The organism is Streptacidiphilus cavernicola (assembly GCF_042510955.1).
GTDB classification, from domain to species: domain Bacteria; phylum Actinomycetota; class Actinomycetes; order Streptomycetales; family Streptomycetaceae; genus Streptacidiphilus; species Streptacidiphilus cavernicola.
The window spans coordinates 1-115,343 of sequence record NZ_JBHFAB010000022.1 but is presented as its reverse complement, the minus strand read 5'-3'; the positions used below and the strand labels follow the sequence as shown (position 1 = coordinate 115,343).

General features: G+C 71.6%; 95 protein-coding genes (1 of these 95 running past the window's edge). 57 read left to right on the top strand and 38 right to left on the bottom strand.

All coding sequences use genetic code 11. The features are described 5' to 3' along the window. Both ACEZDE_RS25760 and ACEZDE_RS25755 read right to left on the bottom strand, forming a co-directional pair. Positions 1–540 carry the start of a hypothetical protein gene (locus ACEZDE_RS25760; protein WP_380540427.1) on the bottom strand. The gene continues 3,948 nt to the left of window position 1, outside the view, so the window shows 540 of its 4,488 coding nt (coding positions 1–540); its start codon is at positions 538–540; its stop codon lies beyond the left edge, outside the window. Positions 541–914: 374 nt separating this feature from the next. Then, entirely contained in the window at positions 915–1,547 is a 633-nt protein-coding gene (locus ACEZDE_RS25755) for a formyltransferase family protein (RefSeq protein ID WP_380540424.1), read from the bottom strand. Between the two features lie 145 nt (positions 1,548–1,692). On the opposite strand from ACEZDE_RS25755, the gene ACEZDE_RS25750 reads away from it, so the two are divergent. Next, positions 1,693–2,895: a UDP-N-acetylglucosamine--N-acetylmuramyl-(pentapeptide) pyrophosphoryl-undecaprenol N-acetylglucosamine transferase gene (locus ACEZDE_RS25750; protein ID WP_380540422.1), complete on the top strand. Its 1,203-nt coding sequence runs from the start codon at positions 1,693–1,695 to the stop codon at positions 2,893–2,895. Here ACEZDE_RS25750 and ACEZDE_RS25745 read toward each other — a convergent pair. From ACEZDE_RS25745 to ACEZDE_RS25730, 4 genes are all read right to left on the bottom strand, one after another. Next, the gene (locus tag ACEZDE_RS25745; RefSeq protein WP_380540419.1) at positions 2,823–4,046 is read right to left on the bottom strand and encodes a DegT/DnrJ/EryC1/StrS family aminotransferase; all 1,224 of its coding nucleotides are present in this window, start codon (positions 4,044–4,046) and stop codon (positions 2,823–2,825) included. The genes ACEZDE_RS25750 and ACEZDE_RS25745 overlap by 73 nt on opposite strands. 5 nt (positions 4,047–4,051) lie before the next feature. Then, positions 4,052–5,059 (bottom strand): dTDP-glucose 4,6-dehydratase, encoded by a 1,008-nt coding sequence (gene rfbB, locus ACEZDE_RS25740; RefSeq protein ID WP_380540416.1) that lies wholly within the window; start codon positions 5,057–5,059, stop codon positions 4,052–4,054. A 116-nt stretch (positions 5,060–5,175) separates the two neighbouring features. Continuing rightward, entirely contained in the window at positions 5,176–5,673 is a 498-nt protein-coding gene (locus ACEZDE_RS25735; protein WP_380540413.1) for an ATP-binding protein, read from the bottom strand. Then, positions 5,670–5,846, bottom strand: coding sequence for a hypothetical protein (locus tag ACEZDE_RS25730; RefSeq protein WP_380540410.1), 177 nt, complete (start codon positions 5,844–5,846; stop codon positions 5,670–5,672). Before ACEZDE_RS25730 ends, ACEZDE_RS25735 begins: the two co-directional genes overlap by 4 nt. Before the next feature lie 214 nt (positions 5,847–6,060). On the opposite strand from ACEZDE_RS25730, the gene ACEZDE_RS25725 reads away from it, so the two are divergent. After that, a complete protein-coding gene (locus ACEZDE_RS25725) occupies positions 6,061–7,398 on the top strand; it encodes a hypothetical protein (RefSeq protein ID WP_380540407.1) in 1,338 nt (445 codons plus the stop codon). A 56-nt stretch (positions 7,399–7,454) separates the two neighbouring features. On the opposite strand, the gene ACEZDE_RS25720 is transcribed toward ACEZDE_RS25725, so the two are convergent. Then, positions 7,455–7,688, bottom strand: a complete 234-nt coding sequence (locus ACEZDE_RS25720; RefSeq protein ID WP_380540404.1) for a hypothetical protein — start codon at positions 7,686–7,688, stop codon at positions 7,455–7,457. A 22-nt stretch (positions 7,689–7,710) separates the two neighbouring features. Further along, positions 7,711–8,220 (bottom strand): hypothetical protein, encoded by a 510-nt coding sequence (locus ACEZDE_RS25715; protein ID WP_380540401.1) that lies wholly within the window; start codon positions 8,218–8,220, stop codon positions 7,711–7,713. 469 nt (positions 8,221–8,689) lie between these two features. On the opposite strand from ACEZDE_RS25715, the gene hemL reads away from it, so the two are divergent. The 6 genes from hemL (at position 8,690) to ccsB (ending at position 15,422) form a co-directional block, all read left to right on the top strand. Continuing rightward, positions 8,690–10,024, top strand: coding sequence for a glutamate-1-semialdehyde 2,1-aminomutase (gene hemL / locus ACEZDE_RS25710; RefSeq protein ID WP_380540398.1), 1,335 nt, complete (start codon positions 8,690–8,692; stop codon positions 10,022–10,024). Between the two features lie 213 nt (positions 10,025–10,237). Beyond that, positions 10,238–10,888: a histidine phosphatase family protein gene (locus tag ACEZDE_RS25705; RefSeq protein WP_380540513.1), complete on the top strand. Its 651-nt coding sequence runs from the start codon at positions 10,238–10,240 to the stop codon at positions 10,886–10,888. Between the two features lie 171 nt (positions 10,889–11,059). After that, positions 11,060–11,707, top strand: a complete 648-nt coding sequence (locus ACEZDE_RS25700) for a TlpA family protein disulfide reductase (RefSeq protein ID WP_380540395.1) — start codon at positions 11,060–11,062, stop codon at positions 11,705–11,707. Further along, entirely contained in the window at positions 11,704–12,501 is a 798-nt protein-coding gene (locus ACEZDE_RS25695) for a cytochrome c biogenesis CcdA family protein (protein WP_380540392.1), read from the top strand. The genes ACEZDE_RS25700 and ACEZDE_RS25695 overlap by 4 nt, the downstream gene beginning before the upstream one ends. 3 nt (positions 12,502–12,504) lie before the next feature. Continuing rightward, positions 12,505–14,289: a cytochrome c biogenesis protein ResB gene (gene resB / locus ACEZDE_RS25690; protein WP_380540389.1), complete on the top strand. Its 1,785-nt coding sequence runs from the start codon at positions 12,505–12,507 to the stop codon at positions 14,287–14,289. Then, on the top strand, positions 14,286–15,422 hold the full coding sequence (ccsB, locus tag ACEZDE_RS25685) for a c-type cytochrome biogenesis protein CcsB (protein WP_380540386.1): 1,137 nt from the start codon (positions 14,286–14,288) through the stop codon (positions 15,420–15,422). Before resB ends, ccsB begins: the two co-directional genes overlap by 4 nt. 44 nt (positions 15,423–15,466) lie before the next feature. On the opposite strand, the gene ACEZDE_RS25680 is transcribed toward ccsB, so the two are convergent. After that, positions 15,467–15,769, bottom strand: coding sequence for a hypothetical protein (locus tag ACEZDE_RS25680; protein WP_380540384.1), 303 nt, complete (start codon positions 15,767–15,769; stop codon positions 15,467–15,469). Positions 15,770–16,001: 232 nt separating this feature from the next. Here ACEZDE_RS25680 and ACEZDE_RS25675 point away from each other — a divergent pair, with 232 nt between their 5' ends. After that, positions 16,002–19,445, top strand: a complete 3,444-nt coding sequence (locus ACEZDE_RS25675) for a sacsin N-terminal ATP-binding-like domain-containing protein (protein WP_380540381.1) — start codon at positions 16,002–16,004, stop codon at positions 19,443–19,445. A 17-nt stretch (positions 19,446–19,462) separates the two neighbouring features. Here the strand turns inward: ACEZDE_RS25675 and ACEZDE_RS25670 are convergent, their stop codons facing one another. The 3 genes from ACEZDE_RS25670 to ACEZDE_RS25660 all read right to left on the bottom strand — a co-directional run bounded on the left by ACEZDE_RS25670 (position 19,463) and on the right by ACEZDE_RS25660 (position 24,049). Then, positions 19,463–20,944 carry a DUF2079 domain-containing protein gene (locus ACEZDE_RS25670; protein ID WP_380540378.1) on the bottom strand — a complete coding sequence of 494 codons (1,482 nt, stop codon included), beginning with the start codon at positions 20,942–20,944 and terminating at the stop codon, positions 19,463–19,465. A 193-nt stretch (positions 20,945–21,137) separates the two neighbouring features. Then, positions 21,138–23,678, bottom strand: a complete 2,541-nt coding sequence (locus tag ACEZDE_RS25665; RefSeq protein WP_380540375.1) for an HAD-IC family P-type ATPase — start codon at positions 23,676–23,678, stop codon at positions 21,138–21,140. Positions 23,679–23,719: 41 nt separating this feature from the next. Continuing rightward, the gene (locus ACEZDE_RS25660) at positions 23,720–24,049 is read right to left on the bottom strand and encodes a DUF2530 domain-containing protein (RefSeq protein ID WP_380540372.1); all 330 of its coding nucleotides are present in this window, start codon (positions 24,047–24,049) and stop codon (positions 23,720–23,722) included. 238 nt (positions 24,050–24,287) lie between these two features. Here ACEZDE_RS25660 and ACEZDE_RS25655 point away from each other — a divergent pair, with 238 nt between their 5' ends. After that, on the top strand, positions 24,288–25,706 hold the full coding sequence (locus ACEZDE_RS25655) for an NCS2 family permease (protein WP_380540369.1): 1,419 nt from the start codon (positions 24,288–24,290) through the stop codon (positions 25,704–25,706). A 178-nt stretch (positions 25,707–25,884) separates the two neighbouring features. Here the strand turns inward: ACEZDE_RS25655 and ACEZDE_RS25650 are convergent, their stop codons facing one another. From ACEZDE_RS25650 to ACEZDE_RS25640, 3 genes are all read right to left on the bottom strand, one after another. Beyond that, positions 25,885–26,943 (bottom strand): AraC-like ligand-binding domain-containing protein, encoded by a 1,059-nt coding sequence (locus tag ACEZDE_RS25650; RefSeq protein ID WP_380540366.1) that lies wholly within the window; start codon positions 26,941–26,943, stop codon positions 25,885–25,887. A gap of 202 nt (positions 26,944–27,145) precedes the next feature. Then, positions 27,146–28,198: an alpha/beta fold hydrolase gene (locus ACEZDE_RS25645; protein WP_380540363.1), complete on the bottom strand. Its 1,053-nt coding sequence runs from the start codon at positions 28,196–28,198 to the stop codon at positions 27,146–27,148. 124 nt (positions 28,199–28,322) lie between these two features. Then, positions 28,323–28,865 (bottom strand): hypothetical protein, encoded by a 543-nt coding sequence (locus tag ACEZDE_RS25640; protein ID WP_380540360.1) that lies wholly within the window; start codon positions 28,863–28,865, stop codon positions 28,323–28,325. Between the two features lie 175 nt (positions 28,866–29,040). Here ACEZDE_RS25640 and ACEZDE_RS25635 point away from each other — a divergent pair, with 175 nt between their 5' ends. The 3 genes from ACEZDE_RS25635 to thpR all read left to right on the top strand — a co-directional run bounded on the left by ACEZDE_RS25635 (position 29,041) and on the right by thpR (position 31,843). Next, positions 29,041–29,475, top strand: a complete 435-nt coding sequence (locus tag ACEZDE_RS25635; protein WP_380540357.1) for a MarR family winged helix-turn-helix transcriptional regulator — start codon at positions 29,041–29,043, stop codon at positions 29,473–29,475. A gap of 41 nt (positions 29,476–29,516) precedes the next feature. Then, positions 29,517–31,097, top strand: coding sequence for an MFS transporter (locus ACEZDE_RS25630; RefSeq protein WP_380540354.1), 1,581 nt, complete (start codon positions 29,517–29,519; stop codon positions 31,095–31,097). A 173-nt stretch (positions 31,098–31,270) separates the two neighbouring features. Next, positions 31,271–31,843 (top strand): RNA 2',3'-cyclic phosphodiesterase, encoded by a 573-nt coding sequence (thpR, locus tag ACEZDE_RS25625; RefSeq protein WP_380540351.1) that lies wholly within the window; start codon positions 31,271–31,273, stop codon positions 31,841–31,843. Positions 31,844–32,698: 855 nt separating this feature from the next. Here the strand turns inward: thpR and ACEZDE_RS25620 are convergent. Beyond that, complete coding sequence (locus tag ACEZDE_RS25620) at positions 32,699–34,399, bottom strand: MFS transporter (protein ID WP_380540348.1); 1,701 nt, start codon at positions 34,397–34,399, stop codon at positions 32,699–32,701. 346 nt (positions 34,400–34,745) lie between these two features. On the opposite strand from ACEZDE_RS25620, the gene ACEZDE_RS25615 reads away from it, so the two are divergent. Continuing rightward, on the top strand, positions 34,746–36,125 hold the full coding sequence (locus tag ACEZDE_RS25615) for a dicarboxylate/amino acid:cation symporter (RefSeq protein WP_380540345.1): 1,380 nt from the start codon (positions 34,746–34,748) through the stop codon (positions 36,123–36,125). A gap of 547 nt (positions 36,126–36,672) precedes the next feature. Further along, the gene (locus tag ACEZDE_RS25610; RefSeq protein ID WP_380540342.1) at positions 36,673–37,929 is read left to right on the top strand and encodes a helix-turn-helix domain-containing protein; all 1,257 of its coding nucleotides are present in this window, start codon (positions 36,673–36,675) and stop codon (positions 37,927–37,929) included. Positions 37,930–38,179: 250 nt separating this feature from the next. Here the strand turns inward: ACEZDE_RS25610 and ACEZDE_RS25605 are convergent, their stop codons facing one another. Next, positions 38,180–38,383, bottom strand: coding sequence for a cold-shock protein (locus ACEZDE_RS25605; RefSeq protein WP_034088937.1), 204 nt, complete (start codon positions 38,381–38,383; stop codon positions 38,180–38,182). A 303-nt stretch (positions 38,384–38,686) separates the two neighbouring features. Here ACEZDE_RS25605 and ACEZDE_RS25600 point away from each other — a divergent pair, with 303 nt between their 5' ends. From ACEZDE_RS25600 to ACEZDE_RS25580, 5 genes are all read left to right on the top strand, one after another. After that, entirely contained in the window at positions 38,687–39,496 is an 810-nt protein-coding gene (locus ACEZDE_RS25600; RefSeq protein ID WP_380540339.1) for a menaquinone biosynthetic enzyme MqnA/MqnD family protein, read from the top strand. Positions 39,497–39,571: 75 nt separating this feature from the next. Then, the gene (locus ACEZDE_RS25595) at positions 39,572–41,506 is read left to right on the top strand and encodes a serine/threonine-protein kinase (RefSeq protein ID WP_380540336.1); all 1,935 of its coding nucleotides are present in this window, start codon (positions 39,572–39,574) and stop codon (positions 41,504–41,506) included. A gap of 90 nt (positions 41,507–41,596) precedes the next feature. Beyond that, complete coding sequence (gene mqnC, locus ACEZDE_RS25590) at positions 41,597–42,811, top strand: cyclic dehypoxanthinyl futalosine synthase (protein WP_380540333.1); 1,215 nt, start codon at positions 41,597–41,599, stop codon at positions 42,809–42,811. A gap of 7 nt (positions 42,812–42,818) precedes the next feature. Continuing rightward, positions 42,819–43,223 carry an imidazolonepropionase-like domain-containing protein gene (locus ACEZDE_RS25585; RefSeq protein WP_380540330.1) on the top strand — a complete coding sequence of 135 codons (405 nt, stop codon included), beginning with the start codon at positions 42,819–42,821 and terminating at the stop codon, positions 43,221–43,223. Between the two features lie 90 nt (positions 43,224–43,313). Continuing rightward, entirely contained in the window at positions 43,314–44,006 is a 693-nt protein-coding gene (locus ACEZDE_RS25580) for a demethylmenaquinone methyltransferase (protein WP_380540327.1), read from the top strand. 71 nt (positions 44,007–44,077) lie between these two features. Here ACEZDE_RS25580 and ACEZDE_RS25575 read toward each other — a convergent pair whose 3' ends face one another. Next, positions 44,078–44,494, bottom strand: coding sequence for a hypothetical protein (locus tag ACEZDE_RS25575; protein ID WP_380540324.1), 417 nt, complete (start codon positions 44,492–44,494; stop codon positions 44,078–44,080). Between the two features lie 136 nt (positions 44,495–44,630). Here ACEZDE_RS25575 and ACEZDE_RS25570 point away from each other — a divergent pair, with 136 nt between their 5' ends. From ACEZDE_RS25570 to rarD, 20 genes are all read left to right on the top strand, one after another. Further along, positions 44,631–45,935, top strand: a complete 1,305-nt coding sequence (locus ACEZDE_RS25570) for a geranylgeranyl reductase family protein (protein WP_380540510.1) — start codon at positions 44,631–44,633, stop codon at positions 45,933–45,935. A 475-nt stretch (positions 45,936–46,410) separates the two neighbouring features. Further along, the gene (locus tag ACEZDE_RS25565) at positions 46,411–46,770 is read left to right on the top strand and encodes an NADH-quinone oxidoreductase subunit A (RefSeq protein WP_123497258.1); all 360 of its coding nucleotides are present in this window, start codon (positions 46,411–46,413) and stop codon (positions 46,768–46,770) included. Between the two features lie 61 nt (positions 46,771–46,831). Then, positions 46,832–47,386, top strand: a complete 555-nt coding sequence (locus ACEZDE_RS25560; protein ID WP_380540320.1) for a NuoB/complex I 20 kDa subunit family protein — start codon at positions 46,832–46,834, stop codon at positions 47,384–47,386. 32 nt (positions 47,387–47,418) lie between these two features. Then, on the top strand, positions 47,419–48,141 hold the full coding sequence (locus tag ACEZDE_RS25555) for an NADH-quinone oxidoreductase subunit C (RefSeq protein WP_380540507.1): 723 nt from the start codon (positions 47,419–47,421) through the stop codon (positions 48,139–48,141). Continuing rightward, a complete protein-coding gene (locus tag ACEZDE_RS25550; protein ID WP_380540317.1) occupies positions 48,141–49,475 on the top strand; it encodes an NADH-quinone oxidoreductase subunit D in 1,335 nt (444 codons plus the stop codon). The genes ACEZDE_RS25555 and ACEZDE_RS25550 overlap by 1 nt, the downstream gene beginning before the upstream one ends. Continuing rightward, positions 49,472–50,386, top strand: a complete 915-nt coding sequence (gene nuoE / locus ACEZDE_RS25545) for an NADH-quinone oxidoreductase subunit NuoE (protein ID WP_380540314.1) — start codon at positions 49,472–49,474, stop codon at positions 50,384–50,386. The genes ACEZDE_RS25550 and nuoE overlap by 4 nt, the downstream gene beginning before the upstream one ends. Continuing rightward, positions 50,383–51,759: an NADH-quinone oxidoreductase subunit NuoF gene (gene nuoF / locus ACEZDE_RS25540; protein ID WP_380540311.1), complete on the top strand. Its 1,377-nt coding sequence runs from the start codon at positions 50,383–50,385 to the stop codon at positions 51,757–51,759. The genes nuoE and nuoF overlap by 4 nt, the downstream gene beginning before the upstream one ends. Then, the gene (locus ACEZDE_RS25535) at positions 51,756–54,308 is read left to right on the top strand and encodes an NADH-quinone oxidoreductase subunit G (protein WP_380540308.1); all 2,553 of its coding nucleotides are present in this window, start codon (positions 51,756–51,758) and stop codon (positions 54,306–54,308) included. Before nuoF ends, ACEZDE_RS25535 begins: the two co-directional genes overlap by 4 nt. Beyond that, positions 54,308–55,639, top strand: a complete 1,332-nt coding sequence (nuoH, locus tag ACEZDE_RS25530) for an NADH-quinone oxidoreductase subunit NuoH (protein ID WP_380540305.1) — start codon at positions 54,308–54,310, stop codon at positions 55,637–55,639. Before ACEZDE_RS25535 ends, nuoH begins: the two co-directional genes overlap by 1 nt. Next, positions 55,632–56,213, top strand: coding sequence for an NADH-quinone oxidoreductase subunit NuoI (nuoI, locus tag ACEZDE_RS25525; RefSeq protein WP_380540303.1), 582 nt, complete (start codon positions 55,632–55,634; stop codon positions 56,211–56,213). The genes nuoH and nuoI overlap by 8 nt, the downstream gene beginning before the upstream one ends. Next, positions 56,210–57,091, top strand: a complete 882-nt coding sequence (locus tag ACEZDE_RS25520; protein WP_380540300.1) for an NADH-quinone oxidoreductase subunit J — start codon at positions 56,210–56,212, stop codon at positions 57,089–57,091. The genes nuoI and ACEZDE_RS25520 overlap by 4 nt, the downstream gene beginning before the upstream one ends. Further along, a complete protein-coding gene (nuoK, locus tag ACEZDE_RS25515) occupies positions 57,088–57,387 on the top strand; it encodes an NADH-quinone oxidoreductase subunit NuoK (RefSeq protein ID WP_030261239.1) in 300 nt (99 codons plus the stop codon). Before ACEZDE_RS25520 ends, nuoK begins: the two co-directional genes overlap by 4 nt. Before the next feature lie 19 nt (positions 57,388–57,406). Beyond that, positions 57,407–59,302, top strand: coding sequence for an NADH-quinone oxidoreductase subunit L (gene nuoL, locus ACEZDE_RS25510; protein WP_380540297.1), 1,896 nt, complete (start codon positions 57,407–57,409; stop codon positions 59,300–59,302). After that, complete coding sequence (locus ACEZDE_RS25505; protein ID WP_380540294.1) at positions 59,299–61,002, top strand: NADH-quinone oxidoreductase subunit M; 1,704 nt, start codon at positions 59,299–59,301, stop codon at positions 61,000–61,002. The genes nuoL and ACEZDE_RS25505 overlap by 4 nt, the downstream gene beginning before the upstream one ends. Continuing rightward, entirely contained in the window at positions 60,999–62,660 is a 1,662-nt protein-coding gene (gene nuoN, locus ACEZDE_RS25500; RefSeq protein ID WP_380540291.1) for an NADH-quinone oxidoreductase subunit NuoN, read from the top strand. The genes ACEZDE_RS25505 and nuoN overlap by 4 nt, the downstream gene beginning before the upstream one ends. Positions 62,661–62,782: 122 nt before the next feature. Continuing rightward, positions 62,783–63,808 carry a polyprenyl synthetase family protein gene (locus ACEZDE_RS25495; RefSeq protein ID WP_380540288.1) on the top strand — a complete coding sequence of 342 codons (1,026 nt, stop codon included), beginning with the start codon at positions 62,783–62,785 and terminating at the stop codon, positions 63,806–63,808. Positions 63,809–63,863: 55 nt separating this feature from the next. Continuing rightward, positions 63,864–64,523: a response regulator transcription factor gene (locus tag ACEZDE_RS25490; RefSeq protein WP_380540504.1), complete on the top strand. Its 660-nt coding sequence runs from the start codon at positions 63,864–63,866 to the stop codon at positions 64,521–64,523. A gap of 141 nt (positions 64,524–64,664) precedes the next feature. Then, positions 64,665–66,575, top strand: a complete 1,911-nt coding sequence (locus ACEZDE_RS25485) for a 2-oxoacid:acceptor oxidoreductase subunit alpha (protein WP_380540284.1) — start codon at positions 64,665–64,667, stop codon at positions 66,573–66,575. After that, positions 66,572–67,624: a 2-oxoacid:ferredoxin oxidoreductase subunit beta gene (locus tag ACEZDE_RS25480; protein WP_380540281.1), complete on the top strand. Its 1,053-nt coding sequence runs from the start codon at positions 66,572–66,574 to the stop codon at positions 67,622–67,624. The genes ACEZDE_RS25485 and ACEZDE_RS25480 overlap by 4 nt, the downstream gene beginning before the upstream one ends. A gap of 61 nt (positions 67,625–67,685) precedes the next feature. Then, a complete protein-coding gene (rarD, locus tag ACEZDE_RS25475) occupies positions 67,686–68,726 on the top strand; it encodes an EamA family transporter RarD (protein ID WP_380540278.1) in 1,041 nt (346 codons plus the stop codon). 58 nt (positions 68,727–68,784) lie between these two features. Here rarD and ACEZDE_RS25470 read toward each other — a convergent pair whose 3' ends face one another. Both ACEZDE_RS25470 and ACEZDE_RS25465 read right to left on the bottom strand, forming a co-directional pair. Beyond that, a complete protein-coding gene (locus ACEZDE_RS25470) occupies positions 68,785–70,116 on the bottom strand; it encodes an ABC transporter substrate-binding protein (protein ID WP_380540275.1) in 1,332 nt (443 codons plus the stop codon). Positions 70,117–70,476: 360 nt separating this feature from the next. After that, positions 70,477–71,727 carry a LolA family protein gene (locus ACEZDE_RS25465; protein ID WP_380540272.1) on the bottom strand — a complete coding sequence of 417 codons (1,251 nt, stop codon included), beginning with the start codon at positions 71,725–71,727 and terminating at the stop codon, positions 70,477–70,479. Between the two features lie 211 nt (positions 71,728–71,938). Here ACEZDE_RS25465 and ACEZDE_RS25460 point away from each other — a divergent pair, with 211 nt between their 5' ends. From ACEZDE_RS25460 to ACEZDE_RS25445, 4 genes are all read left to right on the top strand, one after another. Beyond that, entirely contained in the window at positions 71,939–74,548 is a 2,610-nt protein-coding gene (locus ACEZDE_RS25460; RefSeq protein WP_380540269.1) for a bifunctional FO biosynthesis protein CofGH, read from the top strand. Between the two features lie 104 nt (positions 74,549–74,652). After that, complete coding sequence (locus ACEZDE_RS25455; RefSeq protein ID WP_380540266.1) at positions 74,653–75,672, top strand: ATP-binding cassette domain-containing protein; 1,020 nt, start codon at positions 74,653–74,655, stop codon at positions 75,670–75,672. Then, a complete protein-coding gene (locus tag ACEZDE_RS25450; RefSeq protein ID WP_380540263.1) occupies positions 75,669–76,505 on the top strand; it encodes an ABC transporter permease in 837 nt (278 codons plus the stop codon). Before ACEZDE_RS25455 ends, ACEZDE_RS25450 begins: the two co-directional genes overlap by 4 nt. Positions 76,506–76,552: 47 nt before the next feature. Then, on the top strand, positions 76,553–77,017 hold the full coding sequence (locus ACEZDE_RS25445; RefSeq protein ID WP_380540260.1) for a phage tail protein: 465 nt from the start codon (positions 76,553–76,555) through the stop codon (positions 77,015–77,017). 70 nt (positions 77,018–77,087) lie between these two features. Here ACEZDE_RS25445 and ACEZDE_RS25440 read toward each other — a convergent pair whose 3' ends face one another. Together ACEZDE_RS25440 and ACEZDE_RS25435 are read right to left on the bottom strand one after the other, a co-directional pair. Beyond that, positions 77,088–79,658: an ABC transporter permease gene (locus ACEZDE_RS25440; RefSeq protein ID WP_380540257.1), complete on the bottom strand. Its 2,571-nt coding sequence runs from the start codon at positions 79,656–79,658 to the stop codon at positions 77,088–77,090. Continuing rightward, the gene (locus tag ACEZDE_RS25435) at positions 79,655–80,443 is read right to left on the bottom strand and encodes an ABC transporter ATP-binding protein (protein WP_380540254.1); all 789 of its coding nucleotides are present in this window, start codon (positions 80,441–80,443) and stop codon (positions 79,655–79,657) included. Before ACEZDE_RS25435 ends, ACEZDE_RS25440 begins: the two co-directional genes overlap by 4 nt. A 243-nt stretch (positions 80,444–80,686) precedes the next feature. Here ACEZDE_RS25435 and ACEZDE_RS25430 point away from each other — a divergent pair, with 243 nt between their 5' ends. Together ACEZDE_RS25430 and ACEZDE_RS25425 are read left to right on the top strand one after the other, a co-directional pair. After that, on the top strand, positions 80,687–81,640 hold the full coding sequence (locus tag ACEZDE_RS25430) for an ABC transporter ATP-binding protein (RefSeq protein ID WP_380540251.1): 954 nt from the start codon (positions 80,687–80,689) through the stop codon (positions 81,638–81,640). Beyond that, complete coding sequence (locus tag ACEZDE_RS25425; RefSeq protein WP_380540249.1) at positions 81,637–82,533, top strand: ABC transporter permease; 897 nt, start codon at positions 81,637–81,639, stop codon at positions 82,531–82,533. Before ACEZDE_RS25430 ends, ACEZDE_RS25425 begins: the two co-directional genes overlap by 4 nt. Positions 82,534–82,596: 63 nt before the next feature. On the opposite strand, the gene ACEZDE_RS25420 is transcribed toward ACEZDE_RS25425, so the two are convergent. After that, entirely contained in the window at positions 82,597–83,988 is a 1,392-nt protein-coding gene (locus ACEZDE_RS25420; RefSeq protein ID WP_380540246.1) for a sugar porter family MFS transporter, read from the bottom strand. 336 nt (positions 83,989–84,324) lie between these two features. Then, the gene (locus ACEZDE_RS25415; RefSeq protein WP_380540243.1) at positions 84,325–84,984 is read right to left on the bottom strand and encodes an MSMEG_1061 family FMN-dependent PPOX-type flavoprotein; all 660 of its coding nucleotides are present in this window, start codon (positions 84,982–84,984) and stop codon (positions 84,325–84,327) included. Between the two features lie 69 nt (positions 84,985–85,053). Here ACEZDE_RS25415 and ACEZDE_RS25410 point away from each other — a divergent pair, with 69 nt between their 5' ends. Continuing rightward, complete coding sequence (locus ACEZDE_RS25410; RefSeq protein ID WP_380540240.1) at positions 85,054–85,479, top strand: hypothetical protein; 426 nt, start codon at positions 85,054–85,056, stop codon at positions 85,477–85,479. A gap of 68 nt (positions 85,480–85,547) precedes the next feature. On the opposite strand, the gene ACEZDE_RS25405 is transcribed toward ACEZDE_RS25410, so the two are convergent. Together ACEZDE_RS25405 and ACEZDE_RS25400 are read right to left on the bottom strand one after the other, a co-directional pair. Further along, a complete protein-coding gene (locus tag ACEZDE_RS25405) occupies positions 85,548–86,342 on the bottom strand; it encodes an SDR family oxidoreductase (RefSeq protein ID WP_380540237.1) in 795 nt (264 codons plus the stop codon). A 63-nt stretch (positions 86,343–86,405) separates the two neighbouring features. Then, positions 86,406–87,110 (bottom strand): helix-turn-helix domain-containing protein, encoded by a 705-nt coding sequence (locus ACEZDE_RS25400; protein ID WP_380540234.1) that lies wholly within the window; start codon positions 87,108–87,110, stop codon positions 86,406–86,408. 149 nt (positions 87,111–87,259) lie between these two features. On the opposite strand from ACEZDE_RS25400, the gene ACEZDE_RS25395 reads away from it, so the two are divergent. Then, positions 87,260–88,096 carry a hypothetical protein gene (locus ACEZDE_RS25395; protein WP_380540231.1) on the top strand — a complete coding sequence of 279 codons (837 nt, stop codon included), beginning with the start codon at positions 87,260–87,262 and terminating at the stop codon, positions 88,094–88,096. Between the two features lie 160 nt (positions 88,097–88,256). Here ACEZDE_RS25395 and ACEZDE_RS25390 read toward each other — a convergent pair whose 3' ends face one another. From ACEZDE_RS25390 to ACEZDE_RS25380, 3 genes are all read right to left on the bottom strand, one after another. After that, positions 88,257–88,475: a DUF397 domain-containing protein gene (locus tag ACEZDE_RS25390; protein ID WP_380540229.1), complete on the bottom strand. Its 219-nt coding sequence runs from the start codon at positions 88,473–88,475 to the stop codon at positions 88,257–88,259. After that, positions 88,472–89,329, bottom strand: coding sequence for a helix-turn-helix domain-containing protein (locus tag ACEZDE_RS25385; RefSeq protein WP_380540226.1), 858 nt, complete (start codon positions 89,327–89,329; stop codon positions 88,472–88,474). Before ACEZDE_RS25385 ends, ACEZDE_RS25390 begins: the two co-directional genes overlap by 4 nt. Before the next feature lie 243 nt (positions 89,330–89,572). Then, positions 89,573–90,295, bottom strand: a complete 723-nt coding sequence (locus ACEZDE_RS25380; protein ID WP_380540223.1) for a GOLPH3/VPS74 family protein — start codon at positions 90,293–90,295, stop codon at positions 89,573–89,575. Between the two features lie 257 nt (positions 90,296–90,552). On the opposite strand from ACEZDE_RS25380, the gene ACEZDE_RS25375 reads away from it, so the two are divergent. Then, the gene (locus ACEZDE_RS25375) at positions 90,553–92,868 is read left to right on the top strand and encodes a hypothetical protein (protein ID WP_380540220.1); all 2,316 of its coding nucleotides are present in this window, start codon (positions 90,553–90,555) and stop codon (positions 92,866–92,868) included. 90 nt (positions 92,869–92,958) lie between these two features. Here the strand turns inward: ACEZDE_RS25375 and ACEZDE_RS25370 are convergent, their stop codons facing one another. The 5 genes from ACEZDE_RS25370 to egtA all read right to left on the bottom strand — a co-directional run bounded on the left by ACEZDE_RS25370 (position 92,959) and on the right by egtA (position 99,069). Beyond that, complete coding sequence (locus tag ACEZDE_RS25370; RefSeq protein ID WP_380540217.1) at positions 92,959–94,452, bottom strand: MFS transporter; 1,494 nt, start codon at positions 94,450–94,452, stop codon at positions 92,959–92,961. 63 nt (positions 94,453–94,515) lie between these two features. Further along, positions 94,516–95,502, bottom strand: a complete 987-nt coding sequence (gene egtD / locus ACEZDE_RS25365; RefSeq protein WP_380540213.1) for an L-histidine N(alpha)-methyltransferase — start codon at positions 95,500–95,502, stop codon at positions 94,516–94,518. After that, entirely contained in the window at positions 95,499–96,350 is an 852-nt protein-coding gene (egtC, locus tag ACEZDE_RS25360) for an ergothioneine biosynthesis protein EgtC (RefSeq protein ID WP_380540210.1), read from the bottom strand. Before egtC ends, egtD begins: the two co-directional genes overlap by 4 nt. After that, positions 96,350–97,798, bottom strand: coding sequence for an ergothioneine biosynthesis protein EgtB (gene egtB, locus ACEZDE_RS25355; RefSeq protein WP_380540207.1), 1,449 nt, complete (start codon positions 97,796–97,798; stop codon positions 96,350–96,352). Before egtB ends, egtC begins: the two co-directional genes overlap by 1 nt. After that, positions 97,795–99,069, bottom strand: coding sequence for an ergothioneine biosynthesis glutamate--cysteine ligase EgtA (egtA, locus tag ACEZDE_RS25350; RefSeq protein WP_380540204.1), 1,275 nt, complete (start codon positions 99,067–99,069; stop codon positions 97,795–97,797). The genes egtB and egtA overlap by 4 nt, the downstream gene beginning before the upstream one ends. Positions 99,070–99,548: 479 nt before the next feature. Here egtA and ACEZDE_RS25345 point away from each other — a divergent pair, with 479 nt between their 5' ends. The 3 genes from ACEZDE_RS25345 (at position 99,549) to ACEZDE_RS25335 (ending at position 104,044) form a co-directional block, all read left to right on the top strand. Continuing rightward, positions 99,549–101,936 carry an ATP-binding protein gene (locus ACEZDE_RS25345; RefSeq protein ID WP_380540201.1) on the top strand — a complete coding sequence of 796 codons (2,388 nt, stop codon included), beginning with the start codon at positions 99,549–99,551 and terminating at the stop codon, positions 101,934–101,936. Positions 101,937–102,112: 176 nt separating this feature from the next. Then, on the top strand, positions 102,113–103,555 hold the full coding sequence (locus ACEZDE_RS25340) for a dipeptidase (protein WP_380540198.1): 1,443 nt from the start codon (positions 102,113–102,115) through the stop codon (positions 103,553–103,555). A gap of 75 nt (positions 103,556–103,630) precedes the next feature. After that, positions 103,631–104,044, top strand: a complete 414-nt coding sequence (locus ACEZDE_RS25335) for a hypothetical protein (RefSeq protein ID WP_380540195.1) — start codon at positions 103,631–103,633, stop codon at positions 104,042–104,044. Positions 104,045–104,098: 54 nt separating this feature from the next. Here ACEZDE_RS25335 and ACEZDE_RS25330 read toward each other — a convergent pair whose 3' ends face one another. Then, positions 104,099–105,313, bottom strand: coding sequence for an aminotransferase-like domain-containing protein (locus ACEZDE_RS25330; RefSeq protein ID WP_380540192.1), 1,215 nt, complete (start codon positions 105,311–105,313; stop codon positions 104,099–104,101). A gap of 9 nt (positions 105,314–105,322) precedes the next feature. Next, positions 105,323–105,925 carry a TetR/AcrR family transcriptional regulator gene (locus ACEZDE_RS25325; RefSeq protein ID WP_380540189.1) on the bottom strand — a complete coding sequence of 201 codons (603 nt, stop codon included), beginning with the start codon at positions 105,923–105,925 and terminating at the stop codon, positions 105,323–105,325. A 116-nt stretch (positions 105,926–106,041) separates the two neighbouring features. Here ACEZDE_RS25325 and ACEZDE_RS25320 point away from each other — a divergent pair, with 116 nt between their 5' ends. Continuing rightward, positions 106,042–107,124, top strand: a complete 1,083-nt coding sequence (locus tag ACEZDE_RS25320; protein WP_380540186.1) for a medium chain dehydrogenase/reductase family protein — start codon at positions 106,042–106,044, stop codon at positions 107,122–107,124. A gap of 66 nt (positions 107,125–107,190) precedes the next feature. Here ACEZDE_RS25320 and ACEZDE_RS25315 read toward each other — a convergent pair whose 3' ends face one another. Together ACEZDE_RS25315 and ACEZDE_RS25310 are read right to left on the bottom strand one after the other, a co-directional pair. Beyond that, complete coding sequence (locus ACEZDE_RS25315; protein WP_380540183.1) at positions 107,191–107,562, bottom strand: hypothetical protein; 372 nt, start codon at positions 107,560–107,562, stop codon at positions 107,191–107,193. Positions 107,563–107,646: 84 nt separating this feature from the next. Further along, positions 107,647–107,928, bottom strand: coding sequence for a hypothetical protein (locus tag ACEZDE_RS25310; RefSeq protein ID WP_380540180.1), 282 nt, complete (start codon positions 107,926–107,928; stop codon positions 107,647–107,649). 253 nt (positions 107,929–108,181) lie between these two features. Between ACEZDE_RS25310 and ACEZDE_RS25305 the strand changes: the two genes are divergently transcribed. From ACEZDE_RS25305 to ACEZDE_RS25290, 4 genes are all read left to right on the top strand, one after another. Continuing rightward, complete coding sequence (locus ACEZDE_RS25305) at positions 108,182–108,547, top strand: hypothetical protein (protein ID WP_380540177.1); 366 nt, start codon at positions 108,182–108,184, stop codon at positions 108,545–108,547. Between the two features lie 489 nt (positions 108,548–109,036). Next, complete coding sequence (locus ACEZDE_RS25300; protein WP_380540174.1) at positions 109,037–113,752, top strand: glycohydrolase toxin TNT-related protein; 4,716 nt, start codon at positions 109,037–109,039, stop codon at positions 113,750–113,752. Beyond that, complete coding sequence (locus ACEZDE_RS25295) at positions 113,752–114,513, top strand: hypothetical protein (RefSeq protein ID WP_380540171.1); 762 nt, start codon at positions 113,752–113,754, stop codon at positions 114,511–114,513. Before ACEZDE_RS25300 ends, ACEZDE_RS25295 begins: the two co-directional genes overlap by 1 nt. 456 nt (positions 114,514–114,969) lie before the next feature. Then, positions 114,970–115,242, top strand: coding sequence for a helix-turn-helix domain-containing protein (locus ACEZDE_RS25290; RefSeq protein WP_380540168.1), 273 nt, complete (start codon positions 114,970–114,972; stop codon positions 115,240–115,242). The last annotated feature ends 101 nt before the right edge of the window (positions 115,243–115,343 follow it).

The window sequence follows — 115,343 nt, the reverse complement described above, 5'->3', positions numbered from 1 at the left end:
GTCTGGCCCGCCGTCGACCAGGTGCATCGTACGTACGCACGCAAGTTTGAGCAGCCCACGTAGATCGGCCTCGGTCATCGCCCTGCCGAAGGCGGTGAGCCATAGCTGGGTCAAGTGGTCCTTGAGGACGGCGAATGCCTTCACCTCGGGCGCATTGACCTGTGCATCAGCGAGCGGCACCTGTACAGGGAGCTCCCGAAGGCGGGCGACCAGCGGGGACAGCGCCGAGGTGATCGTGGAGGGGGCGCGTTCGTCGGTCGCGATGATCACCAAGTCGCGGCCAGAGGTTGCTTGTCTGAGGACGTGAGTATGTGGCCAGTCGGGAACCCCGAGACGGGCAGTTTGTACGAGTTGGCTCAGCGCCTTGCCAAGAGGGCTGACCGGCGTAGTGCCCCGGTTCAGGCCCTTCTTGGCCTGAACGGTGACCCAGCCTGCGTCTGTGACGATGGCCAGGTCGTCGACTGGCCGGTTGGTCTGGCCTCCCACTGCCTGTACGTGGCCACCTAACGCCCAGGACGGCAAGGGAGTTTCGGTCAGCATGTGTGCCGCAGCCCAAGCTAGGAAGCGGCCCTCATGGCCAACTCCACCGGCTGTTCCAGCCCCGCCAGCTGAACCTCGGTTCGTGGCCATGCAGCGCCGACCTTTCTGAACGATCAATGCCTCGCCGCGTACCGTTTTGATGAGCTGAAACGGAGCTTTGACGATCGCAGCCTACGGCGTGGCAGTCTGTTCGCGGTGCGTTCCTGGTCTTCCGGCGCTGCCCGTTTGCGCTCTACGATGCGGCGCGCGGTGTTGACACGAAACCCTGGAGTCCGGCCATGGGTTGCCAAGCTCCTACGCGGTGGGCCTCCGAAACGCTCTCCACGCGTGGCAAAGGGAGGTCCTTTCCGCGCCCGTTGCCGCCAGGACCACCGTCACCATGACGTCTGTCGGGTCCAGTCGCTGCGCTCGCCGAGCTGATAGTTGTCCAGGGTGCGGTGGGTCACGGCGGCGGCCTCGTCCTGAGAGCGGGGGGTGATGTGGTCGAGGCGCGGCAAGGTGTCAGAGACCAGGAGGCGCCCGTGTTCCATGGAGCGCTGCCAGACGTCGCGCACCTCATCGCTGTCCGGCCAGATGGAGAACAGGGCCTCGGCGATGATCGGTCCGGTGTCAACGCCGGTGTCGATGGTGTGGATGGTGACACCGTGGAGGTGCTCTCGGTTGCGGAGGGCCCAGTTGACGGGGCGGACGCCTCGGTACTGCGGCAGCCGGCCGGGGTGGAGGTTGATGATGCGCTCGGCGCGGCCGATCAGGTCGGAGCCGATGATCCGGTCGTAGAGCACGCTGAAGACGAGGTCGAAGCGACCGTCGAGCTCGCGCCAGTCGCCTGAGCGCAGGACACGTGTCGCCGGCCAGCGCTTGGTCACGTAGCCGGACAGGGGGATGTCCCAGTCGGGTTCGTGAGCGACAGGGACCACGGTGTCCAGGAGCATGCCGGGCAGTGCCGCGATGGTCTCGCAGGCGTGGGCGGCGAGGCTGCCCTTCCCGAGTACGGCTGCACGTTTCACGTTCGGGTCTCCTGGTCTCAAGTGCTTTCAGCGGATGGTTGGTTCACGCCGTGCGGCGGGTGAAAAGCCTGCTATCGTCCCGTAACCTCCCGATTATTCGTCGGCCAGGTCTCGGCTCTGGCACCGTCAGACAGGAAGTCCCGCCATGGCCAGCGACCTTGTCAGTGCCCTGCCGTTCAGCCCGGAGCGGGCGTTGCGCCTGATCGTCTCGGGAGGCGGGACCGGTGGGCACACCTATCCCGCGCTGACCGCGGTGCGGGCCCTGGCCGCCCGGCTGGCCGGACACGGCCGGACGCTGGAGGTGCTGTGGGTGGGCACTGCTGGGAGCCTGGAGGAGCGCGTCGCCACGAGTGAGGGCATCGCCTTCGCTCCGGTGGCTACAGGCAAGATCCGCCGTTCCAGCAATCCGTTGAAGATGCTGTCGGTGGCCAACGCGAAGGACATGGGCCGGGTGCCGCTGGGTGCTGCCCAGGCGCGGTCGATCGTCTCCGACTTCCACCCCGACGTGGTGCTGGGGACAGGTGGTTACGTCGCTGTCCCGATCGGGCTGGCGGCGAAGGTGTGTCGGGTACCCCTGGTGATCCACGAACAGACCGTGCGGCTGGGGCTGGCGAACAAGGCGTTGGCCCGTGCTGCGGCGCGGGTGGCGGTCTCCTCGGAGGCTTCGCTGCCGTTGCTGCCCGACTCGGCTCGGCGTACTGCTGTGGTGACCGGCAACCCGGTGCGCCCGCAGGTGCTCGCTGGAAGCGCGGACAAAGCGGTCACGGCGCTGGGCCTGTACGGGTTCGACCGCAGGCTGCCGACCGTCTACGTCACCGGCGGTGCCCAGGGGGCCCGTCAGATCAACCAGGCCGTGGCTGCCGTCCTGCCGTGGCTGCTGGAGCGGGCCAACGTGGTCCACCAGTGCGGGCCGACCGCCGTCGAGGACCTGGCAGCCCGCGCCGCAGCTCTCCCTGCTCAGCTGGTGGGCCGCTACTTCCTGACCGGATTCGTCGGATCTGAGCTGCCCGATGTGCTCGCCCTGGCCGATGTGGTGGTCTCGCGCAGCGGCGCGGGCACCATCGCTGAGATCACCGCTCTGGGCAAGGCCTCGGTGCTGGTACCGCTGGCCACCTCGGCCGGCAACGAGCAAGCCCACAACGCTGCTCATCTGCAGCAGGCCGGGGCCGCTGTGGCGCTCCTCGGCGAGGTGACCCCCGAGACGCTGCGAGAGGCGGTCGCGCCGTTGCTTGCCGACCCGGAGCGGCGTGACGAGGTAGCGCGGCAGGCACGTGCTCACGGCCGTCCCGAAGCGGCGGAGCTGCTGGTCGACGTGCTGCTGTCGGTTGTGGCCGAGCGCCATTCGTAGCAGGCACGGGAGGGTCGCTCGCCAGCTCGGCTGGCAGACAGTGCCTGGCCGAGCACAGTGACGACGTGGACAACGTCCGTGCTGGTCATGGCCGGATGGAAGGGCAAGCTCAGGATTTCCCTGGCAGCCTGCTCGGTGGTGGGAAGGTCCCGGTGCCAGCGGGCGAAAGCTGGCTGTAGGTGGTTGGGCGGGTAGTGCACGCCGACGGCGACGCCCTCGGCGTGCATCAGCTGGAAGACGGCGTCGCGCCTCGGCACGCGGACCACGCAGTTGAACGGGAGCGCGCTGTCGATCCCGACGTCGACCAGGGTCGCGTCGCCGAGGTTGAGCAGCGCGGCCTGGTAGGCCCGCCACAGGGACCTGCGGCGGTGCTCCGTTGCTGCGAAGTGACGTAGTTGGACCCGGCCGATCGCGGCGTTGATGCCCGACAGCGGGGCACGCAGGCCGGTGCTCTCGACCCTGTAGGTGGTGGTGCGCACTCGTTCGCTCTGCGGCTGGACGATGCCCAGCAGCCGCAGGTTCCTGGCAGCGTCGCCCTCCTGCTCGGTGCGTGGCACGATCGCTCCGCCTTGGCCGCAGGTCAGTTGCTTGATCGGGCCGAAGGAGAAGCATGTGGTCGCCTGAGGGCGGGCTCCGACGCGCTGCGGGCCGCACCAGGAGCCGAACGCCTGGGCGGCGTCCTCCACGATCGCGATGCCGGAGGCTGCCAGGGTGTCGTGGATGCCGCTGAGGTCCACGGCACGTCCGCCGTACAGGACGGGCATCACGGCGCGGGTTGCCGGGGTGAGTGCCTCCATGACGGTGCGTTCGGTGACGCACAGGGTGTCCGGGTCGATCTCGGCGAAGCGCGGGACGGCGCCGCACATCAGGATGGCCTGCACGCTCGCGCAGAAGGTCATCGAGGGGACGATCACCTCGTCGCCTGCGCGGATGCCTGCGGCGAGCAGGGCGATGTGGAGCGCGTCGGTGCCCGAGGTGACGGCGACGACCTGGGGGACGCCCAGGTACTGCGCCAGCTCCTGCTCGAACGCTTCGGTCTCGCGGCTGTGCCCGTACTGGCCCTCGACCAGTACCGCGGCCACCGCATCGGCCTCGGGCCCGTGAATGAAGGGCTTGGCATTGACGCTCGACTGCATGGTCCTGCTGATCATGTGTATCAACCCTCCAGGACGGCGGTGGCGGCCAGTTCGAGCTGGGTGGCGGCCTTGCGCAGCAACGGCGCCCAGCGGTCGGGGTTGGTGCGGTACCACTCGACGGTCTGTGCCAGCCCCTCCTCCAGGTCGTGCTGGGGTCGGTAGCCGAGCGTCTGCATGGCCTTGGAGCAGTCCATCGAGTAGCGCAGGTCGTTGGCGGGCCGGTCGGGGATGTAGGTGACCGCCTCCCAGGTGGCTCCGCAGGCTTCCAGGAGCATCGAGGTCAGTTCACGGCTGGTCAGGTCGGTTCCGCCACCGAGGTTGTAGACCTCGCCGGGGGTGCCGTAGCGCAGCGCCAGTTCGACGCCGGCGCAGTGGTCGGCGACGTGCAGCCAGTTGCGCACGTGCTGGCCCTGGCCGTGCAGGGTGACCGGCTCGCCCTTTAGTAACCGGGTCACGAACAGCGGGATGATCTTCTCGGGGTGCTGGTGGGGGCCGTAGTTGTTGCTTGAGCGGGTCACGCACACCGGTACGCCGCTGGTCTGCCAGTACGAGAGGGCGATCAGGTCGGAGGCGGCCTTGGATGCCGCGTAGGGGACGGACGGGCGCAGCGGGGCGTCCTCGGTGGCCGAGCCGGTCAGCAGCGGGCCGTAGACCTCGTCGGTGGAGACGTGGACGAAGCGGTCGACGCTGTGGCGCTGGGCTGCGTCCAGCAGGGTCTGGGTGCCTATCACATTGGTGGCCAGGAAGGCACCTGCCGCGTAGAAGCTGCGGTCGACGTGGGACTCGGCGGCGAAGTGCACCACCGCGTCGTGCCGCTGGACCAACTGGTCGACCAGCGGGCGGTCGAGGATGTTGCCTTCGACGAAGGTCAGCTTGGGGGAGAGGAACGCCTCGCCCAGGTTTTGGATGTGCCCGGCGTAGGTGAGGGCGTCCAGGACGGTGACCTGGCCGATGTCGTCGGCGGGCAGGAGACGCTTGACGAAGTGCGAGCCGATGAACCCGGCTCCACCGGTGACGAGTACGTCCATGTTGTGAGCCAATCTGACAGGGCCGGAGATCGTCCGGCCGACTGTGGCGCAGCGATAGAGGTGCCGGAGGATGGCCAGCAGTTCGTCCAGCGGGAGGTTGGCCCTGGTCTACTGGGTCAGGTCGTGGCGTTGATCCGGTAGGGGTTGGGGCGCGCGGCGCGGATCAGGGAATCGAGCAGTTGGCGGCGTCGGGCGGCTCGCGGTTGGTCGGGCAACGGCAGCGCGCCCCAGACCCGCTTCCCCTTCGCCATTGGGGTTGTGCCCCAACGGCCTGAGGTCAGCGCGTCGACCAGGAACAGGCCGCGACCGCCTTCCGCCTGCTCACTTGCACGGCGCGCTGCGGGCTGGTCCCGGTTGACGTCCAGGACCTCGACCATCACGGTCTGCTCGTTGACTCCGACGTACAGGCCCACTGTCACCAGCGGTCCGGGATCGTGCAGCACTGCGTTGGTGACCAGTTCCGAGACCAGCAGCCTGACGCTGTCCTCGCAGTCCGAATCCAGGTAGATGCCCCACAGTCGCAGCGAGGCAATCGCTCGGTCCCGGGCGATGCCCACCGCGGCCGGGGTCGACGGCAGGAACCACCGGGTCCCGTGCGTTGCCGGGCCGCTCATGAAGACAGCTCGCTGTCGTCCCCGGACGCCTCGGCTCCGGTTCCGGCCACTGCTTCCGGAGACTCCTCCCAAGGCGACCAGCCGACAGCAGCCAGCCGCTGCCGCGCCTGGCGGACCTGGTCGTCGGGCTCGCGTTGCGGCAACGGATCGAGGGAGATGATCGGTGGGTACATGCGCGCTCCTGGCGGACGTCTTTCCTCGGCTTGGGTGCGATGCTGGACGGGACAGGTCGCTGTCTTCGCCGCTGTCGCACCGCACGCCTGGGGCTGTCGCCCGGCCAGGGGGTGTCCCTCGGAGGGCTGACTCCCATTGAACGGGGGTACACAGAGCGGGAGAACGGAGGAGACTGCGAAGAACCTTGAAAGCGTTGAAAGTTCGGGGGTTGTCATGGCAGCACGAACCCGCACGCCCAACACGGGACTGGCCCGCCTCATGTCCGAAGCAGGCTGGGGCAATGGACAGTTGGCCCGCGCTGTCAACCGCGCCGGACTGGAATCAGGGCTCGACCTCAACTACGACGAGTCGGCCGTCTCGCACTGGCTGACCGGCACGATGCCGCGCCGACCGGCCCGACCGGTCATCGTGGAAGCCCTCTCCCGCAAGCTCGGCCGACCGGTCACCCCCTACGAGGCCGGATTCGGCAGCCGCGCCGATGCCTTGCCCGAGGCCGATGCCGTGGCCGGGGTGATGGACCTCGGCCAGGCCGACATGGACCCCTCCCGCCGCAGCGTGCTAGCGGCCGGGATGTACTCGGCAGCGCTCATGGTCCCCGACTACAGCGAGCTCTCCGGCCGCCTGGAGGCGTCGCGGACCGGGCGCACCACCCACATCGGGGCCGGCGAGGTCACCACCGTACGCACCATGACCGACCGCATCGCTGACATCCTCGATGAGCTCGGCGGTGCCCATGCCCGCCCGATGGCTGCTGCCTTCCTGGTCAACACCGTTGGCCCCTACTTAAAGGCCTCCGCTACCGAGCAGGTCAAGGCCGACATGCTCGCCGCCGCCTCCGACCTGGTCTACCTCACCGGCTGGATGGCCATGTACGAGAAGGCCCACGGCTTGGGCCAGCAGTACTACGTCCAAGCCCTCAAACTCGCAGCCGCCGCGAGGGACCACGTCACCTACTGCCGCACCCTGCGCGGGATGGCCCTGCAGGCGTCCAACCTCGGCTACGGCAGCAAGGCCCTCCAACTCGCAGACTCCGCCGCCGAAGCAGCCCCCGCCGCCGGACCCCGCCTCCAAGCGTTCCTAGCCGGACAGCAGGCCCACGGTGCCGCCATGGTCAAGGACCGCCACCAGGCGTTCAGCCGGCTCCACGAGACGGAGACCGCCCTGTCCAAGGCCGACTCACGGCGCGACGCGGTCGGTGGCTACGACGAGTCCGCCTACCAGTTTCACACCGCCCACGTGCTGTATGAACTCGGCGACCTCCCCGGCTCCATCAAGGCCCTCCAGCAGTCCAACCGGGTCCGCCCCGCCCAGGAGCGCCAAGGCCGCGTCCACGCCAACGGTCTCCTCGCCCAACGCCAGTTCGAACTCGGCCACGTCGAGGCCGCCTGCGCCACCTGGCAGACCTTCCTCGACGACTACGCCTTCGTCTCCTCGATCCGCGGCGACGACCACTTCCAGACGATGCGCACCACCCTTCGGCCGTACCGGCAGAACCGCGCCGTCCGCGACCTCAACGAGCGTGCTCGCACCGTAGCCCAACAAAAGGCGTAGCCACCGCATCTGCGCTGGTGGGGTGGAGGACAACCTCCACCCCACCAGGTCGCCCGTTAGCTGAAGTAGATCCCGGCGAACTCGCCCGTGTAGCCCAGGGCCTTCAGGGCTTCGTCCGTGTCGGGCCAGGTGCGGTCGGGGTAGGCGAAGTTGGCGTCGAAGAACTCGGCGTCGAGTTCGGGTTCTTCCCATTCGTGGCCGCAGCGGCAGCGTACGAAGACGCGGCGGAGGGTCTCCAGGAGGAGCCAGTCGCCTCGCGAAGGTCTGCCGAGGGCTCCGCTGACGATCATCGCCCGGCAGAGAACCCGCAGGTCAGGGCCACATCAGGCAGTACAGCTGGTGCCCCGCGTCGTGCAGTCGGTTGGCGAAGTCCTGCCACTCGTGGAGCATCTGGTAGATCACGAAGGCGTCGCGGGGGCCGCGGCGGTCGGGGACGGTGGACCAGATGAAGGCTGCCGTGCCCAGCTCGGCCTCGTCGGCCTTGCGGAGGGGTTCGACGACGGTGTGGGGGAGCTGCACCACGGCGTAGTCGGGGTGCAGCACGACCAGTTCCAGCGGGGGGACGGCGGAGAGCGGGATGCCCTGGATACCGGTGAGCACCATCGCGCTCATCGTCTCCGGCTTGATCTTGGTGGAGAGCCCGCCGCTGATCGGCTCGTCCCCGGCGCCCTCGCGGCCGTCCTGGCCGAACAGCTCGCCGAGCCGGCCGAGCGTGCCCAGCTCGCCCGCGTCCAGGCCCAGGCCGTCACGGCCGAGCGCGGTGGGTACCCGGGCGGCGGTGGCGCGGTCGGGAGCACCGAAGTACTTGTAGGTCACCCCCACGCCGCTACCACCTCTGCTTCCCCCACGTCGCCGCGGAGCCCTTGCCGCACCCGCGCCCGTACCCTCGGAGCCTTCGCGTGCTTCGGACACCGCGACCATCCTTACTGGCAGTCATCGTTTTGCCAACAGGCAAAAGGTGCGCGGCCGTTTGATTCCACGCGAAATGCCGTCCTCCGAGTCCCGTCGGGGGGCGGCTGAGCACTGCGGCCCGATCATCGTCCCAGATGATCGGACGGGACATGCCGTAGGACAGGCTGCGGTTTGGTGAAGATGGCATGTGAAGACAGGGGTTTGAGACCATGTGCTCTGTCGGCTCTCCCTGCGGGGGTGTCGGCGCCGCCACAGCGAGTTGACGTGGACACAACGTAGTTGACGCAACGCCTGTTGTCACTGGTTCTCTCGTTCGCCGAGCCGCCCGTAGAGTCGTCCGCAGCGCTTTCCCGTTACGTAGTTGCAGGTCAGGAGCACAGTGTCGTATCCCTATGAAGCCCCCGAGTCCGAGTCCCTGTTCGAGCGCGCCTCCGTGGTGACCCCGGGTGGCGTCAACTCGCCGGTCCGGGCCTTCCGCGCGGTCGGCGGCACGCCCCGCTTCATGGTGTCCGGCCGCGGCCCCTACCTCACCGACGCGGACGGACGCGAGTACGTCGACCTGGTCTGCTCCTGGGGCCCGATGATCCTCGGCCACGCCCACCCGGACGTGATCGACGCGGTGCAGCAGGCGGTGCTCCGCGGCACCTCCTTCGGCACGCCCGGCCAGGGCGAGGTGGAGCTCGCCGAGGAGATTGTGAGCAGGGTCACCCCGGTCGAGCAGGTCCGGCTGGTGTCCTCCGGCACCGAGGCGACCATGTCGGCGATCCGGCTGGCCCGCGGCTTCACCGGGCGCAGCAAGGTGCTGAAGTTCGCGGGCTGCTACCACGGGCATGTGGACGCCCTGCTCGCCGCCGCCGGCTCCGGCCTGGCCACCTTCGCGCTCCCCGACACCCCGGGCGTCACCGGCGCCACCGCCGCCGACACCATCGTCCTCCCCTACAACGACCTGGACGCGGTCCGGGCCGCCTTCGCCGCCCACCCCGGCGAGATCGCCTGCGTGATCACCGAGGCCTCGCCCGGCAACATGGGCGTGGTCCCGCCGCTGCCCGGCTTCAACGCCGGCCTGGCCCAGACCTGCCGGGACAACGGCGCGCTGTTCATCTCCGACGAGGTGATGACCGGCTTCCGGGTCTCCAGGGCGGGCTGGTACGGCCGCGAGTCGGCGGCCGAGGGCTGGGCCCCCGGCTTCGCCCCCGACCTGCTCACCTTCGGCAAGGTCATGGGCGGCGGCTTTCCGGCCGCGGCCTTCGGCGGACGCGCGGACGTGATGGCCCACCTCGCCCCCGCGGGACCGGTCTACCAGGCCGGGACGCTGTCCGGTAACCCGGTCGCCACCGCGGCCGGACTGGCCCAGCTCCGCGGCTGCACCGACGCGGTGTACGCGGCCGTGGACCGGGTCGCCGCCGAGGTCTCCGGGCTGGTCGGCGCGGCGCTGTCGAAGGAGGGTGTGGCGCACCGGGTGCAGACCGCCGGAAACATGTTCTCGGTGTTCTTCACCGCCGACGAGGTGACGAACTACGACGAGGCACGCCGTCAGGAGTCGTTCCGCTTCACCGCGTTCTTCCACTCGATGCTGGCGAACGGGGTCTACCTGCCGCCGTCCGCGTTCGAGTCCTGGTTCGTGTCGGCCTCGCACGACGCGCGGGCGATCGAGCGGATCGCCGACGCGCTCCCGGCCGCGGCCCGCGCCGCGGCGGAGGCGGTGGCCGCGTAGCGGTCGTGCCGTGGCCGTGGCCGTGTAGCCGCCGTAGCCGCGTAGACCCGTGGCCGCGGGCACGCGGTCGAGTTGAGGTGTCGCCCGGTCCGGGGAAACCGGGCTGGGCGATACTGGCAGCACGCCCGTCCGATCGGCCGGACCAGGCCATGCGCGTGTGTACGAAGAGGAGCAGCACAGGTGAGCAGTCCCGAGACCACCGTCGTCCACCTCATGCGGCACGGCGAGGTGCACAACCCGGAGGGCGTGCTCTATGGGCGGCTGCCCGGCTACCACCTCTCCGACCTGGGCCGGAAGATGGCCGACCGGGTCGCCGACCACCTCAGCGGACGTGACATCACCCACGTCGTGGCGTCCCCGCTGGAGCGCGCACAGGAGACCGCCGCGCCGATCTCGGCCGTGCACGGCCTGGAGACCGCGGTCGACGAACGGCTGATCGAGGCCGGCAACATCTTCGAGGGCAAGACCTTCGGCGTCGGCGACGGCTCGCTGCGCAACCCCCAGTACTGGAAGTACCTGACCAACCCGTTCCGCCCGTCCTGGGGCGAGCCGTACATCGAGCAGGTGGTCCGGATGATGGGCGCGCTCGGCGCGGCCAGGGACGCGGCGCGCGGGCACGAGGCGGTGTGCGTGAGCCACCAGCTGCCGGTGTGGATCACCCGCAGCTTCGTCGAGCACCGGCGGCTGGCGCACGACCCGCGCAAGCGGCAGTGCTCGCTGGCCAGCCTGACCAGCTTCACCTACCACGGGGACAAGATCGTCTCGATCGGCTACAGCGAGCCGGCCCGGGACCTGCTGCCGGCCCACCTCACCGGCAAGGCGCGCAAGGGCGACGCCCCGGTCGCCAAGAGCTTCGGCGCCTGACTGACCGTTCGTCGGCCGGTTCGGCCGGTTCGGCCGTTCGGCCCTTCTGCTTTTCGCGCAGTCGCCCCGGCGGCTGCGCGAGGTTCGGTGTCGCGGCAGGTCAGGGTGCCTGCCGCGACCCGAGCACGGGGTCGGTGAACCCGCTCAAAACACCCATGCGAAACTCTTCACATGCGTCTCCGCCAGAGCTACAGCCGGTCCACCAGCCGGTCCGCCCACCGGTCCGCCCGCACCCCGGGCGCCCTGGTCACCGCGTTCGCCGCGGCTGCGGCCCTCGCCCTGACCGGCTGCTCTGCCTCCGGTGTGCACACCGGCAGCTCCAACGACAACGCCAACTACGTCGCGGGCACCGGCCTGACCACCACCGTCCCGGTCAAGGACCGCAAGGCGCCGGTGGACCTCTCCGGCACGGACCTGGACGGCAAGGCGCTCAGCCTCTCCAGCTTCAAGGGCAAGGTCGTCGTCCTCAACGTCTGGGGATCGTGGTGCCCGCCCTGCCGGGCCGAGGCAGCCGGCTTCGAGTCCGTCTTCCAGGCGACCCAGGCCAAGGGCGTGCAGTTCGTCGGCCTGGACACCCGCGACCCGCAGATCACCCAGGCGCGGCTGTTCGTCAAGGGCAAGAAGCTGACCTACCCCAGCTTCTACGACGCCTCCGGTGAGCTGCTGCTCAAGTTCCCGGCCGGCACCCTGGACCCGCAGAGCATCCCGACCACGATCGTCCTGGACCGTCAGGGCCGGGTCGCGGTGCGGGCGCTGACCGCGCTCACCGCCGACCAGCTCACCGCCATCATCAAGCCGGTGCTCGCGGAGACCTCGTGAGCGCCACCGCCCACCTGCTCCTGGCCGCCGACTCGGGCATCGTCACCGGCAACACGACGGTGCTCTCCGGCGCGCTGGTGCTGGCCGTCCCGATCGCCCTGGTGGCCGGGCTGGTGTCGTTCTTCTCGCCCTGCGTCCTGCCGCTGGTGCCCGGCTACCTCTCCTACGTGACCGGCTTCTCCGCCGTCGACCTGGCGAACGCCGAGGGACGGCGGCGCGGACGGCTGCTGCTCGGGGCGCTGCTGTTCATCCTCGGGTTCACCGCCGTGTTCGTGTCCGGCGGAGCGCTGTTCGGCTACTTCGGCAACCACCTGCTGCAGCACCAGCGGGTGATCCAGGAGGTCTCCGGCGGGCTCACCATCGCCATGGGCCTGGCCTTCATGGGCTTCCTGCCCGGCTTCACCCAGCGCGAACTGCGCAGCCACCGCAAGCCGATCGTCGGCCTGCTCGGCGCCCCGGTACTGGGGATCGTCTTCGGCATCGGCTGGACCCCCTGCATCGGACCCACCCTGATGTCGGTGCAGGCCCTGGCGTTCAACCAGGCCAGCGCCGGTCGCGGGGCCTTCCTCACCGCGGTCTACTGCCTCGGTCTCGGCCTGCCCTTCGTGGTTGCGGCCTTCGCCTTCCGCCGCGCGCTGGGCGCGTTCGGCTGGGTCAAGCGGCACTATCCGCTGGTGATGCGGATCGGCGGCGGCATGCTCGTCCTGGTCGGCGTGCTGCTGATCACCGGTGCCTGGGACCAGTTGGTCGGCCAGCTCCGGTACTGGTCCGCCGACATCACCTTGGGAGTCTGAGACATGAGCGACGACCGTCCGGACCGGGCCGCTCAGGCCGAACGGGACGAGAGCGCCGAACGGGCCGAGAACGCCGAACTCGCCGATGCCGCGCGGCTCAGCAGCGCCCCGGTCGAGGAGCCGGACTCCGCCGACCCGCAGGCGCAGGCCGTCGGCATCGGCGTCTTCGGCTGGCTGCGCTGGGGCTGGCGGCAGCTCACCTCGATGCGGATCGCGCTGGTGCTGCTGTTCCTGCTGTCGCTGGCGGCCGTCCCGGGCTCGCTGGTGCCGCAGACCTCCGCCTCCCCGGCCAACGTCGCCGACTGGCACGCCAAGCACACCTTCTGGGGGCCGGTCTTCGACAAGCTGGGGATGTTCAACGTCTACAGCTCGTTCTGGTTCTCGGCGATCTACCTGCTGCTGTTCATCTCGCTGATCGGCTGCATCATCCCGCGCACCTGGCAGTTCGTCGGCGTGCTGCGGGCGAAGCCGCCGACCGCTCCGCGCCACCTCGGCCGGCTCCCGGTGTACGCGACCTGGCGCAGCAGCGCCGACGCGGACGCCGTCCTGGCCGAGTCGCAGCGGCTGCTCGGCCGCCGCCGGTTCCGGGTCGCGACCGCGGGCGGCGCGGTCAGCTCGGAGAAGGGCTACCTGCGCGAGGTCGGCAACCTGCTGTTCCACATCTCGCTGGTGGCGATGCTGATCGCGTTCGCCTTCACCAAGCTGGCCGGCGGCATGGGCACGGTCATCGTGATGGAGGGGAAGGGCTTCAGCAACAACGTCACCCAGTACGACGACTTCGAGCCGAGCACCTTCTACACCGCGGACAGCCTCAAGCCGTTCCACTTCACCCTGGACAGCTTCGAGGCGACCTACCAGACCAGCGGCGACCAGTTCGGCACCCCGCGGACCTACGCCGCGCACATCTCCTACGTGAACGGCTCCGGCAACGGCAAGGCGACCAAGGCCACGGTCGAGGTCAACCACCCGTTGGAGATCGGCGGCAGCAACGTCTACCTGACCGCGCACGGCTACGCGCCGGTGCTGCAGGTGACCAACGCCAAGGGCGAGGTGGTCTTCGACGGCCCCACCGCCTGCCTGCCGCTGGACTCCAACGTCACCTCGGAATGCGCCTTCAAGATCAGCGACGGCTATGTCGGCAAGGACGGCAAGAGCACCCAGCTCGGCCTCAGCGGCTTCTTCGCGCCGACCATGGCCAGCGCCGCGGAGTTCGGCACCCAGGGGCCGCACTCGGTCTTCCCCGGACTGGCCAATCCGCAGCTGCTGCTCTCGATGTACCACGGCGACCTGGGCAACAACAACGGCGCCCCGCAGAGCGTGTACCAGCTCGACACCACCGACATGACGCAGTACAAGGTCAAGGACAGCAAGGGGAAGCTCCAGCCGCTGACCGCCTCGCTGACCCCTGGCCAGGGCTTCGACCTGCCGGACGGCGGCACCGTCAGCTTCACCGGCGTCAAGCAGTGGGTGAACTTCACCATCTCCAGCAACCCCGGCACGAGCGAGGCGCTGATCAGCGCCGCGCTGGCGATCCTCGGGCTGATCGGCTCGCTGTTCGTGCAGCGCCGCCGGATCTGGGTGCGCGCGGTGACCGGCCCGGACGGTGTGACCACGGTCGAACTGGCGGGCCTGGCCCGCAGCGAGTCCTCCCGCATCGCCGAGGAGCTGGCAGAGCTGGCGCTGTCGCTCCAGGACGTCGCCCCGGCCGACCAGGACGACGCCGACGCCGCGCAGGGTGACGACCACGACCTCGAACTCACCTCCACCTCCCTCTCCAAGGAACGATGAGCGTGACGAACCTCGCAGCCGCGGCGATCAACACCAACCTCGCCCACATCTCCAACACCCTCATCTACTCCTCGATGGCGGTGTACCTGTTCGCGTTCCTGGCCTACACCGCCGAGTGGACCTTCGGCGGCCGCAGCCGGGTCGCCCGGCAGTCCGCCGCGCTGGCGACCCAGGCCGCAGGGGCCGAGGCCGACGGCGCGGTCGCCGCACCGAAGGTCGCGGTCACCGTCACCTCGGCCAAGGGCGGGACAGCGACGCTGACCCGTACCGTCGCCGCCAAGGCGGGGAAGGTCGACGTGGTCGCCCGCGGCGACGCCGCCCCGCCGACCGACGGCGTGGGCGCGGCCGGCGGCGACGAGCAGGCCGACCGGTTGGGCCGGATCGCGGTCAGCCTCACCGCCCTCGCCGCGCTGCTGCAGCTCGGCGGCGTGGTCGCCCGCGGCATCTCGGCCGGACGCCCGCCGTGGGGCAACCTCTACGAGTTCACCTGCGCGCTGACGCTGGTCGCCGCGCTGCTCTTCCTCGGCCTGATCTTCACCGGACGCGACGTCCGCTGGCTCGGCCTGCTGCTGACCTTCGGCATCCTGGCCGGGCTCGGCCTGGCCGTGACCGTCCTCTACACCGCCTCCGAGCAGCTGGTCCCGGCGCTGCACTCGTACTGGCTGTGGATCCACGTCTCCGGCGCGATGGTCTGCGGCGGCGCCTTCTACGCGGGCGCGATCACCACGATCATGTACCTCTGCCGGGACGCCCACGAGAAGGCCCTCGCCGAGGGCCGGGCCAAGGACGGCCGCTGGGCCGACATCTGCGAGCGGATGCCGGCCGCGGCGACGCTGGACAAGCTGTCGTACCGGATCAACGCCTTCATCTTCCCGCTGTGGACCTTCACCATCATCGCGGGCGCGATCTGGGCCGAGGCCGCCTGGGGCCACTACTGGCAGTGGGACCCGACCGAGACCTGGGCCTTCATCACCTGGGTCGCCTACGCCTGCTACCTGCACGCACGGGCGACGGCGGGCTGGAAGGGCCGCAAGGCCGCGGTGCTGGTGCTGATCGCCTTCGCCTGCTTCCTGTTCAACTCCTACGGCGTGAGCATCTTCATCAACGGCATGCACTCGTACGCGGGCCTGTAAGTCGGATCACCGGCCGGTAAGCCGGAGCGCCGGGGCGGCCCGGCTCAGTGCTGACGGCCGCGCATCCTGATCCCGAAGGCCAGCGCGACCCCGGTGGCGGTGAACGCCAGCGCGCCCCCGGCCAGCGTCCCGGTGCCCTCCCCGCCGTCGCCGTCGTGCGCGGCGGACGGGGAGGCCTGCACCTGCGCCCGCCCCTCCACCTGAGCTTCCGCCCCGGCCCCCGCCCGCACCACGCGTGGCTCGGCGGCGTGCGCGGAGCTCGGCAGCAGCGCGGTTCCGCCGGTTATCGCCGCGGTGAGCAGCACGGACGCGACGGCGATGGCACGGGTTCGGGTGCGGGTGGACAAGGGGTGCTCCCTGGGGCGACATCATTGGTGTCTGTTGTAGTGCGTTCGACCGCTACAGCAAAAGCCTCCCAGACGAAGATCCTGACCCGGTCCACCTGCCGTAACGGCCCCGCAACAGCCTGTCCGCGGCGCAGCGCGGATTCCTGGGGCCCTCGTGGCGCGCGATGGCCGGGGGAGCAGGGAGAATGCCCGCGTACGGGTTGTGCACGGTGCGAGCGGGGAGACGGACGGCATGGATGCGCGGATCGTGGGGAGTGCGGCGGACGGCGCCGGGGCGGCGGACGTGTTCGGCACGGCCGGGCTGCGGCGCCGGGTGCTGGACGCCTGGGCGGCCTCGCCCGCGCGGTTCCGCGAGGACGCCAACGCCGAGGAGGAGCTGGCCCTCGGCGGCTACCGCGACCGGCTGGTGGTGGAGCTGGCGCAGAACGCCGCCGACGCCGCGGCCCGTGCGGGCGTTCCGGGACGGCTGCGGCTGACCCTGCGCGGCGGGGTGCTCTGCGCCGCCAACACCGGGACGCCGCTGGACGCGCAGGGCGTCGAGTCGCTGTCGACGCTGCGCGCCTCGTCCAAGCGCGAGGTCGGCGAGCCGACCGTCGGCCGTTTCGGCGTCGGCTTCGCCGCGGTGCTGGCGGTGTCGGACGAGCCCGCGGTGCTGAGCCTCCCCGGCGGGGTGCGCTGGTCGCTGGCCGAGGCCCGCGCGCTGGCCGCCGAGCAGCCGGCCCTGGCCGAGGAACTGCGCCGCAGGGACGGCCATGTCCCGCTGCTGCGGCTGCCGCTGCCCGCCGAGGGCGCCCCGCCGGACGGCTACGACACCGTCGTGGTGCTGCCGCTGCGCGACGCCGCGGCCGACGACCTGACCCGGCGTCTGCTGGACGAGGTCGACGACGCGCTGCTGCTGACGCTGACCGGCCTGGTCGAGGTGGTGGTCGAAACCGAGGGCGGCGTACGGACGCTGACCCGCCGTGAGGAGCCGGCCGGGCACGACCTGGGCGGGCCCGGTGTGGTGGTGGTCGCGAGCGAGGCGGGGGAGAGCCGCTGGCAGCTGGCCTCGGCCGGCGGCGAGCTGGCGGCGGACCTGCTGCGGGACCGCACGGTCGAGGAGCGGCACCGCCCGCAGTGGTCGCTGACCTGGGCCGTCCCGGTGGACGCGGCGGGCCGCCCGGCGCAGCCGCGGACCGTGCCGGTGGTGCACGCGCCGACGCCGACGGACGAGCCGCTGGGCGTCCCCGCGCTGCTGATCGCGTCGTTCCCGCTGGACTCGACCCGCCGTCACATCGCCCCCGGAGCGCTGACCGACTTCCTGGTCGACCGGGCCGCGGAGGTCTACGCGACGCTGCTGCGGCAGCGCGGGGCGGACGTCTCGTCCCTGGCACTGGTGCCCGGCCCGCTGGGCCAGGGCGAGGTGGACGCACAGCTGCGCCGGGCGATCGTCGGCCTGCTCCCGGACGTCCCCTTCCTCCCGGCGGCGGCAGGTCCCCGCCGGGACGGTCCGCGGCAGACGGGGAGCGGCTGGGACCCCCTGGCCGTGCTCGGTGCGGACGCGGACGTGCCCAGCTCGGAATCGACTACGGAGCCGACTGCGGAGCCGACCGCGCTGCGGCCCCGGGACGCCGTGCTGCTGGAGGGCGCGGACGCGGAGATCGTCGGCGCCCTCGCCGACGTGCTGCCCGGCCTGCTGCCCGCAGGGCTGGAGCGGCGGCAGGAGCTGCGCACGCTGGGCGTGCGCCGGGTGGCGCTGGCCGAGACCGTCGACCAGCTCGCCAACCTGGAGAAGGAACCGTCCTGGTGGCGCAACCTCTACGGCGCGCTGACCGGCGCCGAGGCGGAGACGCTGGGCGCGCTGCCGGTCCCGCTCGCCGACGGCCGGATGGCGACCGGCCCGCGCCGGGTCCTGGTCCCGGCCGGGACTGCCGGGACCATGGGCATCGCCGGGACCGCCGGGGCGGCTGACGACGGCGACGGCAGCGGCGGCGTCACCGCCGACGACCTGGCCCTGCTCGGCCTGCGCCTGGTCCACCCCGACGCCGCGCACCCGCTGCTGGAGAAGCTCGGCGCGGGTGTCGCCACCCCGCTCGGGCTGCTGGAGACGGCCGAGTTGCAAGCGGCCGTGCGGCGCTCGCTCGACCTGGACGACCAGGACGAGGCCGAGGACGTCGCCGAGGCGGTGCTGCGGATCGTCCGGGCCGCCGGGGCCACCCCCGGCGGATATCCGTGGCTGGCCCGGCTCGCCCTGCCGGACGACGAGGGCGAACTGGTCGCCGCGGGCGAACTGGTGCTGCCCGGCAGCCCGCTGGCCGCCATCGTGGACGAGGACGACGCGGTCTTCCTGGACGACGACTGGCTGGAGCGCTGGGGCACCGACGTGCTGCGCGCGGTCGGCGTCTGCTACGGCCTTGGCCTGGTCCGCGCCGAGGAGGTGGTGCTCGACCCGGACGACCTGGAGCGGCTGGACCCGACCGTCCCGGCCGACCGCGCGGCCGGCGGCGAGTCCACCGGCCTGCTGGACGAGGCCCCGGACGGCCTCGCCGACTGGGCCGAGGACGTCGCCGAGCGGCTGGCCGAGGAGCAGGACGCGGCCGGCGGCGCCAGGGACGACGTCCCCGACGTCCCACCCGTGGCCGCCGAACTGCTCGCGGTCCGCGACCTGGACCTGGTCGCCGACGACGCCTGGCCGCAGGCGCTGGCCATGCTGGCCGCCCCGCCACTGCGCGACGCCGTGGTGGACCCGGTGCGGCTGCTGCTCCCGGACGGCCGCAGCGCGCAGGTGCCCCCGTACGCGGCCTGGTGGCTGCGGGACCACCCGGTGCTGGACGGCCGCCGCCCGGCCGGGCTGCGCGCCGCCGGGGCCGACCCGCTGCTGCGCGGCCTCTACGAGGAGGCGCGGACCGGCCTGGACGCGGTGTTCCTGCACGCCCTGGGCGTCCGTACCACGCTGGCCGCGCTGCTCGCCGAGACCGACGGTCCCGACGAGGTGCTGTACCGGATGACCGACCCGGACAGCGAGGTGTCGCACCGTCAGCTGCACGGCCTCTACACCGCGCTGGCCTCGGTCGACCTGAGCCGGGTGGCGCTGCCGGAGGAGGTCAGGGCGCTGCCGCCGATGCCGCCGGGGACCCACCGCCGCCCGGCCGGGACGGTCGTGGTCGACGTGGCCGAGGCGGTCGTCGCCGACGCGCCGGACCTGGTGCAGCTGCTGGACGCGTTCCCGCTGATCATCGTCGCCCCGGAGCTGGCCGGGCCGCTGGCCGAACGGCTGCACGTCTCGCTGGCCAGCGAGGTGGCCGGCGGCCGGGTGCTCAGCGAGGGCACCGTGCACCGGGTGCCGGACGAGGTCAAGGAACTGCTGCCGGGCTGCCCCGAGGTCTACGAGGAGCACGACGAGCTGCTGGTGGTCGGCCCGGACGGGCAGGACGCCGCGGTGGACTGGCGCTGGGACGCCGACAGCCCGGCCCCCACCCCCGAGGACGCGGACCCGGACGCGGCGGACGGAGAGCAGGAGCGGGACGAGTTCGCCGCCCCGGTCCCGTACGGCGCGCTGCACGCCGCCACGCCGGAGGGCCTGGCGGCCGGGCTGGCCTGGGCGGCGGGGCAGTGGCACCGCCGGTTCGAGGTGCTCGCGGTGCTCTCCGACCCGGACCGCGCCTACGAGCTGAGCGCGGCCAGGGACTTCGAGTAGCGGCCCGGCGCAGTTGGTCAGCCGCTGACCAGCTGCGCTACCTGGAACTGGCCCTCGTTGAAGATGACCTTGTAGGTGGCGTTCGGGTACTGCTGCTGCGCGTACGAGGCCACGTCGCTGGGCGGGTCGGACCAGCCGTAGGAGAGGTCGAGCGCGAAGTACTGGGCCGGTCGGGCGGGCCCGCTGCCGACCCAGTACAGCTCGGTCCTGGTGGCCAGGTGGTCCATCAGCGTGATGTTGGCCTCGACCGTCGCCCCGTTCGGGATGGTCGCGGCGGCGCGCTTCAGCATGGCCACTCGGTCCGCGGAGTTCAGCGCGGACGGGTCGGTGGCGTTGGTGATCGGCAGCGCCCAGACCACGCACAGGGTCACCGAGATCGCGGTGACCACCGGGATCACCGCCTTGGTGGCGTACGAGCGGAGCCACTCCACCCGGCCGGAGTCGGCCCGCTGGATGCCGTCCACGGTGGCCAGGAACAGGATCGGCATCAGCACCGCGCTGTAGTGCCAGTCCAGGCCCCAGTAGAACTCGACCGAGCCGGTGTAGCGCCAGAACAGGGTGGGGATCACCAGCAGCACATAGGGCGAGCGCAGTGCCATGAACCCGGTGATCGCCAGCAGGTAGCCGGTGGTGTGCAGCTTGACGACCGGGTTGACCAGGCTGTGCAGGGTGTCCAGCGGCTTGTCGAACAGGGTCTGCGCGATCGACCCGCCGGGGAGGTTGGAGTCGTAGTCGTAGTGCCCGTGGATGTTGAAGTGCGGGATCACCAGGTTGATGGTGATCAGGAACATCAGCGGGCCGAACACGGTCAGCAGCACGCCGGGCTTCCACTGCCGCTGCAGCAGCATCACCACGCCGACCATGGCCACGGTCAGGCCCATGTCCTCCTTGACCAGGACCAGCGGCAGGGCCCAGTACGCCGCCGGGTACCAGCGCTTCAGCACCAGGTTGCGCAGCACCATGGCCAGCAGCGGAACCCCGAAGGCGATCTCGTGGAAGCCCACGTCGGCGGCCCGCTGCAAGCCGAAGGACAGCCCGTACGCGACGCCGACGGCGAGGCCCTTGGCGCGGGCGCCGCGCTCACCGTCGCCGAGCACCTGCTCGACCGTCCGGGAGACGATTCCGACCGACCAGGCGAACAGCGCCGCCTGCCCGACCAGCAGCGTCACCGTGGAGGGGAAGACCAGGTAGAACGGCGCCAGCAGGGCGATGATCGGGCTGAAGTGGTCGCCCAGGATGTTGTAGTCGACGCCCTTGATGGTGACGATCGGCGCGTGCAGGTGCGCGTACTGCCGCACCTCCTGCACGAAGATCGAGTTGTCCCAGGACATCGCCGCGTAGTGGGTGTAGCGCAGGACCGAGATCGTGGTGAAGACGACCAGGAACAGCACGGCCAGCACCAGGTGCGGACGCAGGCTGCTGCTCGGGACGAAGCGCCGGAACCGGGATTCGGCCGGAACGCCGATGTCGGCCGAAGGCGCATCGGTGTCGGTGGTCATGGTCTCCCCTGCGGCGGCGGCTGAACGGATCTGCCAGCACGGTACAGGGGAACGCTGTGCGGGAAGGAGTCCCCGACCGGAAATCGGCCCCACTTCCGCCAGGTTCGCGTCAGCCCGGACCACCGTCAGCTCTGGCCCGGGTCGGACCCGGCTCGCCGCCCAGCCTCGGCCCACCGGTCGTCCCTGCCTCGGGTCAGACCCGGCTGGGGTCCGGCTCTGCCGGTTCGGGCTGCTCGGGGTCGCGGCGGGCCACCGCCGCTGCCGCCTCCTCGTCGGCCGGGCGCATCCGCCGCCAGGCCAGCTCCAGCAGCAGCCCGGCCACCAGCGCGATGGCGACCGCCGTCCACGGGTCGCGGTAGCCGACCAGGTCCAGCTGGAAGAAGTTCTGCAGCCACGGCACCACCAGCACCAGCCCGAACCCGGCCGCCATCGCGACCACCAGCAGCACCCGCCACCAGTTGTAGGGACGGGCGATGATCGCCAGCACCCACAGCGCGACCAGGAACAGCGTCACCGTGGTCGAGCTGGTGTCGGCGACCTGCCCGGTGGCGTGGTCGGCCCGCGCCAGCAGGTAGCAGGTGAACGAGGCCGCCCCGGCGATCAGCCCGGCCGGGATCGCGAACCGCAGCACCCGTTGGACGAAGCCCTCCCTGGCCCGCTCGTTGTTGGGGGCCAGCGCCAGGAAGAAGCCGGGGACGCCGATGGTGAGCGCGCTGAGCACGGTCGAGTGCCGGGGCAGGAACGGGTACGGCACCCGGCAGACGATCACCGCGATCGCCAGCAGCACCGAGTACACCGTCTTGACCAGGAACAGGTTGGCCACCCGCTCGATGTTGCCGATCACCCGGCGTCCCTCGGCGACCACCAGCGGCAGTGTGGCGAAGCTGTTGTCCAGCAGCACGATCTGCGCCACCGCGCGGGTCGCCTCGCTGCCCGCGCCCATCGCCACGCCGATGTCGGCGTCCTTGAGCGCGAGCACGTCATTGACGCCGTCGCCGGTCATCGCGACCTGGTGGCCGCGTGCCTGCAGCGCCCCGACCAGGTCGCGCTTCTGCTGCGGGGTGACCCGGCCGAAGACCGAGTGCCGCTCGACCACGTCGGCCAGCTGCTCCGGGTCGGTCGGCAGGGTCCTGGCGTCCACCGGGTCCTCCGCGCCGGGCAGGCCGAGCGTGGCGGCGACCGCGCCGACCGAGACGGCGTTGTCGCCGGAGATGACCTTGGCCGAGACGTTCTGCCGGGCGAAGTAGGCCAGGGTCTGCGAGGCGTCAGGGCGCAGCCGCTGCCGCAGCACCACCAGCGCCGCCGGGACCAGACCGGCCGCGGGGTCGGGCGCGTCCAGCGAGGTGGCGCTGCGCCCGAGCAGCAGCACCCGCAGGCCCTGCGCGCCGAACTCGTCCACCTCGGCCAGCGCCGGGTGCCCGGCCGGGAGCAGCACGTCGGGCGCGCCCAGCAGCCAGGTCTCCTCGTCGCCGCCGTGCCGTTGCAGGGTCGCCCCGGACCACTTGCGGGCCGAGGAGAACGGCGCGGCCTGGAGCAGGCTGCGGCCGGGGTCGGCCGGGTAGGTGTCGATGATCGCCTGCAGACTGGCGTTGGGCCGCGCGTCGGCGGCCCCCAGCGCCCCGAGCACCAACTCGACCTCGGCGCGGGCGGCGTCCGCCGGGGCGGTCTCCGCGCCGCCCGTCCCCGCCCCGCCAGTCTCCGCCCCGCCTGACCCCGAGCCGCTCGCCCCCGCGCGGGTGTCGCCGTCGCCCAGTACCCGCAGTTCGGCGATGTCCATGCCGCCCTCGGTGAGCGTCCCGGTCTTGTCCAGGCAGACGGTGTCCACCCGGGCCAGCCCCTCGATCGCGGGCAGCTCCTGCACCAGGCACTGCCGCCGTCCCAGCCGGACCACGCCGATGGCGAAGGCGACCGAGGTCAGCAGCACCAGGCCCTCCGGGACCATCGGGACGATCCCGGCGACCATCCGCCGCACCGCCTCGGCCACGTCCTGCTTGTTGACGTAGAGCTGACTCAGGATCAGCCCGATCGCGGTGGGGATCAGCAGCCAGGTGATGTAGCGCAGGATGGTGTCGATCCCGCTGCGCAGCTCCGACGCGACCAGGGTGAACCGGCTCGCCTCCTCGGCGAGCTGCGCCGCGTACGCCGCGCGGCCGACCCGGGTGGTGGTGAAGGACCCGGCGCCGGCCACCACGAAACTGCCGGAGAGCACCGGGTCGCCGGGGTGCTTGAGCACGGGGTCGGCCTCGCCGGTGAGCAGCGACTCGTCCACCTCCAGCGCGTCCGCCTCGCTGACCTCGCCGTCCACGGTGACCCGGTCGCCGGAGCCGAGCTCGACCAGGTCGCCGAGGACGATCTCGGCGTTGGTCAGCTCGACGGTCGTGCCGTCCCTGCGGACCCGGGGGCGGGCCTCGCCGACCACGGCGAGGTTGTCCAGGGTCCGCTTGGCCCGCAGCTCCTGGATGATGCCGATGCCGGTGTTGGCGACGATGATGAAGCCGAACAGGCTGTCCTGGAACGGTCCGACCACCACGATCACCGCGAACAGGCAGCCGATGATGGCGTTGAACCGGGTGAGCACATTGGCCCGGACGATCTCGGCGGTGGAGCGGCTGGACCGCACCGGTACGTCGTTGACCTCGCCGCGGGTGACCCGTTCGGCGACTTCCGCCCCGGTCAGTCCGGACGGGCGGGTCACACCGGTGGGGGCGGGGGCGGAACCGGCCGGTGGCGTCATGCCCCGACCCTAGGCGGCACCGGGTTCCCGCGCCGCCGGGCTTACGCCGACGGGGTCTGCGTGTCGCCGGTCGTGCCGCCGGTGATCCCGCCCGTGGCGTCGCCGTTCGCGACCACGGCCGCGTCGGCGGTCGCGGCCCGGGAACGGGCGATGGCGTCGCGGCGGGCCCGGCAGTACCAGATCCCGATCAGGCCGAGGCCGAAGCCGGCCAGACAGGTCCACAGCCACCGGAGGTCCCCGTGTGCGGACAGCCGGCTGTGGAAGGGCAGCAGTACCAGGAAGCCGACCAGCCACAGCACGGTGCCGCCGGTCACGATGGCGACGTCGTTGGCCTCCATGGGAGGCGCGGAGGGCAGCTTGGTCGTCTTCACGGGCACAAGAGTACGGGGCGGTTCCATCCGGGAGCCGCCGGACCGCCTCTGCGGTCTCTGCGGCCCCTGCGGACCGGCACGATCGTCAGCCGAGGTTGGAGGTTCCTCCATCTACGCGCGCAGATAGCCGAGGCCCTTTAGGTGATTCATACTGACCGTTCCGGATCGAACGGCGAGTCCTCTTGACGATTCGTACCCCCCACTTCGATTCATCCGCACGTGTAAAAAGGAAATGCGCATGTCATCCGTGGCCCCGCCCAACGCCGTTGACCGCTACTTCAAGGTCTCCGAGCGCGGCTCGACCTTCGCCCGCGAGATCCGCGGCGGCGCCGCCACCTTCTTCACGATGGCGTACATCATCGTGCTGAATCCGATCATCCTGTCCTCGGCTGTGGACAAGTTCGGTCATCACCTGAACGGCGGTCAGCTGGTCACCGCGACCGTGATCACCGCGGCCTTCACCACCCTGCTGATGGGCGTCATCGGCAACATCCCGCTCGCTCTGGCGGCCGGGCTCGGCACCAACAGCATCGTGGCGCTGCAGCTGGCGCCCAAGATGAGCTGGCCGGACGCGATGGGCATGGTGGTCCTGGCCGGTCTCGCGATCATGCTGCTGGTCGCCACCGGGCTGCGCGAGCGGGTCATGAACGCGGTCCCGCTCGGCCTGCGCAAGGCCATCGCCATCGGCATCGGCCTGTTCATCGCGCTGATCGGCCTGGTCGACGGCGGCTTCGTCACCCGCATCCCGGACGCCGCGCACACCACCGTCCCGCTGCAGCTCGGCAACGACGGACACCTCAACGGCTGGCCGGTGCTGGTCTTCGTGATCGCCGCGCTGCTCACCCTGGTGCTGATGGCCCGCAAGATCCCCGGCGCGATCCTGATCAGCATCGTGGTCGCGACCGTGGTCGCCGTGGTGATCGACAAGATCGCGCACATCCCGGCCGCGCAGTGGGGCCTGACCGTCCCGGAGATCCCGCACAGCATCGTCTCCACCCCGGACTTCGGGCTGTTCGGCAAGGTCAGCCTGTTCGGCGGGTTCCACCAGGTCGGCATCCTGACCGGGGTCCTCTTCGTCTTCACTGTGCTGCTGTCCTGCTTCTTCGACGCGATGGGCACCATCCTCGGCGTCAGCGACGAGGCCCACCTGCTGGACGCGGAGGGCAACCTGCCCGGCATGAGCAAGGTGCTGATGGTCGACGGCATCGCCACCGCCGTCGGCGGCGTGTCCTCCAGCTCGGCCAACACCTGCTTCGTGGAGTCCACCGCGGGCGTCGGCGAGGGTGCCAGGACCGGGCTGGCCAGCATCGTCACCGGCCTGTTCTTCGTGGTCGCACTGTTCCTGACCCCGCTGGCCACCATGGTCCCGACCCAGGCGGCCACCCCGGTGCTGGTCGTGGTCGGCTTCCTGATCCTGTCCAACAGCGTCCGCGAGATCGACTGGTCCGACTTCACCCTGGCCGTCCCGGCGTTCCTCACCATAGTGATCATGCCGTTCACCTACTCGATCACCACCGGGATCGGCATCGGCTTCATCACCTACGCGGTGCTGAACGTGGTCACCGGCCAGTGGCGCCGCGTGGGCGCCCCGCTGTACGTGGTCGCGGCCGTGTTCGTCTTCTACTACCTGATGCCGGCCCTGGGTCTGGGGCAGTAACCGCATCCCTGCACTCCGCAGCCCCGCACCCCCGCAGGCAGGAGAAGGAGGGCGGCACGCCGCCGTGCGCCGCCCTCCTGATTCCTCGTCGAGAATGACAGGACACCGTCCGGCGGCGTTGGCACTGCGTCGACAGTTCCTGCGCACTGCGTCTACTCACGGCCGGCCGCCCGCCGGGCTACTCGCGGTCGTCTCCGGACAGTGCCCGGCGCCGGTGCTCGCTGGGTGAGAGGCCGTACGCGGCCTGGAAGGCGCGGCTGAAGTCCGAGGCGCGGGGGATGCCCCAGCGGCTGGCGACCAGGTGGATCGGCCGGCCGCGCAGCGCGGGGTTCGCCAGGTCGCGGTGCGCGTGCTCCAGGCGCCGGCCGCGGATCCAGGCGGCCACCGTCTCGCCTTGCGGCTGCTGGGCGGCGCCGCGGGACTGCTGGGTGAAGACGCGGTGCAGGTAGCTGACGGAGATGTGGTGCGCGGCGGCGATCACGGTCGGCGACAGCTCGGGATCGTGCAGATTCTGTTCGATGAACGCCCGGACGCTCTCCGCCATGGCCCGCTGCCGACTGTTTTCGGGCACCGCGGCAGCGGCGTCCACCTCGCGGGCCAGCCAGGCGGCGATCAGGTCGACCACGACCGCCCCCAGCCGCGGTGCCTCGGCCGGGCCGAGCAGCGCGGCCTGCCGGTCCAGGCCGATGAGGAACTCCGAGAGCAGCGCGGGTATCCCCTCCCGCCCTGAGACTCCCCGGCCCAGCACATCGCGCAACTGGTCCGGCGGCAGCGGCAGCAGGGCTTCGGGGAAGTCGACGCCCACCGCCTCGACCCGGCGTCCGACCTGGCGTTCGACCTGGCCGGGTTCGGCGCCGCCGGTGCCGAAGGCATGCAGGTCGAACGGGCGCGAGCTGTGGACCATGTGCAGGTCGCCGGGTCCGAACGTCACGATCGGATCGGAGCCGCCGCGGTCCAGGGCCATCCCTCCGTCGAGCAGCAGCGTCAGGTTGTAGACCTCCGGATCCGCCTGCCGGATCATGCGTGCGCTCCGCTGAAACCGCGTCGCCGGGAACGACGTCCTGAGCAGGGTCACCGGCCCCAGTTCCAGACGCCGCATCTCCGCCGTGAAGTCGTCGGCGTGGGCGCTGCTCACCTCGCTGGCCCGGGTCTGCCCGATCAGCTCTCGCCAGGAGTCGAACCGGTCCTTCCCGGATGCGTCCCCGCCCCGGAACACGCTTCCCGCCCTTGCGGCCACTGTCCGCCCCTCCTTCTCGACTCGTCCGCTTCCCGGGTCTCCCGCCTCCTTCGGACATCGTCGTCCCATGGACATGCCACCTGAGCGGATGCGTCCCTCATTGTGCCGGGACACGGCAGCCGGCACTACGCGGGTTCCGCGAGCTGGGCCTTTCCGCAGGCGGGCCACGGTGGTCGGCACCGTCCGGCCAAGACTCCCGGTGCTACCCGATACCTGACGCCTTGGTGAACTGGGTCACCAGGGAGACGAAGCGGCCGGAGTCCTGGACGAGCATCGCGTGGCCGGCGTCAGGGAACGCGACCAGTTCGGCGTGCTTGGCCCGCTGAGTGATGATGCTCGCGTTTCCGGGCGGGGTGATCTTGTCGAGGGAGCCGTTGGTGATCAGCATCGGGACGGTGCTGTCGGGCAGCTTGTCCCAGGTGCCCTCGAAGGACTCATACGCCTGTCCGGCTTGGTACTGACGCAGCAGCGTCCGGTTGCTGACCTTCTCCGGCGGGATCAGGCCGAGCTGCTCGATGTACGCGGTCCGCGCGGTGCCGGCGTCGGCGGGAAAGAGCAGGTCCATCATCTGCGGCCCCGTGGTCTCGGGGCTGTTGAGCTCCTTGGCCACGGCGGGCGGTGTGTTGATGGCGTGGCTGCCGCCGAGGTCGCCGCCGGTGCTCACGAGCGCGCTGATCGCACCGGGGTGGAGCGCGGCGACGGTCAGGCCGATCTCGCCGCCCATCGACCAGCCGAGCAGTGCGGGGTACCGCAGATCCAGTGCTTCGATCAGGCCGACGGTGTCGTCCGCCATGAGCGGGATGGTGTCGGGGACGGAGGTGTCGTCGGTCGTGTAGCCGACGCCGCGGTTGTCGAAGATCGTGACGTGGTAGTTCCGGCCGAGCCAGCTCAGCAGGTCGACGGTCCAGTCGCTCATGGTGCCGGTGTCGCCCATGACCATGATGAGGTCGGGGCCGGAGCCGAACTGGCGGTAGCCGATCTGGATGCCGTCGACCGGGGTCTGGCGCACCGGCCCGAGGAACGCGCCCGGCCCGCTCAGGGCGGAGTTCGGGACGACGGCCGACACCGCCGTGGTCGCGGTCGTGGTCGCGGCCGTCGCCGTGGCCGTGGCCCGCGTGCCCGGCCCGCTGCTCGGGGCACTGGTCGTGTGGCCGCCGCCGGAGGAACAGGCGACCGCTCCGAGGGCCACCGCGGCGAGGGTCACGGCCAGCCGGGGCAGGGTGAGGGCACGCGGTGTGCGGTGCGGTGCGGACATGAGGGACCTCCGTGCTGATCAGGGGCGGGTGGGTGCGGTGCCGAGCACGATGAGCTGTGGGTTCGGTGCGCGGGTCGAGCGCCGTGCCGCGGCTGTTTCGCGGCTCGGACGTCCTCGGACGTCCTCAGACGTAGGCGACCGGGCGGGGGGCCAGCGTGTTCGCGTCGCGGTTGACCCGTGCCCGCAGCAGCTGGCCGCGGATGACGATCGTGCCCAGGCGGACCACGACCTCGCCGACCGCCATCAGCAGCAGGGCGACGACCCAGGCCTGGCCGCTGGTGATGCTGTGTGTGGCGGAGAAGCGGGTCAGGTGCGCGGCGCCGGAGGGGTGTGTGGACCACACCGCGAAGCCCAGGCGGAAGCCCATGCTGATGATCCACAGTGCGGCCGCACCGCGGGAAGCCTTGATCAGCACATGGCCGCCGGCCTGCCGGACGTGGGTGAGCAGGCCGCCGGCGAGGCCGAGGACGACCCCGGTGGCCGCGAAGACCACGGCCAGCAGCACGTCGTTGCCGGCGGTCGGGACGGCGGTCAGGTAGTTGCCGGCGGCCCAGGTGATCATGCCCAGCGGGAGCAGGACGGTACGGGCGGTCAGCCGCTCCTCGCGCAGCTGGCGAAGGACGATGAGCAGGAGCGCGATGTCGATGAACCAGTCGGTCGTTGTCATGTCTAAGAGCATCCGCCGACGCGCCCCGAACTCCTTCAACCCTGAGTTGCAACCCGGGTTGAAGTCCGCGCCGCTGCTGCTCGGTGTCGTCGACGCCACGTCCCGCTGCACCGTCGAGCTCGGATTTACTTGGATTGATTTTACTTAGACTGGGTAATGAGTTAGGCTAACAATCATGCCTGAGATCTCCGAGAGCGACGCAGCAGCGGTCAGCACGCTGCGGTCTGCTGTGATGCGGCTCTCCCGGCGGCTGCGCGGTCAGCGGGTCGAGGAGTCGCTCACGCCCACCGAGATGCAGGTGTTGGCGACTCTCGCGCGCTGTGGCAGCGCGTCGCCGGGCGAACTCGCCCGCAAGGAGCACGTCCAGCCGCCGTCGATGACCCGAATCATCGCGATGCTGGAGGAGAAGGGCCTGGTGCGGCGGGAGCCGCACCCCGACGACCGCCGCCAGGTCGTCGTGAGCAGTACCGAGCAGGCCGAGAGCATTCTCGACCAGAGCCGGGCCAAGCGTGACGCCTGGCTCGCCGAGCTCGCCGGGGGCCTCACCGAGGAGGAGTGGGCGGTGCTACGCGCCGCCGCGCCGGTACTGGAGCGCCTCGCGCAGCTCTGACCGGCCCGTACAACGATCACCACAAGCCAGGGGACAAGCTATTGCCTGCACAAACCGGAGACACCACGCGCCGCATCCGTCCGAACGATCACACCAGCACCACCAGTAACGCCGTCAGCCCCGCGACCGAGGCCGACACCGCCGACGCCCCGCTGTTGAACGACACCGTCGTCCCCGTCGACGACGACCCCGACGAACGCACCGCCGCAGAAGCCTCGCCCGAGGCGGCGGCGTCCGCGACGGCCCCGGGGGAAGCGTCCGAGGCGTCCCGGGGAGAGCTTCAAGGAGAGCCCCGGGAAGGGCAGCTCCAGGGGGAGTCGACCGAGCGCAAGCGGGGGATGTTCTCGGCCCTCGGCAACCGCAACTACCGCTACTTCTTCATCGGCCAGGTCGTTTCCAACTCCGGCACCTGGGTCCAGCGCATCGCGCAGGACTGGCTCGTCCTCAGCATCACCGGCAGTGCCTTCGCGGTCGGCGTGACCACCGCGATGCAGTTCCTGCCGATGCTCCTGTTCGGCCTCTTCGGCGGAGTCCTCGCCGACCGCTTCCCCAAGCGCCAGCTGCTGATCGCCACCCAGGCCACCATGGGTCTGCTCGCCGCAGGGCTGGCCGTGCTGACGCTGACCGGACACGTCCAGGTCTGGCACATCTACCTGTTCGCCTTCGCGCTCGGCCTGGTCACCGTCGTCGACAACCCGACCCGGCAGACCTTCGTCTCGGAGATGGTCGGCAAGAAGGACCTCGGCAACGCGGTCAGTCTCAACGCCGCCAACTTCCAGACAGCACGGCTGATCGGCCCGGCCATCGCCGGTGCGCTGATGGCCGCCGTCGGCGCCGGGTACGCGTTCGCGGTCAACGCCTTCTCCTTCGGCGCGGTGATCCTCGGCCTGCTCGCCATGCGCGGCGCCGAACTCCACCGCACGCCGCGGCTTCCGCGTGAGAAGGGTCAGCTCAGGGCCGGTCTGCACTATGTCGCGGGCCGACCCGACCTGATCTGGCCGATCGTCCTGGTCGGCTTCGTCGGCACCTTCGGGTTCAACTTCGCGACCATCCTGTCCGCCTTCGCGTACTCCGTGTTCCATGTCGGCCCCGGGCTCTACGGGCTGCTCAACACCGCGATGGCGATCGGCTCACTGGCCGGCGCGCTGCTCGCCGCCCGACGCAGCAGGCCGCGGCTGCGGCTGCTGGTCGGCGTCGGACTGGCCTTCGGCATCCTGGAGTCGGTGTCGGCGCTGTCGCCCGACTACTGGAGCTTCGCGGCGCTGCTGACCCTGGTCGGCCTGTTCGGGGTCACCCTCAACACGGCGGCCAACTCGCTGATCCAGCTGCGCACCGACCCGGCCATGCGCGGCCGGGTGATGAGCCTCTTCATGATGGTCTTCGCCGGCGGCACCCCGCTGGGAGCGCCGTTGGTCGGCTGGATCACCGAGCAGTACGGCCCACGGGTCGGCCTGCTCGTCTGCGGCCTGGTCTCAGCGGCGGCAGCGGCGGTGATCGGCGTGGTCCTGGCCCGCATCGGCAACCTGCGACTCCGTCTCGACCTCCACCGCGGCCCGGAGCACCAGTTGCTCGCCTTCGTCCCCCGGCAACGGGGCGAGCTGGACGTGGCAACGGTGGCTTGAGGCCTTGAGGCCTTGAGGCCTTGAGGCCTTGAGGTCTTGAGGGTTTGACGGCTGGGCCGCCGCTGGGTGGCTTGACGGCCGGGCGTTGGGTTGACGGCGCGACGCGGCTCGGGCCGGACGGGGCCGGGCGGGGGCCTTTTGCCGGGGAGGGTTCGTGCCCGAGACTGCCCCGCATGAGACTCTTCGCCGCCGTCCTGCCGCCCGCGGCAGCGATCAAGGAACTGGCCGTCGCCGCTGCCCCGTTGCACGCGCTGCCGCAGGCCGCCGCGCTGCGCTGGACCGGTGAGCCCACCTGGCACCTGACCCTGGCCTTCCTCGGCCAGGTCGACCCCGGCGACATCGAGCCCCTCGGCGCGCGCCTCGCCGCCGCAGCCGCGACGGTTGACCGCACGCCGCGGCTCAACCTCGCCGGCGGCGGACACTTCGGCGACCGAGCCCTGTGGGCGGGCGTCCAGGGCGACACCCGCGCACTGCGGGACCTCGCCGAGGAGGTGGGCGCCGTCGCGCGCGCCACCGGCATCGGGGTGGATGAGACCCCCTTCCGCCCGCACCTCACCCTCGCCCGCAGCGGTGGCCGCACCAGCCCGACCCCAGCGGGCGTCACCCTCGCCCCGCTGGTCGCGGCACTCTCCGACTTCACCGGGACGGCCTGGCCCGCGGACACGCTGCGCCTGATGCGCAGTCACCTGGGCGTTGGCGCCGCCCACTACGAGACGGTGAGTGAGTGGCCACTTGGGCACGGTTGAACGTTGGCGTGGGACGCCGCGCTTGGCCTGTTCGGGCATCCGGGGGCGCAGGTGCGGCGGCCCAGGGGCAGCGGCAGGAGGACGATCCCGGGTGTGCCAGGGCCAGGGCCAGGGCCAGGGCCAGGGCCAGGGCCAGGGCCAGGGCTGGGGCCAGGGCCAGGGCTGGGGCTGGGGCTGGGGCTTGGTGCGGAGCTGGGTGCGGGTGCGGGCCGGGCCGGGAGCACGGGTGCGGCTCAGGGCGGCGCGGTGTTGGTGGGGTCGGCCTTCGCCGTAGGGGCGGCTACCGCGCCGTCTCGCGCCTCCGGCGCACAGCGGCCAACTGCGCGAAGGGGGAGCGGGGCGCGGGTCCCTGGCCGGGCTGCGGGTCGGCTCGATGCCGCAGAAACGTTCCGTCGTTGGTGTCGATCGGAGCGTCGGGCCTCCCTCTCGGGTGGGTGAGTACTCACTTCGGTGGGCGGTGGCGTTGGCCCGATGCTGCGGAAACGTTCCGTCGCCTGTGCTGATCGGGCCGTTGGGCCGTCGCTCCAGGTGGGTGAGTGCTCACTCCGGCGGGCCATGGCCGCGGTACTGGAGGGTAGAAGCAGTGCTTGGCCTGGCTTCCGAGGGGCTCGGGGCTCATGTGGTTGGCTGCTGTGCGCCGGAGGCGCGAGATGGCGCCGCACCGCTCGTACGGTGAAGGCCGACCCCGCTGACGTGGCGTTGGGGCCGCAAGACAGGCGCGATGCCTGGCCCGGTCCCGTCTTCCGTGTAGTTGGCTGTAGTGCGCCGGAGGCGCGAGATGGCGCCGCACCGCTCGTACGGTGAAGGCCGACCCTGCTCTGGTGGCCTGGCGGTGACCCGTGGCCGTCGCGGCTGCTATCGCGCGCCGGCTTCTCGTGCGTCGTCGTTCAGGCGGGGGAGTGGCAGTGGGGACGGGGGCGAGAGCGGAGCCGGAGCTGCAGTCGGAGCTGCAGCCGGAGCCGGTGTCGGACCCGGAGCTGCAGCTGTGGTTTGGACCGGAGCCGGGATCGGGCGGGTCCGCTTCTGCGCTGCGACGCCTGCGGCCAGGACCTTGCGGGTGGTGAGGAGCAGCAGCGCGGCCACCGTGATGCCGCCCACGGCGATGGCCGCGGCGCTGCGCAGGGAGTCGGAGACGACCGTGCCGGTCACTGCTGAGCCGAGGGCGTTGCCGGTGGCGAAGAGGGTGACCAGCCAGGCGAAGGCCTCGGTGGTGGTGCCCGCGGGCGCCAGCTCGGCGATCAGGACGAAGGCCGCGGCGAGCAGCGGGGCCAGGCCGAGGCCGGAGACGAAGGCCGCCACACCCATCGCACCGGGACCCGGCACCAGCAGCAGCGGGAGGTAGCAGACGGCCATCCCACCGGCGAGGGCCCAGGTGCGGGTGGAGGTCGGGGCGGTCCACCGGATCGCGCCGTAGGCGAGGGCTCCGAGCAGCCCGGCCAGGGCGGCGAGGGCGAGCAGTGCCCCCGCGCCGCCGGGGATGCCGGGATGGGTCTGGGCGTAGGCGACGAAGAGGATGTTCTGTGCGCCGACGGACCACCCCGTCCCGGCGAAGGCGAGCAGCAGCAGGACCAGGCCGGGGGAGCGGAGCGGGCCGAGCCACCCGCCGCCGGGGCGGCCGTTCTCGATGGGGTAGCTGTTCTCGATGGAGTGGCTGTTCTTCAGGCCGGGGCGTCCGGTTCCGTCGGTGCGGTCGGAGTCGTCTGGCTGTCCGTCATACACCGTTCCAGGTCCGCTATCGCGGTCGGAGGCCTGGGGCGGGGTTCGGGTCGGCGCGCGCCAGGCGCGGGCGGGGGCCGAGGTGGCGACGGCTAGGGTGCCGAGCAGGCCGAGGCCGGCTGCGAGCCAGAGCGCGGCGGTCGGGTCGGCGGCCACCGCGACCCCGGCGACCAGCAGCGGGCCTGCGACGTAGAGCAGTTGCTGCGACGCGGAGTCCAGCGCGTACGCGGTCTCCAGCGCAGCCGGGACGACGATGTCCGGCCACAGCGAGCGCAGGCACGGCTCCAGCGGTGGCATCGCCGCACCGGCCAGCGCGGCACCGGCCATGGCCACGGCGGCACTGCCGGGGGCGACGGCCAGGGCCACGTATCCGCAGGCGGCGACGGCGGCGGAGGCGAGCAGCACCCGCGGTTGGCCGATCCGGTCCACGGCGCGGCCGAGTACCGGCCCGCCGATCGCCGCGGCGATGGCGTACGCGGCGGTGGTCAATCCGATCTGCGTGTACGCGGACCCGGCGGCGTGCAGGGCGAGCGCGATGGCGACGACGGTCATTCCGGCGGGGAGGCGCCCGAGCAGGGTGCCGAACAGCAGGCGCGCGACCTGGGGGCTGCGCAGGACGGTGAGATAGCCCATGGCGGCGGCAGCGCTCCAGGTGGGATGGGATGGGGTGCGGGGTGGGGTGAGGTGGGGCGAACGGTGAGTGGGTCGGGTCGTGAGTGGGCGAGCGGGTGGGGCGGGCGGGGCGATGTGTGGGCGGCCTGCGGGACGGGGCAGGTCGTGGCACTCACAGGACTCTAAGTTATACGTATAACTGAGCTGAGGCAAAGGCTCCTGCCCCACCCCCGGCCGGTCGTCCGTGCCCGCACCTCAAACAGATACTTTGAGATTCCCAAAGTAAGAGTGTTAATGTCCTTCTCGTGTTCGCCCCCGCCGCGCCCCCGCTCCGCGTCCTGAGCTCTCAGCTCACGACGCCGCTGCGGGCTGCCTGCGCGTGTATCGCGTGTACGCGGGCGTCGCGCCCGTCGAGCCGGTCGTCCGTCTGACCCGCAGCGCGTCGCCGTACTGACGAACCCACACCCAGCACGCCCCGTACTCGCGCACACCCCGCGCATCACGTCGTCCCTGCCCTTCGGCTGTCGCTGCCCCCTGCCCGCAGCCCCGGCCTCGTACTGGAGCCATCGCACCCATGACTTCCCCCGCGCCATCCATATCCGTCCTCGGCCGGATCCGACGCACCCCCTTCTGGGCACAGATCCTGCTCGGCCTCGTCCTCGGCGTGGCCCTGGGTTTCGTCGCCCGTGAGGCAGAGCTGAGCTGGCTCACCACCACGCTCACCCAGATCGGGACGATCTTCGTCCAGCTGCTGAAGCTCGCCGTCCCCCCGTTGGTCTTCACCGCCATCGTGGTCAGCATCGCCAACCTGCGGAACGTCAACAACGCCGCCAGGCTGGCCGCCCGCACGCTGCTCTGGTTCGCGATCACCTCGCTGATCGCCGTCACCATCGGCCTGCTGATCGGCGTGCTCACCAACCCCGGCCACGGCACCGGTCTGACGCCGCACGACGGTTCCAAGCTGACCGACGTCACCGCGTCCTGGACCGACTTCCTGACCGGCCTGATCCCGACCAACATCGTGGACTCCTTCGTCCAGATGAACGTCCTTCAGATCGTGTTCCTCGGCATCGTGTTCGGCATCGCGCTGCTCAAGATCGGCGAGGCCAAGGGCGCGCCGTTCCTCAAGCTCGCCCAGTCCGTGCTGGACCTGGTGCAGACCGCGCTGTGGTGGGTCATCCGGCTCGCCCCGCTGGGCACCCTCGGCCTGATCGGCAAGTCCGTCGCCCTGTACGGCTGGAGCCTGCTCGGCCCGCTGGCCACCTTCACCGCGGACGTCTACGTCGGCTGCGCCATCGTGCTGTTCGGCGTGTACTCGCTGCTGCTGCGCTTCGTCGGCAAGGTCAACCCGCTGGACTTCTTCAAGGGCGCCTGGCCCGCGATCCAGCTCGGCTTCGTCTCCCGCTCCTCGGTCGGCACCATGCCGGTCACCCAGCGGGTGGTCACCCGGCTCGGCGTGCCGCGCGAGTACGCGAGCTTCGCCGTCCCGTTCGGCGCCACGACGAAGATGGACGGCTGCGCGGCGATCTACCCGGCGCTGGCGGCGATCTTCGTGGCCCAGGTCTACGGTATCCACCTCGGCATCGGCGACTACCTGCTGATCGCCTTCGTCTCGGTGATCGGCTCGGCCGCGACGGCCGGACTCACCGGTGCCATCGTGATGCTGACGCTGACCCTCTCCACGCTGGGCCTCCCGCTGGAGGGCGTCGGGCTGCTGATCGCGATCGACCCGATCCTGGACATGATGCGGACGGCCACGAACGTGGCCGGGCAGGCGGTCGTGCCGATCCTGGTCGCGGCGCGCGAGGGCATCCTCGACCGCGAGGCCTTCGGCAGTCGCAAGGACGCGGCCCTGCTCGGGCCCGACAGCGACGGCGGCGACAGCCGCGCCATCGACGGCGACAGCGGCGTCGAGGCCGGGGCTCCGGTGCCGGAGCCGGTGGCTGCTGTCTGAATCGACGAATGCACGGCTGACCCCCGATCTCCTGCCGGAGGCCGGGGGTCAGCTGTCGCTGTCGGGGATTCGGTTCATGGCCGATGCGGCTGAGCGGCATCACTGCCGTCGTCGTCCTGCTGATGGCGGTATTCGACCGGACCTGTCCGACTCCGCTGATTCCGCCCGCCTTGCCGACTCCACCGACTTCGCCAGCCCCGCCGCGGCGGCCTCCGGACGGCCACGGCCCTTGCCCAGTGCGAATGTTGACACATCGGCGACAAGCGGCAGATACTGCGAGCCTGGCAACGGCGAGTTGTCATTGCTTGACGGAATTGTGCGCAGAATTTCACGTCGGGGGGATGTGAATCTCCGGAAACTGCCACCGAATACTGGCAAATTGATTGCCGCCACTTCCTCGGTGACCCGCAGCTGTCCGGACCCAGGCGCAGGAGGTTTCATGGCCGCTGTGGTGCCCGCGAATGCCCCTCTGAACCCACCGGCGAATGACCGGTCCGATTCAATTCCGCGGGATCGCCCGTGGACGGTGCTGCCGCACGGGGTCGCGGTGCTCATCAGAGCGGAGAACGTCCGGCTCGGACCTGAGATCGTCTTCGAGATACGCCGTCAGATACCCGAGTACGCACGGCCGCTGGGCGGCGGCTTCGGGGCCGGGATCCAGCGCGGGGCGGTCCGGGCGCTGGCGCAGTTCGCGGAGCTGATCGCGGACGACGCGGCACCGGCCGAGGAGTCGCTCCAGGTGTACCGGGCGCTGGGACGCGGGGAGTGGCGCGAGGGGCGCAGCCTGGACGCGCTGCAGGCCGCCTACCGTCTCGGCGGTCGGCTGGCCTGGCGCCGGTACGCGCAGGCGGCCCGGCGGACCGGGATGCCGCCGGCGGCGATGGCGGCTCTCGCCGAGGCGATCTTCGCGCACATCGACGAGATGGCCGCGGCGTCGGTGGAGGGGTACAGCGAGGCACGGGCCGACGCGGTCGGCACCTTGCGGCGCGCGCGCCGACGGCTGGCGGAACTGCTGGCCGAGGGGGCCTCGGTCCCGGTGCTGGCGGAGGCCGCGCGGGCGGCCCGGTGGGAGCTGCCGGAGCGGGTCGCAGCGGTCGCGCTGGCGCCTGGCGGCGGGATTCTGGGCGTGGGCGTGGGCGTGGGGACGGGGACGAGCCCCGGGGCGAGGTCCGGGCGCGGGGGCGCGGGGGCGCGGACGCGGGCGGGGGTCGGTGCTGACGGGTACTCCGCCGTCGCGGCCGGGCTGCGGCCGATGGCTTCCGTGTTGGCCGCGCTCGACGGTCCTGAGCCGTGCCTGTTCGTGGCCGAGCCGGAGCAGCCGGGGCGCTGCGAGCAGTTGGCCCGGGTGCTGGCCGACCGCAGGGCGGTGCTGGGGCCGACCGTGCCGGTCACGCAGGCCGGGCAGTCGCTGCGCTGGGCCCGTACCGTCGTGGCGAAGGGGGCCGCCCAGGCCGGGATGCGGCGCTGCGACGGGCAGCTCTCCTCCGTACTGCTGCTGGGCGACGAGGAGTTGGTGCGGTTGCTGGCCGCGCGTCGGCTCGCGCCGTTGGACGGGCTGACCGCGAAGCGTCGGCGGCGGTTGGAGGAGACCCTGCTGGTCTGGCTGGAGAGCAGCCGGGGGAGCGCCCCCGAGGTCGCCGAGCGGCTCGGGCTGCATCCGCAGACCGCGCGGCAGCGGATGCGCAGGATCGAGGAGTTGTTCGGCCCGGCCCTGGCCGATCCGGACGCCCGCTTCGAGATCGAACTCGCACTGCGCGGGCGCGAGCTGGCGGCGGATCCCGCGGTACCGCGGGACGCGGAGTAGGCGGCAGGGCCGCGGGGCCGCAGGGCACGGGGTACCGCACGGGACGCGGGGCAGACCGCGCTGGACGCGGAACAGCAGGCGGAGCAAGCAAGCCAGCACAGGCCAGCAGAACAGCAAGCAAGGCACGAGGCAGAGGGCCCGTCGTCGCTGCAGCGGCGCGGGCCCTCTTGGGTTGGTGCTGGGGAAGCCACCGGACGATCATGCGTCCTGACCGGGTCCGGTCAGGGGCTGGTGATCAATGGTTGGGATGTCAGACCGGGGTGACGTTCTCCGCCTGCGGGCCCTTCGGACCCTGCGTGACGTCGAACTCCACGGGCTGGTTCTCCTCAAGCGAGCGGAAGCCGCTCGCGTTGATGGCGGAGTAGTGGACGAAGACGTCGGGGCCGCCGCCGTCCTGGGCGATGAAGCCGAAGCCCTTCTCGGCGTTGAACCACTTGACGGTTCCGGTCGCCATACCGTTCTCCTTGCGAGGGACGTAAAGGACACCACACCTCGTGGTGCCCGGTCCGCTGCGCTGATCGCCCCGCCTTCAGGTACTTCTTCACAAAGCTCTGAAAACTACAGAAGCCCGCGGTCACATGCTCCGCAGGCTTGAGTACTGCATGGGAAATCAAACTGCAACTGCCGGAAACCCTAGCACGCAGTTCCGGGCCCGGCCAGGGACGATCTCGGCCCCCCGGTCTACTGTGCTGGTGTGGATACTTACACCGAGCGTGACGGCGGCTCCCACCAGGAGAACAGCCGTAGCCGACCCCGCGTGGGACACATCCAGTTCCTCAACTGTCTGCCGATCTACTGGGGCCTGGCACGCTCCGGGACCCTCTTCGACCTCGACCTCCACAAGGACACACCCGAGCGGCTGAGCGACGCCCTGGTCGCCGGTGATCTGGACATCTCCCCGATCACCTGCGTCGAGTACCTGCGCAACGCCGACCAGCTGGTGGTGATGCCGAACATCGCGGTGGGCAGCGACGGTCCGGTGCAGTCCTGTGTGATCGTCAGCCAGGTGCCGCTGGACCAGCTGGACGGCTGCAAGGTCGCCCTCGGCTCGACCAGCCGGACCTCCGTGCGGCTGGCGCAGCTGCTGCTGGCCGAGCAGTACGGGGTGCGTCCTGACTACTACACCTGCCCGCCCGACCTCGCCGTGATGATGCAGGAGGCGGACGCGGCCGTGCTCATCGGCGACGCCGCGCTCCGCGCCACCATGCACGACGGGCCCCGGCTCGGCCTGGACGTGCACGACCTCGGCGCGATGTGGAAGGACTGGACCGGGCTGCCCTTCGTCTTCGCGGTGTGGGCGGTCCGGCGCGACTTCCTGGCCCGCGAGCCGGAGACGGTCCGCGAGGTGCACCGTGCCTTCCTGGAGTCGCGCGACCTGTCCATGGCCGAGGTCGACAAGGTGGCCGAGCAGACCGCGCGCTGGGAGCTGTTCGACCAGGAGGTGCTGCGCACCTACTTCGCCGAGGCGCTGGACTTCTCCTTCGGCGAGCGGCAGCTGGCCGGGATGCGGGAGTTCGCCCGGCGGATCGGCGCGAGCACCGAGCACGTCGAGGTGCTGGAGGGCTGATCCGCCGGGAGTGCGCGGGAGCCGACGCGCTGGTACGGCTGACGGGGGTCCGCGCAGCGGCCATGATGTCGTGTCATGGAACCGTTGGGGGCGGGAGATCCGCGACAGATCGGCGCGTACAGACTGCTGGGGCGACTCGGCGCGGGCGGAATGGGCCGGGTCTACCTGGGCCGGACGGCGGGGGGCCGCACCGTCGCGGTGAAGCTGGTGCGCTCCGAACTGGCCGACGACACCGACTTCCGGGCCCGCTTCCGGCAGGAGGTCGCGGCGGCCCGACGGGTCGGCGGGGCCTGGACCGCGGCAGTGCTGGACGCCGACACCGAGAGCGAGCAGCCCTGGGTCGCCAGCGGCTATGTGGCAGGCCCTGGGCTCGATGCCGCGGTGCAGAAGTTCGGCGTGCTGCCGTCCGCGTCGGTGCGGATGCTGGGGGTCGGCCTCGCCGACTCACTGGCCGCGGTCCACGCGACCGGGCTGGTGCACCGCGACCTCAAGCCGTCCAACGTGCTGCTCACCCTGGACGGGCCGCGGCTGATCGACTTCGGCATCGCGCGGGCGATGGACTCGGCGACCGCGCTGACCCGGTCCGGCTACGTGGTCGGCTCGCCCGGCTACATGTCGCCGGAGCAGGGCGCGGGGGAGCAGGCGGGACCGCCCAGCGACGTGTTCTCGCTCGGCGGGGTGCTGGCCTTCGCGGCCACCGGGGTCGGGCCCTTCGGCGACAGCGTCAGCGCGCCGGTGCTGCTCTACCGGGTGATGCACGAGCCGCCGCGGCTGGACGGGATGGGCGGCGCGGACGGCTCGGACGGAGCAGACGGCTCGGACGCCTCGGTCGGCGCGGCCGATCAGGAGCTGCGCGCGATCGTCGAACGCTGCCTGGCGAAGCGGCCGGAGGACCGGCCGACACCGGCCGAGCTGCGGCAACTGCTGGGCGGGGTCGGCCCTTCGGACGGCTGGCTGCCGCCGCTGCTGGTCGCCTCGGTCGGCCGGGCCACCGCCGAGCTGCTCGACCTGGAGACGGTGGGCGAGCCCTTCCCGGGCGCGGGCCCGTGGCCGACGGACGGTGCGGGGTCGCACGGGTCGGGGTCGCACGGGTTGGGGCCGGGCGGGCCCGGGGCCTACGGATCGGGGCCGTCCGGGCCGGGGACGGGCGCGACCGGAGCGGGCTTCGGGCCCGCGCCGGTGATGGGCGGGACACCTGCCGGTGCGACCCCTGCTGGTGCCACCCCGGCGTACGGGTACGGTGCAGGCGGGGCCAGCGGCGTACCCGCCGCAGGCGGGACGGGTGGGTTCGCGCCTACGGACGCCCTGCCGGGCGGGTATCCGCCCCCGTACCCGCCCCAGACCCCGTACCCGCAGCAGCCCCCGACCCCGCCCTCCGCCGGGAACGGCCGACGGGTGGCGATCGGCGGGGCGGCCGTGCTGGTGCTACTCGCGGCTGTGCTGGTGCCGCTGCTGCTCAGCGACAAGGGGACGCCGTCGGCGAGCACCGGCGGGACCGGGGGGTCGAGCGCCCCGGTGATCCAGCAGGGCACCACCGCGCCCAGCGGCACCGGCACCACCACCGGCACAAGCACCGGCACCGGGACGGGAGGCGCCCCCGGCGCGGTGCCGTCGCCGCCTCCCGCGCCGTCACCCGGGCCGAGCAGCCCCAACGTCGTCCCGGCCGCCTTCCTCGGCACCTGGACCGCGGTGATGACCACCTCGGACGGGCTGCTCAGCGAGCCGACCACGATCACCATCCGGCCCGCAGCGGCCGGTGCCGAGAACACCACCAGCATCACCACGGTCACCGGCCTCAACGCGGCCTGTCTCGGCGGCGAGGTGATGGTGTCGTCGACCAAGACCTCGATCACCTTCAGCGACCGGCTGCTGCCCGGCAGCACGGCCGGACTCTGCTCGGCCGGCACCGGCACCCAGCTGTTCACGCTCAACCCGGACGGCACCCTGCACCACCGGGACGACGCCCCGGGCAGCGGCAACCCCAGCGGGGACTTCCGCAAGGTGAAGTGAGGGGCTGGCGTACGCTGAGCGCTGTCTGGGTTTCGCGACGGATTGTCGCGAACCTGCGACAGACCACCGTGACATGAGAGGACGCCCGAGGTGCTTGAGACCGCCCAGCCCCAGGAGACGGATCTGCAGGCTGTCCTCGACCGGGCCGCCGCCGGAGGGCGGATCACGCCGGAGGAGGCGCTGGAGATCTACCGCAGCGCCCCGCTGCACGCCCTCGGCCGGGCCGCCGACGCCGCGCGCCGCCGCCGGTACGCCGGGACCGAGCACATCGCGACGTACATCATCGAACGCAACATCAACTACACCAACGTCTGCGTCACCGCCTGCAAGTTCTGTGCCTTCTACGCGGCCCCCAAGGACGTGGAGAAGGGCTGGTCCCGCGACCTGGAGGAGATCCTCCGGCGCTGCGCGGAGACGGTCGAGCTCGGCGGCACCCAGATCATGTTCCAGGGCGGGCACCACCCCGACTACGGCGTGGAGTACTACGAGCGGGCCTTCTCGGCGATCAAGAAGGACTTCCCGCAGCTGGTGATCCACTCGCTCGGCGCGTCCGAGATCGAGCACATGTCGCGGATCTCCGGGGTGACCGCCGAGGAGGCGATCCGCCGGATCCACGCGGCCGGGCTCGACTCCTTCGCCGGTGCCGGCGCCGAACTGCTGCCGGAGCGCCCGCGCAAGGCCATCGCGCCGCTCAAGGAGTCCGGCGAGCGCTGGCTGGAGATCATGGAGATCGCGCACGGCCTGGGCGTCGAGTCCACCTCCACCATGCTGATGGGCACCGGCGAGACCAACGCCGAGCGGATCGAGCACCTGCGGATGATCCGCGACGTGCAGGACCGCACCGGCGGCTTCCGCGCCTTCATCCCGTACACCTACCAGCCCGAGAACAACCACCTCAAGGGCCGCACCCAGGCCACGCTGTTCGAGTACCTGCGGCTGATCGCGGTGGCCCGGCTGTTCCTCGACAACGTCGCGCACATCCAGGGCTCCTGGCTGACCGTCGGCAAGGAGATGGGGCAGCTGACGCTGCACTACGGCGCGGACGACCTGGGCTCGGTGATGCTGGAGGAGAACGTGGTCTCCTCGGCCGGGGCCAAGCACCGCTCCAACCGGATGGAGCTGATCAACCTGATCCGCTCGGCCGGCCGGGTCCCGGCCCAGCGCGCCACCACCTACGAGCACCTGGTGATCCACGACGACCCGGCGAACGACCCGGTCAACGACCACGCGTACTCGCACATCGCGTCCACCGCGATCAGCGGGGGCACCGCGCACCCGGAGCTGAAGCTCCTCAACGCCAACTGACGCCGCGTTGCTGACTCTTCACATCGGCGCGGACCAAGGCGTGCTGGTGGACGGCGAACTGGTGGCCGCGGTCGGCCCGGCCGCGGAGCTGGAGGCGGCGTACCCGGCGGTCCGGGTGCGCCGTTGGCGCGGCACGCTCGGGCCCGGACGGCTGCACCGGGGGCCGCTGCCGGACGCGCCCAGCGCGCGCGAGCGGGTGCACGCCCTGCTTCGCACCGGTGCGACCGCGGCCTGCCCCGAGCACCTCGCCGACCCGGAGCTGCGCACCGCCGCGAGCCGCAACGGTCTCGCGGTCGCCGACCGTGATCCGGTGCTGGCCGTGGGCGGCCGGGCGGACCTGGCGGTGTTCGCCGAGGACGGCGCGTGCCTGGCCACGGTCCTCGGCGGACGGCTGGTGCACCGCCGGGCGTGAGCCCGGTCCACGGCAAGACCCGCGGTCCTTCCGGCGGGGCCGTGTGCACCGGGATGAGCGGGCTGTGTACGAGCGTGGACAATGGGGTGCGTGACCCGAGCCTCCCTGGACAAGCAGCCGCACGAAGTCGCCTCGATGTTCGACGACGTGGCGGCCAAGTACGACCTCACCAACGACGTGCTCTCGCTGGGCCAGGCCCGGCTCTGGCGTAAGGCCGTCGCCCGCGCGGTGGACGCCCGGCCGGGCGACCGGGTGCTGGACCTTGCCGCCGGGACGGCGACCTCGTCGCTGCCCTTCGCCGAGGCCGGGGCGACCGTCGTGCCCTGCGACTTCTCGCTCGGGATGCTGCGCGAGGGCAAGCGCCGACACCCCGAACTGCCGCTTACCGCGGGGGACGCGACCCGGCTGCCGTTCGCCGACGGCGTGTTCGACGCCGTCACCATCTCCTTCGGCCTGCGCAACGTCCAGGACACCGACGCCGCGCTGCGCGAGCTGCTCCGGGTCACCCGGCCCGGCGGCCGGGTGGTCATCTGCGAGTTCAGCCACCCCACCTGGGCGCCGTTCCGCACCGTCTACACCGAGTACCTGATGCGCGCGTTGCCCCCGGCGGCCACCGCGGTCAGCAGCAACCCCGACGCGTACGTCTACCTCGCCGACTCCATCCGGGCCTGGCCGGACCAGCCCGCGCTGGCGGCCCGGCTGCAGCAGGCGGGCTGGTCCAGGGTCGCCTGGCGCAACCTCACCGGCGGCATCGTCGCCCTGCACCGCGGCACCCGCGCCTGAGGCCGGGGCCTGAGGTCGAACGCTGAGGCCAAGCCCTGAAGCCGAGCCCTGAGGCCGAGGGTCGACGGCTCCTAGGAACGGGCCGACCCCTCCGGCCAGATCCGGTGGACGTAGGTGCCCCGGGCCTCGGCGCGGGCGACCGCGTCGGCGATGCCGTCGTCCGGGCCGCCGTCCCAGACCGCGACGAGTTCGTCGACCAGGCTGAGCAGCGAGTCGGTGGGGTCGAGGCCGGGTGCCAGCCGGTGCACCGCGCGGGCCTGTCGCAGCAGCGGCGCGGCGGAGGGCGCGGTCGGTGCGCCGATCGCCTCCAGCACTCCGCCGTGCTCCAGGACCGCGCTGGCGAACCAGGTCTCCGGACCCTCGCCGAGCGGGCTGACGCCGACCAGGCCGTAGGTCTGGTAGCCGGTCACCAGCTTCCACAGTTCGCCGCGGACCAGCATCTCGGTGATCTCCGACAGGTCGCGGTGACCCGTGACTCCGATGTGCATCAACGCTCCCGGGTGATCTAGGTGGGGGATCCGGTTCAGGGTAGGGGTATCTCCTAGACTGCGCAGTGGCCCCCGTGTGGGCTGCCGTGCGTTCCCCACGAGAGCAGCAGGAGTCCAGGTGTCGCAGGTGTCGCAGGTGACCCAGCAGGCCGCAGCCGTCGAGGCGGAAGCCGACGTGATCGTCGTCGGGGCCGGCCCGGCGGGCGCGACCACGGCGTACCACCTGGCTCGGGCCGGTCTTGAGGTGCTGCTGCTGGAGAAGGCGCAGTTCCCCCGGGAGAAGGTGTGCGGGGACGGGCTGACCCCGCGCGCCACCAAGCAGTTGGTGGACATGGGGATCGACATCTCCGAGGAGGCCGGCTGGCTGCGCAACAAGGGCCTGCGGATCATCGGCGGCGGGGTGCGGCTGGAACTGGACTGGCCGGAGCTGGCGAGCTTCCCGGACTACGGCCTGGTCCGCAAGCGCGCCGACTTCGACGAACTGCTGGCGAGCCAGGCCGAGAAGGCCGGCGCCAAGCTGCACCAGCTCTGCAACGTCACCGGCCCGGTGCTGGACGAGCGGACCGGACGGATCGTCGGCGTGACCGCCAGGCTGGGCGAGGCTGCGACATCCAAAGACAGGCGCGAAGTCACCTTCCGGGCGCCGCTGGTGGTCGCCGCGGACGGCAACTCCACCCGGCTCTCCCTGGCCATGGGCCTGCACCGGCGCGAGGACCGGCCGATGGGCGTCGCCTACCGCACCTACTTCAACTCGCCGCGCAGCGACGACGACTACCTGGAGTCCTGGCTGGAGCTGTGGGACCGGCGCGGCGGCCAGGAGAAGCTGCTGCCCGGCTACGGCTGGATCTTCGGCATGGGCGACGGCACCAGCAACGTCGGCCTGGGGCTGCTGAACACCACCAAGTCGTTCAAGGACATCGACTACCGCGACCTGCTCAGGGTCTGGTGCGCGGGGATGCCCGAGGAGTGGGGCTACACCCCCGAGAACATGACCGAGCCGATCCGCGGGGCCGCCCTGCCGATGGCCTTCAACCGACAGCCGCACTACACCCGGGGCTTCCTGCTGGTCGGCGACGCGGGCGGGATGGTCAACCCGTTCAACGGCGAGGGCATCGCCTATGCGATGGAATCCGGCCAGATCGCGGCCGGGGTGATCGTCCAGGCGCTGGCCCGGCAGACCGACCTGGGGCGGGAGCGGGCGCTCGAGGCGTATCCGAAGATCCTCAAGGAGGTCTACGGCGGGTACTACTCGCTGGGGCGCGGCTTCGTGAAGGCGATCGGCAACCCGCTGGTGATGCGGATGGCGGCGCAGCACGGGCTGACCCACCCGGTGCTGATGAAGTTCGTCCTCAAGCTGCTGGCGAACCTGACCGACCCGCAGGGCGGCGACGCGATGGACCGGATCATCAACGGCCTGGCCAAGGTGGCCCCCAGGGCCTGATCCCGACAGGCAGTAGGACGGAACGGCGCGGACCGAGGAGACTCCGGCCGCGCCGTTCCGCGTCTGCGCGGGGACGCCGTCAACGCTCCTGCTCCGGAGCCACCCGGTCGTGGCCGGAATCCAATAACACGGGTGTCGTTCCCCGGCAAAACTTGCTTCGGACTGTCGTCGGATGCTAGTTCCCGGGCCGCTGACCTGCGTTGTCAGTGGCAGGGTCTACGGTTTGTGAACGGAGGCACACGCCCTGTGGCTGATTTTGCCCGTTCATTACTTCATGATCATTCATCAGGTGGCGTAGATCACATTGAAGGGGCTGACACCCGTGTCGCAGATCACATGCGAACGGGCATAGGATGCAGCCGTCTTGGGGGCTTGTGAACTGCCTCACATGAGGTGATCACGCTCCCGAGCTGTACGGACTAGCAGTCACCGACAGGGAAGTCGGAACGGACTGACGCCTGGGAGGTCGTTCGGTATGAACGCATATGCGCCGATTCTGGTACTTGGCGCCCTCGCGGCTGCCTTCGCAGTCGGCTCCGTGGCGATGGCCGCGCTGACCGGCCCGAAGCGGTACAACCGCGCCAAATTGGACGCCTACGAGTGCGGGATCGAGCCGACGCCGCAGCCGGAGGGCGGCGGGCGCTTCCCGATCAAGTACTACCTGACGGCGATGCTCTTCATCGTCTTCGACATCGAGATCGTCTTCCTCTACCCCTGGGCCGTCTCCTTCGACTCCCTGGGGATCTTCGGCCTGGTCGAGATGGTGCTGTTCATCGCCACCGTCTTCGTCGCCTACGCCTACGTCTGGCGGCGCGGGGGCCTGGAGTGGGACTGACCGGCTGTCGCCGTCGCACGACCATCACCACCACGTCCACCGAGAGCTGAGAGGACACCGGATGGGTATCGAGGAGAAGCTGCCCGGGGGCTTCCTGCTCACCTCGGTCGAGCAGGCCGCCGGGTGGGTGCGGAAGAGTTCGCTCTTCCCGGCCACCTTCGGACTCGCCTGCTGCGCCATCGAGATGATGACGACCGGCGCCGGCCGCTACGACCTGGCCCGCTTCGGCATGGAGGTCTTCCGGGGCTCCCCGCGCCAGGCCGACCTGATGATCGTGGCCGGCCGGGTGAGCCAGAAGATGGCCCCGGTGGTCCGCCAGGTCTACGACCAGATGGCCAACCCCAAGTGGGTCATCTCGATGGGCGTCTGCGCCTCGTCGGGCGGGATGTTCAACAACTACGCGATCGTCCAGGGCGTCGACCACGTGATCCCGGTCGACATCTACCTGCCCGGCTGTCCGCCGCGGCCGGAGATGCTGATGGACGCGATCCTCAAGCTGCACGAGCAGATCCGCCACGAGAAGCTCGGCGTCCAGAAGGCCAGGGCGCAGGAGGAAGCGGAGCGGCAGGCGCTGCAGGCGGTCCCGACGATCGAGATGAAGGGGCTGCTCCGGTGAGCGACAACCAGGACGACAGCCAGGAAGGCGGCGTGCCGACCCCGCGCCCCGGAGCCACCGAGCTTGAGGTCGTCGGCGTCCGGCACGGCATGTTCGGCGGCGCCAACCCCAGTGAGCACAGCGGCGTCGGCGCCCCCAGCGGCGACACCTCCGGCTACGGCCGGCTGGTCAGCCCGATCGTGCTGCCGGGACCGACCCCCCGCCCGTACGGGCACGGCTGGTTCGACGAGGTGGCGGACGAGTTCGAGGGCGCGCTGGAGGAGCAGGACCTGCTCCCCGGCACGGTGATCGAGAAGACCGTGGTCGAGCACGGCGAGCTCACCTTCCACGTCCGCCGCGAGCACCTGGTCGCGGTGATGCGGACGCTGCGGGACGACCCGGCGCTGCGGTTCGAGCTGTGCACCGGCGTCAGCGGGGTGCACTACCCCGGCGACAAGGGCCGGGAGCTGCACGCGGTCTACCACCTGCGCTCGCTCACCCACACCCGGCTGATCCGGGTGGAGACCTCGGCCCCGGACGACGACCCGCACATCCCGTCCACCTTCGCGGTCTACCCGACCAACGACTGGCACGAGCGGGAGACCTACGACTTCTTCGGCATCGTCTTCGACGGCCACCCGGCGCTCACCCGGATCATGATGCCGGACGACTGGCTGGGCCACCCGCAGCGCAAGGACTACCCCCTCGGCGGGATCGCCGTCGAGTACAAGGGCGCGCAGATCCCGGCTCCCGACCAGCGGAGGTCGTACAACTGATGACGACTCAACACACGGAGGCCCCGGGCCGGGAGACCACCGAGGGCAAGGTCTACACCGTCACCGGTGGCGACTGGGACGAGGTCGTGGCGGCGGCGGCGAAGGCCGACGACGAGCGCATCATCGTCAACATGGGTCCGCAGCACCCGTCCACGCACGGCGTGCTGCGGCTGATCCTGGAGATCGACGGCGAGACGGTCACCGAGGCCAGGTGCGGGATCGGCTACCTGCACACCGGCATCGAGAAGAACATGGAGTTCAGGAACTGGACCCAGGGTTCGACCTTCGTGACCCGGATGGACTACCTGACCCCGCTGTTCAACGAGACCGCCTACTGCCTGGCGGTCGAGCGGCTGCTCGGCATCACCGAGGACATCCCGGAGCGGGCGACCGTGATCCGGGTGCTGATGATGGAGCTCAACCGGATCTCCTCGCACCTGGTCTGCCTGGCCACCGGCGGCATGGAGATCGGCTCCACCACGCTGATGATCTATGGCTTCCGTGACCGGGAGATCATCCTCGACATCTTCGAGCTGGTCACCGGTCTGCGGATGAACCACGCCTACGTCCGCCCCGGCGGCCTGGCGCAGGATCTGCCGCCCGGCGCGATGGACCAGATCCGCGAGGGCGTGAAGACGCTGCGCTCGCGGATGCACGAGTACGACAAGCTGGCCACCAACAACCCGGTGTTCAAGGCCCGGTTGGTGGACGTCGGCTACCTGGACCTGGCCGGCTGCATGGCGCTCGGCGCGACCGGCCCGATCCTGCGCTCCACCGGCCTGCCGCACGACCTGCGCAAGTCCGACCCGTACTGCGGCTACGAGCAGTACGAGTTCGAGGTGCCGACCGCCGACAGTTGCGATTCCTACGGCCGGTTCCTGATCCGGCTGGCCGAGATGGAGCAGTCGCTGCGGATCGTCGAGCAGTGCCTGGACCAGCTGCGCGGCGGCGCCGGGGCGGTCATGGTCGCGGACAAGAAGATCGCTTGGCCCGCGCAGCTGTCGCTGGGCCCGGACGGCATGGGCAACTCCCTCGACCACATCCGCACCATCATGGGCGAGTCGATGGAAGCCCTGATCCACCACTTCAAGCTGGTCACCGAGGGCTTCCACGTCCCGGCCGGACAGGCCTACGTCGCGGTGGAGTCGCCCAAGGGCGAGCTGGGGGTGCACGTCGTCAGCGACGGCGGGACGCGCCCGTACCGGGTGCACTTCCGCGACCCCAGCTTCACGAACCTGCAGTCGATGGCGGCGATGTGCGAGGGCGGACAGGTCGCGGACGTCATCGTCGCGGTGGCCGGGATCGACCCGGTGATGGGAGGCGTGGACCGATGACTGCATCACAGGAGCCGACCCTGCTCGGGTTGCCCGAGCTGCCGGCCAAGGCGTTCCCGGCCGAGGCGCGGACCAGGCTGGACCCGGACGCGGCCGAGCTGATCGGCCGCTACCCGGACAGCCGCTCCGCGCTGCTGCCGCTGCTGCACCTGGTGCAGGCCGAGGAGGGATTCGTCAGCAAGACCGGGATCCGGTACTGCGCCGAGCAGTTGGGTCTCACCACGGCCGAGGTCACCGCGGTCGCCACCTTCTACACCATGTACCGGCGCCGCCCGGCCGGCGAGTACCACGTGGGTGTGTGCACCAACACCCTGTGCGCGGTGCTCGGCGGCGACCAGATCTTCGCCGAGCTGCAGCAGCACCTGGGCATCGGCAACAACGAGACCACCGAGGACGGCGCGATCTCGCTGGAGCACATCGAGTGCAACGCCGCCTGCGACTACGCGCCGGTGGTGATGGTGAACTGGGAGTTCTTCGACAACCAGACCCCGGACAGCGCCCGGCAGCTGGTCGACGACCTGCGCGCGGGCGGCCAGGACGTCCGGCCCACCCGCGGCGCCAAGCTGTGCGGCTTCCGCGACACCGCCCGGATCCTGGCCGGCTTCCCGGACGAGCGCGAGGGCGCGGTGCACGAGTCCGGCGCCGGCGGCGCGGCCACCATGGCCGGCCTGCGGCTGGCCCGCGGCGAGACCCTGCCGGGGACGGCCGCCGCCCGCGTGGTCGCCCCGCGGCACGAGGGGTCCACCGCGTCGGCCGAGACCCCGGCCGCGACGGCGTCGCCCGGCCCGGAGCAGACCCCCAGCGCGCACGACGCCGACACCCCCGCCCAGACCGCAGCCTCCGACCCGGCCCACTCGGCCGGACCCGTCGGCGACGCGGACCCCGCCGCCCCGGAAGGAGACGCGGAGTGACCGCCGAGCACCCGGAGAAGCTGCTCTCCCCGGTCCTGTCCGACAGCTGGGACGACGACCGTCCCTGGACCCTGGACACCTACCGCCGCCACGACGGTTACAAGGGCCTGCACGAGGCCCTGCGGATGGACCCGGACGCGGTGATCGCGCTGGTCAAGGACGCCGGGCTGCGCGGTCGCGGCGGCGCCGGGTTCCCCACCGGGATGAAGTGGCAGTTCATCCCGCAGGGCGACGGCAAGCCGCACTACCTGGTGGTGAACGCGGACGAGTCCGAGCCCGGCACCTGCAAGGACATCCCGCTGCTGTTCGCCAACCCGCACGTGCTGATCGAGGGCATGGTGATCGCCAGCTACGCGATCCGCTGCAGCCACGCCTTCATCTACCTGCGCGGCGAGACCGTCCCGGTGCTGCGCCGGCTGCAGGCCGCCGTGGCCGAGGCGTACCAGGCCGGATACCTCGGCAAGGACGTCCTCGGCTCCGGCTTCGACCTGGACATCACCGTCCACGCCGGGGCCGGCGCCTACATCTGCGGCGAGGAGACGGCGCTGCTGGACTCGTTGGAGGGGCGCCGCGGCCAGCCCCGGCTGCGTCCGCCGTTCCCGGCCATCGCCGGGCTCTACGCCTGCCCGACCGTGGTCAACAACGTCGAGTCGATCGCCTCGGTGCCCAGCATCCTGCACCGGGGCAAGGAGTGGTTCCGGAGCATGGGCAGCGAGAAGTCGCCCGGCTTCACCCTCTACTCGCTCTCCGGCCACGTCACCAACCCCGGCCAGTACGAGGCCCCGCTCGGGGTGACCCTGCGTCAACTGCTGGACATGACCGGCGGGGTGCGCGAGGGCCACCGGCTGAAGTTCTGGACTCCCGGCGGCTCCTCCACCCCGATGTTCACCGACCAGCACCTCGACGTCCCGCTGGACTACGAGGGCGTCGCCGCGGCCGGGTCGATGCTCGGCACCAAGGCGCTGCAGGTCTTCGACGAGACCACCTGCGTGGTCCGCGCGGTGACCCGGTGGACCGAGTTCTACGCGCACGAGTCCTGCGGCAAGTGCACCCCCTGCCGTGAGGGCACCTACTGGCTGGTCCAGCTGCTGCGCCGGATCGAGGACGGCAAGGGCGTCGAGGGCGACCTCGAGAAGCTCAACGACATCGCCGACAACATCAACGGCAAGTCCTTCTGCGCCCTCGGCGACGGCGCCGCCAGCCCGATCTTCTCCTCGCTGCAGTACTTCCGCGAGGAGTACGAGCAGCACCTCCGCGAGGGCCGCTGCCCGTTCGACCCGGCCGCCTCCACGGTCTGGGCCGACGACGCCCGCGGCCCGCGCGGCCACGTACCCACCCACACCACCGCCCAGGAGAAGGGGGTGCTCGCATGACGACAGTGGCCAACACCCCCGGGACGCCGGCGGCTCCACCACCCGAGGAGCTGCTCGCCGTCACCATCGACGGCGTGCAGGTGCACGTGCCCAAGGGCACCCTCATCATCCGCGCCGCCGAACTGGTCGGCGTCCAGGTCCCGCGCTTCTGCGACCACCCGCTGCTGGACCCGGTCGGGGCCTGCCGCCAGTGCATCGTCGAGGTCGAGGGCCAGCGCAAGCCGGTCGCGTCCTGCACCATGACGGTCACCGACGGCATGGTGGTCCGCACCCAGCTCAGCTCGCCGGTCGCCGAGAAGGCGCAGCACGGCGTGATGGAGCTGCTGCTGATCAACCACCCGCTGGACTGCCCGGTCTGCGACAAGGGCGGCGAGTGCCCGCTGCAGAACCAGGCGCTGTCGCACGGCCAGTCCGACAGCCGGTTCGAGGGCGTCAAGCGAACCTACGAGAAGCCGATGCCGATCAGCACCCAGGTGCTGCTGGACCGCGAGCGCTGTGTGCTGTGTGCGCGCTGCACCCGGTTCAGCGAGCAGATCGCCGGCGACCCGTTCATCGAGCTGCTGGAGCGCGGCGCGCTGGAGCAGGTCGGCATCGGCGACGGGGACGACTTCCGCTCCTACTTCTCCGGCAACACCATCCAGATCTGCCCGGTGGGCGCGCTGACCTCGGCCGCCTACCGGTTCCGCTCGCGCCCGTTCGACCTGGTCTCCTCGCCCGGCGTGTGCGAGCACTGCTCGTCCGGCTGCGCGATCCGCACCGACCACCGGCGCGGCAAGGTGATGCGCCGGCTGGCCGGTGACGACCCGTCGGTGAACGAGGAGTGGTCCTGCGACAAGGGCCGCTTCGGCTTCCGCTACGCGCAGTCGCGGGAGCGGCTGGAGACCCCGCTGGTCCGCGGCGCGGACGGCGAACTGGCCCCGGCCTCCTGGCCGGAGGCGCTGCGGGCCGCCGCGGCCGGGCTGGTCAGGGGCCGGACCGGGGTGCTGGTCGGCGGCCGTTCCACGGTCGAGGACGCCTACGCCTACGCCAAGTTCGCCCGGCTCGCGCTGGGCACCAACGACGTGGACTTCCGGGCCCGGGTGCACAGCGCGGAGGAGGCCGACTTCCTGGCCGCCGCGGTCGCCGGGCACGGCGTCGACCTGGACGGCACCGGCCCCGGCTACCAGGACCTGGAGGCCGCCCCGGCGGCGCTGCTGGTCGGCTTCGAGCCGGAGGAGGAGTCGCCGATCGTCTTCCTGCGGCTCCGCAAGGCCGCCAGGACCAAGCAGCTCAAGGTCTACTCGGTGGCCGCGTACGCCAGCCGCGGGCTGGCCAAGCTCGGCGGGCGGCTGCTCCCGGCGGCCCCCGGCACCGAGGCGGAGTGGCTGGAGGCCCTGGCCGACGGCGACCCGCTGGACGGGGACGCGGGCGCGGCCGCCGCCGCGCTGCGCGAGCCCGGCGCGGTGCTGATCGTCGGCGAGCGGCTGGCCGGGGTCCCCGGCGCGCTGAGCGCCGCGGTCCGGCTGGCCCGCAGCACCGGGGCCCGGCTGGCCTGGATTCCGCGCCGGGCCGGGGAGCGCGGTGCGGTCGAGGCCGGCGCGCTGCCGGGCCTGCTGCCCGGCGGACGCCCGGTCACCGAGCCGGAGAGCCGGGCGCAGACGGCGGCGGTCTGGGGCGTCGCCCCGGAGCAGCTGCCCGCGCGCTTCGGCCGCGACACCACCGGCATCCTCACCGCCGCGGCCAACGGCGACCTGGACGCGCTGCTGGTCGGCGGGGTGGACCCGGCCGACCTGGCCGATCCGGCCGCCGCCGAGGCGGCGCTGGACCGGGTCGGCTTCGTGGTCAGCCTGGAGCTGCGGCCCTCCGCGGTCACCGACCGGGCCGACGTGGTCCTGCCGGTCGCCGCGGTGGCCGAGAAGGCCGGTACCTTCCTGGACTGGGAGGGCCGGGTCCGGCTGTTCGAGCCCGCGCTGAAGGCCGACCAGCTGACCCGCCGTCACCTGTCCAGCGACCTGCGGGTGCTGCAGATGCTGGCGGACGCCCTGGGCGTGCCGCTGGGCCTGCCGGACACCACTGCCGCCCGCCGCGAGCTGGACGCCCTGGGCGGCTGGACCGGCGAGCGGGCCGAGGCCCCGTCCGAGCCGGCCCGGCCGCTGCCGCGGCCGACCGCGGGCGAGGCGGTGCTCGGCGGCTGGCGCCAACTGCTGGACCACGGCTCGCTGCAGGACGGCGACACCGCGCTGGCCGGCACCCGGCACCCGGCGGTCGCCCGGCTCTCGCCGGCCACCGCCGCCGAGGTCGGCATCGCCGAGGGCGCGCCGCTCACCGTCTCCGGACCGGCCGGCACGGTCACGCTGCCGCTGGTGCTCACCCCCGACCTGCCCGACCGGGTGGTCTGGATCCCGCTCAACTCCACCCCCGGCGGCGCGTTCCGCGCCCTCGGCGCGGTGCCCGGCCGGGTGGTGGGCCTCAGCCAGGCCGCCGCGCAGCCCGGGGCCGCCGCTGACCCCCTGGCCCCGGCGCTGCGTGGAACCCACGACCCCGCCACCACTTACGAAGGGGGCAACTGATGGCCCCGCAGGGAGTTCTCCTCGCCAGTGAGGACCTGACGGTGTTCGGGACCGACCCGTGGTGGATGGTCCTCCTCAAGGCGGTGTTCTGCTTCGCCTTCCTGCTGGTGACCGTGCTGGTGGCGATCGTCTGGGAGCGCAAGGTCGTCGCCTGGATGCAGCTGCGGATCGGCCCCAACCGGCACGGCCCCTGGGGCATGCTGCAGAGCCTCGCCGACGGCGTGAAGCTCGCGCTCAAGGAAGACCTGGTGGTGACCGCCTCCGACAAGGTGGTGTTCATCCTGGCACCGGTGATCTCGGCGATCCCGGCCTTCCTGGCGGTCGCGGTGATCCCGTTCGGCCCGGCCGACCACGAGATCAGCATCTTCGGCACCCGCACCACCATGCAGCTGACCGACCTGCCGGTGGCGATGCTCTACATCCTCGCCGCCGCCTCGGTCGGGGTGTACGGCATCGTGCTGGCGGGCTGGGCCTCCGGCTCGACCTACCCGCTGCTCGGCGGGCTGCGCTCGGCCGCGCAGGTGATCTCCTACGAGATCGCCATGGGCCTGTCCTTCGCGGCGGTGTTCATCTACTCCGGGACGATGTCGACCTCCGGCATCGTCGACGCGCAGGCGCACACCTGGTTCGTCTGCCTGCTGCCGGTCAGCTTCGTGATCTACATCATCTCGATGGTCGGTGAGACCAACCGCGCCCCCTTCGACCTCCCCGAGGCCGAGGGCGAGCTGGTCGGCGGCTTCAACACCGAGTACTCCTCGCTGAAGTTCGCGATGTTCATGCTGGCCGAGTACATCAACATGGTCACCGTCTCCGCGGTCGCCTCGGTGCTGTTCCTCGGCGGCTGGCGTGCCCCCTGGCCGATCAGCACCTTCTGGGCCGGGGCCAACCACGGCTGGTTCCCGATGATCTGGATCATCGTCAAGATCCAGCTGCTGCTGTTCTTCTTCATCTGGCTCCGCGGCACGCTGCCCCGGCTGCGCTACGACCAGTTCATGAAGCTGGGCTGGAAGGTCCTGATCCCGGTCTCGCTGGTCTGGCTGGTGATGGTCGCCACCTTCCGCGCGCTGCGGAACCAGGGCTACAGCTTCGGCCAGAACGCCCTGTACATCGGTGGCGCGGTGGTGGTCCTGCTGCTGCTCTCGATCCTCTGGGACTCGCTCCGCAGGAAGCCTGAGCCGGTCGCGGCAGCGGACCCGGCGGACTTCGACCCGATGGCGGGCGGCTTCCCCGTCCCGCCGCTGCCGGGCCAGCAGCTGCCGCCGGTCCCGCGCCGGCGCTCCCGTACCGAGGAAACCGTTGCAGCTCTGAAGGGAGCGGATGACGATGCCTGACATGTTGGGACCGGCCGCAGGCTTCGGCGTGACCTTCACGGCCATGTTCAAGAAGCGGCTCACCGAGCAGTACCCGGAGTACAAGAAGCCCACCGCGCCCCGCTTCCACGGCCGGCACCAGCTCAACCGGCACCCGGACGGGCTGGAGAAGTGCGTCGGCTGCGAGCTGTGCGCCTGGGCCTGCCCGGCGGACGCGATCTACGTCGAGGGCGCCGACAACACCGACGAGGAGCGCTACTCCCCGGGGGAGCGCTACGGCCGGGTCTACCAGATCAACTACGCCCGCTGCATCCTCTGCGGGCTCTGCATCGAAGCCTGCCCGACCAGGGCTCTGACCATGACCAACGAGTACGAGCTCGCCGACAGCAGCCGCGAGTCGCTGATCTTCACCAAGGAGCAGCTGCTCGCGGGCCTGACCGAGGGCATGGTCGACTCGCCGCACTCGATCTTCCCGGGCACCGACGAGGGCGACTACTACCGGGGCCTGGTCACCGAGGCCGCCCCGGGCACGGTCCGTCAGGTCGCGGTCAGCAAGGGCGAGACCGCCCCCGACACAGAGGAGGCGACCGCATGACGGCGCTCGCCACCCCCCTCACCGGGGCCGCGTCCACCGGGGAGGCGGTCCAGTTCTGGATCCTCGCGGTGATCGCGGTCGCCGGGGCGCTGGGCATGGTGCTCTGCCGCAAGGCGGTGCACTCGGCGCTCTGCCTGGCCGGGACGATGATCGCGCTGGCGGTCTGCTACATGGCCGAGGGCGCGGTCTTCCTGGGCATCGTCCAGATCGTGGTCTACACCGGCGCGATCATGATGCTGTTCCTGTTCGTGGTGATGCTGGTCGGCGTCTCCGGCGAGGACACCGTGAAGGACGCGCTCAAGGGCCAGCGGATCGCCGCCGTGGTCGCCGGGATCGGCTTCGGCGTGCTGCTCTGCGCCGGGATCGTCAACGCCAAGCTGCGCACCTTCACCGGCACCGGCGCGGCCAACGCCAAGGCCGGCGGCAACGTCCAGGGCCTGGCCGTGCTGATCTTCACCAAGTACGTCTGGGCCTTCGAGGTCACCGGCGCGCTGCTGATCACCGCCGCGATCGGGGCCATGGTGCTGACGCACCGTGAGCACACCGAGGAGCGGCAGAGCCAGCGCGAGCTGGCCGAGCAGCGGGTCCGGCTGGGCACCCAGGTCACCCCGCTGCCCGCGCCCGGCGTCTACGCCCGGCACAACGCGGTGGACGTGCCGGGGCTGCTGCCGGACGGCTCGCTGTCCGAGCTGTCGGTCAACCCGACGCTGCGGGCCCGCGGCCAGATGCGGGACGTCAGCGGGGACCTGGTGCACCGGATGGGCGAGCTGGAGCAGTCCACGGCCGGGTACCTCGGCCGCAAGACGCCGAAGCCGCGCACCAGCACCGAGCTGGCCAACATCAACACCCCTGCGGCGACGGTGGAGGAGAGCGAATGAACCCCGTCAACTACCTCTACCTGGCCGCGCTGCTGTTCACCATCGGCGCCACCGGCGTGCTGGTCCGGCGCAACGCGATCGTGCTGTTCATGTGCGTCGAGCTGATGCTGAACGCGTCCAACCTGGCCCTGGTCACCTTCTCCCGGCTGCACGGCAACCTGGACGGTCAGATCATCGCCTTCTTCACCATGGTGGTCGCCGCGGCCGAGGTCGTCGTCGGTCTCGCGATCATCGTGAGTGTCTTCCGCACCCGTCACTCGGCCTCGGTCGACGACACCAACCTCATGAAGCTGTAGCGGCGGAGGCTGACTGACCGTGGACAATCTCATCCCCGTACTGGTTGGGCTACCCCTGGCCGGAGCGACCGTGCTCCTGCTCGGCGGTCGCCGTCTGGACCGCTTCGGCCACTGGCTGGGCGTCCTCGCCTCCACCGCGTCCTTCGCCGTGGGGCTCGTGCTGTTCTTCTCGATGCTGGGGCGCTCGACCGACGCCCGGCCGATCCACAACCACCTCTTCACCTGGGTGCCGGTCGAGGGCTTCCAGGCGCAGGTCGGCTTCCAACTCGACCAGCTCTCGGTCGTCTTCGTGCTGCTGATCACCGGCGTGGGATCGCTGATCCACCTCTACTCGGTGGGCTACATGGCCCACGACGAGCGGCGGCGGCGCTTCTTCGCCTACCTGAACCTCTTCCTGGCGGCGATGCTGCTGCTGGTCCTGGCCGACAACTACCTGCTGCTGTACATGGGCTGGGAGGGCGTGGGCCTGGCCTCGTACCTGCTGATCGGGTTCTGGCAGCACAAGCCCAGCGCGGCCACCGCCGCCAAGAAGGCGTTCCTGGTCAACCGGGTCGGCGACATCGGCCTCTCGGTCGCGATCATGCTGATGTTCAGCACCTTCGGCAGCTTCGCCTTCGGCCCGGTGTTCGCCACCGCGCACACCGCCTCCCAGGCCACGCTGACCGGCATCGGGCTGATGCTGCTGCTGGCCGCCTGCGGCAAGTCGGCGCAGGTGCCGCTGCAGTCCTGGCTCGGGGACGCGATGGAGGGCCCGACCCCGGTCTCGGCCCTGATCCACGCGGCGACCATGGTCACCGCGGGCGTCTACCTGATCGTCCGCTCCAGCGCGATCTTCAACCTGGCGCCGACCGCCCAGCTGGCGACGGTGTGCGTGGGCGCGGTGACGCTGCTGTTCGGCGCCATCGTCGGTTGCGCCAAGGACGACATCAAGAAGGCGCTGGCCGGGTCGACCATGTCGCAGATCGGCTACATGGTGATGGCCGCCGGGCTCGGCCCGATCGGCTACGTCTTCGCGATCATGCACCTGGTCACCCACGGCTTCTTCAAGGCCGGCCTGTTCCTCGGGGCCGGCTCGGTGATGCACGGCATGAACGACGAGGTCGACATGCGCGCCTACGGCGGCCTGCGGAAGTACATGCCGCTGACCTTCGTCACCTTCGGCCTCGGCTACCTGGCGATCATCGGCTTCCCCGGCCTGTCCGGCTTCTACTCCAAGGACAAGATCATCGACGCGGCCTTCGGCCACGGCGGCGCCGAGGGCTGGATCCTCGGCACGGCCGCCCTGGTCGGCGCCGCGGTCACCGCGTTCTACATGACCCGGGTGATGCTGATGACCTTCTTCGGCGAGAAGCGCTGGGTCCCCGACGCCGAGGGCCATGAGCCGCATCCGCACGAGTCGCCGAAGACCATGGGCATCCCGATGGCGGTGCTGGCCGTCGGCTCGGTCTGCGCCGGCTTCCTGTTCAACTGGAACAGCTCCTTCGTGAAGTGGCTGACCCCGGTCACCGGCCATGAGGAGGGCAACTCCCCCCTCGGCTCGACCACGGTCTCGATCGTCACCATGGTGGTGATCGTCATCGGCGTCGCCATCGCCTGGCTGCTCTACGGACGGCAGCCGGTCCCGGCCACCGCGCCGGTCGGCTCGGCGCTCACCCGGGCCGCGCGCCGCGACCTGCTCCAGGACGACTTCAACCACGTGGTCCTGGTCGGCGGCGGCACCCACCTCACCCGCTTCCTGGTCTACCTGGACGCCAAGGGCTTCGACGGCATCGTCAACAGCGTGTCCGCCGCGGTCGGCGGCACGTCGGGGCGGATGCGCAAGCTCCAGAACGGCTATGTCCGCTCCTACGCGCTGTCGATGTTCGGCGGTGCGCTGGTGCTGGTCGCCACGACTCTCCTGATGAGGATGGCATGAGCTCCTTCCCTCTGCTCACCGTCGCGGCCGCGCTGCCCGCGGTCGGCGCGGTCCTCACCGCCGCGCTGCCCGCGGCTACCAGCGCCCGCCGACGCGACCTCAACAAGGCCGTGCCGCTGGGTCTTTCGGTGCTCACCCTGGTGCTGGCGGCGATCGTGGCGATCCGCTTCAAGCCCGGTGGCGCGCGCTACCAGATGACCGAGTACCACGCCTGGATCGCCGACTTCGGCGTCGGCTACAGCGTCGGCGTGGACGGGATCGCGGTGGTGCTGATCCTGCTCACCGCGGTGCTGGTGCCGATGGTGATGCTGGCCTCCTGGCACGACGCCGACCCGGCCTACCCTTCGCCCGACCACCACCCCTATCCGGGGGGCTCCGCCCCACTCCTTCCGATCAACGACCAGGGGACGTTCGAGCGCAGCCGCCGCACCCAGGGCTTCTTCGCGCTGATCCTGGCGGTGGAGGCGATGGTGATCCTCTCCTTCGAGGCCACCGACGTCTTCCTGTTCTACGTCTTCTTCGAAGCCATGCTGATCCCGATGTACTTCCTGATCGGCGGCTTCGGCGACCGCACCCACGGCGAGGACGCCCGCCAGCGCTCCTACGCCGCGGTGAAGTTCCTGCTCTACAACCTGCTCGGCGGCCTGATCATGCTGGCCGCGGTGATCGGCCTCTACGTCATCACCGCGCAGCAGGGCGTCGGCACCGGCGGCCACGGCAGCTTCGACCTCTCCACCATCACCCAGGCGCTGGCCTCCGGGAAGCTGCACTTCTCCGGCACCGCCGAGAACGCGCTGTTCCTGGGCTTCATGTTCGCCTTCGCAGTGAAGGCCCCGCTGTGGCCGTTCCACACCTGGCTGCCCAACGCCATGGGGGAGTCCACCGCCGGAGTCGCGGTGCTGATCACCGCGGTGGTCGACAAGGTCGGCACCTACGCGATGCTGCGGTTCTGCATCCAGCTGTTCCCGCAGGCCTCGAAGACCTTCGCCCCGGCGATCCTGGTGCTCTCGGTGATCGGGATCATCTACGGCGCGCTGCTGGCGGTGGGCCAGAAGGACATCAAGCGCCTGATCGCCTACGCCTCGCTGTCCCACTTCGGCTTCATCATCATGGGCATCTTCGCGATGACCAGCCAGGGCCAGTCCGGCGCGACCCTCTACATGGTCAACCACGGCATCTCCACCGCCGCGCTGCTGCTGGTGGTCGGCTTCCTGATGTCCCGTCGGGGCAGCAGGATGATCGCCGACTACGGCGGCGTGCAGAAGGTCGCCCCGGTGCTCGCCGGGACGTTCATGATCGGCGGCCTGGCCACCCTCTCGCTGCCCGGCCTGGCGCCGTTTGTCAGCGAGTTCCTGGTCCTGGTCGGCACCTTCACCCGCTACCCGGTGATCGGGATCGTCGCCACCGTGGGCATCGTCCTGGCCGCGCTCTACGTCCTGGTGCTCTACCAGCGCACGATGACCGGACCGGTGGCCCCCGCAGTGGCCGGCTTCAAGGACCTGAGGGCCCGTGAGCTGGTCGTGGTGACCCCGCTGATCGCGCTGCTGCTGCTGCTCGGCGTCTTCCCCAAGCCGATCACGAACATCATCAACCCGGCGGTCCGGGCCACCCTGTCCGACGTCCAGCGCACCGACCCGGCCCCGCCGCACCCGGCGCCGCTGGCGCAGTCGGCGTCCACCACTAACGGAGGTGGCCAGTGAGCGCCGCACCCACCGTCGTCCACAGCCTGTGGACGCTCGCCGCCGACACCAGCGGGACGGCGAGCATCCCGGCCCCGCACATCGAGTACTCCCAGCTGTCGCCGATGCTGATCGTCTTCGGCGCGGCGGCCCTGGGCATCCTGGCCGAGGCGTTCCTGCCCCGGCGGAACCGCTACTGGGCGCAGATCGGCATCGCGCTGGCCGGCCTGATCGCCTCGTTCGTGGCGATCGTGGTGCTCGCCGCCGACGGGTACGCCACCGACAAGGCGCACCTCGCTGCGATGGGCGCGGTCGCGGTCGACGGACCCTCGCTGTTCCTGGACGGCGTGATCCTGCTGGTCGCGGTCGTCGCGGTGCTGGGCTTCGCCGAGCGCAGGCTGGAACCGCGCTCCTCGACCGGCGCCGCGGTGGACGCCTTCGCCCCGCAGGCTGCGGCCGTCCCCGGCAGCGACGCGGAGAAGTCCGCCGTCCGCTCCGGCTTCGCCACCACCGAGGTCTTCCCGCTCACCATGTTCGCGGTCGGCGGGATGCTGCTGTTCCCGGCCGCGAGCGACCTGCTGACCATGTTCGTGGCGCTTGAGGTCTTCTCGCTGCCGCTCTACCTGCTCTGCGCGCTGGCCCGGCGCCGCCGGCTGCTCTCGCAGGAGGCGGCGGTGAAGTACTTCCTGCTCGGGGCGTTCTCCTCGGCCTTCTTCCTGTTCGGTCTGGCCCTGCTCTACGGCTACGCGGGCACGGTCTCGCTCGGCGGCATCGCCGACGTGGTCTCCGGCACCGCCGCGCCGACCCCGACGCTGGCCAACACCACCGGCAACGACGCGCTGCTGCTGATCGGCCTGGCCATGCTGGGCGTCGGCCTGCTGTTCAAGGTCGGCGCGGTCCCGTTCCACGCCTGGACCCCGGACGTCTACCAGGGCGCGCCGACCCCGGTCACCGGCTTCATGGCCTCGGCCACCAAGGTGGCCGGCTTCGGCGCGCTGCTGCGGCTGCTCTACGTGGCCTTCCCCGGCCTGACCTGGGACTGGCGCCCGGTGATGTGGGGTGTGGCGATCCTCACCATGACGGTCGGCGCGATCATCGCGGTCACCCAGACCGACGTGAAGCGGCTGCTCGCCTACTCCTCGATCGCGCACGCGGGGTTCATCCTCACCGGCGTGATCGCGATGGACAAGCAGGGCCTCGGGGCGGTGCTGTTCTACCTCGGCGCGTACTCCTTCGTGACCCTCGGCGCCTTCGCCGTGGTCACCCTGGTCCGCGACGCGGGCGGCGAGGCGACCCACCTCTCCCGCTGGGCCGGTCTGGGGCGGCGGTCGCCACTGGTCGCGGCGACCTTCGCGCTGTTTCTGCTGGCCTTCGCGGGCATCCCGCTGACCAGCGGATTCGCCGGGAAGTTCGCGGTCTTCCAGGCCGCGGCGGGCAGCGGGGCCACCCCGCTGGTGATCGTCGGTGTGCTGTCCTCGGCGGTCGCCGCGTTCTTCTACATCCGGGTGATCGTGCTGATGTTCTTCTCCGACCCGCAGCCCAACGGGCCCACGGTCGCGGTCCCCAGCGCCTTCACCGCCACCGCGATCGCCCTGGGCGTCCTGGTGACGCTGGGGCTGGGCATCCTGCCGCAGTACTTCCTGTACCTGGCCGACCAGGCGTCCCTGTTCGTCCGCTGAGGCGTGCTGCGCCTGCCCGGCACGCCGGGCAGGCGCAGTGATCGTCTGCCGACCGGATACGCTGCACAGGAAGGCTGCGGCAAGCCGCAACGAGCGACCGACCAGTGACAGGAGAGTTCCCGGTGACCGTCGTGGGGCCCTTCGGGCTGAGCGTGCTGGACCACGCGCTGGAAGCGGACGTCCAGATCGGCATCGCCGCCGTCGAACAGGCGCTGTGCGAGGCGACCAAGAGCGACGTCCCGTTCATCACGGTGACCGCCCAGCACCTCAAGGACGCCGGCGGCAAGCGGCTGCGTCCGCTGCTGGTGCTGCTTGCCGCGCAGTTCGGCGATCCCAACGCGCCCGGGGTGATCCCCTCCGCCGTGGTGGTCGAGCTCACCCACCTGGCCACGCTCTACCACGACGACGTGATGGACGAGGCGGCGATGCGGCGCGGCGCGCCCAGCGCCAACGCCCGCTGGGACAACTCGGTGGCCATCCTCACCGGCGACTTCCTGTTCTCCCGCGCGTCCAAGATCCTCGCCGACCTCGGCCCGGAGGCGGTCCGGCTGCAGGCCGATGCGTTCGAGCGGCTGGTGACCGGTCAGATCCTGGAGACCGCGGGCCCGCGCCCCGAGGACGACCCGGTCCAGCACTACCTGGACGTCATCTCCGGCAAGACCGGCTCGCTGATCGCCGTGGCCGGGCACCTCGGCGCGCTGACCGCGGGCGCGGACCGCTGGGTGGTCGAGATCGTCACCCAGTACGGCGAGCGGATCGGCAGCGCCTTCCAGATCGCCGACGACCTGCTGGACATCACCAGCGACAGCCACGAGTCCGGCAAGACCCCGGGCACCGACCTGCGCGAGGGCGTGCCGACGCTGCCGGTGCTGCTGCTGCACGCGTCCGCGCCGGACCCGTCCGTCCCGGGCGACCTGCGGCTGCGCGAGCTGCTCGGCCAGGGCTTCCCGGCCGACGACCCGACCGCCGACCGGCGGCACGCGGAGGCGCTGGCGCTGTTCCGGGCCCACCCGGCGCTGGCCGAGGCCCGCGAGGCCACCCTGCGCTACGCGGAGGAGGCCAGGGCGCTGCTCGCCCCGCTGCCGGACTGCCCGGCGAAGTCGGCCCTGGAGGGCCTCTGCGACGCGGTGGCGCTGCGCACCATGTAGTCACCGGACAGGTCGTCTGTGCGGCACCGGACAACAAGGGGGAGGGCGCGACGTGCTGAGGGTGGTCATCGCCGAGGATTCGGTGCTGCTGCGGGAGGGCCTGACCAGGCTGCTCACCGACCGCGGTCTTGAGGTGGTGGCCGGGGTCGGCGACGGCGAGGAGCTGCTCGCGGTGATCGGGCGGCTGGCCGCCGAGGCCGCTCTGCCGGACGTGGTGGTGGCCGACGTCCGGATGCCCCCGACCCACACCGACGAGGGCGTACGGGCCTGTGTGGAGCTGCGGAAGCGGCATCCCGGGGTGGGCACGCTGGTGCTGTCGCAGTACGTCGAGGAGCGCTACGCCTCCGAACTGCTGGCCGGTTCCACCCGCGGCGTCGGCTACCTGCTGAAGGACCGGGTCGCCGAGGTGCGCGAGTTCGTCGACGCGGTGCAGCGGGTGGCCCAGGGCGGGACGGCGCTGGACCCGGAGGTGGTGGCCCAGCTGCTCGGCCGCAGCCGCCGCCACGACGTCCTGGACGGGCTGACGCCGCGCGAGCGCGAGGTGCTCGGGCTGATGGCCGAGGGGCGCACCAACAGCGCCATCGCCAAGCAGCTGGTGGTCTCCGACGGCGCGGTGGAGAAGCACGTCAGCAATATCTTCATGAAGCTCGGGCTGACCCAGAGCTCGGACGACCACCGGCGCGTGCTGGCGGTGCTGACGCATCTGAACTCCTGATCCCCGCAGCCCTTCTGATGGATATTCAGATAATCTGAAAGTCGAGATCAGTGGGCTTGACGCGGCATCACCCCAGGCTCGAGCTTCCCGGCCTATGATGCCGAGGAGAGAGCGCAACGGCGGCGAGGGAGGCCCATTCCGGTGACCAGTCAGGTCGAGGTAGCGGAGTCCACGGACGGCGAGCCCGGCAAGCAGGTCCAGCAGCTCGACCGGGTGGTGATCCGCTTCGCGGGTGACTCCGGCGACGGGATGCAGCTGACCGGCGACCGGTTCACCACCGAGACGGCGGGGTTCGGCAACGACCTGTCCACGCTGCCCAACTTCCCGGCCGAGATCCGGGCCCCGGCAGGGACCCTGCCCGGCGTCTCCAGCTTCCAGCTGCACTTCGCCGACCACGACATCCTCACCCCGGGCGACGCCCCCGACGTGCTGGTGGCGATGAACCCGGCGGCGCTGATGGCGAATCTGGGCGACGTCCCGCGCGGCGCCGAACTCATCGTCAACACCGACGAGTTCACCAAGCGCGCGCTGGCCAAGGTGGGCTACGCGGCGGACCCGCTGGAGGACGGCTCGCTGGACGGCTACTCGGTGCACCGGGTCGCGCTGACCACGCTGACGGTGGAGGCGCTGAAGGACTCCGGGCTGGCCCGCAAGGACGCCGAGCGGGCCAAGAACATGTTCGCGCTGGGCCTGCTCAGCTGGATGTACCACCGCCCGACCGAGGGCACCGAGCGCTTCCTGCGCGCCAAGTTCGCCAAGAAGCCGGAGATCGCCGAGGCCAATGTGCTGGCCTTCAAGGCGGGCTGGAACTACGGCGAGACCACCGAGGACTTCGCGGTCTCCTACCAGGTCGCCCCGGCCAGCGCGGCCTTCCCGGCGGGCCGCTACCGCAACATCTCCGGGAACCTGGCGCTGTCCTACGGCCTGGTCGCGGCCTCGCGGCTGTCCGGGCTGCCGCTGTTCCTCGGCTCGTACCCGATCACCCCGGCCTCGGACATCCTGCACGAGCTGTCCAAGCACAAGAACTTCGGCGTGCGGACCTTCCAGGCCGAGGACGAGATCGCCGGGATCGGCGCGGCCCTGGGCGCGGCCTTCGGCGGCGCGCTGGGCGCGACCACCACCTCCGGCCCCGGGGTGGCGCTGAAGTCCGAGACCATCGGCCTCGCGGTGTCGCTGGAACTGCCGCTGCTGATCATCGACATCCAGCGCGGCGGCCCGTCCACCGGGCTGCCGACCAAGACCGAGCAGGCCGACCTGCTGCAGGCGATGTACGGCCGCAACGGCGAGGCGCCGGTGCCGGTGGTCGCCCCGGCCACCGCCGCGGACTGCTTCACCGCCGCGCTGGAGGCGGCCCGGATCGCGCTGACCTACCGCACCCCGGTGTTCCTGCTCTCGGACGGCTACCTGGCCAACGGCTCCGAGCCCTGGCGCATCCCTGAGCTGCCCGAACTGCCGGACCTGAGCGTGGAGTTCGCCACCGAGCCGAACCGTCCCGACGGCTCGTTCTGGCCCTACCTGCGCGATCCGCAGACCCTGGCCCGGCCCTGGGCGGTGCCCGGCACCCCGGGCCTGGAGCACCGGGTCGGCGGGATCGAGAAGCAGGACGGCACCGGCAACATCTCCTACGACCCGGCCAACCACGACCACATGGTCCGGACCCGGCAGGCCAAGGTGGACGGCATCGCCGTCCCCGGGCTGACCGTGGACGACCCGTCCGGCGCGGCCCGGCTGCTGGTGCTGGGCTGGGGCTCGACCTACGGCCCGATCGCGGCCGGGGTGCGCCGGATCCGGGCGGCCGGCGGTGAGGTGGCCCAGGCGCACCTGCGGCACCTCAACCCGTTCCCGGCCAACCTCGGCGAGATCCTGGCCCGCTACGACCGGGTGCTGGTGCCGGAGATGAACCTGGGCCAGCTGGCGCACCTGCTGCGGGCCAGGTACCTGGTCGACGTCCAGTCGTTCACCCAGGTCACCGGGCTGCCCTTCAAGGCCGAGCAGCTCGCCGACGCGCTGACCCTGCAACTGGCCCAACTTGCCGAAGGCGGACTGCGGTGATCGAGAACCCGTTGCTGAACCTGGTCCCCAAGGCCGCGGCCCTGCAGACCCTCAAGGACTTCAAGTCCGACCAGGAGGTCCGCTGGTGCCCCGGCTGCGGCGACTACGCCATCCTGGCCGCGGTGCAGTCCTTCCTGCCGGAGCTGGGCCTGGCCCGGGAGAACATCTGCTTCGTCTCCGGCATCGGCTGCTCCTCGCGGTTCCCGTACTACCTGAACACCTACGGGATACACTCGATCCACGGCCGGGCCCCGGCCATCGCCACCGGCCTGGCCGCCTCGCGCCCCGACCTGTCGGTGTGGGTGGTCACCGGCGACGGCGACGCGCTGTCGATCGGCGGCAACCACCTGATCCACGCCCTGCGCCGGAACGTCAACCTGAAGATCCTGCTGTTCAACAACCGGATCTACGGGCTGACCAAGGGCCAGTACTCGCCCACCAGCGAGATCGGGAAGATCACCAAGTCCACCCCGATGGGCTCGCTGGACGCGCCGTTCAATCCGCTCTCGCTGGCCGTCGGCGCCGAGGCGACCTTCGTCGCCAGGACCATCGACTCGGACCGCAAGCACCTGCAGTCGGTGCTGCGGGCGGCGGCCGAGCACCAGGGCACCGCGCTGGTGGAGATCTACCAGAACTGCAACATCTTCAACGACGACGCCTTCGAGGTGCTCAAGGACCCGGCCACCCGGGACATGGCGCTGATCCGGCTGGAGCACGGGCAGCCGGTCGTCTTCGGCGCCGAGGGCGGCGAGGGGGTCTTCCGCGACCCGGCCACCGGCGACCTGTCCACCGCCCCGGTCACCGACGCCAACCGGGCCGACGTGCTGGTCCACGACGCCCACGCGGCCAGCCCCACCACCGCCTTCGCGCTGACCCGGCTGGCGGACCAGGACACCCTGCACCACACCCCGATCGGCGTGCTGCGCAGCGTCCGGCGCCCGGTCTACGACCGGCAGATGGCGGAGCAGTTGGACGCCGCCGTCGCCCAGCGCGGCCCCGGCGACCTCGCCGCGCTGCTGACCGGGACCGACACCTGGACGGTGGGCTGACAGCACTGTTCCCGGTAAACGGGCATGACAGGAACCCGCCTCGCCCCTTACCGTCAGGGGCATGCAGGAGTCTGAGGCGCGCAGAGGGTTCTGGTTCGGGGTGGCGTCCTACGGGATGTGGGGGCTGTTCCCGCTCTACTGGCCGCTGCTCAAGCCGAGCGGCGCGGGGGAGATCCTGGCCAACCGGATGGTCTGGTCGCTGGTCGCGGTCGTCGTGATCCTCGCCGCTCAGCGGCACTGGGGCTGGATTCCTGCGTTGCTGCGGCAGCCGCGCAGGCTGGCGCTGATCGCGCTGGCCGCCGCGGTGATCTCGGTCAACTGGGGCGTCTACATCTGGGGCGTCAACAGCGACCACGTGGTCGAGACCTCGCTCGGCTACTTCATCAACCCGCTGGTCACCATCGCCTTCGGGGTGCTGGTGCTGCACGAGCGGCTGCGCCCGGCGCAGTGGGCCGCGGTCGCGGTCGGCGCGCTGGCGGTGCTGGTGCTGAGCATCGGCTACGGGCGCCTGCCGTGGATCGCGCTGACGCTGGCCTTCTCCTTCGGCAGCTACGGGCTGATCAAGAAGAAGGTGGGTCTGGGCGGCCTGGAGAGCCTGGCCGGGGAGACCGCGTTCCAGTTCCTGCCGGCCCTGGGCTTCCTGCTCTACCTGGCCACCACCGGCAGCGGCACCCTGGGCCGGACCGAGCCGGGCTCCTACGGCTGGGGGCACACCGTGCTGCTGGTGCTCTGCGGCGTGGTGACGGCGGTCCCGCTGCTGGCGTTCGGCGCGGCGGCGGTACGGGTGCCGCTGACCACGCTGGGCCTGTTGCAGTACCTGGCCCCGGTGTTCCAGTTCGGCCTGGGCATCGCGGTCTTCCACGAGCGGATGCCGCCGGCCCGGTGGGCCGGATTCGCCCTGGTCTGGGCCGCGTTGGCGCTGCTCAGCTGGGACGCACTGCGCACCGCGAGGGCCGCGGCGGCGGTCCGGGCTGCCGCGCCGTCGCCGACCGCAGGGCCGTCGGACGCCGTGCCGCTGGACGCGGCGTCGCCGACCGTCGTGCCGCCGACCGCCGCGCCGCAGGTCTTCGTGCTTCCGGAGGATCCGCGGGTGGGCTCCTGACAGCAGGCCCGCCCGCGGATCCTCCGGCCGTACCGGGGCCGGAGGCCGGACCCCGGCGTCAGACCTGCGCCAGCGGCGCGAACTTGGCCGCCGCGGCGACCAGCCCCTGCTGCAGCTTGGGCACGTTGTGGTCGCTCAGCCAGGCGGTCACTGCCGCGTCCACCGCCGCGTTCCACGCGCCCGAGGCGACCACGCCGTGGGTCAGCGAACCGGCCAGGATGTCCTTCTTCCACTCGTCCAGCGACCACTGGAGGTACGGGGAGAAGAGGGTGCGCTCGTCCGCGCCGACCGTGGCCCGCGGCGGGATCGCGCCCTTCACCGTGGTGAAGGAGTCCTGCCCGCTCAGGCTGCCGCAGGTCTTCAGCCAGGCGATGGTGGCGTCCCGGTCCTTGGCGCCCACCGGCAGGGTGAAGCAGTCGCAGGCGAAGAGGAAGGTGCCCGCGGTGCCGGGGACCGCGCACCAGGAGTAGTCGGTGCCCGGGGTGAGCTTCTGCGCCACGGTGAAGTTGGCCTCCACCCAGTCGCCCATGATCTGGTAGGCCGCCTTGCCGCCGCCGACCAGCCCGCAGACCTGGTCCCAGCCGGTGACGGTGCTGCCGGTGCCGGGGGCGTAGGTCATGATCTCGGCGAAGGTGTTCAGCGCGGTGGTCACCTTGGGGGTGTTCCAGTCCGCGCCCTTCTTCCACAGCGCCGCCCAGTCGTCCGCGCCGAGGGTGCTGACCAGCACCGTCTCCATGATGTGCTTCACCTGCCACTCCTGGCCCGGGTCCAGGGAGACGGCGAGGGGTATGACGTCCCCGGCCTTCTTCAGCTTGCGCAGGTTGCCGATGAACTCCGCCATCGAGGCGGGCTTGGCGCTGACCCCGTGCGCCGCGCAGACCTTGGGGTTGGACCAGAGGACGTTGATGTGGTGGGTGTCCACCGGCACCGAGTAGTACTTGCCGCCGCGCTGGATCAGCTTCAGCACCTTCTGGCTGAACTGGGTGTCCCAGCCCTCCTGCTTGTAGAGGAAGGAGACGTCCTCGATCTGGCCGGCCGTGATGTAGTCGCCGACCATCTGCCCGGCCTGGGCCTGGAAGGTGTCCGGCGGGTTCTTGGCCGCGAGGCGCTTGGCGAGCTCCGCCTTGGCCGCGTCGCCGCCACCGCCGACGACGGCCCGGTTGATGAACTTGATGTTGGGGTTCCCCTGGTTGAACACCGAGACCAGGGAGTCGAGCGCGGCCTTCTCACCGGGGTCGGTCCACCAGGAGAAGACTTCGAGCTGGCCCGGCGCGCCGTTGGCCCCGACCGCCGACTGGGAGTTGCTGCTGCAGGCCGAGAGCAGCCCGGTTCCCGCGGCGGCACCCGCGACCCCAGCGGCTGCAAGAAAGAAACGGCGGCTCATGGCCATGTGTGGATGTCTCCTGTCGTGCGTACGAACGTGCGGTGCCGCCTTTGCACTGAGGCGACACGGAGCAGCCCGTGCCGCCGCTCGGTCCTGGGACTGAGGGAGAGGGGGATCCACACGACCCGGCACGGATTACTGTCACACGTTCAGATGAATAGGCATCATCTGACAGTCCAACAAGGCTGTGCGTCAAGTCGGGATTCATTGAGCGAGACGGATTTCGGGAACATCTGGGATCCATTCACCGGGGGGATCGCCACCACTCCCAGTGGTGTAAGCAAAGAAGAGGGGCGTCCGTTACTCGGACGCCCCTCCCGGTGTCACTGCGTGACTGTCGCGCGGATCAGCCGCGCAGGTCAGACGCTACTTTCCGGCCGCCTGCTGGAGCAGCGCGGGAGTCACCGCGCCCGCGTAGACGGTGCCCTTGTCGGTGATCAGAACGTTCACCAGCTTGGTGGAGATCAACGTCCCGCCCGGCACCTGCTTGCCCAGGGCCTTGAGTCCGCTGATGTCGCTCGCCGGGCTCCCGGCCTTGCCGCCGCCCGTGGCCGGGGCGAACGAGTAGATCGTGCTCCAACCAGTGCCGATCGTCTTCTCGTTGCTGCCGATGTCGGAATTGCCGGTCTTCGCTCCCTTTTCGCCCAGGATGCCCTGCTGGCCCTTGTCGCCCTTCGCGGTGGCGGCGGAGTGGGACGGTGCGGCCTGCTCGGTCACCTTCGCGCCACTCGGCGGGGTGAAGGCGAAGGTGCTCGCCGCGGGTGTGGCGAAGGACACATGGGTGAAGGAGACATTGAGGATCGAGTCGCTGCCGTCCGCTGGGTTCACCCGCACCTGCAGCGGCATCCCGTTGGCGGCGTCGACCGCGATCCGGACCTCGCCCACGGTCGAGCCCGAGCCCTTCGGCTTCACGCTCAGCTCGTACACCGACTGGCCCGCCACCTTGGACGTCCCGGCCACCGAGACCGACGTGGACGGGCCGAGCGCCTTCAGCGCCTGCGCCGCGACCTGCTGCGGGTTGCTGAGCGGGCTGTCCGCTCCGGCCGCGCCGGCGTCGATCCCGGTCAGATGGGTCGCGGTGTTGCCCTGGGCGTCGTAGATCCAGGCCGAGCCGCCGTTGTGGACGGCAGTGAAGGCCGTGCCCGCGTCGGCGGAGGAGACCCGCTGCCGGTCCTGGCCGTCCGCGGCGATCTGGAAGCTGTGCTTGCCGCCGGACAGCAGCGCGATCAGCTGCTGCTCCGCGGCGGCCTGGGACGGGTCCGCCTTCGCGGAGCCGGCGCTGCCGCCCACGCCCGCGCCGGCGGCGCCGGACGGCAGCAGGCCGCTCAGCCCGGCCGGGAGGCCCAGGTCCACCGTCGCGGTGACATTGCCGGAGAAGGTCTGCACCTTCGAGGACAGCATCTTGGTCAGCAGCTGCTGGGCGGTCACCGACGGCAGGTCCTGGCTCGCGGCCAGGGCCGGCACCGCGACCACGCCGGCCGCGACCACAGCCGCGACCGCGGCCGGGACCAGCACCCGACGCCGACGGCCCAGCCCTGCCCGCGGAGCGGCGACCGGCTCGCCCGGCCGGTCGGCCTGCGCCCCGTATCCCTGGTCCTGGTCCGACTCGTTCGACATCTCCTGTGTCCCCTCGTACGTGGTGCCCGTCGGCCGCACCGCTCCCCTCGGCGGCCGCATGCCCTTCCCTGCTCTTCTCAATCCATTAGACGCCCGAACGGTTCCCGGTGGATCGCCCTCGCGGTGGAACTCCTCTCTCCGCCTCCCGGCGCAGCCGACCCTGAGACGGACTCAGGGTCGGTACGGGGCCGCCTCGTCTATCGTTCAGCACATGAAGGATCTGAGGGACCAGAGGGACGGCGCGCCGAGCGGGAACGCCATGCGCCGGGCGCTGCACCGGGCCGGCTCCGGGGTCGCCCTGGACACGGCCGAGGCCGCGGTGCTGCTCCAGGCCCGCGGCGAGGACCTGCGCGCCCTCTGCGCCACCGCGTCCCGGATCCGGGACGCCGGGCTGGCCGCGGCCGGACGCCCCGGCGTGGTCACCTACTCCAAGAAGGTCTTCGTCCCGCTCACCCGGCTGTGCCGGGACCGCTGCCACTACTGCACCTTCGTCACCGTACCGGGCAAGCTGCGGGCGGCCGGGCACGGGCTGTTCCTGTCCCCGGACGAGGTGCTGGAGATCGCCCGCCAGGGCGCGGCGCTGGGCTGCAAGGAGGCCCTGTTCACGCTGGGCGACCGCCCCGAGGACCGCTGGCCGGAGGCCCGGGAGTGGCTCGACGCGCACGGCTACGACGACACCCTGGCGTATGTCCGGGCGATGGCGGTCCGGGTGCTGGAGGAGATCGGGCTGCTGCCGCACCTGAACCCGGGGGTGCTGTCCTGGACGGACTTCCAGCGGCTGAAGCCGGTGGCGCCGTCGATGGGGATGATGCTGGAGACCACCGCGACCCGGCTCTGGTCCGAACCCGGCGGCCCGCACCACGGCTCGCCGGACAAGGAGCCGGCCGTGCGGCTGCGGGTGCTGGAGGACGCCGGGCGCTCCAACGTCCCGTTCACCAGCGGCATCCTGATCGGCATCGGCGAGACGCACGCCGAGCGGGCCGAGGCGCTGTTCGCGCTGCGGCGGATCGCCCGGCAGTACCACGGCCTGCAGGAGGTGATCGTGCAGAACTTCCGCGCCAAGCCGGACACCGCGATGCGGGCCGTGCCGGACGCGGAGTCGGAGGAGCTGGCGGCGACGATCGCGGTGGCGCGGGTGATCCTGGGCCCCTCGGCGCGGATCCAGGCCCCGCCGAACCTGGTCCCGGGATCGGCCGGCTCCGCCGCGGGCGAGTACGCGCTGATCATCGCGGCCGGGATCGACGACTGGGGCGGGGTCTCCCCGCTGACCCCGGACCACGTCAACCCCGAGCGTCCCTGGCCGCAGATCGACGACCTGGCCGCGCAGTGCGCCGCCAACGGCTTCCAGCTGCGCGAGCGGCTGACCGTCTACCCGGAGTACGTGCGGCACGGCGAGCCGTGGCTGGACCCGCGGATCCTGCCGCACGTCCGCGCCCTGGCCGATCCGGAGAGCGGGCTGGCCCGCCCGGATGCCGTGCCGGTGGGTCTGCCCTGGCAGGAGCCGGACCAGCCCTTCACCGCGGCCGGCCGCACCGAGCTGCACACCGAGGTCGACACCGAGGGCCGTACCGGCGACCGGCGCACCGACTTCGACGAGGTCTACGGCGACTGGGACGCCCTGCGGGAACAGGCCGCCGCGTCCGCCGCCCCGTCGCGCCTGGACGGTGACGTGCGCACCGCCCTGGCCGTGGCGGCCGACGACCCGCTGAAGCTGACGGACGATCAGGCCCTGGTGCTGTTCCACGCGGACGGCCCGGCCCTGGACGCGCTGACCGGGATCGCCGACGACGTCCGCCGCGCGGCGGTGGGCGACACCGTCACCTACTGCGTGACCCGGAACATCAACTTCACCAATGTCTGCTACACCGGCTGCCGGTTCTGCGCCTTCGCCCAGCGCCGCACCGACGCCGACGCCTACACCCTCTCCCTGGACCAGGTCGCCGACCGCGCCGCGCAGGCGTGGGAGGTGGGGGCGACCGAGGTGTGCATGCAGGGCGGCATCCATCCGGACCTGCCCGGCACCGCGTACTTCGACATCGCCCGCGCGGTCAGGGCCCGGGTGCCCGGCATCCACGTGCACGCGTTCTCCCCGATGGAGGTCGTCAACGGGGCCACCCGGACCGGCCTGTCCGTCCGCGACTGGCTCGCTCGGGCCAAGGAGGCCGGTCTCGACTCCATCCCCGGCACCGCCGCCGAGATCCTGGACGACGAGGTCCGCTGGATCCTGACCAAGGGCAAGCTCCCCACCGCCACCTGGATCGAGGTGGTCACCACCGCCCACGAACTCGGCCTGCGCTCCTCCTCCACCATGATGTACGGCCACGTCGACCAGCCCCGGCACTGGCTGGCCCACCTGCGCCTGCTGGCCCGGATCCAGGAGCGGACCGGCGGCTTCACCGAGTTCGTCACCCTGCCGTTCATCCACACCAACGCCCCGGTCTACCTGGCCGGCATCGCCCGCCCCGGCCCCACCCCCCGGGAGAACCGCGCCGTGGTCGCCATGGCCCGGCTGCTGCTGCACGAGCGCATCCCCAACATCCAGACCAGCTGGGTCAAGCTCGGCTCCGACGGCGCCGCCGAGATGCTCCGCTCCGGCGCCAACGACCTCGGCGGCACCCTGATGGAGGAGACCATCTCCCGGATGGCCGGCTCCGCCTACGGCAGCTACCAGTCCATCCAGGGCCTGGAGGCCATCGCCACCGCGGCCGGCCGCCCCTCCCGCCAGCGCACCACCACCTACGGCGAGGTCGGCCCGGAGCGCCGGGCGGCGGCCCTCGCCTCCGACGGACACCTCCCCGCGCTGCTCCCGGTGCTGGACTAGCCGCCGCCCCGGACCAGCCGCCCCGGCCGCCGCTGTCAGCGATCTGTCAGCGGCGGCCGGAGGCTGTCAGCGGGATGTCGGTGGGGCCTGGCACCTTGGTCCCCATGAAGCGAATCGACACGTACTCCGAATCCGGCCGCCCCGTGGCCGTGTCCGTGCGGGGACTGGTCAAGCACTACGGCGCGACCAAGGCCCTGGACGGCGTGGACCTCGACGTCCACGAGGGCACCGTGATGGGCGTCCTCGGTCCGAACGGCGCCGGGAAGACCACCCTCGTCCGCTGCCTGTCCACCCTGATCGAGCCGGACGCGGGCCGGGCCGTCGTCGCCGGGTACGACGTGGTCGAGCAGCCCCGGCAGCTGCGCCGGGTGATCGGCCTCACCGGGCAGTACGCCTCGGTCGACGAGAAGCTCTCCGGCCGCGAGAACCTGTACCTCATCGGCCGACTGCTCGACCTGCCCGGCAAGGAGGCCCGCTCCCGCGCGGACGCCCTGCTGGAGCGGTTCTCGCTGACCGACGCGGCCTCCCGTCCGGCCCGCACCTACTCCGGCGGCATGCGCCGCCGGCTCGACCTGGCCGCCTCCATGATCGGCCGCCCGCACGTCCTGTACCTGGACGAGCCCACCACCGGCCTCGACCCGCGCACCCGCAACGAGGTGTGGACCGAGGTCAAGGCCATGGTCCGGGACGGCGTGACGGTGCTGCTCACCACCCAGTACATGGAGGAGGCCGAGCAGCTGGCCTCCGAGCTGACCGTGATCGACCGCGGCAAGGTCATCGCCGGCGGCCGCACCGACGAGCTCAAGGCGAAGGTGGGCGGCCGGACCCTGCGGGTCCGCCCGGCCGACCCGCGGGAGCTGCACCCGCTGGCCGCCGCCCTGGACGAGCTGCGGTTCACCGGCTCCGGCACCAGCGTCGACGCCGAGTCCGGCGAGGTGCTGGTGCCGATCGTCAGCGACGAGCAGCTGACCACCGTGGTCGGCGCGGTCACCGCGCGCGGCCTCACCATCGGCTCGATCACCACCGAACTGCCCAGCCTGGACGAAGTGTTCCTGTCCCTCACCGGCCAGAAGGCGTCCGCCGCACCGGACGCCAGGCCCGAGCTCACGGAGGTCGCCGTATGAGCGCCGCCACCCTCTCCCCCCTGGCCCCCACCATCACCATCGAGGCCGACCCGAAGATCGGCCTGCGCGGCCACCTGCGCCACACCGGGGCGCTGATCCGCCGCAACCTGCTGTGGATCAAGCAGGACCCGGAGTCGATGATGGACGCGGTGCTGATGCCGGTCATCTTCACGCTGCTCTTCGTCTACGTCTTCGGCGGCTCCATCGGCCAGGCGCTCGGCGGCGGCCAGGCGGCGTACGTCCAGTACGTGATCCCCGGCATGATCGCGATGATGAGCATGAACATCGCGCAGGGCGTCGGCACCGGCTTCAACGAGGACTTCAACAAGGGCATCATGGACCGCTTCCGGTCCCTGCCCATCGGACGCGGCTCGGTCCTGGTCGCGAAGATCGCGGTGGAGCTGATCCGGCTCCTGGTCGCCACCACGGTGGTCATGGTCATCGCGCTGCTGGTGGGCTTCCATGTGAACGGCCACTGGGGCGGTCTGCTGGCCTCGCTCGGGCTGACCGCGCTGTTCGGCTCCGCCATCATGTGGATCTTCCTGGTGCTCGGCGTGACCATGAAGAACGCCCAGTCGGTCCAGGCGATGGGCTTCCTGGTGATGATGCCGCTGCAGTTCGGCTCGTCGATCTTCGCGCCGACCAGCTCGATGCCGGGCTGGCTGAGCGCCTTCACCAAGTACAACCCCATGTCCGGTCTGGCCGACACCGCCCGCGGGCTGATGACCGGCGGCCCGATCGCGCACGGCATGACCGTGACGCTGGTCTGGACCGTGGGCCTCACCGTGGTCATGGCGCCGATCGCGATCCGCAAGTTCACCCGGAAGACCTGAGCCCGCCGACCGGGGGCAGGGCGGGCCGGGACAGTAGTCTCGGCCCTATGCCCTATGCCGTCGACTTCGTGAACGTGTCCACCGTCGGCCTGGAATCGTCCCCGGTCTCCGGGGCCCTGGCCGGGCTGCGCGCCAACGAGGCGCGCTACTACAAGAACAAGTACGACCACGTCTTCACCGTCAGCGCGGCGGAGGAGGAGCCCGAGACGCTCGCCTGGGTGAACCGCGTCCTCGCCGAGGAACGCGGCATCGTCTTCGCCGCCCGCCCGCTGGAGGTCACCTCCTTCGAGGTGGACGGCCTGCGGATGGCCTATGTGTTCTACGAGTCCGGCCTGGCGGTGAACGTGATGTACAGCGTCGAGGCCGGGGGGAAGCGCGCCGTCGGGTTCAAGCTCGCCGAGGGCATGGACGTCCCCGAGGAGCTGGCCCCGCGCTTCAAGTTCGCGCGGCAGAAGTCGAAGCTGGCCGGGGAGATCCGCGGCTCCTTCTTCGTGGTCAAGGGCGAGTACTGAGCGAGCAGGGGTCCGCGCCGCGCTGTCCGCGGCCCGAACCCCTGCTGAGTGCTTCTCCCGACGGGTCGTCCTAGTCCGTGGCGATGGCCTTCAGGACGTTCATCCGTCCGGCCCGGAAGGCCGGGAACAGCGCGGCCAGCAGGCCTACCACCGCGGAGCCGAGGAAGACCACGCCGATGGTGCTCCAGGGGATGCTGAGCACGCCCAGTCCGGCCAGGGCCAGCAGCTTCTGCGCCGCGATGCCCCAGCCCAGGCCCAGGGCCACCCCCAGGACCGCGCCGAACAGGGCGATGACCACCGACTCCAGCCGGACCATCCGGCGCAGCTGGCGCCGGGAGAGCCCGATGGCCCGCATCAGCCCGATCTCACGGGTGCGTTCGACCACGGACAGGGCGAGGGTGTTCACCACGCCCAGGACCGCGACCACGATGGCGAGCGCCAGCAGCGCGTAGATCATGTTGAGCAGCTGGTCCAGCTGCTGCTTGATCATGCTCTTGTACTCGGCCTGGTCCCTGACCTTGATCTGCGGGTAGTCGGCGGTGGCCGCCTTGAGCGCCGCCGCGGCCTGGGTCTGCTGACCCGGGTCGGCCGCCGCGAACATCATGTCGTTCGCCGGGAACGTGGCGCTGGGCAGGTACTTCTTCGCCTCGGCGATGCTGGTGTACATCGCGCCCTTGTCGAAGACCGTGTCGTCGGAGGTGATCGCCCGGACCGTGAGCCGGGCCGTGCTGCCGCCGGTGAAGGCGACGCTGAGGCGGTCGCCGAGGGTGACGTGGTGGGTGGTGGCCCAGCCCTCGGGCACCGACATGGCGCCCGGCGCGTAGGCGTCGATCAGCCGTCCCCGCACGGTCTTGGCCTGGAGGTCGTCGGTGTAGGACGGGGTGGCCGCGGCCAGCTGGGTCTTGTCCCTGCTGCCGTCGGGGGCGGTGACCGTCGCGGCCACGTCGGTGCGGTCGGTGACGTGGGACAGGTGCCCCGCGGCGTGGATCGCCCTGGCCGCGGCCGGGCTGATCGGGTTGCCGTTGCCGGACTGGATGATGAAGTCGGCGCCGACGGACTTGTCCATCTGCGAGGTCGCCGAGGCGACCATGGAGTTGCCGACCACCGACAGCCCGGCGACCAGCGCCAGGCCGACCATCAGCGCGGCGGCGGTGGCCCCGGTACGGCGCGGGTTGCGCAGCGCGTTGCGCTCGGCGAGCCGGCCGACCGGGCCGAACATCCGCAGCGTGAACGTGCCCAGGACCCGCACCACGAGCCCGGCCAGCAGCGGCCCGACCACCACGAACCCGACCAGGGTCAGCAGCACGCCGACCGCGAGCAGCCCGGAGCCCTTGCCGGTGCTGGTGGAGGCGGCGGCCAGGGCGAGGGCGCTCCCGCCGCCCGCGGTGAGCAGCACGCCGAGCGCTGCGCGGACCCGTCCGGCGCGGGCGTCGGCCGGGGTCCCGGCGTCGCGCATGGCGGCCATCGGGGAGATCGCGCCGGCCCTGCGGGCGGGCAGCATCGCGGAGACCACGGTCACCACCACGCCGACGGCCAGGCCGATCAGCGGGGTGGCCGCCTTGACGGTCAGGTCGGCGGTGTTCAGGTGCATCCCCAGCGCGCCCATGAGCTTGATCAGGCCCACCGCGAGGCCGATGCCCGCGCCGATGCCCGCCACCGAGCCGACGAGGCCGAGCAGCACCGCCTCCACCAGCACCGAGCGGTTGACCTGCCGTCGGCTCGCGCCGAGGGCGCGCATCAGCCCGATCTCCCGGGTGCGCTGGGCGACCAGCATGGAGAAGGTGTTGACGATCAGGAAGACGCCCACCAGCACGGCGATCCCGGCGAAGCCGAGCAGCACGTACTTCATCGGGTTGAGGAAGGAGCCGATGTCCTGCTGGTTCTGGGCCGTCAGTTCGGCGGCGGTCTGCACCTGGTAGCCGTGGCCGCCGCCGAGGGCCTGGTCGACCCGCGCCTTGAGCTGGTCGTCGCTGACGCCGGGCGCGGCGTCCAGGGCGTAGTCGGTGTAGGCGTCGTGGGAGCCGAGCAGCACCTGCTGGGCGGTGGCGGTGTCCAGGTAGACCACGGCCGCGCCCGGGTTGGTGGTCTTGAAGGTGGCGATGCCGCTGACGGTCACCTTGGTGTCGCCGGGTCCGGCGATGACCCGCAGGGTGTCGCCGATGCCCAGGTGGTGCTTGGCCGCGGTGTCGGCGTCGAGCACGGCCTCATCGGGCCGGGCCGGGGCGTGTCCTGAGGTGATGGTGACGGCCTTGGTCTGGGTCGGGTTCCAGTTGCCGACGATGGTCGGGGCGCCGGTGCTGGAGCCGATGTCCTGGTTGCGGCTGTCGGCGACGGTGGCCTGCTGGCTGCTGACCTCGGGCACCACCCCGGCCACGCCGGGGACCGCCGCCAGTCGGGCCTGCAGCGACGCGGGAAGGCTGTCCGGGGTCCCGGTCTGCTGCGGGTTGTCGACCTTCGGCGGGCTGACGGTGACGTCGGAGGAGGTGGTCGCGAACAGCTTGTCGAAGGTGGCGTTCATGGTGTCGGTGAACACCAGCGTCCCGCAGACGAAGGCCACGGACAGCAGCACGGCGACCGCGGACAGGGCCATCCGGCCCTTGTGCGCGAGGAAGTTGCGCAGCGAGGCGCGCAGCACGGTCATGACGTCCTGCCCCGGGAGTCGAAGGACTTCATCCGCTCCAGCACGGCGTCGGCGGTCGGGGTGATCATCTCGTCGACGATCCGGCCGTCGGCGAGGTAGAGCACCCGGTCCGCGTAGGAGGCGGCGACCGGGTCATGGGTCACCATGACGATGGTCTGGCCGAGGGCGTCGACCGAGTGCCGCAGGAAGCCGAGGATCTCGGCGCCGGCCCGGGAGTCCAGGTTCCCGGTCGGCTCGTCCCCGAAGATGATCTCGGGCCGGTCGGCCAGGGCGCGGGCCACCGCGACCCGCTGCTGCTGGCCCCCGGACAGCTGAGCCGGGCGGTGCTTGAGCCGTCCGGCCAGCCCCACCGTCTCCACCACGCGGTCCAGCCAGGCGCGGTCGGGGGTGCGTCCGGCGATGTCCATCGGCAGGGTGATGTTCTCCAGCGCGGTCAGCGTGGGCAGCAGGTTGAACGCCTGGAAGACGAAGCCGATGCTGTCCCGGCGGAGCCGGGTCAGCCGCTTGTCCCGGAGCTTGGTGATCTCGGTGTCGCCCACCCAGATCTCCCCGGCGGAGGCGGTGTCGAGACCGGCCAGGCAGTGCATCAGGGTGGACTTGCCGGAGCCCGACGGGCCCATGATCGCGGTGAACTGCCCGCGCGGGATGTCGACGTCCACGGCGTCCAGCGCGACCACCCGGGTCTCGCCGCTGCCGTACGCCTTGGTGAGCCCCCGTGCGCGGGCCGCGAACAGTGAGCGCGATCCGCTGCCCTGGGCCGTGGGACTGGATAGGGACGTGGTCACTGGGTTTCTCCTGAGGCTTGGCGCGGACGTGCGTCCTGGTGTCTCCACCCTGCTGGAGCGGGCCGGGCGGAACCATGGGGCAGGTCACCGGGTCCGGGGTGGGGATAGCCCCACCCCCGGTCCCCGTCATCCCTGAGATGTACGCGGGCTCCGCTCTGGAGCTGACGTGCCGCGGAGCCGGAGGGCGCTACTGTCGCCGCGTCGAAGCGTCGGGGCAGGTTCCTGCGAGAGGGTGTAGCAGTCATGATCGAGGCATCAGGCCTCACCAAGAGATACGGCGACCGGTTGGCGGTGGACCAGCTGACGTTCGCCGTGCGGCCGGGGCAGGTGACGGGCTTCCTGGGGCCGAACGGCGCCGGCAAGTCGACCACGATGCGCATGATCCTGGGCCTGGACGCCCCGACCGCGGGCACCGTCACCATCGACGGCAAGCCGCTCGCGGCGATGGCGCATCCGATGCGCGAGGTGGGCGCGCTGCTGGACGCCAAGGCGATCCACGGCGGGCGCTCGGCCTACCACCACCTGCTGTGCCTGGCGCAGACCAACAACCTGCCCAAGGGCCGGGTCGCGGAGGTCCTGGAGCTGGTCGGCCTGAGCGAGGTCGCGCGGAAGCGGTCCAAGGGCTTCTCGCTCGGCATGGGCCAGCGGCTGGGCATAGCCGCGGCGTTGCTGGGGGACCCCAAGGTGCTGATGTTCGACGAGCCGGTGAACGGCCTGGACCCGGAGGGCATCCTCTGGATCAGGAACCTGATGAAGGGGCTCGCCGGGGAGGGCCGCACGGTCTTCGTCTCCAGCCACCTGATGTCGGAGATGGAGAACACCGCCGACCACCTGATCGTCATCGGCCAGGGCCGGCTGATCTCGGACTGCACGGTGCAGGAGTTCATCGACCGCAACTCCGCGCTCAAGGTCAGGGTGCGCACCAATGATCCGGCGAAGCTCGCGGAGCTGGCGGGCTCGGCCGGCGGCCGAGCCGAGCCGGGCGAGGGCGGGGCGCTGCTGGTCAGCGGGCTCGACCTGACCCGGATCGGTGACCTCGCGTTCGACAACGGCATCAGGATCCACGAACTCTCGCCGCTCCAGGCCTCTTTGGAGCAGGCGTTCATGGAACTGACAAAGGACAGCGTGGAGTTCCACGCGACGGTCCCGATGGCGCAGGGCGCCTCGCGGGACGGAAAGGTCGAGGCCGGATCATGACGACTCTCACTGCCGTCGGCCTTCCGCCGGCCACCGGCCGGGCCGGTTTCGGCGGGGCCCTGCGCTCCGAGTGGACCAAGATCCGCTCGGTCCGGTCCACGGTGTGGACCCTGCTGGCGACCGCGATCGTCACCATCGGCATCAGCACCCTGTTCGCCTGGGGCACCTCGCGCCACGCGAACGCCGGGGACCTGGCGTCGTTCGACCCGGTCCGCAACGCGATGTTCGGCATCGTGTTCGGGCAGCTCGTCATCGTGGTGATCGGCTCGATGACGATGTCCAGCGAGTACGCCACCGGGATGATCCGCACCTCGCTGACGTCGATGCCGCGCCGCGGCGTCGTCTACGGCGCCAAGCTGGCCGTCTTCACCGGCGTGGCCCTGGTCACCGGCCTGTTCTGCAGCTTCACCTCGTTCTTCATCGGCCAGGCCTTCTTCGGCAAGGTCACCGTGCACGACTTCCGCGGCCCGGCCGGCCCGCAGGGCCCGGGGCCCGGCGGCCGTGAGATCGACACGGTCCACGACCTGTCGACCACCCTCGGCTCGCCGCACGTGCTGCAGGCGGTGATCGGCGGCGGCCTCTACCTCGCCGTCAGCGGCCTGCTCGCCTTCGGCCTGGCGGCACTGCTCCGGCACACGGCCGGCGCCATCACCGCGGCCATCGGCCTGCTGTTCGTGACCTTCATCATGGCGCAGTTCATGCCCTCGGACTGGGCCGTGCACGTCGACAAGTGGGTCCCGTTCTTCGCCGGCGGTCAGCTGTGGGGCCTGCACAAGCTCGGCGACGACACGGTCCCGATGCTCGCCCCGTGGACCGGCTTCGCCGTCTTCACCGGGTACGCGGCTGTCGTGATCATCGCCGGCGCCGTCCTGTTCAAGAAGCGCGACGCCTGACCCAGGACCGGCCGGCGGGGGGTGAGGTCAACCCGCACCCCCCGCCGCTCGGTTGACCGGCCGTCAGGCCGGCGTCTCGCGGAGGTTTCGCTCGATCTGCTCCAGGCTGCGGCCCTTGGTCTCCGGCACCAGCCACTTGGTGAGCAGGAACAGCAGCAGGTTGATCCCGGCGAAGACGTACATGGAGTTCCCGAGGCCGAGATGGTTGTGGTCGGACATGATCGGGAAGACCGCGGTGATGACGCCGGTCGCGGCCCAGAGCACCACCGCGCCGACGCCCATGCCCGCGCCGCGCGCCTTCAGCGGGAAGACCTCGGCCATCATCACCCACACCACCGCGCCCCAGCCCAGCTCGTAGCCGGCCAGGTAGAGCACCAGCAGCACCACGGCCAGCGTGCCCAGGGTGTCCTTGTCGTGGACGTTGAGGACCACCCAGCCGGTCGCGGCCAGGGTGACCACCATCACCGCGTTGCCGATCAGCAGCAGCGGCTTGCGGCCCCAGCGGTCGACCACGAAGACCACCCAGGCGGTGAAGGCCAGCTTGGTGACGCCCAGGATGATCGCGGACAGCAGCGCGGTGTTGGCGGTGAAGCCGAGTGAGATCAGCATGGTCGGGAAGTAGGCGTTGATCGCGTTGACGCCGCTGAACTGCTGCCCCACGGCCAGCAGCAGCGCCACGAACAGCATCGGGCGGACCCACGTCCGGCCCAGGTCGCGGACCCGGTAGGCCTGCTCGCCGTCGAGCCGGATGATGTCGCGGATGGACGCGACCTCGGCGTCGATGTCGTCCCCGTCCGCGCTGTGGGTGCTTGCCAGCACCGCGCGGGCCTCCGCCTCCCGCCCGGTGTTGAGCAGCCAGCGCGGGGTCTCCGGAAGGAAGTTCAGCCCGACCACCAGCACCGCGGCCGGGACGATCGCGCCGACGAACATCCAGCGCCAGAGGTGGTCCGGCTGCAGCCAGTAGCTGACCAGGAAGGCGATCAGGATGCCGCTGACGATGAAGATCTGGTTCAACGCGCCCATGGCGCCGCGGATCCGGCTCGGGGCCAGCTCGGAGATGTAGGTCGGCACGGTGGCCGAGGACAGGCCGATGCCGAGGCCGAGCACGGTGCGGAAGCCCACCAGCGCCCCGAAGCCGGGCGCCAGGGCGCAGGCGACGGTGGCGACGATGACCACGCCGCCGGCCGCCATGATGGTGCGGCGGCGGCCGACCCGGCCGGTCAGCCGGGCGGCGAGCCCGGCGCCGACCATGGCGCCGACCGAGAGGCTGGCGGTGAGCACGCCCTTGCCGAAGCCGTCCAGGTTCCAGGCCTTGGAGATCACCACCAGGATGCCGGAGATGATGCCGAGGTCGTAGCCGAAGAGGATGCCGCCCAGCGCTCCGAAGAAGTAGAGGACGGCGGGGTTGATTCTGCGCAGGGCTGCCGGCGGTGCTGTTGCTGCGGTTTGCGTCATGGCGAAGCGCCTCGTCTCGTGGACGTACCGGGGTGGTGGTCGTAGCGCGCTTCGCAGGACCGAACCGCTCCGGGTGCCGCCCACGGATTGAAGCGCGGACATGACCAGCGGTCAAGAGTTCGCGTTCACATCCGGGATCGCCGAAGGTGATGAGTTGTCAGGATACAGCTGGTTTGAGGTGATTCAGATGTTCACAAGCCTGAACCTCGATCTACATGCGGAACGATTTTACTATTCCTTGACCTTCGCGACGATTGCTTGAACCACCGGCCGCTCCCCACCATGAACACACGCTTCGCCAGGACCGACCCCCCGACCGGAAGGAGACGCGGCGCCCTACTCGTAGCGGTACTTCAGCGACTCCGCCTCCGCCTGCTCGATGTCGGCGATGGTCAGCTCGGGCATCCGCAGCTGGGCCAGGGTCACCTCGGCCGAGCTGGGCTGGGCGTCCGCGGGCAGCCACTTCTCCGGCTGCCAGGCCCCGCTGCGCAGCAGCGACTTGGGACAGTGCGGATAGACCTCCTCGATGGCCAGCACCAGCGCGCTGGCCGGCGGCTTGCCCACCGCGGTCAGCTGCGCCAGCAGCTCCGGGCGGGTGGAGACGCAGGCCCGGCCGTTCACCCGCAGGGTCGTGGTGCGCCCCGGGACCATGAACAGCAGCCCGGCCCGGCCGGTGGCGATGACGTTCCGCAGGGTGTCCAGCCGCTTGTTGCCGGTGGCGTCCGGTATCGCCAGGGTGTGCGGGTCCAGGACGCTGACGAACCCGGGCGGGCCGCCGCGCGGGGAGACGTCGCAGTTGCCCTCCTGGTCCGCGCTGGCGATCAGCACCAGTCCCGAGCAGCCGATCAACCGCCGGGTCTGCTCGGTGAGTTCGGTCATCTGCTTGCGTTCCGCGGCGGCGCTGGGCAGGTCGTAGACCCGGCGCAGCCCCTCCTCGTCCCGCACCGCGTCCCGGCTGAGCGAGTCGAAGGCGCCGGCGGTGTTGATAGTCGTCATACCCGCGACCCTAGGGCCTGACCGGCGAGGCTCCCATGGATCGCAGCCGGGACCGTGCAGACTGGCAATATGTTGCGTACACGAAGCACAGTTGCCGCAGTTTCCCTGCTCGCCCTCGCCGGACTCTCCGCGGCCCCCGCGCACGCGGACCAGCTCAGCCGGGGCCAGCAGCAGGTCGACGCCTTCTTCAGCCAGTACCTGACCTCCGTGACCGGCCAGAACCAGGACGGCACTCCGCTCGACGTCCGGGCCGAGTACCTGACCGGCCGGCTCAACCAGCAGCTGGACCGGTACCAGCAGACCCACCACGCCGACCCGGTCTTCCGGGCCCAGAACGTGCCGGACAGCTGGTCCACCCAGTACGGCGGCAGCGGCGCGGGCCACACCACCGTGATCCTCACCGAGAACTGGGGCGGCGGCCGGAGCACCCAGGTCTGGTACCAGGTGGAGCTGTCCGACCTGGCCATCGACGGCCTTGAGGACCCGCCCGCGTAGCCGCCCGCCCGGGAGGCGGCACCGGCGCCTGCCGCCTCCCGGCCTCCGCCTCCCGCCCGCTGTCCGGGTCAGCGCATCAGCTCGCCCGCGTTGACCAGCAGCGACTGCCCGGTGATGGACTTGGCCCGGTCCGAGGCGAAGAACAGCGCGGCCTCGGCGACGTCCCCGTCCGAGGCGAGTTCCGGCAGGGCCATCCGCTCGGCGAGCCGGGAGCGTACCTCCTCCTCGGTGACGTTCTCGGTCCCGGCCGTCCAGCGGACGTAGATCTCCACCGCCGGGCCCCACATCCAGCCGGGCACCACGGTGTTGACCCGGATCCGGTCCGGTCCCAACTCCCGTGCCAGCGAGTACATCGCCGAGGTCAGCGCCCCCTTGGAGGCGGCGTACGCGGCCTGCTTGACCTGGCTGGGCGAGGCCACCGCGGACTGGGTGCCGATGATCACCACCGAGCCGCCGCGTTCGCGCAGCGCGGGCAGGCAGGCCCGGGTGAGCTGCAGCGTGCCGATCAGGTTGACGTCCAGCACCTGCCGCCAGGAGGCGAAGTCCGCGTCGGCCAGGCCGCCGAAGTAGCTGTCCAGCGCGGCGACGTGGACCACCGCGTCGATCCGGCCGAAGCGCTCGACCGCCAGCTCGGCCAGCGCCCGGCAGGCGTCGTCGTCGGCGATGTCGGTGGAGCGCCAGGCGACCCGTCCGGCGCCGGGGTGCGCTGCTTCTATCTCCGCGCCGACCTTGGCGAGGTTCTCCTCGGTCCTGGCGCCGAGGACGACGTTCGCGCCCTCCCGCGCCGCACGGACGGCGATCTGCTGACCGAGCCCGGGGCCGACCCCGGACACCACGACGGTACGACTTTCGAGCAGCGACATGCCCCGGCCCTCCAAAATCTGATGGACCGTCAGCTTAGGTGTGGGGAACGGGAATGACCAGAGTCAGACGACCGCGTCCGCGGCCGGTCCGAGCAGCTGCCAGAACCGCCGCTCCAGGTCCTCCGGTCCGGGCGGCGGCTCCTCGTCCTGCTGCCGGTCGCCGCCCCACAGCGCGGTCGAGGCCTGTCCCTCGCTGCTCAGCGTCCGCAGCGCGTGCTCGATCGCGGCCCGCTCCAGCGTCGGCGCCAGCCGGGCCACCGCCCGCGCCTGCGGCTGCCAGCGGCCGTGCACCGCGCGTTGCAGTGCCTCCTGCAGCGCCTCGTTCCGCCCGGTGGCGACGACCAGGGCGTACGGACCGAGCCGCAGCACCTCGGCCAGCAGGTAGGTGAGGTCCTCGTCGCCGGTCCACCGCGGCTCGTTCTCCAGCTGCGCGTACACCCGCGGGGTCAGTCCGAGCCGCCGGGCGGTCTCCTCGGCCGGGAGGTCGAGGGCCAGCCGGTGGTCCCTGACGCTACGGGCCCTGCCGCCCATCAGCCGCCCCGGCAGGCACCACAGGGCCCGTGCCAGCGCCGTCAGTTCGGTTTCGCTGGGCAGCAGTTGGCCGGACTCCCAGGCGATCACCTGCGGCGGGGCCGGGTGGACGCCGTGCGCGGCCATCGCCCGCGCCACCATCGCCGGGCTCAGTCCCAGCGCCTCGCGCGCGTACCGGGCGGCGGCCGGGTCGAAGGGGACGGGTGCTGCGACGGGTGCGGCGGGGCGTCTTCGCATGTGCGCACACGTTAGGGCGTGGCCCCGGCGCGGCCGTAGCGGCGAAACCGACGATTCAGGATGATCGTCCCGTTCCGTTCCCTGGGTGATTCACCAGTTCCCGTTGCGGGACTGGGAAGTTCACCACACCTGACGTACCGTCAGTTTCCATGACCGATGACCTGGAGCAGTACGCCGAGCTGGCCTCGCGCGGGCCCTACGGAACCGAGATCGGTTCCGCGCTGATCACCATGGTGGAGCCGCACCCCGGCCACGAGTACGGCTACAACCGCTGGTACGAGGACGACCACTTCTACGCCGGTGCGATGGCCATGCCCTGGATGTTCGCCGGGCGGCGCTGGGTGGCCACCCGGGACCTGCAACTGCTGCGCTACCCGGAGAAGTCGGCCGTCGCCGAGCCGGTCGGCGCGGGCTGCTACCTCTCGGTGTACTGGATCACCGAGGGCCGCCAGGACGACCACATGCGCTGGACCGTGGGCATCAACAAGCGGCTCAACCGGGACGGCCGGGTCTACCGCGACCGCACCCATGTCTTCACCTCGTTCCAGCGGCACGCCGGCGCCGCCTACCGCGACGGCGCGGCCGGTCCGCGCGACAAGCACGCGCTGGACCACCCGTACGCCGGACTGGTGCTTGAGGTGGTCGACGCCGAGAGCGCGGAGCAGCGCGACCAGGTGCTCGACTGGCTGCTCGAACGCGGTCTTCCGGCGAAGCTGCGGACCGGGAGCCCGGCCGCGATGTGCGTGCTCTTCCGCCCGCTGCCGCTGCCGGTGGACAAGATGTCCTACGTCAAGCCGGTGGACGGCACCGACACCCGGCTGACCCTGCTCTGGTTCCTGGAGCAGGACCCCCGCGACTGCTGGGACGCCTTCACCGGCCTGGACGAGCAGCTCGCCGCGGCGGTGCCGGGGGCCCGGGTCGAGCTGGTCGCCCCGTTCGTGCCGACCCTGCCGGGCACGGACGTCTACGTGGACCAGCTGCGCTGACGGCCGGGGACGGCGGCCCGAGGGGCCGGATTCGGAACAGTCGCGCCGGTCGGATCTCGGCCCGACCGGCGCGACGCTGCGGTGCTTGGTGCTGTGGTGCTGGGTCCTGCCCTGTGCTGTTCTTGCCCGTGCTGTTCTTGCCCCGTACTGGTCCGCGACCTCAGGCCGCGAACGTGTCGGCGCCCGCCGCGGCGGCGACGAAGGCGGACCACGCGTCCGCCGAGAAGCAGAGGGCAGGGCCCTGGGGGTCCTTCGAGTCACGCACGGCGATCATCGCCTCGCCGGGCACGGCCACCTCCACGCACGCGCCGTTGGCACCGCTGTGGCTGCTCTTGCGCCAGGCGAGGCTGTCGTTGTCGATCTTGATCTGACGGTTCACGGTGAGTGCTCCTTCGCCTTGTCCATTATCAGCGCCTTGCTCTCGGCCGTACTCAGAGCCGACGCCCGCAGGTGTTCGTACAACCCGGTATACCGGCGGACGTCGGGTTCCTTCTCCAGATACAAGTCGCTCGTCACTCCTTCGAGGTACACAACTGCCGTATCGGCAGACTCAGGGAACTCGAGGATGGAAAATGCCCCGGACATACCCGGGTGCGCTCCCGAACGGAACGGCAGCACCTGGATGTTGACATGGGCCAGATCGCCCAGTTGTGCGAGATGTTCGAGCTGGGCGCGCATGATCTCCGGGTTGCCGACGACCCGCTGCAACGCGGCCTCGTCGATCACCGCCCAGAGGTCGACCGGGTCCTCGCCGTTGACCCGCTCCTGACGCTGCATCCGCACCTCGACCCTGCGGTGCACCGCCTCCATGTCCCGGTCCGGCTGGATGCCGGCCACCAGCGCCTGCGCGTACTCCCGGGTCTGCAGCAGGCCGGGCAGCAGCAGCGACTCATAGACCATGATCTTCGCCGCCTCCTGCTCCAGCCCGATGTAGACGCTGTAGGGCAGGTCGCCGAAGGCGTGCCACCAGCCGCGCTGCCGGGACTCCCGGGCCATCGTCATCAGGCCGTCGACCATGATCTCGTCGGTGACCCCGTAGACCGTGCACAGGTCCCTGACGTCGCGCTGGCTGATGCTGCGGCGGCCGTTCTCCAGTCGGCTGATCTTCGACTGGGAGACCAGCAGCTGCTGTGCCACGTCCTCCGCGGTCATGCCCTTCTGTTCGCGCAGTCTGCGCAGTTCCGCTCCGAGCCTGCGGCGGCGGACGGTGGGGTTGATGCTGGCGGACGACACGGGCCCTCCGGCTCTCGCTCTCGCTATTCGTTGGAATGCATTCCGTGCAGCAGGATGCCACTGGGAAGGTCACCCATGTGCATCAATCGGCGCGCGAGAGGGCGCACGCTCGGGCGCGCGCGCCGGGGTGGTCGCCGTACGGCACCGGAACGCGGGGTGAATCCACGGCAAACGCCGACCGCCGCCCGGTGCCGCGAGGGTGGTCGCGGTACGGGACGGCGGTCGGCGTTGCGGAACGGGGGGTCAGCGCGCGGCGGCGCGGGCCATCCCCGGCAGGGCGGAGGGGCGTGAGCCCGCCCGCGCGGGTGCGTGTCCGGGCGCGGATCCCCGGATCTGCGGTGCGGGCAGGCCGTTCTGCACGTCCATGACGGCGTGCGCGACCATCCCGCCCAGCGGGTCGTACCGGATCAGGTCGCGCAGGCGTGACCTGGAGGACCGTCCCTCGTTACCCGGGTAGAGGTGTTTCCCCAGGCCCACGGCGTGGGCCAGGGCAGCCAGCGCGGCGGTCCGGGGGTCCGGGGGCACCCCGGTCCGGATGGCCGTGTCCAGCCGTTCCTTGATGGCGCTGTTCGTGCAGTCGTCCGACGCCTGGTAACGCGTCGTCGGCAGCACCCCGCACACCTGGCCCGGCACCGCACGCACCATCTCGCACCGCTCCAGGTGCGCGAGGTACGTCTGGCGCAGCCCCAGCCGGGGCCCGCCGATCCAGTGCACGGCACGCACCGCGCTGCCACGACGGCGCAGCAGCTCCAGCGCGTGGTCCAGGGTCGGGTCACCGGTCGGCCGTGGATTCACCACGGCGATCCGGTCACCGTCCGGGACTATTCTCCCGGCCATCGCCAGCTCGACGAGCTGTGCTCCGGCCAGTCCGAGGTCAAGGGTCTGCGGTTGCGCGGTGGTCCCGGTGGTCGGGTCCAGCGCGAGCAACAGCAGTTCCTCGGGAATTGTTCTGCGGCTCTTGCCCATCCAAGCCTCCCCGCGTGGATGAAGACAGAGTGACGCCTCTCACACCCCGCTGTCGAGAGTGCCTAGAGAGTGACACCACTACGTGATCTCGGGAACCGTATGCGGAGGCCCTTCGTCTGGCACTTCAGTGGCTGGTGTTGCTTGAGAATCGCCGGTGAGACACACCCTTGGCCGCTGTTCTCATGGTTGTGAAAGAAACTTGTGGAGAAGCGCTCGGACCCGGGCGCTTCTCCGGGCGTGCGAGGAGGTTGGGTCACGTGGGCGAGTCCCCCGACAGGGTGGAGCGGAACGGCGGAACGGGCGAGGGCGGGGCGCCGCAGTCAGCGTCCTGGTTCGCCCGCCCCGGCACGGCCCAGTCCGCCTCCGCCGGGGGGCCCGCCGCGGGCTCCGGGGGTTCCGGGGTGGTCTCGGCGGCGGCCTCCGCGGCCGGCTCGGGCGGGGGCGCGGGGCCTGGCGGCCACCCCGGCTCCGGCGGCAGCCCCGGGCCCGGGGGACACCCCGGCAGCGGCTCCGGGTCCGGCTCGGGACCGCGGCAGGCGGCTGCGGCTCCGGTCGGGGCGGGGGCCTCCGGCGCGAGCGGACCGGCTGAGTCGTCAGCGTCGTCCGAGTCCGATGCGGCGTCCTCCCCGGCGCCGTCGGGCGGCTCGGGCAGTTCCGCCTCCGCCGGCAAGGCCGGGAGCGCCAAGGGCGGCAAGGGCGGGAGCGCCGACGGCGCCAAGAAGAAGTCCGCCCCGGCGGACCCCCGGAGTCCGGAGGACGCTTCAGCGCCCTCTGACGGCACCGCTGCGGCCACCTCCCCGGCCGCAGCGGCCCCCGCCGACCCCGACGCCCCCGAGCCCGCCCCCGCGCCGCAGAAGGCCCGCGAGGCCGATCCCCGCTCCGCCCCGGCCCCGGCGTCCGGCCCGGCTCCGGCGTCCGCCCCGACCCCGGCGTCCGGCCCTGCCCCCGCCTCCGCGTTCGGCCCCGCTCCCGCCCCGGCGGAGGCTGCCCCGGCGGAGGCCGAGCCGGTGGGCTCCAACCCGGCCGGTGTGGACGTCCCCACCACCGCGCTGCGCATCTCGCTGGACGACCCCACCCGGCCGCTCCGCACGCTGCCGAAGCCTCCGGAGACGCCCGCGCCCGCACCGCCCCGCGGGCCGGTCGGCCCCGACGCCGAGCGCACCCGCGCCGTCCCGGTCTGGACCCCGCCGACCCCGCCGCAGGGCGGTCCGACCCCGCCGGGAGGCCCGTTCCCGCCGTCCGGGGCGTCCGGGTACGCGCCGGAGCCCCCGGGGGACCCGTTCCCCGAGACCACCTCCGAGGCGATGGAGGTGCTGGCCACGCTCAACCGCAGGCCGGTCAGCCCGGTGCGCCGCGCGCTCAAGCGGATCAGCCTCTGGGGCGGCCTGCTCTGCGTGCTGCTCGCGGTCCTGGCCGTGGTCCAGGTGCTGCGCCCGCTCCCGCAGCCCGAGCTGCGGATGACCGCCGACACCCACTACGCCTTCCCCGGCGACGCGCCGACCCTGGCCTGGCCGCCCAGCGGGCAGGCCACCGCCGAGGTGGCCGGTCTCGGCAGCCTCGGGCACACCGGCTCGGACAACCCGGTGCCGATCGCCAGCGTCACCAAGGTGATGACGGCGCACCTGATCCTCAAGGACCACCCGCTGAAGCCCGGCGAGCAGGGCCCGATGATCATCGTGGACCAGCAGGCGGCGCAGGAGTACCAGGAGTCCAGGACCAGCGGCGAGTCCTCGGCCAAGGTCACCGCGAACGAGCAGATCAGCGAGTACCAGGCGCTGCAGATGCTGCTGATCCCCTCGGCCAACAACATCGCCCGGCTGCTCGGCCGCTGGGACGCCGGCACCGACGCCGCGTTCGTGGCCAAGATGCAGGCCGAGGCGGGCGCGCTGGGCATGTCCAAGAGCACCTACACCGACCCCAGCGGTCTGCTCGGCACCACCAAGAGCACCGCGAACGACCAGCTCAAGCTGGCCGAGACGGTGATGCTCGACCCGGTCTTCGAGGAGATCGTCAGCACCCCCTCGTTCATCCCGCCGGGCGACGGCGTGACGTACAACAACAACGACCTGCTCGGCAAGAACGGCGTGATCGGCGTCAAGACCGGTTCCAGCACCGCCGCCCTCGGCTGCCTGATGTGGGCGGCGGAGCGGAAGGTCGGCGGCACCACGCAGACGATCATCGGCGTGGTGCTCAGCCAGCCCGCGGTCAACGGCGTCGGCTACCTGCCGATGGTGCTGGCCAACAGCAAGAAGGTGATCCTCAGCGCCGAGTCCGCGCTGCAGTCGCACACCGTCGCCAAGAAGGGCGACGTGGTCGGCTACGTCGACGACGGGCTCGGCGGGAAGGCGCCGGTGGTGGTCTCCCAGGACGTGACCGTGGCCGGCTGGGGCGGCCTCTCGGTGGACGAGTCGCTGGTGGCGCCGACCGGCGGCATCCCGCACTCGGCCAAGGCCGGGACCACGGTCGGCCTGCTGGAGGTGGGCACCGGGCCGTCCGCCCAGAAGGTCCCGGTCACCCTGCAGTCCGACCTGGCGGTGCCCTCCTACGGGTCCAGGCTGACCCGGCTGGGCTAGCAGCCGCGAGACGGACGGTGGGAGCCGCGGCCCGCGCGGCTCCCACCGTCCGTCTCCTGCACCGTCCGCTGCCTGCTCGGGCAGCACCGGCTACATGTGCACCGGGGGGCTGTCGCCCTCCTGGTGGATCACCGGCTTGCCCGAGGGGTAGAGCAGCCCGCAGACCACCATGCCGACCACGAAGAACCCGGCCGACCACCAGTACGCGGTGGAGTAGCTGTGCAGCTGCGCCTGGGCCATGTTGCCCGGGGTGGCCTGCTTGCCGACCAGGTAGGCGGTCGCGGCGCTGCCGGCCAGGGTGTTCAGCAGAGCAGTGCCGATCGAGCCGCCGACCTGCTGGCTGGTGTTGACGGTGGCCGAGGCGACGCCCGCGTCGTTGGGGGCGACACCGGCGGTGGCCAGGGACATCGCCGGGGCGAAGATCAGGCCGAGGCCGAGGCCCAGTAGCAGCAGCGGCGGCATCACGTTCGCCGCGTAGCTGCTGTGCAGGTCCAGTGCGGTCAGCCAGGCCATCGCGCCGGCCCCGAGCAGCATCCCGACCGGGACGATCGGCCTGGCGCCGAACCGGGGGACCAGGCTGTTGGTCGCGGTGACCGAGGTGACGATCATGATGAACACCATCGGCAGGAAGGCGACGCCGGTCAGCACCGGTGAGTAGTGCAGCGACTGCTGCAGGTAGTAGGTCAGGAAGAGGAACACCCCGAACATGCCTGCACCGGCGATGAACATCCCCAGGAAGGACGCCCCGCGGTTGCGGTCCAGCACCACCCGGGGCGGGAGCACCGGGTGCTCGGTGCGGTTCTGCCACCACCAGAAGGCGATCAGCAGCAGCACGCCGGCCAGCAGGAAGCCCCAGGTGTTGACGGTGCTCCAGGGGTGGCTCTCGGCGTTGGAGAAGCCGTAGACCAGGCCGAACAGGCCGAGCGACACCAGCACGGTGCCGGGCAGGTCCAGCTTGGGCGGGTTCGCCGGGGCGCCCGCGTGCAGCAACCGCACCGCGCCGGCGAAGGCGACCGCGGCCAGGATCAGGTTGACGAACAGGCACCAGCGCCAGTCCAGGTACTCGGTGAGCAGGCCGCCGAGCAGCAGGCCCACCGCGCCGCCGGTGCCGGCGATCGCGCCGTAGATGCCGAAGGCCTTGGCGCGCTCCTTGGGGTCGGTGAAGGTCGTGGTCAGCAGCGACAGCGCGGCCGGTGCCAGCAGCGCCCCGAAGGCCCCCTGCAGGGCGCGTGCGGCCACCAGGACCTCGAAGCTGGGAGCAGCGCCGCCGAGGGCGGAGGCGACCGAGAAGCCGACCAGGCCGATCAGGAAGATCCGCTTGCGTCCGACCAGGTCGGCGATCCGTCCGCCGAGCAGCAGCAGGCTGCCGAAGGCGAGGGCGTAGGCGGTGACCACCCACTGCCGGTTGGAGTCGGTGAAGCCGAGGTCGGCCTGGGCCGAGGGGAGGGCGATGTTCACGATGGTCGCGTCCAGCACGACCATCAGCTGGGCGAGTCCGATGACGGCGAGCACCCACCAGCGGTGGTTCTCGCCCGGTGTGCGGGCGGTGCGCCCGACGTCCTGGCTGGTGGTTGGACGGGACATGGCAGTGCTCCGAATCCAAGCCGGGAAAAATGGGATAAACGGGACACTATGCCGTGCCCTGGATTACTGCATCCGCGTGACCGGCGAGGACAGGCTCAGCGCGTAGCGGCCCGCCGGGTCGGTCCACCAGTTCCGCAGGGTCAGCCCGGAGCGCCGCAGTTCGCTGCGGACCCGTTCCTGCCGGAACTTGGCCGAGATCTCGGTCCGCAGGTCCTCGCCGCCCTCGAACGGGACGACCAGGTCCAGCTCGCGCAGCTTCACCTGGACCGGACGGGTGGCCCGCAGCCGCATCTCGATCCACTCGTGCTTCGGGTCCCACAGCGCCACGTGCTGGAACGCGTCCGGGTCGAAGTCCGCGTCCAGGCCGTGGTTGAGCACGGTGAGCAGGTTCTTGTTGAAGGCGGCGGTGACCCCGGCACTGTCGTCGTAGGCGGCGACCAGCGTCGCCGGGTCCTTGACCAGGTCGGTGCCGAGCAGCAGGGCGTCGCCGGGCTCCAGTGCGCCGCTGACCCGGGTGAGGAAGGCGGCGCGCTGGTCCGGCAGCAGGTTGCCGATGGTGCCGCCGAGGAAGGCCAGCAGCCGGGGGCCGCGGGTGCCGTCCAGGCCCAGGTGCTGGTGGAAATCGGCGACCAGGGCGTGCACCTCCAGGCCGGGGTAGTCGGCGGTGACCGACTCGGCGGCCTGCCGCAGTGCGCTCTCGCTGACGTCCACCGGGACGTAGCCGCGCAGGCTGCCCTCGGCACGCAGGGCGTCCAGCAGCAGCCGGGTCTTCTGCGAGGAGCCGGAGCCCAGCTCGACCAGGGTGCGGGCGCGGACGGCGGCGGCGATCTCCGGTGCGCGGGCGGTCAGGATCTCGTGCTCGGCCCGGGTCGGGTAGTACTCCGGCAGCTCGGTGATCTGCTCGAACAGGTCGCTGCCCGCGGCGTCGTAGAACCAGACCGGCGGCAGCGCCTTGGGGCGCGCGGTCAGCCCCTGGGAGGCGTCGGTGCGCAGCGCGTCGGTGAAGTGGTGCTCGGGCAGCCTGCGGTCGAGTGTGAAGTCCGGGGTCATCGGACGGCTCTCCTCTCGGTGGCCTGCGGGGGCGCGGGGGGCGACGCGGGTGGTAGCGGGGTGACGGTGACGCCGGTGCGGTCGGCCAGCAGCAGGGCGTGGTCGGGGACTTCGGTCCAGCCGCCGGGGTTGTCGGGTTCGGCGGGCTCGAACGGTTCCGAGGCGACCAGGACCTGTTCGCCGTCGGCGCGGTACCAGAGGGTGTCGCCCCAGCGGACGGCCGCGATCGAGCGCCCGTCGGTGAGCAGGAGGTTCAGCCGGGCCCCGGGGCGAACGGCGGCGACCTGCAGGGTCACCGCCGTGAGCGCGTCGCCGGGGGACGCCCCGGTGGCGAGTTGGGCCTGCACCAGGACCCAGAGCAGCGCGGAGTCGCTGCGGGCCTCCAGCGCGAGCAGCGCGGCGGCGTCCGGTGCCGCGCTGCGGGGTGTGGTCGCCGTGGTCGTCGGGTCTGCCGGGGCTGCCGCGTCCGCGGGCAGGTGTTCCCAGGCGTCGACCGCGCCGTTGTGGCTGAACAGCCAGCGTCCGGCCCGGAACGGCGCGGCGGCCGAGGCCTCCGGGCTGGTGCCGGGGGTGGCGCTGCGGACGGCGGCCAGGACCGCGCCGCTGCGCAGGGTCCGGGCCAGGTCGGGCAGGTCGGGGTCGGCCCAGATCGCCCCGGCCCGGCGGTAGCGGGCCGGGGCGTCCTCGTCGCCCTGCGGGTACCAGCCCAGCCCGAAGCCGTCCGCGTTGACGGTCCCGTGCGCCTGGATGCGCGGGGCCCAGGACTGCCGGTAGAGGCTGTGCGGCGGTGCGAGCAACAGCTCGGACAGCGGGCGCACCGGCCCCAGGTAAGCGAAGTGACGGCACATCAGCTGCGCTCCGGGGGGCCGTCGGCAGCGGTGCGGAAGCCGGCGAATATCTGCCGCCGGACCGGGAGGTCCCAGTTGCGGAAGGTGGAGCGGCAGGCCACCGGGTCGGTGCCGAAGGAGCCGCCGCGCAGCACCTTGTAGTCGCCGCCGAAGAACACCTCGGAGTACTCCCGGTAGGGGAAGGCGGTGAAGCCCGGGTAGCCGGTGAAGCCGGTGGAGGTCCACTCCCAGACGTCGCCGAGCAACTGCCGTGCGCCGCACGGCGCAGCGCCGTCGGGGTAGCTGCCGACCGGGGCCGGTTCCAGGTGGCGCTGGCCCAGGTTGGCGTGGGCGGGGTCCGGGTCCTGGTCGCCCCAGGGGTGGCGCAGGGCGCGGCCGGTGGCCGGGTCGTGCCGGGCCGCCTTCTCCCACTCGGCCTCGGTGGGCAGCCGCCGCCCGGCCCAGCGGGCGTAGGCGTCCGCCTCGTACCAGCAGACATGGACCACCGGCTGGTCGGCGGGCAGCGGCTCGGTGCGGCCGAAGCGGCGGCGGAGCCAGCGGTCGCCGTCCCGCAGCCAGAACAACGGGGCCTCCAGCCGCTCCCGCTGCCGGTGCGCCCAGCCCTGCGGGCTCCACCAGCGGGGGTCGGCGTAGCCGCCGTCCTGGACGAAGTCCAGGTAGGCCCGGTTGCTGACCGGCGTGGTGTCCAACCGGAAGGCCGGGAGGTCGACGCGGTGGGCCGGGCGCTCGTTGTCCAGCGCCCAGGGGTCGGTGGAGGTGCCCATCTCGAACGGGCCGCCCGGGACCAGCACCTCGGGCGGGAGCAGGGCGGCGTCGGCCGGTGCGGGCGGCGGTGCGGGCGCTTCCAGCACCGGCGGGCCCTGGCGCAGCTGGTGGGTGGCGAGCATGGTCTCGTCGTGCTGCTGCTCGTGCTGGGCCAGCATGCCGAAGACGAAGCCGCGGTCGAGGAGTGGGCCGGGCAGTGGGTCGGTCGGTGGGCCGGTCGGTGTCGCTGTCGTTGCCGCGGTGCTGGTCAGCGGGGCCTCGGCGAGGACGTTCAGGGACTGGTCGCGGACCTCGGCGGCGTAGGCGCGGGCCTGGTCGGGGGAGAGCAGCGGCAGCGCGGGGCGTTCGGCGCGGGGGTGCTGGAAGGCGTCGTAGAGCGGGTCCAGGTCGGGGCGCAGCGGGGGGCGGCCTCCGGCCGCGCGGACCAGCCAGATCTCCTCCTGGTTGCCGATGTGGGCCAGGTCCCAGACCAGCGGCGACATCAGCGGGGAGTGCTGGGCGGTGAGCCCGTCGTCGTCCAGGCAGTCGGTCAGCGCCAGCGTCCGCAACCGGGCGGTCTCCAGCGCGGCACGGGCCCGGCGGCGGACGGCGGCGGCGGGGTCGGTTGCGGGAGCGGGCTCGGCTGCGGGCTCGGGGGTGGGGCCGGAGTCGGCGGCGGGGGCGGTTGCGGGGTGGGGGGTCATCGCCGGGCTCCTTGGGTCAGGTCGGAGGCGGGCCCCGCGTACCCGTTGCCGAGCAGGTCGTCGGCGGGGCAGCGGCCCTGCTCGGGGTAGCGGCGGGCGAAGCCGTCCAGCGCCGCGCGCAGCGGCTCCGGCGTCCCGTTGCGGGTCAGTGACGCCGCGGCGATGGCGAAGCAGGCCCGGACAGCGGTCCCCAGCTCCGGGTCGGCCGGGCCGAACCGGGCCGCGCGGCGCCACACCGCCCACGGCGGCTCCTCGGCGCCGTCGGTGAGCGGGGTGGTCGCCCGGTGCGCGGCCAGGGCCGCGACCGGGTCGTCCAGCAGCGCGCTGACCAGCAGGGCGGGCACCTGCCAGGCGTCGCCGCGCTGCGCGTCGATCATGCGCAGCTCCAGCCAGCCGCGGGGCCGTACCGGGGGGAACAGCGTGGTCAGGTGGTACTCGGCGTCGGCCAGGGTGGGCGGCGGGTCGAGCGGCGTCCCGCGCAGCCAGCCGCGCAGTGAGGTGTCGTGCGGGGCGGTCCAGGAGGCGGGGGAGGGGCGGCGCAGCAGCAGCAGCCGGGCGTCCAGGGCGTAGTGGGCCCAGGCGGCGCGGGGGTCCCCGTCCGGGGCCGGGGGACGGGTGCGGCCGGGGTCCATGTACGACCACACGGCCTGCCGGGTGGACCTCCAGCCGGTCGGTATGCCTTGCCACAGCGGCGAGTTGGCGAAGGCGGCGACCAGGACCGGGCCGAGCCGGTGGGCCAGGGCCCAGCGGAACCGGTAGCCGGCCGGGCCGTCCCCGTCGTCCCCCGCGTCCACGTTGACCTGGACCGAGGCGGTGGCCCGCATCATCATCCGGCCCCAGGGGCCGCCGTGGTCGAAGTAGGACTCCATGGCCCGGTAGCGGGGCAGGTCCAGCACCCGGGCCGGTGAGCGGTGCGGCTCCAGTCCGCAGCCTTCCAGGACCAGGTCGGCGGAGGCCAGCGCTTCCTGGAGCAGGGCCAGGTCGGCGGCGGTCTCCCGGAGGCAGGGGGCCACGCCGGGGGCCGGACGGGAGCTGAGTTCGACCTGGCCGCCGGGTTCCAGGGTGATCCTGCCGCCGTTCGGGAGCCGGTCCGCGGAGCCGAGGCGGGACAGCGCGCGTTCCAGGCGGGGGGTTGCCACGGCCGCGGCGTGGTCGTGCCGGTCGCGGACCAGCCACTCCAGCTCGACGCCGGTGCGGTGCGGCGGTCCGGTCCTGAAGCAGCTGGCGGCGATATGGGCCAGTGCGGCGTCCTCGTCGAGCCGGCCACCCATCGCTTCGCTCCCTCTCCGGTGCGGGCGGGGTGCTTGCGACCCCGATGATCATCCGAGTACGAGTCGATTATGTGATGGCACGGCATCCAGGGCATTTCGGGCATGGCGCCCGAGGGGAAATTTTCCGCCGACGCGGGAACCACCAGCGCGGCTTCGCCGCTGCGCGCGGACCCCTGCGGGGCTTGCGCTGCGCGCGGACCCCTGCGGGCTCGTGTCGGGGCGGCTGTGTCGGAGTCGGTGGGCGGGTTCCGCCCCGCCGTACCGCGTGTGGGCTGGGGTCCGCGCCGTGGGCGCACGCCCCTCCCCGGCACCCCCGCAAGGGTGAACTCGTTGGCTGAAAAGGGGGGTTGAGGCTGGGCGGCTGCATTGTAGAGCGGCTGGTTCTGGCCCACACTGTTTTCTGTGACCTGTCCAAGCTCCCCTGCCCGGTACGTATCGTCGGGCATCGGAATGCCGGTGATCGGGTTCGGGGGCGCGGGATGACATGGGCGCAGAACCGTCGGCGGGCCGGGGACCTTCCGCAGGAGGTCACCGTGTTCGTGGGCCGCGCGGTCGAGCTCGACCAGGTCCGCGCGGCGCTGGGCTCCGCCCGGCTGGTGACGGTGACCGGGCCCGGCGGCGTCGGCAAGACCCGCCTCGCGCTGCGGGCTGCCGCCGGTATGGCCGACCGGTACGAGCACGGCCTGTGCCTGGTCGAGCTGTCCGACCTGCGTGATCCGGAGCTGCTGCCGCACACCCTCGCCGCCTGCCTGAACCTGAGCCTGGAGCGGCCGGAGGCCGCCTCCGCGCTGGAGGCCGTGCTCGACCACCTGCGCCACCGGCAGATCCTGCTGGTGCTCGACACCTGCGAACACCTGGTGGACGCCTGCGCGCAGCTGGTCGAGACGCTGCTGCGGGAGGTACCGGGGGTGGCCGTGCTGGCGACCAGCCGACAGCCGTTGGACGTGTCCGGGGAGCGGATCTGCCCGGTCGCGCCGCTGCCGATCGAGGCCGGCGGCGGCGACGCGCTGGAACTGTTCGAACGCTGCGCCGCCGCCGCCCTGCCCGGTTTCGCCGTGGACGACGGCAACCGCGCCGACGCGGTCCGGCTCTGCCGCCGGCTGGACGGGATGCCGCTGGCGATCGAGCTGGCCGGGGTACGGCTGCGCGCCGTCTCGCTGGCCCAGCTGGTGGAGCGGCTCGACGACCGGTTCCGGCTGCTCACCGGCGGTCGCCGGACCGCGCTGCCGCGGCACCAGACGCTGCGCGCCGCGGTCGGCTGGAGCCATGACCTGTGCACCGCGCAGGAGCAGCTGCTGTGGTCCCGGCTCTCGGTCTTCGCGGGCACCTTCGACCTCGCCGCCGCCGAGGAGGTCTGCGCGGGCGGCCGACTGCTGGGCGCCAAGGACGTCTTCGTGGCGCTGGTCGGCCTGGTCGACAAGTCGGTGGTGCTGCGGGTCGGGGACGGCGAGGGCGACGCCGGCTACCGGATGCTGGACACCGTCCGGCAGTTCGGGGCCGAGCAGTTGGCCGCCGGGGGCGAGGAGTCGGCCCAGCGGGAGCGGCACCTGGCCCGCTACCTGGCCCTGGCCGGGACCTTCGACCGCGACTTCCTCGCCGACGACCAGATCGCCCAGTACCGCAGGCTCCGCGCCGAGCACGCCGACCTGCGGCTGGCGATCGAGTACGCGCTGTCCGCCCCCGGCCGGGCCGAGGCCGCCGCGGCACTGACCGGGCACCTGTGGGGGTACTGGCACATCGCCGGGCTGCACACCGAGGGCCGCTACTGGTACCGGAAGATCACCGACCGCTTCCCCGGGCGGGTGCGCGAACGCGCCTGGGCGCTGGCGCAGAGCGCCTACCTCGGCGCCTTCCAGGCCGACCCGGCCGCACTGGCCCAGGCCCGCGAGTGCGTGGACATCGCGGACGAGCTGGACGACCCGGTGGTGGCCGGACGCGGACGCGTCTACCTGCACCTCTCGCTCACCTTCATGGGCCGGCACCAGGAGGCGGCCCGCGCCGCCACCGAGGCCGAACAGCTGCTGGCGGCGGCCGGCGACGTGGTCGGCCTGGTCACCCTGGAGACCCAGGTCGGCTACATGCACCAGCTGGCGGGGGACCTGGAGAGCGCCATCGAGCCGTGCGAACGCGGGCTGGCCCGGCTCGGCGAGCACTCCACCGAGGGCTGGGTGCGCGGCTACCTGCACTACGTGATCGGCGCGGCCCGCTTCGCCCGGGGCGAGTACGACCGCAGCGCCCGCTCGGCGAGCACCGCGCTGCGGATCAAGTACGAGCTGGGCGACGGCGTCGGGATGGCGTACTGCCTGGAGCTGCTGGCCTGGCTGGCGGTGCGGGAGCGGCGGTTCGCGGACGCCGCGTGGCTGCTCGGCGCGGCGGACCCGCTGTGGCAGGGCGCGGGGGCCCGTCTCGGCGGCACCGAGATCATGGAGCAGCTGCACCAGACCGCGGTCCGGGCGGCGCGGCGGGCGCTCGGCAGTGAGCAGTGCATGGCGGTGCGCGCGGACGGGGCGGCGCAGCCGCTGGAGCGGGTGATCGCCGCCGCGACGGAGCAGCCGGAGCCCAGGACCGGGCGGGGCGGCGCGCGGCGCGACCGCATCGACCGTGCCTCGGGGGCCGGGCCCGCGGCCCCGCTGACCCGGCGGGAGCACGAGGTGGCGCTGCTGGCGGCGGCCGGCCGGTCCAACCGGGAGATCGCGGAACAGCTGGTCATCTCCAAGCGCACGGTGGACGCCCACCTGGAACGCATCCTGGCGAAGCTCGGCGTCCCCACCCGAGCCGGCATCGCCGAGCGGCTGGAGGCCGTCGCCGCCCCCGAGCCCCTCCACCCCGAGCCCGCCCCGCCGTCCTACGACCGCAGTTGGCGCTGACCGGCTCGTCCGGCCCGCGGATGACGTACTGTCAGGCGGGTGACGCGTGTTCGGGGTCGCCGCCCAACGGGTGAATTCCGCACACCGGCGGCCCCTGCCGCATGCGGTGGAGCACCGCTGCGCCGAGGCTGGGGGTCCGTGGAGCAGCCGCTCCGGCCGCGGAGGGAGCACAGCGAATGGCCAGTGTGGACGTCCCGGCTGACGGCGCGGACGGCTCCGGACAGCGGCCGGTGACCGCCGACGACCCCGCCGAGGACCCCGCCGACGACGACCTCGCCGCGCGGATCGCCGCGCTGATGCCCCGTGCCCGGCAGGACCTGGGCGAGCTCGTCGCCATCCGCTCGGTCGCCGACCCGCGGCAGTACCCGCCGGAGGAGTGCCGCCGCGCCGCCGAGTGGGTCGCCGCGGCCTTCGCCGAGGCCGGCCTGCTGGACGTGCACCTGGCGCTCACCCCGGACGGCAGCCACGCCGTCCTCGGCCACCGCCCGGCCCCGCCCGGTGCGCCGACCGTGCTGCTCTACTGCCACTACGACGTGCAGCCGCCGCTCGGCGAGGCCGCCTGGACCTCGCCGCCGTTCCAGCTCACCGAGCGGGACGGCCGTTGGTACGGGCGCGGCGCGGCCGACTGCAAGGGCAACATCGTGATGCACCTGACCGCGCTGCGGGCGCTCGGCGACGACCTGCCGGTCGGCGTCAAGCTGGTGGCCGAGGGCTCCGAGGAGCAGGGCACCGGCGGCCTGGAGCAGTACGTCCCGGACCACGTCCCCGAGCTGCACGCCGACGCGCTGCTGATCGCCGACACCGGCAACGCCGCCGTCGGCGTCCCGACCGCGACCAGCTCGCTGCGCGGCCTGGCCAACGTCGTGGTCAGCGTCTCCACGCTGCGCGGCGACGTGCACTCGGGCATGTTCGGCGGCGCGGCCCCGGACGCGCTGGCCGCGCTGGTCCGGATCCTCGACTCGCTGCGCGGACCCGACGGCGGCACCGTGGTCCAGGGCCTGGACTGCACCGGGAGCTGGGACGGCGTCGGCTACGACGAGCAGCGGTTCCGTACCGACGCCGGGGTGCTGGACGGGGTCGGGCTGATCGGCGGCGGCACGGTCGCGGACCGGCTGTGGGCGCGGCCCGCGGTCACCGTGCTGGGCATCGACTGCCCGCCGGTGGTCGGCTCGGCCGCGGCGGTGCCGGCCGCTGCCAGGGCCAGGGTCAGCCTGCGGGTCCCGCCCGGCACCGACCCGCACGCGGCGCTCGCCGCGCTGACCGCGCACCTGGAGCAGGCCGCGCCGTGGGGCGCGAAGGTCGAGGTGGAGCCGGAGAGCACCGGCTCGCCGTTCCGCGCCGAGACCGGCGGTCCGGCGTACGCGGCGCTGGACCGGGCCGCGCGGGCGGTCTACGGCAAGCCGCTGGCCTTCGTCGGCCAGGGCGGGTCGATCCCGCTGTGCAACGTCCTCGCCCGGACCTACCCGGACTCGGAGATCGTGCTGATGGGCGTCGAGGAGCCGCAGTGCGCGATCCACGCGCCCGACGAGAGCGTGGACCCGTCCGAGCTCCAGCAGATGGCGCAGGTGGAGGCCCTGTTCCTGCGCGAGTACGCCGCGGGTGCGCCGGGTCGGCGCTGAGCGGGCGCATTCCTGCTGCTGTCTTGTCTGTTCTGTCTTCGTTGTCTTTGTGTCTACATGCCTACGGAGGTCATCGTGAAGCACCCCCGCCGCAGCCTCGGACAGCTCGCACGGAGTGGGAGGACGGCCCGGGTGGCCGCGGTGGTCGGGGCGGCGTTCGTCGCGGTGGTGCTGGCGGCCTCGCCCTCGGCGGCTGCCTACCTCCGCTGCGACGCGATCCGGGTGATCCTGAAGGACTGCATCGGATCCGACGGCGGGGCGGAGGTGGACAGCTGCCAGCCCGAGGTGGACACGCTGGCCCTGGCCGTCGGCCCGCAGCCGACGCAGCGCGCCGCCGCGTGCCTCTGCCTGCACGACATCGAGGAGCAGGAGCTGCACTCCAACCCCAACCGCGACATCGCCGCCCTGAACCGGCGGCTGGGCGGGGCGGGCCTGTACTCCTGGAACTGCGCCCTGCTGGTGACCGGGACGGCGCCGGGCGGGCGGTAGCCGCGGCCGTTGCGGCGTCAGGCCCGTCGTCAGTCTCGGCGTCAGGCCCCGGCCTCAGCCACGGTCCCGGTCCGGGCGTCCCTCGTCGAGCGCGTTCCCGAGCCGGCGCAGCCCCTCGGCGATCTCCTCGGGGGAGTGGGTGGTGAAGGAGAGCCGCATGGCGCCCGGGTCCGGCGGGCCCGCGAAGAAGGGCGCGCCCGGCACATAGGCCACCTCGTGCTTGACCGCGATCGGCAGCAGCGCGGTCGCGTCGTAGCCGGGCGGCAGCTCGGCCCAGACGAACATGCCGCCGGTCGGCCGGTTCCACCGGCTGCCGGGTGGGAGTGTCGCCGACAGGCCCCCGAGCAGCGCGTCCCTGCGGTCCCGGTAGGCGGAGCGGATCAGCGCCAGATGCCCGTCGAGGTCGCTGTCCCGCAGGTAGCGGGCCGCGGCGGCCTGGTCGACGGTCGAGGTGTGCAGGTCGGCCGACTGCTTGGCGACCATGCAGGCCCGGCGCAGCCCGGCCGGCGCCCGGAGGTGCCCGAGCCGCAGCCCCGGCGCCATCACCTTGGAGAAGGACCCGAGCAGCGCGGTCCGGTCCGCGGCTTCCGGGTACGAGGCGATCCACGGGACCGGCCCCCCGTCGTACCGCAGCTCGCCGTACGGGTCGTCCTCGACGATCCAGAACCCGTGCCGCTCGGCCGCCTCGGCGACCGCCCTGCGCCGGTCCGGGGGGAGGGTGCGGCCGGTGGGGTTCTGGAAGGTGGGGACCAGGTAGAGCAGCTTCGGCCGCTCCCTGGCCACGATCTCCTCCAGCGCGGCGGGCACCAGCCCGTCGTCGTCGGTCGGCACCGGCACCACCCGGGCGCCCGCGAAGCCGAAGCACTGCAGCGCGGCCAGGTAGCACGGGTCCTCGACCAGCACCACGTCGCCCGGTTCCAGCAGGGCGACCGCCAGCAGCGTCAGCGCCTGCTGCGAACCGGTGGTGACCAGCAGGTCGTCGGCCTCGGTCGGCAGCCCCAGGGCGGTCTGCCGCGCGGCTATCGCGGTGCGCAGGTCGACGTCCCCCTCGGTGGTCGAGTACTGCAGCGCCCGCTCCGGGGCCTCGGCCAGCACCCGGTCGTAGGCACGGCGGATGCCCGCCGCGTCGAAGAGTTCGGGCGCGGGCAGCCCGCCCGCGAACGAGATCACCTCGGGACGCGCGGTCAGGGCCAGGATCTCCCGTACCGGGGAGGCCCCGACCGTACGGACCCGCCCGGCAGTCGGAGGAAGTGCGGCAGTTGGAGACATGCCCCGATTCTAGGGACGGAGGGGGGCGCTGAGGAGGGACTCGACTTCCTCGGCGTAGAGGACGGCCGGATCGAAGGGCATTGCGGTGAAGTGTCCTGCCGCCTCCAGGCTGAGGACCCCGTGCATCCGGGTCCAGAAGGCCAGCGGCTTCCGCATGGCGGGGTCGGGGGCGAAGGCCTCCAGGATCGGGGCGAAGATCCTTCTGGCGAGGTCGGTGGCCTCGGGCGGTGCGTGGTAGCCGGGCACCGGGGTGCCGTAGACCAGCAGGTACCGGTGCGGGTAGGTCAGCGCCCAGGCCCGGACCGCCTGCGCGATCTCCCTCAGCCGGGCGGCTGCTGACGCGTCGTCGGCAACGGGGCCGGCGGCGGCCCCGACCACGTCGGCGAGATCGCGGTAGGCAGCCAGGACCAGCTCGGTCAGCAGGTCGTCGCGACTGGCGTAGTAGCGGTAGAGCGCGGGCGCGGTCATGCCCATCTGCTTGGCGATGGCCTTGAGCGAGAGCGCCGAGGCGCCCGCGTCGGCGATCTGCTCCCAGGCGCGTTCCCGCACCTCGGAGCGCACTTGCTCGCGGTACCGCTCGCGCGGGCTGATCGATGTCTGCTGCTCGCTCATGGCGTCCTCTCGCACTTCTGTTGACCCTAGCTTACCTCCGTTATATGGTTTCACTGAAACGAAAGCGGGTCACGAAAGCGATGACCCATCAGAGCCAGAGTCCGGAGGCACCCGCGATGAGCAAGACCGTCACCCCCGTCACCCCCGCCGCGCCCGTCGTCGCCCTGCAGGTGGTCCTGCCCGGCGTGGTCGAGCCCGACGGCCTGGAGATCCGGCGCACGCCCCTCTCGCCGCCGGGCTCCGGCCAGGTGCTCGTGGCCGTGGAGGCGACCGGGATGTCCTTCGCCGAGCAGTCGATGCGCCGGGGCATCTACTACCGCCAGCCGGCCTTCCCGTTCGTGCCGGGCTACGACCTGGTCGGCCGGGTCGCCGTCCTGGGCGCCGGGGTCGATCCCGGGCTGCTCGGCCGCCGGATCGCCGCTCTGACGAAGACCGGCGGCTGGGCCTCGCACGTGCTGCTGGCGGCCGAGGACGTGATCGCCGTCCCGGAGGGGCTGGACCCGGTCGACGTGGAAGCCCTGATCGTCAACGGCATCACTGCCTGGCAGATGCTGCACCGCACGGCCCGGATCCGCCCCGGGCAGACCGTCCTGGTGCACGGCGCCAACGGCGGAGTCGGCACCATCCTGGTCCAGCTCGCCCGGCACCACGGCGTCCAGGTCATCGGCACCGCCTCGCCGCGGCACCACCAGGCGCTGCGGGCCCTCGGCGTCACCCCCGTCGACTACCGCGACCCCGACCTCGAAGCCCGGGTGCGCGCGATCGCGCCGAACGGAGTGGACGCCGTCTTCGACCACCTCGGCGGTGAGAGCGTGCACCGCTCCTACCGGCTGCTGGCCCCCGGCGGAACCCTCGTCAGCTACGCCATCGCGTCCAAGCTCAACGACCGGGACGGCGGGAGGCTGCTGCGCCTCTTCCTCGGTCTGATGACCCAACTGGCCTGGTGGAACTACCTTCCCAACGGCCACTCGGCGTCGTTCTACAACATCTGGTCCGGACGCGGCCTGCGCCCGCGGGCCTTCCGGGCCCGGCTGCGGGAGGACTTCACCGCGGTCCTCGGCCTGCTCCGGGACGGCGCGCTGGCCCCGCAGATCGCCGCCCGCCTGCCGCTGACCGCAGCCGGCGAGGCGATGGAACTGGCCGAGTCGCACACCGCCTACGGCAAGATCGTCCTGCTTCCCCAGGGCCTGCCGGACTGACCGGTCGGACCGGGTCAGTCGGACCGGGCCGTCGGACCGGCCCTGGGGAAGGCTGCCGGCACGGCGTCAGCCGCCGAGGATGCCGCCCTTCTGGAACTGGTCCACCGGGGCCTCGTTGCAGGAGTTCTTGTTTCCCCAGTCGCCGGCGACGCCGGTGGCGTTGGCCACCGCGCAGCGCAGGTCGACGCCGACGAACGGGGCACCGTTGTTGTTGATCGCGCCGTCCTGGTGGCCGGCCACGGTGTCCCCGTAGTGGCTGCCGTAGGTGCCCTCGCCGGAGGCCGTGTCGCCGCCACCGTCCATGTGGTACGAGTTGATCGCGCCCTGCGCGCTCTCGTTGCTGTCGACGCCCTTGCAGTCGGCCGCCGAGGCCGGGGCCGCAATGGCCATGGTGGCCGAGACGGCCAGGGCGGCGCCCGCCAGAACCTTCTTGATCATGGTGATTCTCCTGCTCTGCGCTGATTTGCGCTGTTCAGTGCCGATTGGTGATGGTCAGTGCTGGGATGTGACGTTTCGTCAGGGTCAGCCGCCGAGGATGCCGCCCTGGTGGAACTGGTCCACCGGGGCGTCGTTGCAGGAGTTCTCATTGCCCCAGACGCCGGCGACGCCGGTGGCGTTGGCCACCGCGCAGCGCAGGTCGACGTCGGCGAACGGGGCGCTGTTGTCGTTGATCGCGCCGTCCTGCGAGCCCACCAGGGTGTCCCCGTAGTGACTGCCGTAGGTGCCGTCGGCGAAGGAAACGCCGGTCATCGGCACGGTTGCGGAGACGGCCAGCAGTGCGCCGGCCAGTACCTTCTTGATCATCGCTTCTCCCGGAGTTCTCGTCAGGCGGCTGCGCTTGTGGTCGCCGCTCTGCGTCCGGCCCAACGAGAGGCGTGCGGTGAGGTGGCTGGACCTCACTCGGCTGGATCAGTCGAGCAACTCTCGAAGGTGTATTCGGTAGGCCGCCCGGAGCAAGGGCGAGTCACCTGTGCCGTCACGTGGTCGTTCGCCGACCGGAGCGCCCTTCCGGCCACGGCGGGGTCCGCTTCATCCACCCCACAGGGAGAAAAAACAGATGATGAAGAAGGTTCTGGCGGGCACCGCCCTGGCCGTCTGCGCGACCGTCGCCGCCGCTGGTCCCGCCTCCGCGGCGTCCTGCATGGGCGCGGAGAACCACGAGACCGCCTCGCAGGCGATCGACTCCTACCGGATGGGCGGGGACACCGCCTCCGGCGAGGGCACCTACGGCAACCACTTCGGCGACACCCTGGTGGGTTCGCAGGACGGCGTGATCAACAACAACGGCGCCCCGTTCGTCTACGTCGACCTCCGCTGCGCGGTCCCGAACGCCACCGGCGTGGGCGCGACCTTCGGGAGCAAGAACTCCTGCAGCAACGCCCCGGTGGACCAGTTCCAGAAGGGCGGCATCCTCGGCGGCTGACGAAGCCACCCGAGCAATCCTGCCGGCGCCCCCGCCCGGCCGCACTTCCCGGAGTTGTCGGCCGGGCGCCGCGGCCGGGCGGAGGCTTGCCCGGGGATTGCGAACTTCCTTGAATGCAAAGGCAATTGGGATATCCGGTCAGGATGGGATCCGGATTCGCCCGCCGTGGCCCTCTCTCGCCATTCCCCAGTCGGCGAACATGCAGCTCAGATGGGCATCTGATGCCCATTGGCCGACATGTGCGCCCTTTGTCTCCAGAGTTCAAAGCGGACATAGAGTCACTTTGTTCATGAATGCCTGAGACGCAGGTCACAGGCCGTCAATTCGCGCTTCCGATCCGGTTTCTCGCGCTTCTCGAAAAGGACTACGCTGCAACCGCCCGTCGCCCGGTAATTCGTGGGGCGACTGTCTGCCCCGGAATTCCCCGGGGTCGGAGCAAGGACCTGGAGAAGGAGAGACGCCATGCGAAGACTGCGGAGAAGAGGGGTGGTGACGGGGGCGATAGCCGCGGCAGCGGCAGCGTCGGTCGCCCTCCTCTCGCTGCCCAACGGGCCCAGTGGGCCCGGCAGTCCAGGCTCGGCCCAAGCAGGCGCCCCGAACAGTTCGGTTTCCCCGGGCGCGGCCGGCGCCGGGGCGAACAGCGGCGGCAGCACTCCGGGCGACGTCGCCAGTGCCCAACTCGCCGCGGACGTCCGGACCAAGGGCGCCATCCCGGTCGCCCAGCGGGACAAGGTCCTGGGCTCCGGCTGGAGCACCTCGAAGGACCAGGTCGTCACCGCGACCGGTGACGACTCCGGCTTCCACCTGCTGGTCGCCAAGGAGAGCGCCGGCTACGACTGGAAGACGGCCGTCACGCTCAACGAGCCGGGCCTCGACGCCGACGAGTGGGTCGGCAACACCTGCACCACGCCGGACGGCGCGTACGAGGGCGTGGTGTACGCCCCTCAGCGCTGGACGAACGAGGAGGACACCCTGGAGCGGGGCGGCTTCGCCGCCGTCGTCAACCTGGGCACCGGCAAGGTGACGAAGCTCGGGTTCACCGCGTCGCTCGCCTACTTCGACCCCGGCTGCGGAAACGGCGACAACGTCGTGTTCAGCGGGTTCAGCTCGGCCGGCACCACGCGGCTGATCGAGGTGAACGCGGCCACCGGCAAGACCGTGTCCACCGTCACCCCCTCGGCCGAGGTCACCTCCGCCGTCCCTGCCCCCGGCGGAATCCTCGCCGTGCAGGGCGAGAGCGTCATCGAGATCGACTCCAAGGGTCGCAGCCGGACGCTCGCCACCACCCCCGGCGGTTCCCCGCTGCGGGTCCACCCCGCCGCGGGCGGCGCGGTGTTCCTGGCCACCACGCAGGCCGGGAAGCGGGAGCAGGTGGAGTTCGCCGACGGACGGCGCACCACGGTCCTCGCCAAGGGCCTGAACGGCCAGTACGGGCTGGCGACCGGTCAGAACGGGCAGGTGTACGTCACCGGTTCGCCGCGGCTGACCGCGCACATCGCCGGCGTCGCCGCGTCCACCGCACCCGCGGGCGCGGCGCTCTCCTCGCTGGGCGACCTCGCCGTCACGGCGACCGCCCCGCAGCCGCTGATGGACGCCGACCCGGTGAAGAAGGGCCAGGCCCACGCCGACCCGGCGACGCTGGCGGCGGCGCTTCCGGCCGGTACGGACCTGCCGGTCGCGGTGAAGGCCACCGCCATGCACTCGCACACGGCACTGGAGTTCTACGCCGACCCGGCGGAGAAGAAGGGCAAGAACGCCGGCTCCGGCTCGGCTCCCTCGCCCTCCGGCAAGCCCGTCACGGCCCAGCGTTCGACCGGCCCCTCCACCCGCGCGGGCCCGACCGCCACGGGTTCCACGGCCACGGCGGCCACGGCTTCCGCGGTCACCGCCACCAACGCCACCGCGGTCACCGCCTCCGCGGTCACCGCCTCCAGCGCCACCGCGGTCACCGCCACCAACGCCACCGCGGTCACCCCGGTCACGGCTCAGCAGGCCTCGTACGCGGTCCAGGCGGACGACTCCACCGACACGGTGGACGAGGGGCACTACTGCGCGGTCGCCCGGAACGATCCCAGCATCATGGTCTACCAGCCCACCCCGAACCAGGTGGAATGGGCCGTGGACCGCGCCGTGAAGGGCCAGCTCACCTCCGACCGGATCCCGCGGCCGAGCAACTGGAACGACTCCGGCCTGTCCTCCTGGTCACCGCAGGGCATGTTCCCGCTGCCCGCCCTGACCACCGGCGGAACCATCCCCCCGCAGGTCCTGCTCGGCGTCCTGTCGCAGGAGTCCAACCTGTGGCAGGCCACCTCGCACTCCGAGCCCGGTGAGTACGGCGACCCGCTGATCGGCAACTACTACGGCGCGAACGTCTACCCCGGCACCACCGGGTACACCTCCGACGGCATCTGGAACATCAACTGGGCCAACGCCGACTGCGGCTACGGCATCGGCCAGGTCACCGACGGCATGCGGCTGTCCGCCCACCCGAAGCCGGGCGAGACCGAGCTGCCCTCGGACGAGCAGAAGGCGGTGGCGGTCGACTACGCCACCAACATCGCCTACGCGGCCCGCCTGCTCGCCCAGAAGTGGAACGAGCTGCACACCGCCGGCCAGACCATCACCATCAACAACGACGACCCGACGAAGATCGAGAACTGGTTCGCCGCGGTCTGGGACTACAACTCGGGCTTCAACCCGCCGAGCGCGGGCAGCGCCTGGGGCCTGGGCTGGCTGAACAACCCGGCCAACCCCATCTACCCGGCCGACCGCGGTCCGTTCATGGACCAGAACATCTCCTGCACCACCGGCACCGCGAACACCCCCGCCACCGGCTGGTCGACCTGCTCCCAGGCCGGGGCGAAGAGCGTCACCGACGGCTACTCGGCCCATGACGCCGCCCAGCCGCAGAACTGGCCCTACGAGGAGAAGGTCATGGGGTGGGCCGCCGAGTCCATCGACACCGGCCGCTCCTACACCGAGGGCGACGTCAAGCAGTCCGCGGGCGACCCCGGCTTCTCCACCATGGGCTTCGCGCCCTCCTGGTGGAACACCGAGCAGTCCCGGATCCAGCTCAAGCCCCCGCTGTCGGCGTTCTGCGACACGTCCAACTCCTGTGACCCGGCCAGCCCGCCGCAGTGCGAGGTCGACCACGAGGGCGCGTCCTGCGACCCGCCGCACTGGTTCCACGAGTCCAATGTGACCTGGAAGAGCGACTGCTCCACCACCTGCGGCAACTCGGTCTTCACCTTCGTCAACTCGTATCCCGACGAACTCCCGGTGGTCCACCCGGTCACCCCGCCGTGCGGGCCCCCGGGCGGCATCGTGGTGAACGACACCCCGTCCACGGTCGCCGAGCCGGGCTGCTCCGGCGGGCAGACCTACACCGACGGCGGCACCTTCTCCTTCCTCTACAACCCGGCCAACGCCGGCTCCGAGGACCAGCGGTACGAGGGCAAGGAGGACCTGCAGCAGGACTCGTCCGGCTTCGGCGGCCACTTCTGGTTCGCCCACACCCGTGACATGTGGAACGCCTGGGACGGCCAGGAGCTCGGCCTGATGGGCACCTGGGCGCCGAAGCTGACCGCCGGGTCCTACCAGGTCCAGGCGTACCTCCCGTATCTGGGCGACATGACCCAGAACGCGGAGTACACGGTCGACGACGGCAACGGCAACTCGTACACCGTCACGGTCGACCAGTCCCAGGCCATGAACAGCTGGGTCGACATCGGCTACTTCAACCTCGCCCCCGGCGCCACGGTCGAACTGACGAACGAGACCCACGACGGCGACACCGGCGACCACACCATCGCCTTCGACGCGATGCGGTTCAGCCCGGTGGCCTCCATCCCGGACACCAACGCCTGGCAGACCTTCGCCTCCGAGGTGCAGGCCCAGAACAACGCCGACCAGGACAGCCTCAAGGCGGCCAAGGCGCACGGCGCGGACGCGATGGCCGAGTACAACTCGGACCTCGTGGCCGTTCCGAAGAAGGGCTACGTCGGCATCCCCGACGAGTTCATCGGGATGAGCGTCGCCCCGTCCACCGTCAGCCTGGTCGGGGACTGCAACGGAACCATCACCTGCACCCAGGAGTTCCAGCTCCTGTACTTCGCGACAGTCGACACGTTCTACTGCGACGAGCCGGGTGCGGCAGCCGACATCGGCAGTGACTGTCCCGCCGCGGACGTCTACTGGACCGGCCAGAAGTCCGTGGCGCAGAACCAGACGTTCACCCGTGACTACGACCGGCTCGGCACCGCCTTCGAGGACCTGATCCACCAGTTCCTCGGCAACGCCCCTGCCGTCTTCTGGGACTGCATCGTCAAGGGCCAGGACACGTACACGCCGACCCAGGCCTCGTTCCAGGTCCCCAACTCCCAGCCGAAGGGGGCGACCGGGGCCGTCTACGCCTCGGACGTCGTCCAGGCGGACGCCACCGGCGGCATCTGCGACCAGGCCACCGAGGCCGGGATGCAGATCGGGGCGCTGCTCGGCCTGTCCGAGCTCACCGGCGACGCCCTGATCGCGGACGACCCGGCCGCAGTCGTCGACTACAGCGCCGCCCAGACCGAAGCCGCCGAGCAGGCGCTGAAGGACCTGGCGGCGACGGAGGCGGGTGACGCCGTCAACGGGGCGCTCAGCAACGTCATCGACGACGCCGTGGCCGCGGGCGGCGACGCCCCCGGCAGCCTCCGCTTCGGCCTGACCCGGGCGGCGAACTTCCAGCAGGCCATCGCCGCGATGAGCAGCGACGCGCGGGCCCTGATGGCGGGGTACAAGCCGTTCGGCAACCTGTCCATCGAGAAGTGGTTCGAAAAGTACTGGAACTGGACCGACAAATGGTTCGACTACCCGCCCAACCAGGGGTTCGAAGGCCCCGCGACCCCGTACGTCCCCAAGGCGGGCGAGGAGATGGACCGCTTCGGTTCACCCAACGGGCAGTTCCTCTCCCCGCGGGACGGCACCCCGTTCGTCCAGCGTGCGCTGCCTCCGAACAACGTCAGCGGTAACCTCGACGAGCTTGGTGACGGCTACCACGTCTACAAGTGGATCAAGGACTGGGACCCGGCCAACGGCGAGATCACGGTGGGTAAGATCGCACCCTGGTTCGACCAGCCCGGCGGCGGTACGCAGTACCTCCTGCCCGGGAAGATCAACGTCGCCTGGCTCAAGACCAACGGCTACATCGAGGACGTGAGCTAGTGGACACCGGCACCCTCGACCGGGCCCTGCGCTCGGGCGGGGTCGACCCCTCCGATTACCTGCTTCCCGGCAGCGGCGGCGACGTCGCTCCCGGGCAGTGGGCCCAGGACGGCGGCCTCGCGCTGGTGGCAGTCGGCCCGACGCAGTGGGCGGTCTACGGCGGAGCGGACGCCACGTTCGGCTCGGTGACCCGCCTGGTCACCTTCGATTCCGTGGAACAGGCGTACGGGGAGTTCCTGCGCGAGCTGACCCGCCCCGACGGGGCTCCGTTCGCCGAGGCCAAGGCCGCCTGGCAGCAGCAGTGGGAACGCGAGCAGCACGACAGGGACGCCAAAGCCGCTCGCGCACGCCCCGAGCTCGCGGCGCTGCGGGAGCAGTGGCAGCGCGCCTGGGCGACCCGTCGGGCCCGGGGCGAGGAGGCGATGACCGCCGCCGAGCTGCACACCGCGTTCCAGCCCCTGGGACGGCGTCTGTACTGGTCCCTGGGGGGATTCGACCCCAGCCCGGTACCCGATGCCAACGTCATGGCCGCCCCCGGCCCCGACGGCGCCTGGTGGCTGGCCAACACCGGCGAACGCGGACGGCCCCCGTGGTTCATCGCGGTCGGGCTGACCGAAGCCGAGGCTTGCTGCTACATCTTCGACGCCACGGTGGCGGGCTCAGGTTTCGCCCGCCGAACCACGAAGACGGAGTGGCAGGCCGAGATCGCAGCCCGACACCGCGGCGGCCCGCTACCGCCGTGGCCCCGGGTCACAGCCTGACGCCAGGCTGAACCCGGAGCCATCCGCTCAGCGCCCCGTCCCACAACCCCGTGGGGCGGGGCGCTGCGTCTTGGCGGCGGTACCGGCGCCGTGGTCTTCGATCAAGGCCGCACACGCGTGGAGCGCGACCGGCTACACTGTGCTGCGTGTCCCCGCCCAGGTGGGGACACCTCGGATGCGCGGAGCAAGTGTGAGTACCCCACGGTTGCCCACACATCCCGTCTCCGTGGGGCTTGGAGAAAACCCCTCCACCGCAGGTCAGCGGCATCGTGCCCCGAGGTCGCAGAACGCATGCCAGTCACTTTCAGAATGTAACGTCTGTCTTCGCAGGTCAACGGGCTGGGGCGGGCGCCCTTCGCGGATGCGCGAATGCCCCGGAGTGACAACGACGGACTGCCATCCAGCTACGTGTTCGACGGATCCTAGCCCTACGCCACGCTCAGGGCGGACGCGCCGGTGAGCGCCTCCTGTGCGCAGGCGCTCGCCCGCAATCTGACGGAGGCACTCGAGGCATCGGGGCTCGGTCTGCGCTCGTTGGGCGAGCGGGCCGAAGTGTCCCATTCGACCATCAGCCGTCTGCTGCGCGGCCTCGTCCTGCCCGACATCGGCACGCTTGGTCGGCTCGAGTCCGTCCTCGGGACTCCCCTGTGGCCGGTTTGGGGCTCTGAGGCGATGCCGAATGTGGCCCACGGGACTGTCCGCGACTTGGGTCTTACAAGATTTTCGTAGGCGCCTGTCGTGCTTCAATGCGCCTGTGACGTAGGCGGGTTGTGCTGGCAGGGTGGTGGTGTGTGCTGTCGCGATCGAGGACCTGCTGCCGCAGTTGGCGG

What these genes read in the sequence shown, in the direction of transcription:
- ACEZDE_RS25465 (WP_380540272.1), bottom strand. Translation starts at nt 71,727, where the DNA reads ATGTCGAACGAGTCGGACCAGGACCAGGGATACGGGGCGCAGGCCGAC.
- ACEZDE_RS25440 (WP_380540257.1), bottom strand. Translation starts at nt 79,658, where the DNA reads ATGACCGTGCTGCGCGCCTCGCTGCGCAACTTCCTCGCGCACAAGGGC.
- ACEZDE_RS25735 (WP_380540413.1), bottom strand. Translation starts at nt 5,673, where the DNA reads ATGAGCGGCCCGGCAACGCACGGGACCCGGTGGTTCCTGCCGTCGACC.
- ACEZDE_RS25550 (WP_380540317.1), top strand. Translation starts at nt 48,141, where the DNA reads ATGACGACTCAACACACGGAGGCCCCGGGCCGGGAGACCACCGAGGGC.
- nuoH (WP_380540305.1), top strand. Translation starts at nt 54,308, where the DNA reads ATGGCCCCGCAGGGAGTTCTCCTCGCCAGTGAGGACCTGACGGTGTTC.
- ACEZDE_RS25635 (WP_380540357.1), top strand. Translation starts at nt 29,041, where the DNA reads ATGCCTGAGATCTCCGAGAGCGACGCAGCAGCGGTCAGCACGCTGCGG.
- ACEZDE_RS25640 (WP_380540360.1), bottom strand. Translation starts at nt 28,865, where the DNA reads ATGACAACGACCGACTGGTTCATCGACATCGCGCTCCTGCTCATCGTC.
- ACEZDE_RS25380 (WP_380540223.1), bottom strand. Translation starts at nt 90,295, where the DNA reads ATGGGCAAGAGCCGCAGAACAATTCCCGAGGAACTGCTGTTGCTCGCG.
- ACEZDE_RS25560 (WP_380540320.1), top strand. Translation starts at nt 46,832, where the DNA reads ATGGGTATCGAGGAGAAGCTGCCCGGGGGCTTCCTGCTCACCTCGGTC.
- ACEZDE_RS25720 (WP_380540404.1), bottom strand. Translation starts at nt 7,688, where the DNA reads ATGATCGTCAGCGGAGCCCTCGGCAGACCTTCGCGAGGCGACTGGCTC.
- ACEZDE_RS25340 (WP_380540198.1), top strand. Translation starts at nt 102,113, where the DNA reads ATGGCCAGTGTGGACGTCCCGGCTGACGGCGCGGACGGCTCCGGACAG.
- rarD (WP_380540278.1), top strand. Translation starts at nt 67,686, where the DNA reads ATGCAGGAGTCTGAGGCGCGCAGAGGGTTCTGGTTCGGGGTGGCGTCC.
- ACEZDE_RS25460 (WP_380540269.1), top strand. Translation starts at nt 71,939, where the DNA reads ATGAAGGATCTGAGGGACCAGAGGGACGGCGCGCCGAGCGGGAACGCC.
- ACEZDE_RS25645 (WP_380540363.1), bottom strand. Translation starts at nt 28,198, where the DNA reads ATGTCCGCACCGCACCGCACACCGCGTGCCCTCACCCTGCCCCGGCTG.
- ACEZDE_RS25575 (WP_380540324.1), bottom strand. Translation starts at nt 44,494, where the DNA reads ATGCACATCGGAGTCACGGGTCACCGCGACCTGTCGGAGATCACCGAG.
- ACEZDE_RS25330 (WP_380540192.1), bottom strand. Translation starts at nt 105,313, where the DNA reads ATGTCTCCAACTGCCGCACTTCCTCCGACTGCCGGGCGGGTCCGTACG.
- ACEZDE_RS25750 (WP_380540422.1), top strand. Translation starts at nt 1,693, where the DNA reads ATGGCCAGCGACCTTGTCAGTGCCCTGCCGTTCAGCCCGGAGCGGGCG.
- ACEZDE_RS25425 (WP_380540249.1), top strand. Translation starts at nt 81,637, where the DNA reads ATGACGACTCTCACTGCCGTCGGCCTTCCGCCGGCCACCGGCCGGGCC.
- egtB (WP_380540207.1), bottom strand. Translation starts at nt 97,798, where the DNA reads ATGACCCCCCACCCCGCAACCGCCCCCGCCGCCGACTCCGGCCCCACC.
- ACEZDE_RS25615 (WP_380540345.1), top strand. Translation starts at nt 34,746, where the DNA reads ATGACTTCCCCCGCGCCATCCATATCCGTCCTCGGCCGGATCCGACGC.
- ACEZDE_RS25305 (WP_380540177.1), top strand. Translation starts at nt 108,182, where the DNA reads ATGATGAAGAAGGTTCTGGCGGGCACCGCCCTGGCCGTCTGCGCGACC.
- ACEZDE_RS25430 (WP_380540251.1), top strand. Translation starts at nt 80,687, where the DNA reads ATGATCGAGGCATCAGGCCTCACCAAGAGATACGGCGACCGGTTGGCG.
- ACEZDE_RS25450 (WP_380540263.1), top strand. Translation starts at nt 75,669, where the DNA reads ATGAGCGCCGCCACCCTCTCCCCCCTGGCCCCCACCATCACCATCGAG.
- resB (WP_380540389.1), top strand. Translation starts at nt 12,505, where the DNA reads ATGAGCGACGACCGTCCGGACCGGGCCGCTCAGGCCGAACGGGACGAG.
- rfbB (WP_380540416.1), bottom strand. Translation starts at nt 5,059, where the DNA reads ATGGACGTACTCGTCACCGGTGGAGCCGGGTTCATCGGCTCGCACTTC.
- ACEZDE_RS25535 (WP_380540308.1), top strand. Translation starts at nt 51,756, where the DNA reads ATGACGACAGTGGCCAACACCCCCGGGACGCCGGCGGCTCCACCACCC.
- ACEZDE_RS25675 (WP_380540381.1), top strand. Translation starts at nt 16,002, where the DNA reads ATGGATGCGCGGATCGTGGGGAGTGCGGCGGACGGCGCCGGGGCGGCG.
- ACEZDE_RS25310 (WP_380540180.1), bottom strand. Translation starts at nt 107,928, where the DNA reads ATGATCAAGAAGGTACTGGCCGGCGCACTGCTGGCCGTCTCCGCAACC.
- ACEZDE_RS25745 (WP_380540419.1), bottom strand. Translation starts at nt 4,046, where the DNA reads ATGATCAGCAGGACCATGCAGTCGAGCGTCAATGCCAAGCCCTTCATT.
- nuoE (WP_380540314.1), top strand. Translation starts at nt 49,472, where the DNA reads ATGACTGCATCACAGGAGCCGACCCTGCTCGGGTTGCCCGAGCTGCCG.
- ACEZDE_RS25670 (WP_380540378.1), bottom strand. Translation starts at nt 20,944, where the DNA reads ATGACCACCGACACCGATGCGCCTTCGGCCGACATCGGCGTTCCGGCC.
- nuoI (WP_380540303.1), top strand. Translation starts at nt 55,632, where the DNA reads ATGCCTGACATGTTGGGACCGGCCGCAGGCTTCGGCGTGACCTTCACG.
- ACEZDE_RS25400 (WP_380540234.1), bottom strand. Translation starts at nt 87,110, where the DNA reads ATGCGAAGACGCCCCGCCGCACCCGTCGCAGCACCCGTCCCCTTCGAC.
- ACEZDE_RS25520 (WP_380540300.1), top strand. Translation starts at nt 56,210, where the DNA reads ATGACGGCGCTCGCCACCCCCCTCACCGGGGCCGCGTCCACCGGGGAG.
- ACEZDE_RS25730 (WP_380540410.1), bottom strand. Translation starts at nt 5,846, where the DNA reads ATGTACCCACCGATCATCTCCCTCGATCCGTTGCCGCAACGCGAGCCC.
- ACEZDE_RS25505 (WP_380540294.1), top strand. Translation starts at nt 59,299, where the DNA reads ATGAGCTCCTTCCCTCTGCTCACCGTCGCGGCCGCGCTGCCCGCGGTC.
- ACEZDE_RS25605 (WP_034088937.1), bottom strand. Translation starts at nt 38,383, where the DNA reads ATGGCGACCGGAACCGTCAAGTGGTTCAACGCCGAGAAGGGCTTCGGC.
- egtA (WP_380540204.1), bottom strand. Translation starts at nt 99,069, where the DNA reads ATGGGTGGCCGGCTCGACGAGGACGCCGCACTGGCCCATATCGCCGCC.
- ACEZDE_RS25405 (WP_380540237.1), bottom strand. Translation starts at nt 86,342, where the DNA reads ATGTCGCTGCTCGAAAGTCGTACCGTCGTGGTGTCCGGGGTCGGCCCC.
- nuoK (WP_030261239.1), top strand. Translation starts at nt 57,088, where the DNA reads ATGAACCCCGTCAACTACCTCTACCTGGCCGCGCTGCTGTTCACCATC.
- ACEZDE_RS25320 (WP_380540186.1), top strand. Translation starts at nt 106,042, where the DNA reads ATGAGCAAGACCGTCACCCCCGTCACCCCCGCCGCGCCCGTCGTCGCC.
- ACEZDE_RS25655 (WP_380540369.1), top strand. Translation starts at nt 24,288, where the DNA reads ATGTCATCCGTGGCCCCGCCCAACGCCGTTGACCGCTACTTCAAGGTC.
- ACEZDE_RS25410 (WP_380540240.1), top strand. Translation starts at nt 85,054, where the DNA reads ATGTTGCGTACACGAAGCACAGTTGCCGCAGTTTCCCTGCTCGCCCTC.
- ACEZDE_RS25370 (WP_380540217.1), bottom strand. Translation starts at nt 94,452, where the DNA reads ATGTCCCGTCCAACCACCAGCCAGGACGTCGGGCGCACCGCCCGCACA.
- ccsB (WP_380540386.1), top strand. Translation starts at nt 14,286, where the DNA reads ATGAGCGTGACGAACCTCGCAGCCGCGGCGATCAACACCAACCTCGCC.
- ACEZDE_RS25445 (WP_380540260.1), top strand. Translation starts at nt 76,553, where the DNA reads ATGCCCTATGCCGTCGACTTCGTGAACGTGTCCACCGTCGGCCTGGAA.
- ACEZDE_RS25315 (WP_380540183.1), bottom strand. Translation starts at nt 107,562, where the DNA reads ATGATCAAGAAGGTTCTGGCGGGCGCCGCCCTGGCCGTCTCGGCCACC.
- ACEZDE_RS25665 (WP_380540375.1), bottom strand. Translation starts at nt 23,678, where the DNA reads ATGACGCCACCGGCCGGTTCCGCCCCCGCCCCCACCGGTGTGACCCGC.
- thpR (WP_380540351.1), top strand. Translation starts at nt 31,271, where the DNA reads ATGAGACTCTTCGCCGCCGTCCTGCCGCCCGCGGCAGCGATCAAGGAA.
- ACEZDE_RS25345 (WP_380540201.1), top strand. Translation starts at nt 99,549, where the DNA reads ATGACATGGGCGCAGAACCGTCGGCGGGCCGGGGACCTTCCGCAGGAG.
- egtD (WP_380540213.1), bottom strand. Translation starts at nt 95,502, where the DNA reads ATGACCCCGGACTTCACACTCGACCGCAGGCTGCCCGAGCACCACTTC.
- ACEZDE_RS25455 (WP_380540266.1), top strand. Translation starts at nt 74,653, where the DNA reads ATGAAGCGAATCGACACGTACTCCGAATCCGGCCGCCCCGTGGCCGTG.
- ACEZDE_RS25325 (WP_380540189.1), bottom strand. Translation starts at nt 105,925, where the DNA reads ATGAGCGAGCAGCAGACATCGATCAGCCCGCGCGAGCGGTACCGCGAG.
- egtC (WP_380540210.1), bottom strand. Translation starts at nt 96,350, where the DNA reads ATGTGCCGTCACTTCGCTTACCTGGGGCCGGTGCGCCCGCTGTCCGAG.
- ACEZDE_RS25395 (WP_380540231.1), top strand. Translation starts at nt 87,260, where the DNA reads ATGACCGATGACCTGGAGCAGTACGCCGAGCTGGCCTCGCGCGGGCCC.
- ACEZDE_RS25565 (WP_123497258.1), top strand. Translation starts at nt 46,411, where the DNA reads ATGAACGCATATGCGCCGATTCTGGTACTTGGCGCCCTCGCGGCTGCC.
- ACEZDE_RS25470 (WP_380540275.1), bottom strand. Translation starts at nt 70,116, where the DNA reads ATGGCCATGAGCCGCCGTTTCTTTCTTGCAGCCGCTGGGGTCGCGGGT.
- ACEZDE_RS25415 (WP_380540243.1), bottom strand. Translation starts at nt 84,984, where the DNA reads ATGACGACTATCAACACCGCCGGCGCCTTCGACTCGCTCAGCCGGGAC.
- ACEZDE_RS25595 (WP_380540336.1), top strand. Translation starts at nt 39,572, where the DNA reads ATGGAACCGTTGGGGGCGGGAGATCCGCGACAGATCGGCGCGTACAGA.
- ACEZDE_RS25705 (WP_380540513.1), top strand. Translation starts at nt 10,238, where the DNA reads ATGCGGCACGGCGAGGTGCACAACCCGGAGGGCGTGCTCTATGGGCGG.
- ACEZDE_RS25725 (WP_380540407.1), top strand. Translation starts at nt 6,061, where the DNA reads ATGGCAGCACGAACCCGCACGCCCAACACGGGACTGGCCCGCCTCATG.
- ACEZDE_RS25700 (WP_380540395.1), top strand. Translation starts at nt 11,060, where the DNA reads ATGCGTCTCCGCCAGAGCTACAGCCGGTCCACCAGCCGGTCCGCCCAC.
- ACEZDE_RS25420 (WP_380540246.1), bottom strand. Translation starts at nt 83,988, where the DNA reads ATGACGCAAACCGCAGCAACAGCACCGCCGGCAGCCCTGCGCAGAATC.